Source organism: Streptomyces sp. NPDC005799 (assembly GCF_040630525.1).
Lineage (GTDB): Bacteria > Actinomycetota > Actinomycetes > Streptomycetales > Streptomycetaceae > Streptomyces > Streptomyces griseorubiginosus_B.
This window is the reverse complement of the sequence record NZ_JBEXXQ010000019.1, coordinates 1-111383: the sequence shown is the minus strand read 5'-3', so window position 1 is coordinate 111383 and position 111383 is coordinate 1. Positions and strand designations below refer to the sequence as shown.

At 69.8% G+C, this 111383-nt stretch carries 116 protein-coding genes and 2 pseudogenes (1 of these 118 running past the window's edge); 55 read left to right on the top strand and 63 right to left on the bottom strand.

Annotated features, from left to right (window positions below; all coding sequences use genetic code 11):
- From cysS to ABZ453_RS20330, 4 genes are all read right to left on the bottom strand, one after another.
- A protein-coding gene (gene cysS / locus ABZ453_RS20345; RefSeq protein ID WP_359016325.1) for a cysteine--tRNA ligase crosses the window boundary here: on the bottom strand, nt 1–200 show its beginning. 1198 nt of this gene lie to the left of the window's left edge; only the first 200 of its 1398 coding nucleotides appear in the window; it begins with the start codon at nt 198–200; its stop codon lies beyond the left edge, outside the window.
- A gap of 69 nt (nt 201–269) precedes the next feature.
- The gene (gene ispF / locus ABZ453_RS20340) at nt 270–767 is read right to left on the bottom strand and encodes a 2-C-methyl-D-erythritol 2,4-cyclodiphosphate synthase (RefSeq protein WP_133045698.1); all 498 of its coding nucleotides are present in this window, start codon (nt 765–767) and stop codon (nt 270–272) included.
- The gene (gene ispD, locus ABZ453_RS20335) at nt 757–1509 is read right to left on the bottom strand and encodes a 2-C-methyl-D-erythritol 4-phosphate cytidylyltransferase (RefSeq protein WP_359016324.1); all 753 of its coding nucleotides are present in this window, start codon (nt 1507–1509) and stop codon (nt 757–759) included. The genes ispF and ispD overlap by 11 nt, the downstream gene beginning before the upstream one ends.
- 274 nt (nt 1510–1783) lie before the next feature.
- Nucleotides 1784–2266, bottom strand: coding sequence for a CarD family transcriptional regulator (locus ABZ453_RS20330; RefSeq protein WP_003953493.1), 483 nt, complete (start codon nt 2264–2266; stop codon nt 1784–1786).
- Nucleotides 2267–2844: 578 nt separating this feature from the next.
- On the opposite strand from ABZ453_RS20330, the gene ABZ453_RS20325 reads away from it, so the two are divergent.
- The gene (locus ABZ453_RS20325; RefSeq protein WP_359016323.1) at nt 2845–3504 is read left to right on the top strand and encodes a DUF461 domain-containing protein; all 660 of its coding nucleotides are present in this window, start codon (nt 2845–2847) and stop codon (nt 3502–3504) included.
- 100 nt (nt 3505–3604) lie between these two features.
- On the opposite strand, the pseudogene ABZ453_RS20320 reads toward ABZ453_RS20325, so the two are convergent.
- From ABZ453_RS20320 to ABZ453_RS20310, 3 genes and pseudogenes are all read right to left on the bottom strand, one after another.
- Nucleotides 3605–3709: pseudogene (locus ABZ453_RS20320) on the bottom strand (helix-turn-helix domain-containing protein); the annotation flags it as partial.
- A 91-nt stretch (nt 3710–3800) separates the two neighbouring features.
- Nucleotides 3801–4481, bottom strand: coding sequence for a response regulator transcription factor (locus ABZ453_RS20315; RefSeq protein ID WP_007382946.1), 681 nt, complete (start codon nt 4479–4481; stop codon nt 3801–3803).
- Nucleotides 4478–5743 (bottom strand): ATP-binding protein, encoded by a 1266-nt coding sequence (locus ABZ453_RS20310; RefSeq protein WP_359016322.1) that lies wholly within the window; start codon nt 5741–5743, stop codon nt 4478–4480. Before ABZ453_RS20310 ends, ABZ453_RS20315 begins: the two co-directional genes overlap by 4 nt.
- Nucleotides 5744–5966: 223 nt before the next feature.
- On the opposite strand from ABZ453_RS20310, the gene phoU reads away from it, so the two are divergent.
- The 3 genes from phoU to ABZ453_RS20295 all read left to right on the top strand — a co-directional run bounded on the left by phoU (nt 5967) and on the right by ABZ453_RS20295 (nt 7735).
- Complete coding sequence (gene phoU, locus ABZ453_RS20305; protein WP_133045702.1) at nt 5967–6668, top strand: phosphate signaling complex protein PhoU; 702 nt, start codon at nt 5967–5969, stop codon at nt 6666–6668.
- 346 nt (nt 6669–7014) lie between these two features.
- Nucleotides 7015–7167, top strand: a complete 153-nt coding sequence (locus ABZ453_RS20300; RefSeq protein ID WP_356770727.1) for a hypothetical protein — start codon at nt 7015–7017, stop codon at nt 7165–7167.
- A 319-nt stretch (nt 7168–7486) separates the two neighbouring features.
- Nucleotides 7487–7735 carry an SCO4226 family nickel-binding protein gene (locus ABZ453_RS20295; RefSeq protein WP_359016321.1) on the top strand — a complete coding sequence of 83 codons (249 nt, stop codon included), beginning with the start codon at nt 7487–7489 and terminating at the stop codon, nt 7733–7735.
- 135 nt (nt 7736–7870) lie between these two features.
- Here ABZ453_RS20295 and ABZ453_RS20290 read toward each other — a convergent pair whose 3' ends face one another.
- On the bottom strand, nt 7871–8434 hold the full coding sequence (locus tag ABZ453_RS20290) for a DinB family protein (RefSeq protein ID WP_359016320.1): 564 nt from the start codon (nt 8432–8434) through the stop codon (nt 7871–7873).
- Between the two features lie 899 nt (nt 8435–9333).
- Between ABZ453_RS20290 and ABZ453_RS20285 the strand changes: the two genes are divergently transcribed.
- A complete protein-coding gene (locus ABZ453_RS20285) occupies nt 9334–10107 on the top strand; it encodes a hypothetical protein (protein WP_359016319.1) in 774 nt (257 codons plus the stop codon).
- Between the two features lie 165 nt (nt 10108–10272).
- Here ABZ453_RS20285 and ABZ453_RS20280 read toward each other — a convergent pair whose 3' ends face one another.
- Complete coding sequence (locus ABZ453_RS20280; RefSeq protein WP_359016318.1) at nt 10273–10950, bottom strand: AAA family ATPase; 678 nt, start codon at nt 10948–10950, stop codon at nt 10273–10275.
- Nucleotides 10947–11705: a GntR family transcriptional regulator gene (locus ABZ453_RS20275; protein WP_359016317.1), complete on the bottom strand. Its 759-nt coding sequence runs from the start codon at nt 11703–11705 to the stop codon at nt 10947–10949. The genes ABZ453_RS20280 and ABZ453_RS20275 overlap by 4 nt, the downstream gene beginning before the upstream one ends.
- 483 nt (nt 11706–12188) lie before the next feature.
- Here ABZ453_RS20275 and ABZ453_RS20270 point away from each other — a divergent pair, with 483 nt between their 5' ends.
- From ABZ453_RS20270 to ABZ453_RS20225, 10 genes are all read left to right on the top strand, one after another.
- Entirely contained in the window at nt 12189–12446 is a 258-nt protein-coding gene (locus ABZ453_RS20270) for a DUF6284 family protein (RefSeq protein ID WP_359016316.1), read from the top strand.
- Nucleotides 12443–12739 carry a DUF6303 family protein gene (locus ABZ453_RS20265; RefSeq protein WP_359016315.1) on the top strand — a complete coding sequence of 99 codons (297 nt, stop codon included), beginning with the start codon at nt 12443–12445 and terminating at the stop codon, nt 12737–12739. The genes ABZ453_RS20270 and ABZ453_RS20265 overlap by 4 nt, the downstream gene beginning before the upstream one ends.
- A complete protein-coding gene (locus ABZ453_RS20260) occupies nt 12736–13749 on the top strand; it encodes a DUF2637 domain-containing protein (protein ID WP_359016314.1) in 1014 nt (337 codons plus the stop codon). Before ABZ453_RS20265 ends, ABZ453_RS20260 begins: the two co-directional genes overlap by 4 nt.
- Nucleotides 13746–14078 carry an RRQRL motif-containing zinc-binding protein gene (locus ABZ453_RS20255; RefSeq protein ID WP_359016313.1) on the top strand — a complete coding sequence of 111 codons (333 nt, stop codon included), beginning with the start codon at nt 13746–13748 and terminating at the stop codon, nt 14076–14078. The genes ABZ453_RS20260 and ABZ453_RS20255 overlap by 4 nt, the downstream gene beginning before the upstream one ends.
- Before the next feature lie 15 nt (nt 14079–14093).
- Nucleotides 14094–14474 (top strand): DUF6251 family protein, encoded by a 381-nt coding sequence (locus ABZ453_RS20250; protein WP_359016312.1) that lies wholly within the window; start codon nt 14094–14096, stop codon nt 14472–14474.
- A 340-nt stretch (nt 14475–14814) separates the two neighbouring features.
- Nucleotides 14815–16659, top strand: coding sequence for an ATP-binding protein (locus ABZ453_RS20245; protein ID WP_359016311.1), 1845 nt, complete (start codon nt 14815–14817; stop codon nt 16657–16659).
- 91 nt (nt 16660–16750) lie between these two features.
- Nucleotides 16751–17611, top strand: a complete 861-nt coding sequence (locus tag ABZ453_RS20240; RefSeq protein WP_359016310.1) for a bifunctional DNA primase/polymerase — start codon at nt 16751–16753, stop codon at nt 17609–17611.
- Nucleotides 17612–17613: 2 nt separating this feature from the next.
- Nucleotides 17614–19086 carry an ATP-binding protein gene (locus ABZ453_RS20235; protein WP_359016309.1) on the top strand — a complete coding sequence of 491 codons (1473 nt, stop codon included), beginning with the start codon at nt 17614–17616 and terminating at the stop codon, nt 19084–19086.
- 511 nt (nt 19087–19597) lie between these two features.
- Nucleotides 19598–19843: a helix-turn-helix domain-containing protein gene (locus ABZ453_RS20230; RefSeq protein ID WP_359016308.1), complete on the top strand. Its 246-nt coding sequence runs from the start codon at nt 19598–19600 to the stop codon at nt 19841–19843.
- Between the two features lie 77 nt (nt 19844–19920).
- The gene (locus ABZ453_RS20225) at nt 19921–21156 is read left to right on the top strand and encodes a tyrosine-type recombinase/integrase (protein ID WP_359016307.1); all 1236 of its coding nucleotides are present in this window, start codon (nt 19921–19923) and stop codon (nt 21154–21156) included.
- A 78-nt stretch (nt 21157–21234) separates the two neighbouring features.
- Here ABZ453_RS20225 and ABZ453_RS20220 read toward each other — a convergent pair whose 3' ends face one another.
- On the bottom strand, nt 21235–21996 hold the full coding sequence (locus ABZ453_RS20220; RefSeq protein WP_359016306.1) for a phosphoglyceromutase: 762 nt from the start codon (nt 21994–21996) through the stop codon (nt 21235–21237).
- A gap of 215 nt (nt 21997–22211) precedes the next feature.
- Between ABZ453_RS20220 and ABZ453_RS20215 the strand changes: the two genes are divergently transcribed.
- Complete coding sequence (locus ABZ453_RS20215; RefSeq protein WP_359016305.1) at nt 22212–23483, top strand: MFS transporter; 1272 nt, start codon at nt 22212–22214, stop codon at nt 23481–23483.
- A 120-nt stretch (nt 23484–23603) separates the two neighbouring features.
- On the opposite strand, the gene ABZ453_RS20210 is transcribed toward ABZ453_RS20215, so the two are convergent.
- Complete coding sequence (locus ABZ453_RS20210) at nt 23604–23828, bottom strand: hypothetical protein (protein WP_359016304.1); 225 nt, start codon at nt 23826–23828, stop codon at nt 23604–23606.
- 321 nt (nt 23829–24149) lie between these two features.
- Entirely contained in the window at nt 24150–24575 is a 426-nt protein-coding gene (locus tag ABZ453_RS20205; RefSeq protein WP_359016303.1) for a DUF2000 domain-containing protein, read from the bottom strand.
- Nucleotides 24576–24624: 49 nt separating this feature from the next.
- On the opposite strand from ABZ453_RS20205, the gene ABZ453_RS20200 reads away from it, so the two are divergent.
- Nucleotides 24625–25431, top strand: a complete 807-nt coding sequence (locus ABZ453_RS20200; RefSeq protein ID WP_359016302.1) for an AraC family transcriptional regulator — start codon at nt 24625–24627, stop codon at nt 25429–25431.
- Here the strand turns inward: ABZ453_RS20200 and ABZ453_RS20195 are convergent.
- The 3 genes from ABZ453_RS20195 to mshA all read right to left on the bottom strand — a co-directional run bounded on the left by ABZ453_RS20195 (nt 25410) and on the right by mshA (nt 29113).
- Nucleotides 25410–27122 carry a glycosyl hydrolase family 28-related protein gene (locus ABZ453_RS20195; protein WP_359016301.1) on the bottom strand — a complete coding sequence of 571 codons (1713 nt, stop codon included), beginning with the start codon at nt 27120–27122 and terminating at the stop codon, nt 25410–25412. The genes ABZ453_RS20200 and ABZ453_RS20195 overlap by 22 nt on opposite strands.
- Nucleotides 27123–27252: 130 nt before the next feature.
- Nucleotides 27253–27783: a YbjN domain-containing protein gene (locus tag ABZ453_RS20190; RefSeq protein WP_359016300.1), complete on the bottom strand. Its 531-nt coding sequence runs from the start codon at nt 27781–27783 to the stop codon at nt 27253–27255.
- Nucleotides 27776–29113, bottom strand: a complete 1338-nt coding sequence (gene mshA / locus ABZ453_RS20185; protein WP_359016299.1) for a D-inositol-3-phosphate glycosyltransferase — start codon at nt 29111–29113, stop codon at nt 27776–27778. Before mshA ends, ABZ453_RS20190 begins: the two co-directional genes overlap by 8 nt.
- 386 nt (nt 29114–29499) lie before the next feature.
- Here mshA and ABZ453_RS20180 point away from each other — a divergent pair, with 386 nt between their 5' ends.
- The 3 genes from ABZ453_RS20180 (at nt 29500) to ABZ453_RS20170 (ending at nt 33029) form a co-directional block, all read left to right on the top strand.
- Nucleotides 29500–30294, top strand: a complete 795-nt coding sequence (locus ABZ453_RS20180) for a class I SAM-dependent methyltransferase (RefSeq protein WP_359016298.1) — start codon at nt 29500–29502, stop codon at nt 30292–30294.
- A gap of 142 nt (nt 30295–30436) precedes the next feature.
- A complete protein-coding gene (locus ABZ453_RS20175; RefSeq protein WP_359016297.1) occupies nt 30437–31483 on the top strand; it encodes an NlpC/P60 family protein in 1047 nt (348 codons plus the stop codon).
- A 250-nt stretch (nt 31484–31733) separates the two neighbouring features.
- Nucleotides 31734–33029: a SpoIIE family protein phosphatase gene (locus ABZ453_RS20170; protein WP_359016296.1), complete on the top strand. Its 1296-nt coding sequence runs from the start codon at nt 31734–31736 to the stop codon at nt 33027–33029.
- A gap of 132 nt (nt 33030–33161) precedes the next feature.
- On the opposite strand, the gene ABZ453_RS20165 is transcribed toward ABZ453_RS20170, so the two are convergent.
- The 3 genes from ABZ453_RS20165 to ABZ453_RS20155 all read right to left on the bottom strand — a co-directional run bounded on the left by ABZ453_RS20165 (nt 33162) and on the right by ABZ453_RS20155 (nt 34944).
- On the bottom strand, nt 33162–33506 hold the full coding sequence (locus ABZ453_RS20165; RefSeq protein ID WP_359016367.1) for a DUF2516 family protein: 345 nt from the start codon (nt 33504–33506) through the stop codon (nt 33162–33164).
- Between the two features lie 125 nt (nt 33507–33631).
- Complete coding sequence (locus ABZ453_RS20160) at nt 33632–34291, bottom strand: hypothetical protein (RefSeq protein WP_359016295.1); 660 nt, start codon at nt 34289–34291, stop codon at nt 33632–33634.
- Nucleotides 34292–34350: 59 nt separating this feature from the next.
- Entirely contained in the window at nt 34351–34944 is a 594-nt protein-coding gene (locus ABZ453_RS20155; RefSeq protein WP_359016294.1) for a helix-turn-helix transcriptional regulator, read from the bottom strand.
- Between the two features lie 162 nt (nt 34945–35106).
- Here ABZ453_RS20155 and ABZ453_RS20150 point away from each other — a divergent pair.
- Nucleotides 35107–35208: pseudogene (locus ABZ453_RS20150) on the top strand (ATP-binding protein); the annotation flags it as partial.
- A 60-nt stretch (nt 35209–35268) separates the two neighbouring features.
- Here ABZ453_RS20150 and ABZ453_RS20145 read toward each other — a convergent pair.
- Both ABZ453_RS20145 and ABZ453_RS20140 read right to left on the bottom strand, forming a co-directional pair.
- Nucleotides 35269–35781, bottom strand: coding sequence for an HAD domain-containing protein (locus ABZ453_RS20145; RefSeq protein ID WP_359016293.1), 513 nt, complete (start codon nt 35779–35781; stop codon nt 35269–35271).
- Nucleotides 35782–35792: 11 nt separating this feature from the next.
- The gene (locus ABZ453_RS20140; protein WP_359016292.1) at nt 35793–36422 is read right to left on the bottom strand and encodes an RraA family protein; all 630 of its coding nucleotides are present in this window, start codon (nt 36420–36422) and stop codon (nt 35793–35795) included.
- Between the two features lie 156 nt (nt 36423–36578).
- Here ABZ453_RS20140 and ABZ453_RS20135 point away from each other — a divergent pair, with 156 nt between their 5' ends.
- On the top strand, nt 36579–37463 hold the full coding sequence (locus ABZ453_RS20135; RefSeq protein WP_359016291.1) for a nitroreductase/quinone reductase family protein: 885 nt from the start codon (nt 36579–36581) through the stop codon (nt 37461–37463).
- 33 nt (nt 37464–37496) lie between these two features.
- On the opposite strand, the gene ABZ453_RS20130 is transcribed toward ABZ453_RS20135, so the two are convergent.
- The 7 genes from ABZ453_RS20130 to ABZ453_RS20100 all read right to left on the bottom strand — a co-directional run bounded on the left by ABZ453_RS20130 (nt 37497) and on the right by ABZ453_RS20100 (nt 46471).
- Nucleotides 37497–39533 (bottom strand): AAA family ATPase, encoded by a 2037-nt coding sequence (locus ABZ453_RS20130; protein ID WP_359016290.1) that lies wholly within the window; start codon nt 39531–39533, stop codon nt 37497–37499.
- Between the two features lie 70 nt (nt 39534–39603).
- Entirely contained in the window at nt 39604–40209 is a 606-nt protein-coding gene (locus ABZ453_RS20125; protein WP_359016289.1) for a TetR/AcrR family transcriptional regulator, read from the bottom strand.
- 42 nt (nt 40210–40251) lie between these two features.
- On the bottom strand, nt 40252–41115 hold the full coding sequence (locus ABZ453_RS20120) for a hypothetical protein (protein ID WP_359016288.1): 864 nt from the start codon (nt 41113–41115) through the stop codon (nt 40252–40254).
- A gap of 50 nt (nt 41116–41165) precedes the next feature.
- A complete protein-coding gene (locus ABZ453_RS20115) occupies nt 41166–43361 on the bottom strand; it encodes an aminoglycoside phosphotransferase family protein (RefSeq protein ID WP_359016287.1) in 2196 nt (731 codons plus the stop codon).
- Nucleotides 43362–43635: 274 nt separating this feature from the next.
- Complete coding sequence (locus ABZ453_RS20110) at nt 43636–44514, bottom strand: winged helix-turn-helix domain-containing protein (RefSeq protein WP_359016286.1); 879 nt, start codon at nt 44512–44514, stop codon at nt 43636–43638.
- A gap of 344 nt (nt 44515–44858) precedes the next feature.
- The gene (locus tag ABZ453_RS20105; RefSeq protein WP_359016285.1) at nt 44859–45596 is read right to left on the bottom strand and encodes an HAD family hydrolase; all 738 of its coding nucleotides are present in this window, start codon (nt 45594–45596) and stop codon (nt 44859–44861) included.
- On the bottom strand, nt 45596–46471 hold the full coding sequence (locus ABZ453_RS20100; RefSeq protein WP_359016284.1) for a GntR family transcriptional regulator: 876 nt from the start codon (nt 46469–46471) through the stop codon (nt 45596–45598). The genes ABZ453_RS20105 and ABZ453_RS20100 overlap by 1 nt, the downstream gene beginning before the upstream one ends.
- Nucleotides 46472–46703: 232 nt before the next feature.
- On the opposite strand from ABZ453_RS20100, the gene ABZ453_RS20095 reads away from it, so the two are divergent.
- Nucleotides 46704–46892 carry a hypothetical protein gene (locus ABZ453_RS20095; protein WP_359016283.1) on the top strand — a complete coding sequence of 63 codons (189 nt, stop codon included), beginning with the start codon at nt 46704–46706 and terminating at the stop codon, nt 46890–46892.
- A 45-nt stretch (nt 46893–46937) separates the two neighbouring features.
- Here ABZ453_RS20095 and ABZ453_RS20090 read toward each other — a convergent pair whose 3' ends face one another.
- Nucleotides 46938–47852 (bottom strand): GntR family transcriptional regulator, encoded by a 915-nt coding sequence (locus tag ABZ453_RS20090; protein ID WP_359016282.1) that lies wholly within the window; start codon nt 47850–47852, stop codon nt 46938–46940.
- A gap of 188 nt (nt 47853–48040) precedes the next feature.
- Here ABZ453_RS20090 and ABZ453_RS20085 point away from each other — a divergent pair, with 188 nt between their 5' ends.
- Nucleotides 48041–48226: a hypothetical protein gene (locus ABZ453_RS20085; RefSeq protein WP_208785886.1), complete on the top strand. Its 186-nt coding sequence runs from the start codon at nt 48041–48043 to the stop codon at nt 48224–48226.
- 246 nt (nt 48227–48472) lie between these two features.
- On the opposite strand, the gene ABZ453_RS20080 is transcribed toward ABZ453_RS20085, so the two are convergent.
- From ABZ453_RS20080 to ABZ453_RS20070, 3 genes are all read right to left on the bottom strand, one after another.
- The gene (locus ABZ453_RS20080; protein WP_359016281.1) at nt 48473–49726 is read right to left on the bottom strand and encodes a GNAT family N-acetyltransferase; all 1254 of its coding nucleotides are present in this window, start codon (nt 49724–49726) and stop codon (nt 48473–48475) included.
- A gap of 72 nt (nt 49727–49798) precedes the next feature.
- Nucleotides 49799–50776, bottom strand: coding sequence for an asparaginase (locus ABZ453_RS20075; protein WP_359016280.1), 978 nt, complete (start codon nt 50774–50776; stop codon nt 49799–49801).
- Between the two features lie 22 nt (nt 50777–50798).
- On the bottom strand, nt 50799–51428 hold the full coding sequence (locus tag ABZ453_RS20070) for an aerial mycelium formation protein (RefSeq protein ID WP_359016279.1): 630 nt from the start codon (nt 51426–51428) through the stop codon (nt 50799–50801).
- Between the two features lie 159 nt (nt 51429–51587).
- Between ABZ453_RS20070 and dtd the strand changes: the two genes are divergently transcribed.
- Entirely contained in the window at nt 51588–52013 is a 426-nt protein-coding gene (gene dtd / locus ABZ453_RS20065; protein WP_359016278.1) for a D-aminoacyl-tRNA deacylase, read from the top strand.
- A gap of 54 nt (nt 52014–52067) precedes the next feature.
- On the opposite strand, the gene ABZ453_RS20060 is transcribed toward dtd, so the two are convergent.
- From ABZ453_RS20060 to ABZ453_RS20035, 6 genes are all read right to left on the bottom strand, one after another.
- The gene (locus ABZ453_RS20060) at nt 52068–53033 is read right to left on the bottom strand and encodes a folate-binding protein (protein WP_359016277.1); all 966 of its coding nucleotides are present in this window, start codon (nt 53031–53033) and stop codon (nt 52068–52070) included.
- 9 nt (nt 53034–53042) lie between these two features.
- On the bottom strand, nt 53043–53480 hold the full coding sequence (locus tag ABZ453_RS20055) for a transcriptional repressor (RefSeq protein ID WP_133045736.1): 438 nt from the start codon (nt 53478–53480) through the stop codon (nt 53043–53045).
- A gap of 16 nt (nt 53481–53496) precedes the next feature.
- Nucleotides 53497–54072, bottom strand: coding sequence for an FABP family protein (locus ABZ453_RS20050; protein ID WP_359016276.1), 576 nt, complete (start codon nt 54070–54072; stop codon nt 53497–53499).
- A 231-nt stretch (nt 54073–54303) separates the two neighbouring features.
- Nucleotides 54304–55182 carry a hypothetical protein gene (locus ABZ453_RS20045; protein ID WP_359016275.1) on the bottom strand — a complete coding sequence of 293 codons (879 nt, stop codon included), beginning with the start codon at nt 55180–55182 and terminating at the stop codon, nt 54304–54306.
- Nucleotides 55179–56051, bottom strand: a complete 873-nt coding sequence (locus ABZ453_RS20040; protein WP_359016274.1) for a hypothetical protein — start codon at nt 56049–56051, stop codon at nt 55179–55181. Before ABZ453_RS20040 ends, ABZ453_RS20045 begins: the two co-directional genes overlap by 4 nt.
- Entirely contained in the window at nt 56048–56779 is a 732-nt protein-coding gene (locus ABZ453_RS20035; RefSeq protein ID WP_359016273.1) for a hypothetical protein, read from the bottom strand. The genes ABZ453_RS20040 and ABZ453_RS20035 overlap by 4 nt, the downstream gene beginning before the upstream one ends.
- A gap of 171 nt (nt 56780–56950) precedes the next feature.
- On the opposite strand from ABZ453_RS20035, the gene ABZ453_RS20030 reads away from it, so the two are divergent.
- The gene (locus tag ABZ453_RS20030; RefSeq protein WP_133045740.1) at nt 56951–57313 is read left to right on the top strand and encodes a DsrE family protein; all 363 of its coding nucleotides are present in this window, start codon (nt 56951–56953) and stop codon (nt 57311–57313) included.
- 22 nt (nt 57314–57335) lie between these two features.
- Here the strand turns inward: ABZ453_RS20030 and ABZ453_RS20025 are convergent, their stop codons facing one another.
- The 8 genes from ABZ453_RS20025 to ABZ453_RS19990 all read right to left on the bottom strand — a co-directional run bounded on the left by ABZ453_RS20025 (nt 57336) and on the right by ABZ453_RS19990 (nt 62864).
- The gene (locus ABZ453_RS20025; protein ID WP_359016272.1) at nt 57336–57599 is read right to left on the bottom strand and encodes a DUF3099 domain-containing protein; all 264 of its coding nucleotides are present in this window, start codon (nt 57597–57599) and stop codon (nt 57336–57338) included.
- Nucleotides 57600–57790: 191 nt separating this feature from the next.
- Nucleotides 57791–58078, bottom strand: coding sequence for a DUF1416 domain-containing protein (locus ABZ453_RS20020; RefSeq protein ID WP_020122955.1), 288 nt, complete (start codon nt 58076–58078; stop codon nt 57791–57793).
- 96 nt (nt 58079–58174) lie between these two features.
- Nucleotides 58175–59014: a sulfurtransferase gene (locus ABZ453_RS20015; protein WP_359016271.1), complete on the bottom strand. Its 840-nt coding sequence runs from the start codon at nt 59012–59014 to the stop codon at nt 58175–58177.
- Nucleotides 59015–59138: 124 nt separating this feature from the next.
- A complete protein-coding gene (locus ABZ453_RS20010) occupies nt 59139–59246 on the bottom strand; it encodes an Ms5788A family Cys-rich leader peptide (RefSeq protein WP_351714517.1) in 108 nt (35 codons plus the stop codon).
- A 204-nt stretch (nt 59247–59450) separates the two neighbouring features.
- Nucleotides 59451–60191, bottom strand: coding sequence for a DUF2993 domain-containing protein (locus tag ABZ453_RS20005; RefSeq protein ID WP_359016270.1), 741 nt, complete (start codon nt 60189–60191; stop codon nt 59451–59453).
- A 253-nt stretch (nt 60192–60444) separates the two neighbouring features.
- Complete coding sequence (locus ABZ453_RS20000; RefSeq protein ID WP_359016269.1) at nt 60445–61713, bottom strand: hypothetical protein; 1269 nt, start codon at nt 61711–61713, stop codon at nt 60445–60447.
- A 2-nt stretch (nt 61714–61715) separates the two neighbouring features.
- Nucleotides 61716–61970 (bottom strand): MoaD/ThiS family protein, encoded by a 255-nt coding sequence (locus tag ABZ453_RS19995; RefSeq protein ID WP_359016268.1) that lies wholly within the window; start codon nt 61968–61970, stop codon nt 61716–61718.
- A gap of 36 nt (nt 61971–62006) precedes the next feature.
- Nucleotides 62007–62864, bottom strand: coding sequence for an alpha/beta fold hydrolase (locus ABZ453_RS19990; protein WP_359016267.1), 858 nt, complete (start codon nt 62862–62864; stop codon nt 62007–62009).
- Between the two features lie 182 nt (nt 62865–63046).
- On the opposite strand from ABZ453_RS19990, the gene ABZ453_RS19985 reads away from it, so the two are divergent.
- The 7 genes from ABZ453_RS19985 (at nt 63047) to ABZ453_RS19955 (ending at nt 69613) form a co-directional block, all read left to right on the top strand.
- Nucleotides 63047–63826 (top strand): response regulator transcription factor, encoded by a 780-nt coding sequence (locus ABZ453_RS19985; protein ID WP_359016266.1) that lies wholly within the window; start codon nt 63047–63049, stop codon nt 63824–63826.
- 97 nt (nt 63827–63923) lie between these two features.
- Complete coding sequence (locus ABZ453_RS19980; RefSeq protein WP_359016265.1) at nt 63924–64946, top strand: LacI family DNA-binding transcriptional regulator; 1023 nt, start codon at nt 63924–63926, stop codon at nt 64944–64946.
- Between the two features lie 136 nt (nt 64947–65082).
- A complete protein-coding gene (locus ABZ453_RS19975) occupies nt 65083–66246 on the top strand; it encodes a trypsin-like peptidase domain-containing protein (protein WP_359016264.1) in 1164 nt (387 codons plus the stop codon).
- A gap of 29 nt (nt 66247–66275) precedes the next feature.
- On the top strand, nt 66276–66482 hold the full coding sequence (locus tag ABZ453_RS19970) for a hypothetical protein (RefSeq protein ID WP_359016263.1): 207 nt from the start codon (nt 66276–66278) through the stop codon (nt 66480–66482).
- 112 nt (nt 66483–66594) lie between these two features.
- Nucleotides 66595–67326: a response regulator transcription factor gene (locus tag ABZ453_RS19965; RefSeq protein WP_208783210.1), complete on the top strand. Its 732-nt coding sequence runs from the start codon at nt 66595–66597 to the stop codon at nt 67324–67326.
- Nucleotides 67323–68768 carry a HAMP domain-containing sensor histidine kinase gene (locus ABZ453_RS19960; RefSeq protein ID WP_359016262.1) on the top strand — a complete coding sequence of 482 codons (1446 nt, stop codon included), beginning with the start codon at nt 67323–67325 and terminating at the stop codon, nt 68766–68768. Before ABZ453_RS19965 ends, ABZ453_RS19960 begins: the two co-directional genes overlap by 4 nt.
- Before the next feature lie 116 nt (nt 68769–68884).
- A complete protein-coding gene (locus ABZ453_RS19955) occupies nt 68885–69613 on the top strand; it encodes a PH domain-containing protein (RefSeq protein ID WP_359016261.1) in 729 nt (242 codons plus the stop codon).
- A 66-nt stretch (nt 69614–69679) separates the two neighbouring features.
- Here ABZ453_RS19955 and ABZ453_RS19950 read toward each other — a convergent pair whose 3' ends face one another.
- Nucleotides 69680–71479, bottom strand: a complete 1800-nt coding sequence (locus ABZ453_RS19950) for a bifunctional metallophosphatase/5'-nucleotidase (RefSeq protein ID WP_359016260.1) — start codon at nt 71477–71479, stop codon at nt 69680–69682.
- A gap of 188 nt (nt 71480–71667) precedes the next feature.
- On the opposite strand from ABZ453_RS19950, the gene mshD reads away from it, so the two are divergent.
- Nucleotides 71668–72594 carry a mycothiol synthase gene (gene mshD, locus ABZ453_RS19945; protein ID WP_359016259.1) on the top strand — a complete coding sequence of 309 codons (927 nt, stop codon included), beginning with the start codon at nt 71668–71670 and terminating at the stop codon, nt 72592–72594.
- Between the two features lie 91 nt (nt 72595–72685).
- On the opposite strand, the gene ABZ453_RS19940 is transcribed toward mshD, so the two are convergent.
- Genes ABZ453_RS19940 through ABZ453_RS19920 form a run of 5 tightly spaced genes read right to left on the bottom strand, consistent with a single transcriptional unit; the run spans nt 72686 to nt 77079 of the window.
- A complete protein-coding gene (locus ABZ453_RS19940) occupies nt 72686–73357 on the bottom strand; it encodes an ABC transporter (RefSeq protein WP_359016258.1) in 672 nt (223 codons plus the stop codon).
- Complete coding sequence (locus ABZ453_RS19935) at nt 73348–74871, bottom strand: ABC transporter permease (protein ID WP_359016257.1); 1524 nt, start codon at nt 74869–74871, stop codon at nt 73348–73350. The genes ABZ453_RS19940 and ABZ453_RS19935 overlap by 10 nt, the downstream gene beginning before the upstream one ends.
- On the bottom strand, nt 74868–75722 hold the full coding sequence (locus tag ABZ453_RS19930) for an ABC transporter ATP-binding protein (RefSeq protein ID WP_359016256.1): 855 nt from the start codon (nt 75720–75722) through the stop codon (nt 74868–74870). Before ABZ453_RS19930 ends, ABZ453_RS19935 begins: the two co-directional genes overlap by 4 nt.
- Nucleotides 75719–76534, bottom strand: a complete 816-nt coding sequence (locus ABZ453_RS19925; RefSeq protein WP_359016255.1) for a zf-HC2 domain-containing protein — start codon at nt 76532–76534, stop codon at nt 75719–75721. Before ABZ453_RS19925 ends, ABZ453_RS19930 begins: the two co-directional genes overlap by 4 nt.
- Nucleotides 76531–77079: an RNA polymerase sigma factor gene (locus ABZ453_RS19920; protein WP_359016254.1), complete on the bottom strand. Its 549-nt coding sequence runs from the start codon at nt 77077–77079 to the stop codon at nt 76531–76533. Before ABZ453_RS19920 ends, ABZ453_RS19925 begins: the two co-directional genes overlap by 4 nt.
- 111 nt (nt 77080–77190) lie before the next feature.
- On the opposite strand from ABZ453_RS19920, the gene ABZ453_RS19915 reads away from it, so the two are divergent.
- The 8 genes from ABZ453_RS19915 (at nt 77191) to ABZ453_RS19880 (ending at nt 84971) form a co-directional block, all read left to right on the top strand.
- Nucleotides 77191–77577: a GntR family transcriptional regulator gene (locus ABZ453_RS19915; protein WP_359016366.1), complete on the top strand. Its 387-nt coding sequence runs from the start codon at nt 77191–77193 to the stop codon at nt 77575–77577.
- The gene (locus ABZ453_RS19910) at nt 77574–78491 is read left to right on the top strand and encodes an ABC transporter ATP-binding protein (protein ID WP_359016253.1); all 918 of its coding nucleotides are present in this window, start codon (nt 77574–77576) and stop codon (nt 78489–78491) included. The genes ABZ453_RS19915 and ABZ453_RS19910 overlap by 4 nt, the downstream gene beginning before the upstream one ends.
- A 67-nt stretch (nt 78492–78558) precedes the next feature.
- The gene (locus tag ABZ453_RS19905) at nt 78559–79518 is read left to right on the top strand and encodes a hypothetical protein (protein WP_359016252.1); all 960 of its coding nucleotides are present in this window, start codon (nt 78559–78561) and stop codon (nt 79516–79518) included.
- Nucleotides 79519–79835: 317 nt separating this feature from the next.
- Complete coding sequence (locus ABZ453_RS19900) at nt 79836–82073, top strand: RNA degradosome polyphosphate kinase (RefSeq protein ID WP_359016251.1); 2238 nt, start codon at nt 79836–79838, stop codon at nt 82071–82073.
- Nucleotides 82054–83112: a CHAD domain-containing protein gene (locus ABZ453_RS19895; protein WP_359016250.1), complete on the top strand. Its 1059-nt coding sequence runs from the start codon at nt 82054–82056 to the stop codon at nt 83110–83112. Before ABZ453_RS19900 ends, ABZ453_RS19895 begins: the two co-directional genes overlap by 20 nt.
- Nucleotides 83109–83528, top strand: coding sequence for an NUDIX hydrolase (locus tag ABZ453_RS19890; RefSeq protein ID WP_359016249.1), 420 nt, complete (start codon nt 83109–83111; stop codon nt 83526–83528). Before ABZ453_RS19895 ends, ABZ453_RS19890 begins: the two co-directional genes overlap by 4 nt.
- A gap of 308 nt (nt 83529–83836) precedes the next feature.
- The gene (locus ABZ453_RS19885; protein ID WP_359016248.1) at nt 83837–84661 is read left to right on the top strand and encodes a hypothetical protein; all 825 of its coding nucleotides are present in this window, start codon (nt 83837–83839) and stop codon (nt 84659–84661) included.
- Nucleotides 84662–84773: 112 nt separating this feature from the next.
- Entirely contained in the window at nt 84774–84971 is a 198-nt protein-coding gene (locus ABZ453_RS19880) for a hypothetical protein (protein WP_133045764.1), read from the top strand.
- On the opposite strand, the gene ABZ453_RS19875 is transcribed toward ABZ453_RS19880, so the two are convergent.
- Nucleotides 84957–85307, bottom strand: coding sequence for a metal-sensitive transcriptional regulator (locus tag ABZ453_RS19875; RefSeq protein ID WP_359016247.1), 351 nt, complete (start codon nt 85305–85307; stop codon nt 84957–84959). The two genes, ABZ453_RS19880 and ABZ453_RS19875, sit on opposite strands and share 15 nt — an antisense overlap.
- Nucleotides 85308–85507: 200 nt before the next feature.
- On the opposite strand from ABZ453_RS19875, the gene ABZ453_RS19870 reads away from it, so the two are divergent.
- A complete protein-coding gene (locus tag ABZ453_RS19870; RefSeq protein WP_009326469.1) occupies nt 85508–86128 on the top strand; it encodes a DUF47 family protein in 621 nt (206 codons plus the stop codon).
- A 7-nt stretch (nt 86129–86135) separates the two neighbouring features.
- Nucleotides 86136–87134 (top strand): inorganic phosphate transporter, encoded by a 999-nt coding sequence (locus tag ABZ453_RS19865; protein ID WP_359016246.1) that lies wholly within the window; start codon nt 86136–86138, stop codon nt 87132–87134.
- Nucleotides 87135–87832: 698 nt separating this feature from the next.
- Here ABZ453_RS19865 and pstB read toward each other — a convergent pair.
- The 4 genes from pstB to pstS all read right to left on the bottom strand — a co-directional run bounded on the left by pstB (nt 87833) and on the right by pstS (nt 91979).
- On the bottom strand, nt 87833–88609 hold the full coding sequence (pstB, locus tag ABZ453_RS19860) for a phosphate ABC transporter ATP-binding protein PstB (protein WP_359016245.1): 777 nt from the start codon (nt 88607–88609) through the stop codon (nt 87833–87835).
- A 46-nt stretch (nt 88610–88655) separates the two neighbouring features.
- The gene (gene pstA / locus ABZ453_RS19855) at nt 88656–89708 is read right to left on the bottom strand and encodes a phosphate ABC transporter permease PstA (protein ID WP_359016244.1); all 1053 of its coding nucleotides are present in this window, start codon (nt 89706–89708) and stop codon (nt 88656–88658) included.
- Entirely contained in the window at nt 89705–90709 is a 1005-nt protein-coding gene (gene pstC / locus ABZ453_RS19850; RefSeq protein ID WP_359016243.1) for a phosphate ABC transporter permease subunit PstC, read from the bottom strand. Before pstC ends, pstA begins: the two co-directional genes overlap by 4 nt.
- 139 nt (nt 90710–90848) lie before the next feature.
- Nucleotides 90849–91979 (bottom strand): phosphate ABC transporter substrate-binding protein PstS, encoded by a 1131-nt coding sequence (pstS, locus tag ABZ453_RS19845; RefSeq protein ID WP_359016242.1) that lies wholly within the window; start codon nt 91977–91979, stop codon nt 90849–90851.
- A gap of 317 nt (nt 91980–92296) precedes the next feature.
- Here pstS and ABZ453_RS19840 point away from each other — a divergent pair, with 317 nt between their 5' ends.
- On the top strand, nt 92297–93841 hold the full coding sequence (locus ABZ453_RS19840; RefSeq protein WP_359016241.1) for an FAD-dependent oxidoreductase: 1545 nt from the start codon (nt 92297–92299) through the stop codon (nt 93839–93841).
- A gap of 113 nt (nt 93842–93954) precedes the next feature.
- On the opposite strand, the gene ABZ453_RS19835 is transcribed toward ABZ453_RS19840, so the two are convergent.
- From ABZ453_RS19835 to ABZ453_RS19820, 4 genes are all read right to left on the bottom strand, one after another.
- Complete coding sequence (locus ABZ453_RS19835) at nt 93955–94659, bottom strand: phosphatase PAP2 family protein (RefSeq protein WP_359016240.1); 705 nt, start codon at nt 94657–94659, stop codon at nt 93955–93957.
- Between the two features lie 148 nt (nt 94660–94807).
- Complete coding sequence (locus ABZ453_RS19830; protein ID WP_359016239.1) at nt 94808–95815, bottom strand: bifunctional lytic transglycosylase/C40 family peptidase; 1008 nt, start codon at nt 95813–95815, stop codon at nt 94808–94810.
- A gap of 133 nt (nt 95816–95948) precedes the next feature.
- On the bottom strand, nt 95949–96722 hold the full coding sequence (locus tag ABZ453_RS19825) for a trypsin-like peptidase domain-containing protein (RefSeq protein WP_359016238.1): 774 nt from the start codon (nt 96720–96722) through the stop codon (nt 95949–95951).
- A 153-nt stretch (nt 96723–96875) separates the two neighbouring features.
- The gene (locus ABZ453_RS19820) at nt 96876–97307 is read right to left on the bottom strand and encodes an ATP-binding protein (protein ID WP_359016237.1); all 432 of its coding nucleotides are present in this window, start codon (nt 97305–97307) and stop codon (nt 96876–96878) included.
- Between the two features lie 197 nt (nt 97308–97504).
- Here ABZ453_RS19820 and ABZ453_RS19815 point away from each other — a divergent pair, with 197 nt between their 5' ends.
- Nucleotides 97505–98347 carry a helix-turn-helix transcriptional regulator gene (locus ABZ453_RS19815; RefSeq protein WP_359016236.1) on the top strand — a complete coding sequence of 281 codons (843 nt, stop codon included), beginning with the start codon at nt 97505–97507 and terminating at the stop codon, nt 98345–98347.
- An 11-nt stretch (nt 98348–98358) separates the two neighbouring features.
- Nucleotides 98359–98784, top strand: coding sequence for a DUF397 domain-containing protein (locus tag ABZ453_RS19810; RefSeq protein ID WP_359016235.1), 426 nt, complete (start codon nt 98359–98361; stop codon nt 98782–98784).
- A gap of 711 nt (nt 98785–99495) precedes the next feature.
- Here ABZ453_RS19810 and ABZ453_RS19805 read toward each other — a convergent pair.
- Nucleotides 99496–99930: a VOC family protein gene (locus ABZ453_RS19805; protein ID WP_359016234.1), complete on the bottom strand. Its 435-nt coding sequence runs from the start codon at nt 99928–99930 to the stop codon at nt 99496–99498.
- Between the two features lie 279 nt (nt 99931–100209).
- Here ABZ453_RS19805 and ABZ453_RS19800 point away from each other — a divergent pair, with 279 nt between their 5' ends.
- The 8 genes from ABZ453_RS19800 to ABZ453_RS19765 all read left to right on the top strand — a co-directional run bounded on the left by ABZ453_RS19800 (nt 100210) and on the right by ABZ453_RS19765 (nt 110723).
- Nucleotides 100210–101574 carry a S53 family peptidase gene (locus ABZ453_RS19800; protein ID WP_359016233.1) on the top strand — a complete coding sequence of 455 codons (1365 nt, stop codon included), beginning with the start codon at nt 100210–100212 and terminating at the stop codon, nt 101572–101574.
- A gap of 337 nt (nt 101575–101911) precedes the next feature.
- The gene (locus ABZ453_RS19795) at nt 101912–103216 is read left to right on the top strand and encodes a S53 family peptidase (protein ID WP_359016232.1); all 1305 of its coding nucleotides are present in this window, start codon (nt 101912–101914) and stop codon (nt 103214–103216) included.
- 379 nt (nt 103217–103595) lie between these two features.
- Nucleotides 103596–103904: a hypothetical protein gene (locus ABZ453_RS19790; protein WP_014673544.1), complete on the top strand. Its 309-nt coding sequence runs from the start codon at nt 103596–103598 to the stop codon at nt 103902–103904.
- A 141-nt stretch (nt 103905–104045) separates the two neighbouring features.
- The gene (locus tag ABZ453_RS19785; RefSeq protein WP_359016231.1) at nt 104046–104852 is read left to right on the top strand and encodes a hypothetical protein; all 807 of its coding nucleotides are present in this window, start codon (nt 104046–104048) and stop codon (nt 104850–104852) included.
- Nucleotides 104842–106179, top strand: a complete 1338-nt coding sequence (locus tag ABZ453_RS19780; RefSeq protein WP_359016230.1) for a hypothetical protein — start codon at nt 104842–104844, stop codon at nt 106177–106179. Before ABZ453_RS19785 ends, ABZ453_RS19780 begins: the two co-directional genes overlap by 11 nt.
- Nucleotides 106176–107735 carry an SCO6880 family protein gene (locus ABZ453_RS19775; protein WP_359016229.1) on the top strand — a complete coding sequence of 520 codons (1560 nt, stop codon included), beginning with the start codon at nt 106176–106178 and terminating at the stop codon, nt 107733–107735. The genes ABZ453_RS19780 and ABZ453_RS19775 overlap by 4 nt, the downstream gene beginning before the upstream one ends.
- Nucleotides 107736–107743: 8 nt before the next feature.
- On the top strand, nt 107744–109171 hold the full coding sequence (locus tag ABZ453_RS19770) for an ATP-binding protein (protein WP_359016228.1): 1428 nt from the start codon (nt 107744–107746) through the stop codon (nt 109169–109171).
- A gap of 22 nt (nt 109172–109193) precedes the next feature.
- Entirely contained in the window at nt 109194–110723 is a 1530-nt protein-coding gene (locus ABZ453_RS19765) for a TraM recognition domain-containing protein (protein WP_359016365.1), read from the top strand.
- On the opposite strand, the gene ABZ453_RS19760 is transcribed toward ABZ453_RS19765, so the two are convergent.
- Nucleotides 110724–111275 (bottom strand): GNAT family N-acetyltransferase, encoded by a 552-nt coding sequence (locus ABZ453_RS19760; protein WP_359016227.1) that lies wholly within the window; start codon nt 111273–111275, stop codon nt 110724–110726. It abuts the gene before it with no gap.
- Between the last annotated feature and the right edge of the window lie 108 nt (nt 111276–111383).

The following is a 111383-nucleotide window of genomic DNA, read 5'->3' as shown; positions in this document are numbered from 1 at the left end:
TTCCTGATGAACGTCACGTCATAGCCGCGGTACTCGAACCAGCGGCGCATGATGTCGAAGTTGAGGCCCGAGCGGATGTGCCCGATGTGCGGTGCGGCCTGCACGGTGGCACCACAGAGGTAGATCGAGACACAGCCCGGCTTGAGCGGGGCGAAGTCACGGATCTGCCGGGCGCTGGTGTCGTACAGGCGAATCGTCACGAGACCTAGGGTAGTGGGCCGAAGGGTGTGCGTGGAGCAGTCCCTTTGTTTACCCCTCCCGCACCTTGCTTACCCCTCCCGCACCACCAGAGCCGTCGCCACCGCCATGAGACCTTCGCCCCGACCGGGGAATCCGAGGCCGTCCGTCGTCGCTCCCGACACCGACACCGGGGCTCCGGCGGCCTCCGACAGGATCTTCTGCGCCTCGTCGCGCCGCTTGCCGATCTTCGGGCGGGGGCCCACGACCTGTACGGCGATGTTGCCGATGCGGAAGCCGGCCTCGCGCACGATGCGGGCGGCCTCCGTCAGCAGGGTCACCCCGGACGCGCCCGACCACTCCGGGCGGCCGGTGCCGAAGTGCTGTCCCAGGTCACCTAGCCCGGCGGCGGAGAACAGCGCGTTGCACGCGGCGTGCGCGACGACGTCCGCGTCGGAGTGACCGGCCAGCCCCGTCCCCTCGCCCTCCCACTTCAGGCCGGCGCACCACAGCTCGCGGCCCTCCTCGAAGGCGTGGATGTCGGTGCCGATGCCGACCTGGGGGAGCACCGGAAAGGTCTCAGAAGCCATCGTTCAGCCTCCTGCGGGCCAGGACCGCCTCCGCGAGGACCAGGTCCAGGGGGCGGGTGACCTTGAAGGCCTCCTCGTGCCCGGGGACGAGGAGCACCGTGTTCCCGAGCCGCTCGACCATGCTCGCGTCGTCGGTGACGTCCTCGGTGACCTCCCCGTGGGCCCGGACCAGCGTGGCCCGGTCGAAGCCCTGCGGTGTCTGCACGGCCCGCAGCCGTGCGCGGACCGGGGTGGCCACGACGGGCTCCGGGTCCCCGGCGACCGGCGCGGGCTCGACCTCCTTGACGGTGTCGGCGAGCGGCAGCGCCGGCACGACGGCGGGGGCGCCGTCCCGTACCGCCTCGATCACCGCGTCCACCGTGTCGACCGGCACCAGCGGCCGGGCGGCGTCGTGGACCAGCACGATGTCGTACTCCGGCGGGAGCGCGTCGAGGCCGAGCCGCACGGACTCCTGGCGGGAGTCACCGCCGGGGACCACCAGGAAATCCGTCCGCTCGGGCAGCGCGTGCGCGTCGAGGAGGGACTTGACCTCGGCGGCGCCGTCGGGCGGGGCCACGACGACGACCAGGGAGACCGCGCGGGACGCGGCCATCGCCCGCACCGCGTGGATGAGCATGGGGGTGCCGCCCAGCGCACGGAGCGCCTTGGGGGCGCCCGGACCGAGGCGTACGCCCCGGCCGGCGGCCGGAATCACGGCCGCGGTGCGGGCCTCCGTGGGCGAAGGGCGCGATTCGTCAGACATCGGTTCCTGTCAAGGTTTGTGTGCTCGACCTAGGTGGGTATGGCCTGGGAAGTGCCGGGCGCGACGCCTTGACCGGACCCTTCCGTGACACTGGTCGAGCCTGCTGCCCGGGCCCGGCACGCCAAGTATCGGGGGAATACCCCGAGGTTTACGTACGTACGGCGTCCGAATACGAACATGCCGCAGCGCCCGGCGACAATGGAGATGTCATCGGGCACCGCGGCATTTCGATGTACTGAGTGCTGAAGCGGGCCGGCGCGCCTGCGTCAGTCGTTCAGGACGCGAGGACCTCGTCGAGCAGCGCCTCGGCCTTGTCCTCGTTCGTGTTCTCCGCGAGGGCGAGCTCGCTCACCAGGATCTGGCGGGCCTTGGCGAGCATGCGCTTCTCACCGGCGGAGAGTCCGCGCTCGCGCTCACGACGCCACAGGTCACGCACGACTTCCGCGACCTTGATGACATCGCCGGAGGCGAGCTTCTCCAGGTTTGCCTTGTATCGACGGGACCAGTTCGTGGGCTCCTCGGCGTACGGCGCGCGCAGCACCTCGAAGACCCGGTCCAGCCCATCCTGACCGACCACATCACGTACGCCGACGAACTCCGCATTGTCCGCTGGCACACGTACCGTCAGGTCACCCTGGGCGACCTTCAGCACCAAGTAGGTCTTGTCCACGCCTTTGATCTGGCGAGTTTCGATGGCCTCGATCAGCGCGGCCCCGTGATGGGGATAGACCACGGTGTCGCCAACCTTGAACGTCATGTGACAGGTACCCCTTCCGTGGCTATCCAGGGTAACACGGAAACCGGCGGTTCTGAATGGCGTTTTCGCAGGTCAGGGCATATCTCGGGGCTTGACAACAGCAACAGGAACGTGCTTCGCCCACCCAGTGGAAGAAGGTATTCGCAGGTCGGAGCGGCTCTCCGGCCGAGGTGAAACGCGCACGTTACACACATCCGGAGCCCCCTCCGAGCGGGCGAACGTCCACATATGTCCGGTTCCGGATGTGCGACTTCCGCTACTCCGTTCGGTGGCGTGAGTCGCTTCCGTATCGATTCCGGAATTGATCACAGGGGGTCGGCGGGCGGTCGGTGATCCATTTCCGGGAACGGCTCCGCATTCCTTCACGCAAAATTTGCGCGCCCGTGCCCGGGGTTTGCCGGACAGGGTTATGTGAATGCCGGACGAGCTCCCCCGACTACCCCCTGCCGAGGGAAGCGGAGTGCTTGGGGGAGGGTCGGGTGCGGTGGCGTGGGAACGGCTCGGTAACCTAAGGCCGCTGACAGACACTTAGGGCGGCTTTATGGTCGCCACGCTCGAGTCAAGGAGTTGCCGCCGCCGTGAGCAGCAGCCTTCGACGCGGCGCTCTCGCCGCCGCCGCCATCGCAGTCTCGATCGCCTCGCTCTCCGCGTGCGCCGCGGGCAGCGACGCCCAGACCTTGCAGGTCAAGCCGGACAATGCGTCCGTCACGGTCGGCGACATCAAGATCCAGAACGCGCTGGTCATCACCCAGCCCGACATCCAGGCGACCGGTCCCGCCGTGATCTCGGCGACTCTCTTCAACAACGGTGACACCGCGCAGACCGTGGACTCCATCACCCTCCCGAACGTCAACCAGACCGCCGAGGTCAGGCCGGCCAAGGGCAGCGGCAAGCTCGTCGTCCCGGCGCACGGCTCGCTGGTGATCGGCGGCAAGGGCAACGCCAGCGCCTCCCTGCCCAACGGGCGCGAGGCCGTCCAGGACGGCAGCGTCCGCAAGGTCACCTTCACCTTCAGCAAGACCGGTGACGTGAGCCTGCGCGCCTTCGTGGTCCCGGCGGCGAGCTACTTCGCCAAGTGGGGCCCGAGCGCGATTCCGACGGCCACGCCGTCCGCCAGCCCGAAGCCGACCAAGAGCACGACGGCGTCCCCGAACCCGTCCGCCTCGCAGTCGACGACGCCGCCCACGACCAACCCCACCAGCGCGGCCTCCGCGAGCGCGACGGCCACGGGCCACTGAGCGGTCGTACGAGCAGTCGTCCGAGTAGCCGTACGAACGAAGGGCGGGACCTCACCGGGAATCACCGGGAGGTCCCGCCCTTCGGCGTGCGTACGGCGGTTTACGGCTCGAACTTGTAGCCGAGACCCCGCACCGTCACCAGATACCGCGGCGCGCCCGGGTCGGGCTCGATCTTGGCGCGCAGGCGCTTGACGTGGACGTCGAGGGGCCCAATCCCCCACGCACCCCTCGCACCGCCTCGCGGGCTTCGGGCTGCTGCGCCGGACTCCGTCCGTCGACTCACGGCCAGGCGCCTTCTACGGCTCGAACTTGTAGCCGAGACCCCGCACCGTCACCAGATACCGCGGCGCGCCCGGGTCGGGCTCGATCTTGGCGCGCAGGCGCTTGACGTGGACGTCGAGGGTCTTGGTGTCGCCCACGTAGTCGGCGCCCCAGACTCGGTCGATCAGCTGCATACGGGTCAGGACGCGGCCGGCGTTGCGCAGCAGCATCTCGAGCAGGTCGAACTCCTTGAGGGGCAGGTCGACCTTGGAGCCGGAGACCGTGACCACATGGCGGTCCACGTCCATCCGGACCGGACCGGCCTCCAGGGCGGCCGGGGTGACCTCCTCGGGCTCGCCGCGGCGGCGCAGGACGGCCCGGATACGGGCGACGAGCTCACGCGACGAGAAGGGCTTGGTGACATAGTCATCGGCTCCTATCTCCAGGCCGACGACCTTGTCGATCTCGCTGTCCTTGGCGGTCACCATGATCACCGGGACATTGGAGCGGCCGCGCAGCTGGCGGCACACCTCCGTGCCGGGCAGACCCGGCAGCATCAGGTCGAGGAGGACGAGGTCGGCGCCGTTGCGCTCGAACTCGTCGAGTCCATCGGGGCCCGTGGCCGCGATGGCGACCTCGAAGCCCTCCTTGCGGAGCATGTACGACAGGGCGTCGGAGAAGGACTCCTCGTCCTCGACGACAAGCACTCGGGTCACGGAAGGACCTCCGGGGCGGGAAGCGGTTCGTACGGGGATGACTGGGGGGTGGATTCGCCGACCTCGTCGTCGAGGTCGTCGAGATCGGGGTGCTGCTGGGCGCGGTCTCGGGCCGCACCCGCCTCCGGCAGCCTCAGAGTGAACGTGGAGCCCTGACCTTCGGCGCTCCACACCGTGACCTCCCCGCCGTGCGAGGCGGCCACGTGCTTGACGATCGCGAGCCCCAGGCCCGTACCACCGGTGGCACGGGAGCGAGCGGGGTCCACGCGGTAGAAGCGCTCGAAGACGCGCTCCTTGTCCTTCTCGGAGATACCGATTCCCTGGTCGGTCACGGCGACCTCGATCAGGTCACCGCCGGGCGCGGTCACCCGGCGGGCGGCTATGCCCACGCGGGTACGGGCCGGCGAGTAGTTGACGGCGTTCTCGACGAGGTTGCCGAGCGCGGCCGCGAGCTGGCCGCGGTTGCCCCACACATGCAGGTCGGCGGTGCCGCCCGCGGCCATGGTGATCTGCTTGGTGCCGGCCTGGTGGCGGCAGCGGTCGATGGCCTCGGCGACCAGTTCGTCCACCCGCACCGGCTCGGCGTCCTCGAGCGGGTCGTCGTTCTGCACTCTCGACAGGTCGATGAGCTCCTGCACCAGGTTGGTCAGCCGGGTGGCCTCTATCTGCATGCGTCCGGCGAAGCGCTCGACGGCCTCCGGGTCGTCGGAGGCGTCCATGACGGCCTCGGACAGCAGGGAGAGCGCGCCGACCGGCGTCTTCAGCTCATGGCTGACGTTCGCGACGAAGTCGCGCCGCACCGCCTCGATCCGCCGGGCCTCGGTCAGGTCCTCGACCAGGAGCAGCACCAGCCGCGACCCGAGGGGCGCCACGCGCGCGGAGACCGCCAGCGCCTCGCCCCGTCCGGTGCCGCGCCGGGGCAGATCCAGCTCCACCTGTCGTATCTCCCCGTCCCTGCGGGTGTCCCGGGCCATCCGCAGCATCGGCTCGACGGAGAGCCGGCCGCCGCGCACCAGACCCAGGGCGTACGCCGCCGAGCTGGCCTTGACCACGGTGTCCGCCTCGTCCAGCACGACGGCCGAGGACCGGAGCACCGACAGGACCGTGTCCACACCCGGCGGAAGCACCGGGTCGGTGTGCAGGGAGGTGCGGGTGGGGCGCTTCTGCTCCCGCTCGCTCCAGCGGAACGCCAGCATGGCGATGACACCGGTGAGCACCCCGGCGATCGCTGCCGCTGCGGCGACCGCCGCGTTCACGTCCATGCAAACAGGTTAAGCAGGGGGTACGACATCCCCACAGCCGTCGAGGTGCGAGCTCGAACACTCGTCGCCCAGAGTTCACCTTGGAGCCAGGGATGGTTCATTTGAGGGGACGGAAACCGACGCGTTCAGGCCGGATCGTGGGAGCGTGGGGTTCACAGGACCGGTTTCGCGGCCGGTTCTCATCCCCGGAATCCCCGAGGCAGACGTAAGAGAGGGACCCCTGATGCGGGACGCGTACCACGAGGAACTTGACTCGATCGGTGACGGTCTGGTGGACATGGCCCGGCTGGTCGGGTCGGCGATCGGGCGCGCCACGACCGCCATCCTCGACGGTGACCTGAAGCTGGCAGAGAGCGTGATCGAGGGCGACCAGAAGATCGACGAACTGCAGCACGACCTGGAGGCACGGGCCATAGCCCTCCTCGCCCGTCAGCAGCCGGTGGCGACCGACCTGCGGATCGTCGTGACCTCGCTGAGGATGTCCGCGGACCTCGAGCGCTCGGGCGACCTGGCCCAGCACGTGGCGAAGCTCGCCCGGCTGCGCTTCCCGGAGCGGGCGATCCCGCACGACCTGCACGCGACCATCCTGGAGATGGGCCAGCTCGCGCAGCGTCTGATGGCGAAGGCGGCCGAGGTGATCATCACCAAGGACGTCGACCTGGCGATGCAGCTGGAGCAGGACGACGACGAGATGGACCTCCTGCACCGCACGCTCTTCCAGCACCTGCTGGACGACCGCTGGAAGCACGGCATAGAGACGGCGGTGGACGTCACCCTCCTCGGCCGCTACTACGAGCGCTTCGCCGACCACGCGGTGGCGGTCGCCAAGCGTGTGGTGTTCCTGGTCACGGGCGAACACGCCGACGAACTCCAGACCGACATCCAGCCGGAGATCCAGCCGGTGGCGGGGGTCGAGGGGGCGTAGTCGAAGCCGGCCGGCGGCGGGTCTCGGGAACCGATCCCTGGGACCCGGCCGCCGGCCGCGGTCGTCGTACGCGGGGCCTCGTGCGACCGTTTTTTCATCGGTGGGCATCGGGCTTGCGCGCGATGACCGCGGATGTTGCCGCCGCTGGGGGTGTGCGGCAGCCCGACCATCACCCGTCGCACTGTCAGCCGTCGCGCCAAGGGGGCGTAAGCCGCGGTGTTCGGCGGAGTGCGGGGGCTTCGGAGGGCGTGGTGGCGCCTCCGTGCGCCGTTGATGCGACCGCCGCGGTGGGCATGCAATGGGTGAGGCAGCAGTCCTGCCCAGGCCCGAGCCTCCAGGAGGACCCATGGCCGAAGCACCTACCACGCCCGACCCGACGCAGGAGCGCGAGACGGAGCAGCCCGCCGACATCAAGAGCCTCCCGCTCGTCGGCGCGTGCGGCTGCGGCTCGGGCTGCGGCTGCGGGTGCCAGTCGGGCAGCCCCTGCCAGTGCGGCTGAGAGCGTACGTCCACGTCGGCCCCGGTGCCCCGGCGCACCGGGGCCGACGTCATGGCCGGTGCACGCGCCGGACGGTGAGCAGCACATCCGTCGCGGGCCGGATGCTGCCGCGGAAGTCATCGGCGCGCTGAAGGGCGATATCGACGGTCTCCCCGCCACCGTCACCGAACACAGGCCCCTTCTCGATCAACGCGGCGGGCGCCGGCCCGGGCTTCCCACCTCCGCAGGCCCGCATGGGCCGCCGGGTACGCCCGGTCGCCCCTCCCGCCGTACGGGCGCAGCATGGATGAAGGAACAGGTGGGAAGGAGGTGCGGAGCCATGGCCAAGTTCATGGACGTGCACCACGGGATGAAGGGCATCACGGCGGACCAACTCCGTGAGGCCCACCGGGCGGACCTCGCCATAGAGAAGGACGAGGACGTCCACTTCGAAAGGGCCTGGGCGGACCCGGAGTCCGGCACGGTCTACTGCCTCTCCGAGGCCCCCTCCGCGGAAGCGGTCCAGCGCATCCACGAACGCGCCGGCCACAAGGCGGACGAGGTGGTCCCCGTACCGCTGACGGCCTAGCGGCGACACGAGAGCGAGCCGGCCCGACCGGAACCCGCCGGGATCCCTCCACCCCTCGGCGGGCAACCTCTCCGCGTCGCTCACCCTGACCCGGGACACCAGAGAGGTATGCACCTTGCCTGGTGGCCCGTGCCGCTATCGGCCGAGGCTCCCGGCTCCATCCTGCCAGCGGTAGAGGTCGCGCAGCAGGGAGATCTCGGCGCCGTGATGGATCAGCTCCCTGTTGACGTGCAGGACCCTGTTCTCCATGGGAAACGGCTCGGGACCCACCATGGGCGGATTCTCCAGGTCAGCGTCCGAGAGCTCGCGGACCCCCGCGTTCCATCTCCCGTACATCTCGTCGAGCTGTTTCAGCGCCTCGTCAGCGGTCCCCGCGTAGGCGAATGTTTCGGAGTCGACGTCCTGGCCGCCGAAGTACCACCCGACCCGATAGCCGAGGCAAGAGACGATGATGTGCGCCAGCCGCCAGGCAATCGTGGTCACCGGCGCCGGCACCGGGGCAAGAGACGCGGAGTCCATCGTCCACTCCCCCGAACCTTCCGACACCGGTGCAGTCGACGTGCCACGCGGGCGGATGCTCCAGCAGCCGCGCACTGGCTCCCAGAAGTACTCCTCATCGGTAAGACCCTCCAGCCGTGGCCGCAGGTTCTTGCTCCAGTACCAGTCCAGCTGCTCCGCAAGTCGCTCGCTCCTTGTCATTTCCGCACACTACATACAGAGGAGCGGCCTACGGCCCCGCATCCCTTGGCGCTCGCTCCGCTCGCGCGCCGGCCACCGACGGGGCTGGGCACCGTGCTCGGACTGCGGCGCCGCTCGCGAGAAGAAGCCATCCTCCCCCGGCGGGGGGGCAGTCCGCTGTTGCTGTGCTTCAGAGCGCCGGCGCCTCAGCAGAGTGGAGACAGGAGCCGGAGCCCGGAGACCGCACGGCCCCATCGCCCTGACGGCCCGGAGACGGCCCAGAGGCAGGGAAAAGCCCCCTTCCAGCGGGGAAACCGCAGGTAGGGGGCTTATTCGTGGGTGCTTACTTCTTCTTGCCCTGGGTCTGGCGGGCCCGTTTTTTTGACCAGGTCAGCGGGGCACGACCCTCCGCTGACCTGCGGTCGGGCGGTCGTTGCTGGTCGTTGTTGGCCGTTGCTTGTCGTCCTCGGAGGGCCCAGAGAGGGCCCAGAGAGGGCCCCCGGCGGTCTCGCCCTCGTCCTTCACTACGAAGAAGAGCAGCTCCCCGACTTCCGTACCGTGGCAGCCCACAGGGGATCCATGGATCTCCGTTCACCGCCGAGCGTTCCTTGACCTAGGCCGTTGGGTGAGGCGGTGTCCGCTTGAGGCCGTGATCGGGCATCCGGGGCACGAACTATCCACCTGCAATGGTGGACGGTCATGCTGTTCACTAGCTAGTTGAGGCAGCTTGGGAGAGAGCCAACCGACAGGCGCCGCCGTCATCAAGTTGACGGCACAGTGCCCATCCGGTTTCTTCCATTCGTCTAGGTGCGTAGACAATCACTGCCTCTACACGCCACTGCTGAACTGGGGGGTACTTAAGAGTGGAAGACGCTCCGAGTATTAGTGAGGGCCAGGAAGAACCTTGGAAGGCGCCCTTCATGAGGTGGGCTGAACACATAGAAGAGACTGGGCAACTGGTCGAGATTGCCTATGTCGGCACTAAGGCCATGATTCACCTTGACGAGGTCTTTGGCGTCATCGAGGAAGGCAGGGAAGTTCCCGAGTCGCGCCTAACTCAGCGCAAAGATCAAGTTAAGCTCGCCCGAACGCAGATTGATTCCGAATTTCGACTTCTCCATGGTCATGCGCTCATGGGGACTTGGGGCGCCTTGGAGTCCTTGATCGAAGATACAGTTGAAGCATGGATGGCGTTTAGGCCCGAAGTACTGCTTCATCAAAATTTCGCGAAGATTAGAGTTCCCCTGGCCGAGTTCCTTAGCCTAACCGACGAGCAGCGCGTGCGCCTGCTGGTCAGTGAGGTCCAGAGGGACCTGAAGCTTGACCTTCGAAGTGGCGTGACCAAGTTCGAGAAGCTGCTGAGTTCGGTTGGACTCGGCGGCCCCGTCGACCCCCGTGTACGGGATGCACTATTCGAAGCACAGTGCATAAGGAATGTGCTGGCACACCGCGCTGGCATCGCCGATCAGCGATTCATCGACGCATGCCCTTCGTACGGCCTATCAATAGGGGATCGACTCGCAATCGATAAGGGCACATACAGGCGATTGAACTTCTCATTCTACGTATACGGGAACATCGTAATTAATCGAATTCTCGCTACCTTGGGGCGGGACGGAAGGGTTCATTCGGACTATCCAGGATATGAAGGCGCAACACACTACGGAACTCAGCCTTCCCTCGATCCGTCATAGCTGATCACCCCGAGCCAAGCGTCTCATCCATCCCCTGCCACGCTGTGCGCAGGATTTTGTGCATGCGCGGAAGTTCTAACACCTGGCGCGACTTCCCCACTCAGAAACAAGAGTGAATGAGAGGGGGCGCGGCAAGGCCAACCTGGCGCTCACACTCGGTCTCCATCAGGGGCGAGAGGCTTCCACGGCCGCGATCACGTCGGCAGTGTCGCCCTGGTAGAGAAGGTGCGGCTCGTCTTCCTCGGGGGGGATGAACCGGGTTCGGTACCGCTGGAGGTCGCTCTCTGAGAAGTAGATGGAATTGGGATCGTCTGCGTGGAATTCGTTGCGCTTGCTGATCCTCGACCAGAGCTCATCGTGGCTGGCTGCGAGGTAGACCAGCACAGGGGTGGCGCCGGCGTCGGTGGCGATGGCTCGCCATCGAGCCCGATCTTCCGGGGTCCAAAAGCCGTGGTCAACGACCACATCATGTCCGGCCTTGAGCTGTTCCCTAAGTTCAAGTGCCACATCTTCGAGGACAGGCCGCTCAAGCGTGGGGAACGTGCCTCGCGGGAAGTCGACCCCGTACACGCCATGTCGGCGGTACATCTCTTCATCTGGGCACAGACGAACAAACCCGCGATCCGTGAGGGCGCGGGAAAGGGTGGTCTTACCGGAGCCGGGGAGTCCGGCCATCAGGACGCAGAACGGTGGACGTGGTGACATCGGTCTCGCCATGGTCTGGGAGATGGCGCTCATCTCCGCTTCGGCTTCGAGCGTGATTGTGCCAGCCCTGCGGGCCGCAAGCAGTGACCCTAGGCGCTCTTCGAGGACGTTCGTGAGCGTGTCATCCGTCACGGTCATGACGTCACCTCCGACTCCGTGCGCCATGTGCGGCCCGGGCCTCCGAGGTCCACGCCGTATTCCACGATGCTCCCCTCGCTGTCCACGAACTTTGCCGTCATCACGACCACCGGTTCCGTCGGTGGGTGGTCGGGGTCCAGCTCCAAGAGCTGTGCGTACTCCGGCGTGACCAGACGCGCTGAGGCCGTGTCGATGCGGTGGCTGATCGGGTTGCCGGTCACCTGGGCAATGAGCTGGAGCGAGGTTCCCCCGGTCAGTCGCTCGCTCTCCGCTAGCTGCGGGATCAGCTTCCCGTAGCGGGCGGGAATCCATGACGTGCTGTGGGCCACGATGCCGTGCCGGTCTCGGTAGACCCGGCTTCGGCGGATCACGTCGGAGCCGGGCTGAATGTCCAGCGCTTGGGCCACTTCGGCGGGCGCGGACACGACGGCTGCTTGGTGCGAGTCGGACCTTTCGCCTGCCCCCCAGCTGGATCCTGTACGGCGCCCTCGATCCTGGCGCTGAGACCCCGATGACATCGGAGCCGGTTGGTCCAGAACCTCTGTCCCAATCCCGTGGATCCCTCGCACGAGTCCCTCGTTGCGTAGCTTGCGCAGAGCCTTTTCAGCTGTCGCGGTGCTCACTTTCCACTCTTCCGCGAGGTTCTTGATGCTCGGCAAGAGGGTTCCGGGCTCCAGCTGACCGGACGTAATCAGCTCCGTGTAGTGGGCGGCAATCTTCGCGTACGGCGCCCGATTGTCGGCCTGGCCTGCCATGTCGTCTGCTCCCTGTCGTCACTTCCCTTAGGTTCCCTACCTTACCGCTTGACACCACAGGGAACCCTAGGGAACCTTAGGGATGTGCCCGCCGGTCACTTAGAGGAGCGGCGGTCGCTGAACCTCGGCACACCTGTGGGCAAAACGGGCGTGAACCGGGGGTTGCGTCAACGCCCGGAGGGCTCCGTGAGACGGGCTCAAAGGAAGCGACAGCGGTTTGAGAACTCAACAGAGAGCTGACGAGGGAGACCGCCCCACCTCTGCGAGCAAGAGGGCGGCGTGCGCGGGTTCCCCGCGTGCGAGTACAGCGCAATCCGATCGTTCCGCAGCTCAACCGCTGCGGCCGGTTGCCTCCGCTGCTCGTCTCGTACGAGCAGCGCTGAGGGGAGCCGGATTGACCGACTTCAACGGCGCGCGGCCCCGGAGGTGCAACTCCGGGGCCGCTGTTCGGGCCGTTCCACCTGCGAGGGAGAACACGACCCAATGGACCACATCGTCACTGTTCAGGACGCTGTTACCGCGTTCGCCGACTTCATGGAGCCGACGGACGCCGAGCTGGACGCCATCGAACGGGAGATGCCCGCGATCCTCGCGGACGTCGACCTGTTGGACGCGCAGATCATCACCATCGACCGCACCCCGACCGAGCTGGACGTGCGGCGCATTCGCCGGACCCGCCGCCGACTGCTGGCCGCGCTGGCGCACCAGGCGACGGACGCGCACCGGGGCGGCGCGGCGTGAACGGACAGAAGAGCGCGCGGGAGTTCACCGCGCAGATGTCCGTGCGTGCCGGCCGCTGGCGCCTGTACGTGGCGCTGCTGGACACCACCGCAGCCTGGCCCGAGTACCGGTTCGGGCGGTCGGTGCCGACGTTCACGGACCGTACGAACGCGCTCAACGCGCTCGGCTTCGAGCCGGTTGCGGGCGCTGAGTGGACGTGGACCGAGGACAGCGAAACGCCCGACGATCCCGCTTCCCCGGTCGTGCTGATCGCCGCGATCCGGGTCCGTTCACGGTCGGGGGTGAGCGCGTGAACGCCGTTCAGATCCGTTCAGCCGAGCGCGCCCTGTCGGTCGGCACGTGGCTGATCGTGGCAGGCGCGATGCTCTATTCGATCCTCACCGTCACCCCGCTCGCCGCCGCACACACCCCCGACCGGTGGGACTGGACGGCACCCATCCTGCCCCTCGTGGTTGATGCCGCCGTGGTCATCGTGGTCCGTCTCGACGCGGTGCTTGCGCGGCTCGGGGGCCACGGCGGCAAGTGGCCGATCGCGCTGCGGTGGATGACCGGCTGCATGACGCTCGCCCTCAACGTCGCCGACTCCGCCCTGAAAAACGACCTGGTCGGCGTGGCCGTGCACGCGGTCGCCCCGCTGCTGCTGATCGTCACGGCCGAGACCGGGCTCGCCTACCGGCGCGCGATCACCGCCGCCGTACTGGCGCTGGAGGTCAGGCAGCAAGCCGAGCGGGAAGCCCGCGAGCGGGCCGCGATCGAGCGGCGCGAGGAGGCCGCGCGGCGGGCCCGCGAGGAACGCGAGCACACGGCGGCGCTGGCCCGTGAACAGCGTGAGCACGAGGCCCGCATGGTCCGTGAACAGGCCGAGCGGGAGGCCGCCGTGCGGCGTGAGGAACGCGAGCGCGAGCAGGCCCGCGAGCGGGCCGAGCAAGCCGAGCGTGAACGCCAGGAGCGCGAGCGTGAACAGCTCCGGGCGGAGCGTGAACACCGTGAACGCCAGGCCGCCGAACATGCCGAACGCGAACGGCGCGAGCGGGCAGAGCAAGAGCGCCGTGAACGGGCGGAGCGGGAGGAGCGGGCCGCGCGTGAACGCGCCGCGCTGCTGTCCGGCGGCCCGGTCACGGACAAGCTCCCGGAGGACGAGGCGCGCGCCATCGTGGCCGCCGCCCATGCCGAGGGCCTGTCGGTGCGTCAGGCTGCCGAGCTGTGCGGCTGGTCGGTCGGCTGGGTCTCGACCCGCTACGCCGAACTGCGCGGGAGCGTCAACGGCGTGCCGGTTGATCTCGCCGGAACGAGTCACGGATGACCGCCACTCCGTCGCTGCCTGTGTACCGGTGGCGGCTCGCCCCTGACGGGTTGGCCACCCGTCGGCAGCTTCGTGCGATGGGGCTGCGCCCGGGTGGTCAGGACGTGGCCGCCGAACTCCGGCGTCCCCGCCGCAGGCGGGGCCCGCTGGTCGCCTACCTCTACCGCATCGACTGCGCGAAGCCCGTCCGGCCGATGACGCCCGGTCGGTGGGCCGCGCTTGCCCGGGCCAACCGCGCCCGCCGCATCTGCCCCGCGTGCCGGCGTGATGCCGGATACGTCATCCCCGCCGCGCTGGGTGCCTGCGTGCCCTGCGCCGACTCCAACTGACTTGGGAGGTCCCTGGTGGACTCCGACAACCTGCCCGTGCCAGGCATCGTCCGTCTCCCCGATGGCCGCTACGTCTACAACGACACCCCCGCCAACCTCACCCCGATGCCGCCGCAGCAGGCTGCGCCGGTGGTGGTGCAGCACATCCATCACGCCCCGCCGGACCGCACGGTGCAGCGCATCGCGCTCGGTTCCGGCGTCGGTGCCGGTGCGGTGGCCGCCGGTGTGTACTTCGGCCCGCTGCTGGTCGGCGTGCTGACCGCGATGGCCGCCAACCTCGCCATGCTCGCCTTCCTGGCCGCCGTCATGGCCTGGGGCGTGGTCACCGTTGTCCGCTCGGTCGGCGGAAGCGACGGCAAGGCCGCCGCCAAGCGACTGAGCCGCAAGGGACGTTGACCCCTTCCGCCCTCTCTGGTGGGTGGAGGCCGTAGACGGCCCGTAGAGCGTTCGACCCCCCTCGAGTGAGGGGTGAGACCCCCGGGCCCGTGAACGGCCGTTCAGGGCCCACTGAGGGGGTTGCACGGCCCAATTTTTCGGCTCTCTACGCGCGCGTGCGCGTAGGGCCCCCACCCCTCCCCACCGCTCAACTCTGCAACATCGCAGGTCAGATGCGGTTGCAGGGGTTCAACCGGTGCTGTCGACGCAACCGACAGCACCGCTCTCTGCAACTCGGGCGGGCCGGTGACGCCACGCAACGGCGCACCGGCCCTCATCCACGGTCTTGGAGGACCCTTTCGTGGACTGGAAACAAGCATGGTCGACCACCACCAACACCACCACTGCGGCGCTCGATGCACTCGCCCCGGTGTGTGCTCCGTTCGCGGCGCGCTGGGACCTTGAGGCGGAGCGACGGAACAAGCTGCGCACCCCGGAGCACTTGAAGGCGCTCATGGCCGCGCAGAAGGAACACAACGCCGCGCGCTCAACGCACGCCACCGCCAAGTCGCAGCAACTCTCCGCCCGCGCCGCGTCGAACAATCCGTTCTCGGCCGGCCGCCGCGCCGCCCGCGTCGCGGCCAAGGCAGCCTTGAAGCACGAGCGCGACACCCGCGCCAAGCTCAAGGCCGCCCGGGTGAACTACCCCAGCACGCTCAAGGCCCGCGCCGTTCAGGCGCACTCGGTGCACGCCGTGCCAAGTGCCGTCGCGTCCGCGCTCATGTCCACCGCGCACGTCACGGTCTGGCCCGCAGCCACTTCGGCCGTATTGATCGGGGCAAACGTGGCCGTGCTCACGCTCGGGCGGCGCAGGCTACGGGTGCCGGTGGATGCGTCGGTCTCGCTGGAAGAGCGTCAGCTCATGGAGCGCCTTGACCCGTCCTACTGGGTGGAGCACGCCCCCGACCGGGGCCTGGCGGGCACGGTCACCACGCCCCCGGCCATCGAACCGGGCGGCATCCGCTGTGAGATCCGCCTGGACGGACAGTGGACGGTCAAAACGCTCGCGGACAAGGCCGACTCCGTCCGGGCGCTGCTGGGTGCCCGAACCGCGCTGCGCATACGGATCACGTCCGCCTCGCGCGGCGGCTGGGCCGTTGTCACCCTGGCGACCCGGTCGGCAGCCGCGGGCGTCTCCTCCCTGTGGACCCCGGACCGCATCCCGTCCGACCCGCTGATGATGAGCCTCGCTCTGGACACCGAGACCGGGGACGAGGTTCTGATCCCCTTTGATGAGCGGCTGTTGGTCTCCGGCGCGTCCGGCACCGGCAAGTCGTGGTCGTTCCGTCCGCTCATGGCCACCGCCCATCTGCGCGGTGACCTGCTGCTGATCGACGGCAAGGGCGAAGAGGCCAACATCTGGGAGCCGGTCTGCCGCGTCGCCGTGGAACAGGGCGAGATCACCGACGCCGTGGATGAGGCGCACGCGGAGATGACCCGCCGCAAGACCGACATGAAACAGCGCGGGATCAGCGTGTGGGACGGACGTCAGCTCACCGTCGTCGTGGACGAGGGACAGGTCATCCTCGCCCTCATCACCAAGGACAAGGACCGACTCCAGCGGCTCATCGAACTGTCCTCGCTGGGTCGCTCGCGCGGGGTCGTGCTGTGGTGGGCCACGCAGTACCCGCTCACCGACGGCAGCGCTCCGGGCGTGCACAAGCTGATCGCGCCGAACCTCCTGACGCGATTCTCGCTGCGGGTGGCCGGCACGACACAGGCACAGGTCGCGCTGGACGACTGCGCGCACTACGCCCCTCACCAGATCCCCGACGGCCGCGAATACCGGGGCCACGGCTACCTCAAGGGCTACGGGCCGCGCATGCTGCGCACCTGGACCCTGGACGACGCGGGCGTACGCGCCCTGCCCAAGTCGATCTGGTCCCCCGCGCAGTCCGCGAGCGGGCAGGCGCCGCGCACGCCGCTGCACCTGGTCAAGAACACGGCCCCGCAGTCCGGGGCTGCGAGCAATCGGGACAAGGTGCTGACCGCCGTGCAGTCCGGGGCCCGTACCGCCAAGGACGTCGCCGACGCGACCGGCCTGAACAAGGGCACCGTCTCCCGCGAGATCAAAGCCCTCATCGCCAGCGGTGCCCTGCACCGGACCGCCGACGGCAGGCTCCTGCCCGGCCAGCAAGCGGCCTGACCACTCACGCGAGCGACAACGGCGGCCCCCATCCGACCAAGAACCGGGGCCGCCGCCAATCCAGCACGCTCACGAACTGGAGACCTCCAGCATGACCCAACCGACCACCGTTCGGGGAGAGCACCTGCGGACCGCTCGCGCCCTGGCCGCCTCTGGCCTCCCCGTGCTGCCGTTACGAGCAGGGAAGGTGCCGTTCGGCAACTGCCGTCGCTGCACCAACAACGCCTGTGGCGGCCGACCCAACATGAAGACCCCAGGCCCGTGCGCCTGCCCGGCTCCTTGCCACGGATGGGCCGCCGCCATCACGGACCCCGCCATCGTCAACTCCACGGCATGGGTGCGGGCGTGGTGCGAGGCTGCGGCGGTGGCCTACCACCCGGGCGGCGCCGATCTCACCGTCGTCGACCTCGACAACGCGGACGCCATCGCGTGGGCCCGCGCGAGCCTGCCCGCCACCCGGATCGTGCTGACCACCCGGGGGGAGCACTGGCTTTACCAGGGCGCCATGCCCTCCGCCAACGCTGTACGGCCCGGTGTGGACATCAAGTCGTCCATGCAGTACGCCCGCTGGCTTGGGCCTGGTACCGGCGCCATCACGGCCCTGCCGGACGCGGTGCGCGCGCTGATCGTGAAGGCTCCCATCCCGGTCCGGCCCGCAGCGCATGCGGTGGCCGCGCCCGTGGGGGCGGTGGGAGGCGCGTGCCGGCACCGCACGCCCGCCTTCCTGGAACGCGGCATCGCCATGGCCGAACAGCAGATCGCAGAGGCCCGCAGCGCGATTCACGCGACCGTCTACCGCACGTTCCTCGCGGTGCTGTCCACGCACGGCCGGTGCGGCTGCCTTACCGACGGCCACGTTGCACGGCTGTTCAACGCCGCGCAGGCCAAGGGCGAAAGCCTGCGGCACTGCACCGACGCGTGGACCAACGCCCTGACCAGGTTGGGACTGTGACCATGTCCGACGATGAGAAGACCCCGGCCCGCGAGGTCATCACCGACTACGCGCAGGCGCACTTCCGGTACTTCCGCACCGCCGACGGCACCGTGTACGCGCAGCGCAACGGCCACCCCGTGGCCCGCCCGATCCGCTCCCAGGGCACCACCGGAAGCCACCGCCAAGAACTCATGGTTGGCCTGTTCAAAGACGGGCGCGGCGTGTTCAACGGCACCGCCCTCAAGGAGGCACTGGATTTGATCGAAGCCCTCGCGCTGACCGAGGACGTGCAGCCCGTGCACATCCGCGTGGCCCCCGGATTCGACGGGGCCACGTGGCTGGACCTGGGCCGCAACGACGGACAGTCCGTGCGCATCCACCCCACCGGGTGGGACATCGCCGTTCCCGACCCGCGTGAGGTGTGCTGGCGCCGCACCCAGCTCACCGGGGAACTGCCCCTGCCGGCCAAGGACACCAACGGCAAGGGCATCGACCTGTTGATGCGGCTGTGCAACTTCGCCACCGCCGAGACCGAGTGCCTGGCCATCGCCTGGCTCATCGGCTGCCTCGGACCGTCCGTGCCCGTCCCCGCGCCGTTCCTGACCGGGCCGCAGGGAGCGGGGAAGTCGACCGGGGGCCGCATGCTCGTGCGGATTATCGAGGGCTTGAGCGGTGACCTGCGCCGCGCCCCCAAGGACGAGGAAAACCTGATCGCAGCCGTGGCGGCCGGCTGGGTCACCGCCCTGGACAACCTCTCCCACCTGACTCCGGAGCTGTCCGACGCCGTGTGCTGCGTGGTCACGGGAGCCGAGAGCGTCAAACGCGCCCTGTTCACCGACGGAGACGTCTTCCGCGTTGGCTACCGCCGCCCGCTGCTGCTGACCGGGATTGATGTGGGTGTCATCCGTGGTGACCTCGCGGAACGGCTGTTGCCGTTGCGGTTGGAGCGGCCCCGCGTGCGGCGCACCGAGGCGGAACTGTGGGCCGAGTACGCGGAGGTCCTGCCCGTCGTCCTCGGCTCGCTCCTGGATCTCACGGTCAAGGTCCGCGCGGCCGAGGCCGAGACCCCCACCGACCTGCGGATGGCCGACTTCGCGCACCTGTGCGCACAGCTCGACGCGGCCACCGGCCTCGGGGCGCTGGCCGCCTACCGGGCCAGTCTGGACGACCTCAACGACGACGTCATTGAGGGCGATCTGCTCGCGCAGACCGTGCTCAGGCATGCCGACACCCTTGAGCTGGGCACGGCGCAGCGGATGACCTCCACGGAGTGGCTGCACCACCTCAGTCGCCTCTACAGCGGGGAGGACTTCCGTCCGCTGCCCAAGGGGTGGCCGACCACGGGCAAAGTGCTCTCCGACCGGCTCAAGCGCCTCCAGCCGACGCTGGCCGCGCGCGGTGTCCTCATCGACTCCGGCCGCACCAGTGAGGGCCGCTACCTCGAAATGACCCGCCCGGCCACGCCGCAGCACGAGCAGAAGCGGGCGTTCTGACCCGGGCTCCGCTCGCCGGACAAGCAAGAAGAGCACCAGTCACCGCGTGCTCTTCTTGCTGTTCGGCGCACCGCGCCGCCTTAAAGGACGCGCCGCGAAGCGGCCCCTCTTTGCTCCCCGGCGCAAGGCGCCGCTCAAGGGTCGCGCCGCGTAGCGGCTCCTTCGTCGCTCTTGAAGCGCACCGCACCACAACAGGCACCACCCCCTCTTTTGTCCTAAGAGGGAAGACGCTGCGTCATCTGCGTCATGCAAGCCAGAAAACGGCACCTGACCTGCGGCAACAGGCATGACGCAGACGGCCGTGCCTGCGTCATCCTGCGTCATCTGCGTCATGCGATGACGCAGCCCATGACGCGCCGATGACGCACCCCCTCACGACTGCGTCACACAAAGACGCAGGTCAGCAGCGCGAATGACGCTGATGACGCAATGACGCAGAAATCCGCACCTCGGACAAACACAGAGGCCGCGAAATCCCCGAAGCCAAGGTGACCCACCCCTGAGGAGCCCAATGAGCCGACCCCGTTCCGCTCAACCCGACCCCCGGGCCACTCTCCGCAGCGGCCTCCCCGACAGGTACCTCACCCCCGACGACATCGCCGAGATCTTCGGCGTCCCCCTCGAAACCGTCTACCAGTGGCGCAGGAAGCGCACCGGTCCTCCCGGCTTCCGCGTCGGGAAACACGTTCGCTACGACCCCGCCGAAGTGGGGGTCTACGTCACCCAACTCAAGAGCGTCGACCGCATCGCGGCCTGACGCAGTCTTCACACACCGTCAAGGGGCGGCCGTTGAACGGCCGCCCCTGCTCGATGCCGGGAAGGACTCCGCCTCTCATGGCAGGAAGCATCCAAGACCGTTGGTTCAGGACCGAGACTGACGCCAACGGCAAAACCATCCGCGTCAAGACGGCGCGCTACGGGACCGGCCTGCGATACAGGGCTCGCTACTTCGCACCCGACGGCAAGCGCAAGAGCAAGTCTTTCGCCGATGGACAGAAGCGCCTCGCTGAGCAGTGGCTGGCCAAGATGGCTGCGGACGTAGCACGCGGCGACTACATCGACCCGAACGCATCGCGGACGTCGTTCCAGGAGTTCGCGGAAGGCTGGCTGGCGAGTCAGAGCGGCGACCCGAACACCCGGGCGTCGATGCAGTCGCAGCTCAGCCTGCACGCGTTCCCGCGCATCGGGGCACGCGCGCTGGGATCGTTCCAGCCGAGCCACATTCGCGAGTTCGTGACGCAGCTCGAAGCATCCGGCATGTCCGGCGCCTACGCTCGCGTGATCTTCTCCAACGTCCGCGCCGTACTCTCGGCAGCCGTAGAGGACGGCTACCTTCGCCGAAACCCCTGCAACTCGCGCACGGTGACGCTCCCCGAGATGGGTATGCGCCGCGTGGTCCCCTGGCAGCCAGAACGCGTCTTCGCCGTCCGTGACGCGATGGTTGAGCGCTTCCGGACCATGGTCGACATGGGCGCCGGCTGCGGGCTGCGACAGGGCGAAATCCTCGGTCTGTGCGTCGATGAGCTGGACTTCGACAGCGGCACCCTGCACGTGGTGCAGCAACTCAAGCTGAGTCTGAGTAAGCCCGTGTTCGCGCCCCCGAAGGGTGGCAAGCTCCGGGACGTGCCTCTGCCTGATCCCGTGGCTGAGGCGCTGCAAGAGCACATGAAGCGCTTCCCGCCGGTCGAGGTCACCTTGCCGTGGATGCGCGCGAGCGGCCAGCCCGTGACCAGGCGCCTGATCTTTAGCGGACCGCGCGGCGGGCACGTCTGGCGCACGTCGCTGAACGAGGACCACTGGAAGCCCGCCCTCGCAAAGGTGGGCGTCATCCCGAAGGCCAAGAGTCGCGAGCACGAGGCCGCTCGTGAACACGGCATGCACGCCCTGCGGCACTTCTACGCGTCGGTTCTCCTGGACGCCGGCGAGAGCATCAAGGCCGTCAGTGAGTACCTCGGACACTCCGACCCGGGGCTGACCCTGAAGGTGTATGCGCACCTCATGCCCAGTAGCCGGGACCGGGCCCGCAACGCCATCGGGCGCGCGCTCCGGCCGCAGGGTCCCGGGCACTGAGGGCCCACAGTGGGCCCAGGCCGCGAAAATGCCTCCCGCCCGCACTGTTAGTGCAGGTGGGAGGCATGATCACAAACCCTACTTCTTCTTGCCCTGGTTCTTGACCGCCTCGATGGCCGCTGCCGCTGCCTCCGGGTCGAGGTACGTGCCGCCCGGGGTCAGGGGCTTGAAGTCGGTGTCGAGTTCGTAGGAGAGGGGGATGCCCGTCGGGATGTTCAGGCCCGCGATGTCGGCGTCCGAGATGCCGTCCAGGTGCTTGACCAGGGCGCGGAGGCTGTTGCCGTGGGCGGCGACGAGGACCGTGCGGCCGGCGAGGAGGTCGGGGACGATGCCGTCGTACCAGTACGGGAGCATGCGGATGACGACGTCCTTCAGGCACTCCGTGCGGGGGCGGAGCTCCGGCGGGATCGTCGCGTAACGGGGGTCGTCGGACTGGGAGAACTCCGAGCCGTCCTCGATCGGCGGCGGCGGGGTGTCGTAGGAGCGGCGCCACAGCATGAACTGCTCCTCGCCGAACTCGGCGAGGGTCTGCGCCTTGTCCTTGCCCTGGAGGGCGCCGTAGTGGCGCTCGTTCAGGCGCCAGCTGCGGTGGACCGGGATCCAGTGGCGGTCGGCGGCCTCGAGGGCCAGCTGTGCCGTGCGGATCGCCCGCTTCTGGAGGGACGTGTGCACCACGTCGGGGAGAAGGTCGGCGTCCTTCAGGAGCTCGCCACCGCGGACTGCCTCCTTCTCGCCCTTCTCATTGAGGTTGACGTCCACCCAGCCGGTGAACAGGTTCTTCGCGTTCCACTCGCTCTCGCCGTGGCGGAGGAGGATCAGCTTGTACGGTGCGTCGGCCATGGGTCAGAGCGTAATCCACGGGTTCGTCCCGCCGGGTGGCTGCCCGAAGGCCGGACAGTTGACTGCATCTGTTAATTGAGTGGCCCGCGACCGTCCCGTGTTCGTAAGTTGTCCTTGCCGCCAGAGACGCTTACATCCGATGCATCTGATGTATCCGATGCTTCCGATGCTTCCGACGCTCACATTCGACGCTTGTATCCGTGGAGGGATCCACCATGCCCGTCGCCAGCCTGAGACGTGCCGCCCGTGAGACCGTCTCGGGACTCCCCCGCGAGTTCTGGTGGCTGTGGACCAGCACCCTCGTCAACCGGCTCGGCGCCTTCGTCGCCACCTTCATGGCGCTGTACCTGACGCTCGACCGCGGGTACTCCGCCTCCTACGCCGGCTTGGTCGCCTCGCTGCACGGGCTCGGCGGGGTCGTCTCGTCGCTGGGTGGCGGGGTGATGGCCGACCGGCTCGGACGGCGGCCCACCCTGCTCGTCGCCCAGTCCGCCACCGCCGCCTCCGTCGCACTGCTCGGCTTCGTGCACGACCCGGTCGCCATCGCCGCCGTCGCCTTCCTCGTCGGCATGGCCTCCAACGCCTCCCGGCCCGCCGTGCAGGCGATGATGGCCGACATCGTGCGGCCCGAGGACCGGGTGCGGGCCTTCTCGCTGAACTACTGGGCCATCAACCTCGGCTTCGCCGTCTCCTCCATGGCCGCCGGGTTCATCGCCGAATTCAGCTACCTCGCCGGGTTCCTGATCGAGGCCGGGATGACGGCCCTGTGCGCGGTGGTCGTGTTCCTGAAGTTGCCCGAGTCACGGCCCGAGCGGACGGCGACCCAGAAGGCGGCCGAGGAGCGGATCGGCCTCGGGACCGTGCTGCGCGACGGGCGGTACATGGGGGTCGTCGGGCTGTCCTTCCTCGTCGCCCTCGTCTTCCAGCAGGGCTCGGTCGGGCTACCGGTCGCCATGGGTGAGGCCGGGTTCACGCCCGCCGACTACGGCCTCGCGATCGCCGTCAACGGCATCCTGATCGTCGCGCTGCAGATCCCGGTCACCCGGTTCATCCAGGACCGGGACCCACGCCGGCTGCTCGTCGTCTCGTCGGTCCTGGCCGGGTACGGCTTCGGGCTCACCGCCTTCGCCGGGTCGGTCGCCGTCTTCGCGCTGACCGTGTGCGTGTGGACCCTGGGCGAGATGATCAACGCCCCGACGCAGACGGGGATCGTCGTACGACTCTCTCCGGTGCACGGGCGCGGCCGCTACCAGGGCGTCTACACCCTGTCCTGGTCGCTGGCCGCGCTCGTCGCCCCGCTGATGTCCGGCCTGGTCATCGACCGGTTCGGTGCTCAATGGCTGTGGGGGCTGTGCGCGGCCGTCGGGACGGCGGCGGGAGTCGGGTACGGCGTGCTCATGCGGCGGATGCCGGAGGGGGAGGGGGAGGAAACGCGGTCGGTGACGGAGACTTCCGTGCCGGCCGCGGCGGAGGCGACCGCCCGCTGACCTTCCCTCGGCCCCGGTGGACACACGCGCACTCGGTCCCTCGCTACCCGGTGACCACACGCGAGCGAGCCCCCTGCCCGCACTTCTCCTGCGGCAGGGGGCTCGTGTCGTGTGCGGCCGTCAGAAGCTGACGTTCACGCCGACCTGGTGGGGCAGCGCGCCGAGGGCGCCGTCGACGGCGCCCAGCGCCGTCGCCTTGGCCGAGTCCACCTCGGCCAAGATGCCCGCGCTGCTCAGGGTGGTCGAGCCGACGGCGACGCCGATCTGCGGGCTCAGGCCGCCGGAGACGGCGTCGAGCTCGGCGTCGGAGATCTCGAGGGTCTGGACCTGGGGAGCGGAGTTCATGAGGGGACTGCCCTTCGCATGGATGTACCAGGGGGAGCGGCCCTGCTGAGGGGGACAGACGACGGGCCGCGGTGCGCAGGATCAAATCACGGAGCGTGCCCGGCATCCAGTCGACCGACGTGCGGGGCGCGGCAGTTGGTCGCGCCGGCGACCGAACGGTGAGGGGATGTACACGAATTGGGGCCAGGTTCTCCACCTGGAGGCCGGCGCAGGGCATCGACGGACGGTGTCACGGCCGCGCCGAACAGGACAACTCGGCGCCAACGCCCCCGTGCCCCGAGGGGGTTGCGCATGCCCTGTGCAGATTCGGTCCACCTTCCCTCACGGATGCATCCGCGCCCCCTTCAGTACCTTGTCCACCGCGTTCCTCGGCCCGTACACCGCGAGCCCGACCAGATCCAGCTCCGCCGTCCCGACGGCCCGTACGGCCGCCCGGTTGTCCGCGTCATGGCCGGTCGCGAAGAGGTCGGAGGTGAACAGCGCCCGTGGGAGCGCCCGGGACAGGGCGCGCGCGTGGGCCGCCGTCAAGGTCTCCTTCGTGCCCTCGAAGACCAGGACCGGCTGGCGGAACATCGGCAGGTACGGCACGTCGTCCGCGTCCTCGTACGGTTCGCCGATCACCTCGGGGACCGTGCTGCCGAGGCCGCTGACCAGGAACGCGGTGACGTTCAGGCGCTGCCAGGTCTCCAGGTCCTCGCGCAGCAGGACGGCGATCTTGGTGTCGAACCGGATGGGTGTGTCGCTCATACTCCGAGACTGCCGGTCCGCTCACGGCCCCGTCTTGTACGTTTTTTGCATGGCCGCTCAGCGCTCCCGCCCGGAGATCTCCGCCTGGCGCCCCCGGGTGCGGGGCGTGGTGGAGGTCTTCCACGCGCACTTCACCGAGTACGCCTACCCCATGCACGTCCATGAGGCGTGGACGCTGCTCATCGTGGACGACGGGGCCGTACGGTACGACCTCGACCGGCACGAGCACGGCACCCCGCACGACACGGTCACCCTGCTGCCGCCGCACGTCCCGCACAACGGCTCGCCGGCCACCCCGCACGGCTTCCGCAAGCGGGTCGTCTACCTCGACGGCACCCGGCTCGGCGACGACCTCATCGGGGCCGCCGTCGACGGCCCCGACCTGCGCGATCCGATGCTGCGTCGGCGGGTCGGGCAGCTGCACACCGCGCTCGGGCGGCCGGGCGAGGAGCTGGAGGCCGAGAGCCGGCTGACGCTGATCGGCGACCGGCTGCGGGACCTGCTGCGGCCGGGGCAGGAGATGCGACCCGCGCGTCCCGACCCCGTCCTCGCCCGCCGGCTTCGGGAGCTCCTCGACGAGCACGTCGTCGACGGGCTCGGCCTGGACGCCGCCGCGGAGCTCCTGCACGCCCATCCCGCCCATCTGGTACGGGCGTTCAGCACCGCGTACGGCATCGCCCCGCACCAGTACCTCACCTCCCGTCGCGTCGGCCGGGCCCGCCGCCTCCTGCTGGACGGGCGGGCGCCGGGCGAGGTGGCGTCGGCGACGGGGTTCTTCGACCAGTCCCATCTGACGCGCCACTTCCGGAAGTTGGTGGGGGTGACCCCGGGGCGCTACCGGATCGCCGTGCGCTGAGCTTCGTGCAGGTTGCGCGGTCGTACGGTGTCCGTCGTGGGGTACAGCTCCAGCCGCGCGTGCAGATCGCCGGTGAAGTCGGGGACGTCGATCTGGTCGAACTCGGTGACGGTGTTGAGGCCGACCGTCGCGGAGTACGGTGCCAGGCCGTCGAGCTTCATCAGACCCGCGCGGCCGTTGGTGACCCGGACGTTCCAGTGGGTGAACCGGGCGCCGAAGAGCGGTCCCGCGTTCGCGTCGCCGCCGTGGCGGCCGTTGTTGTTGACGGTGATGTCGGTGCGGACGTTGGCGAACGGCAGACCGCGGTGGGAGTCGAAGGTGCCCATCTGCATGTTCCCGCGCGACCACACGTTGTACGAGGACAGGCCCTCGACGTTGATGCCGTGCAGTTGGGTGTCGGCCCGGGCCGGGACCGTGCGCTGCTCGATGGTGAAGTCCTCGATCAGGTTGTCGTGCGAACCCTCACGGCAGAAGTACGGGTGGTGTTCGCCCCGGCCGCCCACGTGCGTGCGGCGCAGGGTGCACGAGGAGGCGGCGACCAGGCCGAAGCCGTTGTCGACGTTGCGGACGGTGACGTCGTCCGCCCAGCAGTCGTACGCACACTGCAGGACGACCCCGTTGTAGCCCTTGTCGAGGAGGTGCGGGGACTGGGGTGTCTCCATCACCTCCAGGGTCAGGCCCTCGACGCCGGAGCCGGTCAACTCCCCTACGTGCGTGGTGAACTGAGGGTTCCATTCGGGGCGCAGGTCGAGGGGCAGGGGGCGTTCGAGGGTGACTCTGCGGCCTCGGACGCGGGCGACGCGGACCGGCCATTCGTAGGGGACGTACGACAGGAGCTTGGTCTTGTCCTCCCAGTAGTACGCCGCCGGGCCGGGGCCGCCGCCCGACATGTGCTGGAGCAGGGTGTGGGTGGCGTCGTCGGAGATGCGCAGGAGGACCAGGGCGCCGGGGCAAAGGTGCGAGGGGTCGGCGACGGTGACCGTCCAGTCGCCCTGGCGGGCGGGTTCGACGGGGGTCAGGGTCCGCCACTCGTCCCGTTTGTTGCCGGTCCAGCCCTCAAAGGGCCAGGCCTGGGCCTTGATCGCGGCCACCAGGGAGTCCCAACGGGTCTTCGGGGCCAGCCAGATGAGGCCGCCCGCCCAGGACCAGGCCGACTTGGTGCCGCCGTAGCGGGAGCCGTACACGCCGATCAGTTCGGTGAGGTTCTTGGTGGCGTAGAGGGTGGTGCGGTCGCTTCCGGCGCCGCGCAGCACGACGTTGTCGTGGCCGATCTGGATCAGACCGTCGATGCGGAAGGTGCCGGGCGGGATGGAGACCGTGCCACCGCCGGCCCGTCCGGCGGCGGCGATGGCACGGTTGATCGCGGGGGCGCAGTCGGTCGTGCCGTCCGCCACGGCTCCGTAGCGGCGGACGTCGAGGACAGCGGGGCGGTGGGGGAAGCGCGCCGCCCCGCCTCGGTATCCGGCCCTTCCGATGTACGGGATCTGGGGGTGGGTGAAGGGGGTGCGGACGAACTCCCGCCAGAGGGTGGGGACTTGACCGGGGACTTGGCCGGGGACTTGATCGGGGACTTGGCCGACGGTTGTCCGGGGCTCCGCGAGCGCCGGTGTGGCGGTGATCGCTGCGGCCGCCACCGCCGTGGTTCCGGCGAGGAGACTCCGTCTGGTCATGCCGTGGTGCGCGGTGCTCATTCCGTACGTCCTTCCATGCGGCTCTTCATGGATGTGAACGACGTTCAGATCTGCGTCAGGCGTGAGCATGCCACGGCACCCCACAAGGCCGGAAGGGGCGTGCGAGGGTTATTAGGTACGGACCTGAAATTCAGTCAGCGGAGCGCTGGGTCAGGTGTGTGAACGCGTCGAGATTGCGCGTCGATTCGCCCCGGGACACCCGCCAGGCGTACTCCTTGCGGATCGCCGAGGCGAATCCGAGCTCCAGGAGCGTGTTGAAGCTGCCGTCCGCCGCCTCCAGGACCTGGCCGAGCAGACGGTCGATCTCCTCCGGGGTGACCGCGGAGAGGGGGAGTTTCGCGGTGACGTAGATGTCGCCGAGGTGGTCCACCGCGTAACTCACGCCGTACAGCTTGAGGTTGCGTTCCAGGAGCCAGCGGTGGACTCCGGGCTCGTTCTCGTCGGGGTGGCGGATGACGAAGGCGTTGACGGAGAGGGAGTGACGGCCGACGAGGAGGGAGACCGTCGTCTTCAGCTTGCGGATGCCGGGGAGTTGCGCCACGTAGTTGCCGGGGGCGGGGCTCTCCCACTCGACCTCGGCGTCCTTGAGCGCGTCCTCGACGATCTGCGCCGTCTTTGCTTCGTCCGCCTTCGCCTCGTCAGCCTTCGCCTCGTCAGCCATGCTGCGAGCGTACGCGACGGCGGTGCGTCTGCATCGCGGCCGTGTAGACGTCCGCCGTCGCGGCGGCCGCGGTGTCCCAGCCGAAGCACTGGGCGTGGTCGGCCGCCGCCGCGCCCAGGCGGGGGGTGAGCGTGGGGTCGTCGGCGAAGGCGCGGAGCACGCGCGCGTAGTCGGCGGGGTTGTGGCCTCGTACGAGGAAACCGGTCTCCTCGTTCCGGACGGCCACCGGGAGTCCGCCTACCGCTGCCGCGAGCACCGGGGTGCCGGCCGCCTGTGCCTCTATGGCCACCAGGCCGAAGGACTCGCTGTACGACGGCATGACGAGCACGGACGCGGCCCTGAACCAGTCCGCCAGCTGCTCCTGGCCGACGGGCGGGCGGAACCGTACGACGTCCGCGATGCCCAGACGGGCGGCGAGCTTCTGCAGGCCCTCCGGCTTGGCGAGGCCGCTGCCGCTGGGGCCGCCGACGACGGGGACGACGATGCGGGAGCGGAGGTCGGGGCGCTCGCCCAGGAGCGCCGCCACCGCGCGGAGGAGGATGTCCGGCGCCTTGAGGGGCTGGATGCGGCCGGCGAAGAGCGGGATCAGGGCGTCCTGGGGGAGGTCCAGGCGGGCCCGGGCCGCGGCACGCCCGTCCGCCGGGCGGAAGCGGTCGAGGTTGACGCCGGGGTGGACCACCGCGACCTTGGCGGGGTCGGCGCTGTAGTGGTGGATCAGCTCGGTCGCCTCTTCGGCGGTGTTCGCGATCAGGCGGTCGGCGGCGTCCACGATCTGGGTCTCGCCGATGACCCTGGCCGCGGGTTCTGGAGTGTCTCCGTCGGCGAGGTTGGCGTTCTTGACCTTGGCCATGGTGTGCATGGCGTGCACGAGGGGGACGCCCCAGCGCTGGGCCGCGAGCCAGCCGACGTGGCCGGAGAGCCAGTAGTGGGAGTGGACGAGGTCGTAGTGGCCGGGGCGGTGGCCGGCCCATGCCTGCATCACGCCGTGCGTGAAGGCGCAGAGCTGGGCGGGGAGGTCCTCCTTGGCCAGGCCCTCGTAGGGGCCGGCGTCGACGTGGCGGACCAGGACGCCGGGGGCCAGCTCGACGGTGGGGGGCAGGGCGGCCGACGTGGCGCGGGTGAAGATCTCCACCTCGATGTTGATGGCCGCGAGGCGCTGGGCGAGTTCGACGATGTAGACGTTCATGCCGCCCGCGTCGCCGGTGCCGGGCTGGTGGAGCGGGGAGGTGTGGACCGAGAGCATGGCTACGCGGCGGGGGCGGCGGTGGAGCCTCAGGCGGGTGGGCGGGGCCGGGGAGCGTCGCCCGAGCCTGCTGACGTACTGGCTCACTTGGCGGTCCTCCTTGCAGCGGGCATGCCGTGGCGGAGGGTGTGCGGTTCCCTCCAAGGGGGTGCAACAGCGGAGGGGCGGGTTCCCATTCCTGGGGTGGCGAATTTTGCCTGGACATTACGGGTAGTCGCTCAACCGTTCGGGCGTTCGGTGCGTGTGGGGCCTGGGCGGTGGTGCCTGCGGCGGCCGGCGCGGGTTGCGTGGGGGCTTGCGTTGCGCACTGCTCGCCATCGGAGGTCGGTGCCGCGGCGGGGGGTGTCCGTCCTCGGTCGGGCGGTGCCGTTTGTTCGGCGGTGCGCGGCGTCGGACGCCCGACGCCGCGGGCGGACACCCCCGCCACGTCCCCTTCTCGCCGTTGCGCCAGTGCGGGCGCATACCCTCTCGGTATGAGCAGCCGCGCCGTGTCCCGTCCTGTGGGCAGCGTCACTCGCGGGACGACCAATCCCAATCGGCTGCGGCGGATGGATCGGTGGATCGCGCATACGCAGGGCGGGGAGCTGCGGCGGGTGGGTGATCCGGTTGCCATTGATCTCGGGTACGGGGCCTCTCCGTGGACCGCTGTGGAGCTGCTGGAGCGGCTGCGGGCCGTGGCGCCGGGCGTACGGGTGGTGGGGGTCGAGATCGAGCCCGCCCGGGTTGCTGGTGCCAAGCGGTATGAGCGGGACGGGCTCGTGTTCGTGCATGGGGGGTTCGAGATTCCTGTGGTGCAGCGGCCTGTGCTGATTCGTGCCGCCAACGTGCTGCGGCAGTACGACGAGGACGAGGTGGCCGGCGTCTGGGAGCGGCTGTGTGGGCGGCTTGCTCCCGGGGGGCTGCTCGTCGAGGGGACCTGTGACGAGGTCGGGCGGCGGCATGTGTGGGTCGCTCTGGGGGTGGAGGGGCCGCGGACCGTCACCTTCGCCGCTCATCTGGGGTCGATGGAGCGTCCGTCCGAGCTTGCGGCGCGGTTGCCGAAGGTACTCATCCACCGCAATGTGCCGGGGCAGGCCGTTTATGCCTTTTTGCGGGACTTCGATCAGGCCTGGGCGACCGCCGCCCCTCTGGCTTCTTATGGCGCTCGGCAGCGGTGGATCCAGGCGGTGCGGTATCTGGCCGCTGATTGGCCGCTCGTGGGCGGGGTCGGGCGGTGGCGGCAGGGTGAAGTGACGGTGGCCTGGGAGGCGTTGGCGCCGGGCCGCTGACCTGGGGGGAACGATCTGGGTGGGTGGTTCGTCACAGGGCGGGGAGATCGTCGGGGGTCCGGGTCTGTCTTATTGCGCTTGATCGTGGCACGATCCCCCACGCTTGTAAGTTACTGACGGTAAATCAGGTTGGGGGAGCGGTATGGGTGCGGCCAAGCGTCAGGGGCTGGTCACCGCCGTGGCGTGTGTGATTGCCGTACTGGCCGTCCCCGGGGTGGCGTTCGCGAGTCCCAAGCCGACTCCTTCGGCCTCCGCCAAGGACCTTGAGGCCGTCCGGGAGAAGCTCGATGGGCTGTACCACGACGCCGCCGTCGCCACGGACTCCTACAACGCCGCCGAGGAGCGGGCGCGGAAGCAGTCCGCCGCGATCGTCGATCTGGCGAAGAAGATCGTCGAAGGGCAGAAGAAGCTCGACGAGTTGAAGAAGCGGGCGGGGGCCGCGGCCGCCGCGCAGTACCGGAGCGGGGGGCTGCCCGATGAGGCGCAGTTGCTGCTCAGCAACAATCCGCAGCAGTTCCTGGACGGGGCCGGGCGGGTGCTGCAGGGCGAACGGGCGGCCAAGGGGCTCATCGGGGAACTGACCCGAACGCAGGAGGACTTGCAGCAGTACGCCACGGACGCCTCCGCGCAGTGGCAGAAGCTGGAGGCCGATCGGAAGGCGAAAGACTCCGCCCGCAAGGAGATCAAGACGCGGATCGCGGCCGCCGAGAAGCTCGAGTCCCGGCTGGAGGAGAAGGAGAAGGAGCGGCTCGCCGAGTTGGAGCGGGAAGCCGCTTACAAGGCGCAGAGCGCCTGGCTCGGCACCGGGGTGCTGGACGAGATCAAGGGGTCCGCTTCCGAGGCGGGGAAGAAGGCCGTTGCCTTCGCCACCCAGCAGATCGGGAAGCCCTATGAGTGGGGTGCCGAGGGGCCCAAGTCGTACGACTGCTCGGGGCTCACCTCCCAGGCCTGGCTGGATGCCGGGCGTCCCATTCCGCGCACCTCGCAGGAGCAGTGGAAGCAGCTCAAGCACGTGGACATCAAGGACATGCGTCCGGGGGATCTCATCATCTACTTCGACGACGCCAGCCATGTCGCCCTGTACATCGGTGACGGCGCCATCGTGCACGCGCCCCGGCCGGGGCGGACGGTGACGATCGCGGGGGCCGGGTCCATGCCGATCCTGGGCGTGGTGCGGCCGGACGCCTGAGACCGGGGTCACGTGACGCAGGGCACGCCCAGTTGAGTTCAAACTTCGGGTGAACGTGACCTTCGTCATTCCCCCTGATGGGGTGGGCTGTCCAACTGCGGTATGGAAAGCGGCATATGACGGTGGCCGGTGTACGGCGACGTGGCTCACACCATTCCGCTCAGCCGCCGACTACCGCTATGGTCCCCGTCGGTGGATCGAGGTCCCTCGCCCCACCGCGCCCTCGGGGGGAGGGAAGGAAGTCAGCACGATGCCCGTACCCATACCGCGGCAGCGAGCGATCCCGGCCGCGGAAAGCGGTCAGGCGCAGCCCGCGCCCCACGGCGGTCCCTCCACGCACCGGTCCCCGTACAAGGAAGCCACGGTCGACAACAACGCCACCACCCACCTCACGCTGCTGCTGATCGAGAACGATCCCGGCGGCTCCGCGGTCGTGCCCGAACCGCAGGACCCGGGCGACAAGCCGATCCGCGTCCGGCACGCCCGCAACCTCACCGAGGCGGAGCGGCTGCTGACCGACGACGTCCACTGCATCCTGCTGGACCTCGCGCTGCCGGGGCGTGGCGACGAAGAGGACGAGCTCGCCGTGCTCAAGCACGTGCTGCGGCTCGCCCCCCGGCACGCCGTGCTCGCCCTGGCCCCGTCCGGTGACGCCGAGCGCGGCGCCGAGGCCGTGCGGGTGGGCGCCCAGGACTATCTCTTCCGGGACGAGTTGGACGGGCGGCTGCTGAGCCGGGCGGTGCGGTACGCCGTGGAGCGGAAACGTTCCGACACTGCCGAGCGGCGGCTGGCCGAGGGGCGGGTACGGGCGCAGGAGAACCGGCGTCTGGAGCGCGGGCTGTTGCCGACCCCGCTGCTGGACGGATCGTCGCTGCGGTTCGCCGCGCGCTACCGGCCCGGGCGCTCGCGTGCGCTGCTCGGCGGGGACTTCTACGACGTCGTACGGACCCCGGACGGGACCGTGCACGCCATGATCGGTGACGTCTGCGGGCACGGCCCCGACGAGGCCGCGCTCGGGGTGGAGCTGCGGATCGCCTGGCGGGCGCTGACGCTCGCGGGGCTGTGCGGGGACCAGTTGCTGAACACACTCCAGCAGGTGCTCGAACACGAGCGGTCCGACGACGAGATCTTCGCGACCCTGTGCACGGTGGACATCGCACCGGACGGGCGGAGGGCCGGGCTGTGTCTCGCCGGGCATCCCTCGCCGTTGGTCGCCCGGCCGGGACGGGCCGCAAAGCTGCTGCCGTACGACAACAACGGGCCGGCTCTCGGCCTGCTGCCCGGGGCCCGGTGGCCGCGGATGCAGGTGGAGCTGGGACCGGAGTGGAGCCTGATGCTCTACACCGACGGGCTCATCGAGGGCCATGTCGGTCAGGGGCGGGAGCGGCTCGGGCAGGACGGGATGGTGGAGATCGTGCGCCGGCTGCTCGCCGAGGGGCTGGGCGGCGAGGAGCTGCTGCGGGCCACGGTGAACGAGGTGCGCGAGCTCAACGGGGGCGAGTTGACGGACGACGTCGCGGTGCTGCTGCTGGACCGGGAGGGCTGAGCGCGGTCGCCGGGCCCTGAAGGGGTGTCGCGGCCGAGAGGGTCGCTGAGCCCCAAAGGGTTGTCGTGACCCTGAGGGGCGCGCTCGTCGTCCTCGTCGTCCGGGGAGTGCTTCTTGCCCTCCGGGGAGTTCTCAGCGTCCGCCGTTCCAGGGGCCGTACGGGCCGTCGCTGCTGCTGCCGCCGCCCCTTCTGCGGCCGAAGCCGCCGCCCGAGACCTGCTTGAGGGCGGGGCGGACGTCCACGAAGAAGACGATGGAGGCGACCAGGCCGGCGAGCTGGAGGAAGAGCATCGGGATCAGCAGGTTCACCGCCACCGCGATGCCCAGGATGATCAGCCAGAAGCCCTTGTTCTGCTTGTCGGCGGCGCGGTAGGCGTCGTCGCGGAAGATGGCCGCCATGAGGAGTGCCACCACGGCGAGGACCAGCATGGCGAGGTAGAGCAGCCACATGAACCCTGCGAAGCCCGACATCAGCACAACGTCCACCACCCGAATCGGCTAGTCCTTACGCGGTCACCGTACCCGTTCAGGCGTTCCCGCTGCACAGAGAACGGGCCGGGCACTCCAGGAGTGCCCGGCCCGTTCTTCGTCACCCGTTCGTGTCACTTGGCGGGCGGGGTGGTCTTCTTCGCGGTGGTGGGCTTGCGGACCGGCGCCTTCTTGACGGGGGCGGGCTTCTTGACGGCGGCGGGAGCGGGCTTGGCCGCGGCGGGCTCCTCGGCGGCCGGCTCGGGCTTCGGCTCGACGGCGATCGCCAGTTCCTCGACGTCCTCGGCGACGGACTCGATGCCCTCGGCGGCCTCGCCGCGCCAGGTCCGCACGGCCTGCTCGCCGTGCTCGGCGACCTTCTCGTAGGTCTCGCGGGCCTTGACGGCGTACTCGGCGGCCACGCCGACACCGCGCAGCGCGAAGTCCTGGGCGGACTCGCCGAACTTCTTCAGGTCGGCGTCGATGGTGGAGCCGAGCTTCTTGATGTCGCCGTCGAGGGAGGCGATGAACTCGGTGACCTTGGCCTGGAAGGACTCCTGCGTCTCCTTGACGCGGGCCTGCGCCTCCTTGGCACGGGCCTGGGCCTTCTCCTGGACGGCCTTCGGGTCGGTGTTGCGGACGGCCTCGATGCGGGCCGGGGCCTCGGCGCGCAGCTGATCCACCAGGCCGGGCACCTTCTTGGCCTGCTGGAAGGCCAGGTCGGCGGTGCCGGCCGCGAAGTAGAGCGGCGTGGGGTCGCTGAGGGTCTTGCGGAGGTCGTCGGTGATGGCCATGGTGATGGTCCTCCTGGATCACGTGCAGCTGAGGGTTTTGGGTGCCGCGGCGGGCTCGCTCAACTGGCGGGCCGCTGCGGGTCGTGCGGTGCGGCGTCGCTGCCGCCGGCTGTGCGGGTGCGGCGCGCGGCGGACTCACGTCCACCGGCCGCGCGGTTCTCGGCCGCCTCGGTGCCCTTGCGGGCGGGGCGTCGTACGACGGTGTCGTCGCCCTCGGTGTCCACCGCGCCGTCGCCGGAGGCCACGGCCTCGGCGACCGCGGCGTTCGTCTGCGCCACCGCGTCGGCCTCGCCGTCCTCGGCCCCGAAGCCGTTCTCTTTTCTGAACGACTCGTAGATCTGCAGCAGGACCTGCTTCTGCCGCTCGTTGAGCGTGGGGTCGGCGAGTATGACCGCGCGCGTCTCCACCTCGTCGCGGTCGCGCTCCGCGTCGAGGATTCCGGCCCGCACGTACAGCGTCTCGGCGGAGATCCGCAGCGCCTTGGCTACTTGCTGCAACACCTCCGCGCTCGGCTTGCGCAGCCCGCGCTCGATCTGGCTCAGGTACGGATTGGACACCCCGGCGGCATCGGCGAGCTGCCTGAGCGACAGCTGCGCGTTGCGCCGCTGTTCGCGCAGGTACTCACCGAGATTGCCGACGTTGAGCGTTGCCATGCCTCCACTGTGCAACACCGTCGCTAACTATTGCAAGCACATGCTTGCAATAGTGCGCCACGCCACTCGGGCGGGTGCGGCCGCCAGGGTGAGCCGCATGATCGTATGCATCCACGGCACCCACGGCACGGGCAGGACGACGGTGCACCCGGTCGTCCCCAGACGGGCCTCGCCGACCACGCCATTGCGATACGCCCCTTCGTCCTCCACGCAGAGCAGACCACCCTCCGCGCACGCATCGCGGCCGACCCGGTCCTCGGCCCCGAGTTGTCGACACCACCCGCCTCGCACCACCGCAGATGGCCCCCGGCATCCCGGAGTGCGTCAACCCCCGAGTCCGCCCCGGCTCCCTCCCAGCCATGCCTCCAGCACCGCGAAGTCCTCGTCCGTGAGGCCGTAGCGATGGTCGACCCGATGCAGAAGCGCCGGCGCGGGGTGCCGTGCGGCCACCCACACCCGGTCGGCGTCGGTGAGTTCGTCGTCGACCCACACGAACGGACGCCCCGCCGCCCAGGCCACCAGCGGCCGGGTCTTCCAGTGCAGCGGCGCCGTCGTGTCGTCCTGGTCCGGCCAGTCCACCAGGGGCAGCTGCGGCAGGCCGAGCCACGGTGCGAGGCAGGTGTTCGCGTCGGTCAGCCAGGTCGTCGCCCAGACCAGCTCGCAGCCCAGGGCGGTAAGCCGTGCCCCGAGGGCGGGATCCACGCGGCTCAGCAGGGGGTGTGCGTCGGCGGTCTCCGGGCGTGTGTGACGGGAGGTGTATGACGGATACGGGTCGGCCGCGCCGAAGGGGATCAGTGTGCCGTCGACATCGAGGAAGAGGAGCGTCGGGACCGGCATCGCGAACCGCGTCAGCCCTCGAAGCCCTGATCCGCCAGGATCTTGTCTATGCGGGACCGGTGTGCCGACTCCCACTCGTCCAGGGACTCGGCGGCCTCCTTCGCGAGCTTCGCCCGGGCCGCCTTGAGGATCTCGTCGAGGCGTGCGGCGGGTACGGCGACCACGCCCTCCTCGTCCGCCACCACGACGTCCCCGGCCGACACCCGCACCCCACCGCACACCACCGGCTCCCCCAGCGGCGCCACCGCGGACTTCGTGCCCGGGATCGGGATGACACCCCGGGCGAACACCGGGAACGCCGCCTCACGGACCTCCGCGAGGTCGCGGATCAGGCCGTCGAGCACGAACCCGGCGATGCCCCGCCGCTGGGCGACCGCGCAGACGTTCCCGCCCGCCAGCGCCCAGTCCAGGTCGCCGGACTCCACGACCACGACCGAACCGGGCTCGGCTCGGTGGATCGCCGCGTGCAGCATGAGGTTGTCCCCGGGAGGGCACCGCACGGTGTACGCGGCGCCGGCCACCCGCCCGACCGGCCCCCACAACGGACGGATCCCGATGTCCATGACCTGGTCACGGCCGAGGAGGTCGGCGAGGGTGGTGGTGGGGACGTCCTGGAACTGGAATTCGCTGGCGGCAGTCATGGGGCCGACGCTACCGTCCCTTCCCATGACTGCCGGGTCGGCCTCGTGCCGTGAGCGAGTTGGGTGCCCGGCCTCTGAGTGAGGCCAGGGCGGGCCAGGAGCCCGCCGTCTTTCTCTCCGCCTTCCCCACCGGAAACGAGAGAGAAAGAAGACAGAGTGCCCAAGGATTCCAACCAACCGGTCAACGACTTCAACCGCCGGGTCAGCGACTTCAACCAACGGGTCATCGATGAGTTCCGCGCCAACAAGGGCCGTCTGACCGGCCACTTCGCGCAGGCCCGGCTGCTCCTGCTCACCACCACCGGCGCCCGCACCGGCACCCCGCACACCACCCCCGTCGGCTACCTCCCCGACGGCGGCGACCGCGTCCTGGTCATCGCCTCCGCCGGTGGCGCCGACAAACACCCCGACTGGTACGTCAACCTCCGCGCCGACCCCCACGTCACCGTGGAGAGCGGCGCTTTCACCTGTCCGGCGCGGGCCGTCGTCCTGACCGGCGAGGAGCGCGAGCGGGCCTGGGCGCGGGCGGTGGAGGCCGACGAGGGCTGGGCGGCGTATCAGAGGAAGACCACGCGGACCATCCCCGTGGTCGCGCTGAACCAGATCGCGAACGGCGGCCCCCCGAACGTCAACGCCTCCTCCCTCGCCGAGGCGATCAAGGTCGTGCACGACGCCTTCCGCCGCGAACTGGCCCTGATCAGGCAGGAGATGACCGCGGGCGGCCCGACCTTGGGCGCCCAACTGCGCGTCAACTGCCTCACGTTCTGCCAGGGGCTGCACCACCATCACTCCGGCGAGGACCTGGCCCTGTTCCCGTTCGTCGAGGACCGCCACCCGTCGGCCGGCCCGGCGCTGCGTCGCCTGCGCGAGGAGCACGACCACATCGCCACCCTCGTCGCCGAACTCCGCCGAGTCGTCACCGCCCCCGCCGGCGATTCCGCCGCCGCCCGCGCCGAGGTCGAGCGCCTGACGCTGGATCTGGAGGCGCATCTCACGTACGAGGAAGAGCAGTTGATCCCCCTCCTCGACGCCCCCGCCTGATCCGCGGGCGGCCACTGCTCCCTCGTAACCCGGCTAGAAGGGCAGTGGCCGCCCGTGCACCACGTCCAGCCGCGAGACCGCCCGGGTCAGCACCACGTACAGCCGGTGCAGCCCGCGCGTCTCCGCCTCCGCGATCGCCGCCGGCTCGACGGCGACCACATGGTCGTACTCGAGTCCCTTGACCAGACTGGCCGGTACGAGGCTCACCCGCGCCCGCAGTTGCTCCGCCCCCGCGACCTCGATCCCGGCCGCGACGAGCGCCGCCCCCACCCGCTCCACGTCCGCGTCGGCGGCGACCACTCCCACGGACCCCTCCCGCCCGAGCGCGTCACGCACCGCCTCCACGACGACCCCGTATACGTCCCCCGCCGCCTCGCGCACCCTCAACTCCCCGTCCGTGCACAGGGACCGCCCGGCCGGAACGTCCACATCGAGCCGCTCCAGCAGCCGGTTGGCGAGACCTACGACGGCCTCGGGCACCCGGAACCCGGTCGTCAACGGCACGACCGCCGCGTCCGGCTTCCCCAGGTGCCGCAGGACGGTCCCCCACGACCGCGCGGCCCACGGCGTGGTGCCCTGCGCGAGATCGCCGAGGACGGTCAGCGAACCGAAACGCGCCCGGCGCGCGATCGCCCGGCACTCCATCGGGGAGAGGTCCTGCGCCTCGTCGACGACGAGATGGCCGTACCCCTCGGGGTGTTCGATCAGTCCCGCGACCTCGTCGAGGAGGACGAGATCGGCGGCGGACCAGCGCGCCGACTTCCACGAGCGCTGCGGCCTGGCCCACAGCAGCGCCCGCTGTTCGTCGTCGTCCAGCAGCCCGTCGGCGGCCTTCCTCAACACACAGGCGTCGGACAGCAGTTGACTGACGACCTCCTCCGGCCGCACCCGCGGCCACACCACGTCGACGTACGCGCCGACCGCCCGTGCCCGCGAGATCTTCTGCACCCAGGCGTTCGTCTGCGGCCCGGCCCGCCGCTCGGCCCGCAGTTGCAGCGCCCGCACGGCCCGGGTCCGTACCCGCTCCCGTCCGACGGCGTACGGCGGCTGCTCGGCGAGCACGTCCTCGACGATCCGGACGAGTTCGCCGGCGCCGACCCTCCACTGGTACGAACCGTCCTTGATCGCGAGGGAGTCGACATCCCGGCTGGACGCGTGGGCGTACAGCGCCCGGCGCAGCACCTCGGCCATGCGCGCGTCGTGCTTGACGAGGGCGGCCTCCTCCCCGTCCGTCCCGGTGACCAGATGATGCCGTCCGATCTCCTCCTGAAGGGTGGACTGCCGGACGCCGGTCTCGCCCAGGGCGGGCAGCACTTCGCCGATGTACGTCAGGAAGGTGCGGTTGGGTCCGAGGATGAGGAGTCCGCCGCGTCGGACGCGCTGCGGGTGGGTGTAGAGGAGATAGGCGGCGCGGTGCAGCCCGACGGCGGTCTTGCCGGTGCCCGGTGCCCCTTGCACGCACACGGACAGACCGATCCCGCCCCGTACGAGATCGTCCTGCTCGGGCTGGATGGTGGCCGCGATGTCCCGCATGGGCCCGACGCGGGGCCGCTCGATCTCACGCGCGACGATCCCGCTGACCTGCGGCTCCCCTTTCCCCAGATGCTCGTCCTCCAGCCCGGTGAGATCGGCGGAGTCGCCCCGGCTGCCGGCCGCCCACCCGAACCTCCGCCGGACCGCGACGCCTTGCGGATCCCGGGCGCTCGCCTGATAGAAGGCCCTGCTGACGGGCGCGCGCCAGTCCACGACGAGGGGTGGGGCGGCGGGCGCCTCAGTGATCCGCAGCCGCCCGATGCGGTAGCTCTGCCCGGAGTGGTCACCGGCATCGGCCGAGAAGTCCAACCGCCCGAAGAACAGAGGCCCTTCGGGCAGCTCGCGCATCGCCTTGGCCTGACTCCTCAGCCGGTACCCGAGCACCTCGGCGTCGGCACCGGAGGCGGAGACGTCCTCGCCGGTGACGACGTGTTCCTGGGCGCCGTCGACCATGGCGGCGAGGGCGGTACGGCAGCGGTCGTGGTGGGCGCGCTCGTGGTGGAGAGACTCTTTCAGGGCGGGGTCGGCTGACGTCATGGGGACGAGGGTACGCCAGAAAACGTAACCGAGTTAAATTTCTAACCGAGTCTCGCGCCGTGTGAACCCCTCAGGCGAACTGGGGCAAACCCGCGGCCAGCATGTCGAACGCCTGCTCGGCGGCACGTACGGCATCCGACCGCACCTCCTCGATCGACTCCCCGGCCGCTACCCGCCGCCAGTTCTCCAGCGCGAGGATCCGCTGGACGGCGATGATCTGCCCCGCGGCGAGCCGAGCCGCCAGCCCTCCCCCGAGCGCCTCGGCGAGCGCGGCCTCGGACCGCTCCTGGTAGGCGTAGACGCGGGCGACGAGGGAGGGGGTGCCGTAGAGGAGGGAGTGGAAGGCGAGGACGGCCGGATGATCATTGAGCCCGGTGACGGGGTCGGACCGCTCGAGCCCGTCGAGGAAGTGCCGGCGCAGGGCGGCGACCGGCGTCGGCCCCTGGGCGGCGATGCGGGCGGCCTCTCGCTCATGATCGGCGATCCGATGCAGAACCAGGTCTTCCTTGGTCGGGAAGTACCGGAACAGCGTCGGCTTCGAGACCTCCGCGGCGGCCGCGACCTCGGCGACGGACACGGCGTCGAAGCCCTTCTCCAGGAACAGCCGTATGGCCGTCTCGGAGAGGTCGTTGAACATCCGCTGCTTCTTGCGCTCGCGCAGGCCGGGGTTGGTCATGGCGTCGAGGGTACGCACCGCGCGCGAGACGACCGCTTACCGTCAGGCCGCCGCCCTGCGTCCCCACTGTGGTACGGCCGCAAGCGTCCACAGGTCGTCGAAGTGTTTGTTCCATGTGGCAACTGCCGTCGCCGCAGCTGTCGCGCCTTCCAGCGACCACACGTTGAGGTCGGTTCTGAAGCCCTTGGGGTCGTAGTACTCGGTCCCCATGTAGTGCATACGCGCGGAGAGGTCGTACAGGCCGTGGAGCACCTGCTTGCGGTTGAAGATGCAGATCTTGTCGCGCGGGATGCCAGGGTAGAGGCGGTATTCGCACGTGACCCTCAGGCGGCCCGTGGCCGTGAGCCTGGCGGCCAAGTCCGACAGTACGTCGTCGTACTCACTGCAGCGCTGCTGTATCCGCCGGCGGAAGGCCTCGTCGTCCTGGGGCACGGCGTCGTCCCCGACCCTGGACGGCACGATCATCGGCAGCGCGAAGTCCGGCACCATCATGCGGATCGAGACCCGTCGGGTGGGTCCTTGATTGTCGAAGAGATCCTCCAGCCGGTGGTACAGGGCGTTGATCAGTGTCTCGCCGGTATAACCGAGAAAGTTGATCTCGACCTTCCGTGCCTGGAAGGCGTCACTGACGAAGGTGCCGAGTTCACTGGAGTTGACGAGAGCGCGAACAGGGGCCCTGACAGAGGCATTCAACTCTCTTATCTGGTCGTACAAGATGTATCCGACCAGGCTGAGTAACGCGCCACCCAGATATGCCGTGCCTTCCAAGGCATCGCCAACCGGCTGAACGAACTGGGCGACGAGGCCGGTGACGAAGATGCCGAGCAACAGTGTTCGAGTGACCGGGCGCTCCCAGCGCTGTCGATGTCGCATCAACCAACGCCCCAGGCGAGGCTTCGGTGCCATGGCCGCTCCGGCATGCGAGTCGCGCGCTTTTCGGTGTAGTCATGGTCCTCTCAGGCGAGGGCACGGGCAAGATACGGGTTGGCCGTCTGGCGCACCGGCAGACCCAGCGATGCCGTGGCCGCCGCCAGCGTCATCGCGTAGGAGTCGACGGCACGCCTGACGTTGGGGGCGTCCAGACCGGCCCCGGTCACCAGGCGGTCCAGGTCGACATATGCGGACCGGACGACTTCCATCCATCGATAGACCCGCCAGTCTGTTCTCCAGTCGACGGTGTACTGGGAAGACAGTCGGCGTTCCCAGCGACTGAACATCCGGTTGCGGATCTCGGGCCGTGTGGGCGTCAGGTGCATGTGCCGCACCAAGTCGTAGAGCGGGTCGCCGACAAGCGCCATCTCCCAGTCGATGATGGTCAATGCCAGACTGTCGTCGCGGCGAACCAGGTTCCACGGGTTGAGATCACCGTGCAGCAGGGTCGGTTTGCGATCACTCACCTGGTGTCTGGACAGGATCTGCTCCAGGCGGATCGCGTCGGGCAGACCAAGCAGACGGGCCAGTTGCCGTGACTCTTTCGGGAGCCCGGCAACGATCGTGACGAGTTGCTCCCTGAGCCAGGAGAAGAACCCGCCCTCGCCTGCTGTCGGGTCAACCGCCGTGTAGTCAACCTCTGTCAAGGCGCACAACTGGTCCACGAGACCGTCCGCCTCATGGGGCAGCAGACCGTGCACAGGGTGGTTGGGAGGCCGGTCGACGTCATGCGGTCCGACGTACGTATGGATGGCGAAGGTGTCGTTGGGGTAGCTCTCACCGAGCGCAAGCACTTTCGGCGCGGCAACTTTGCCGTGTGTGCTCTCGATCGCGCGGAGTACAGCATGCTCACTGAGGAAGCTGCGTTCTCTCCGGCAGACCCCGGGCAGTTTGCGGCGTACCACTACGGGAAAGTTCACACCCGGCACGCAGACGACCGTGTTGAGATGCGCCGTCCCCTTGAACACACGGCCCGCCGGTGCGGCTCCTTCCGCCCGCAGCGCCTCCCGTACGGCGGACACCGGGAAGGCACCGTGCTCATGAACGCGCCGGTCCTGCTTCCAATCGAATGCCCTCGAGATCCAGTCCCCACCACTGGTGCCGTTGTCACCGCGCGACGCCATCCAGCGGAATAGGGCTCGTTCGATCTCACGCTCACTGGGTACGCTCGCCAAGCGGAGCGGCGCGGCGGCCGCTTCCAACGCCCTGCGCACCTCTGCCGTCGCCTCGTCCAGCCTCTTCTGAGTGAACGACTCTTCCAGTGACCGTGCGGCCCTCATCACGTCCGGATACACGGACTGCGCGCGTTCGAAGGCCAAATACCGGTCGAGGTCCTTGCCCAGGCCGTTGACCGCGGCGGGGCGGATCCGCTGCATGGCCTGCGCCCACGCCTGGATGACCTCGTCCCATTGATGGAGGGGGTATCGCATTCGGACCAGATGCGTCGCCAGATCGTGCAGCGGGTCACCATAGGTCGCGAGTTCCCAGTCGACACAGATGAGCGGGTCAGGAGCTCCGTATGAAATGATCACGTTGTCGCGGTGAAGGTCGGCGTGCAGCAAGCTGTACGGCCGCCGAGACATGGCAGGCACGCGCTCGGCCATGCTGAGCAGAGCATCTTCGGGAATGCCTAGCGCCGCGAACAGACCACCGAACACAGACCAATTGGGCTGACGGATTTGCCTGTCGGCCAAGTGGGCGAGCGTCCGCAGGAAGCCTTGACTGTCCGTGAGGTTGGCGGGCCACGCGTCGGGCAGCGCCGGGAGTGCTGTGCGGCGCACTTGCGCCATCTGGGCCAGCAACCCGGTCAGAGCCCTTATCAGGAGCGTGTCGACGGGCTTGCTGTTCCCACAGACGCTTGAGAGCGGCACCCCCTCGACATAACTGTGAATGGCGAACCCGTCCCCTTTGACCAAGCACTCGGGCACGTTAGGCAGGACGCCACGAATCGCCCCCAGGATTGCGGCCTCGTCTCGCCAGGTTCTGATCACCACAGGCAGGGCGTCGGAGCGTCGAATTCGGACGGTCACAGCGGTGCCCGGCTCGCGTCCGACCAGGCGGGCCAGGTTCTCCGGCAGCGGTACTACGTAGTTCCGGTTGTGGTGGCCGCTGGCCGCCTGCCCTGCTTCAGCGGCTTGCACGAAGGACCGATAGACGGCACCAAGCCGGTCGCCGTCGGCATGTTCCCTGACAAAGTGCCGGGGAACAGGTGGTGCGCCCACGGGCCGCTCCGGAGAAGAGATGGGACATTTGGGGCAAAAGGTAAATAGGAGCCTGCCTCATCGCACTTCAGACCGAGGCAAGAGCGGCCACGAGAGTGGTTTGCCACCCTTTTGCAGCACAGGTGTGCGAGCCCGTCGAGGTTCGGCTTGTAGCCATCCCATACGCACCAAAGCCGGAGCTTGTTCACGGCACGGTTTATTCAGTGCCCGGTGCGGGGATACTACAGGACTTCACATTGCCTTCCGTGGGGCAGCTTGTAACGTCTATGCATCTCTAGGTCTTCTCGGACAACAGTTCCCAGACCGAATTGAACCATTTCTGCATACTGCCTACGAAGATGCTGCCGGCCGAGTCGGGGTCCTCGTCCTTGATGTGATGCGTCAGGGTCGCTCCGAGCCCCAGCACATCGAGCGCAGTGATCTCCTCCCCCGAGTCGAGGGCGATGTTCCGCTCGATGACCTCATACGGCCCGTGCAGCGCTTCCATGCCGTTGAACATGTAGAGCTTGAAGGTCGGGGTCAGAGGCGCCCGTCGGATCTCCACATCGACGGTCGGCACCCATCCCTCGGTCTTCAACGCACCCAGGGACTCACGCAGGGACTTGGTGTGGCGCTCCGTGATGCCGTGCAGCCGCTCGCGAAGGCGCGTGTCCTGCGGATCGCCCTTGACCCGCGGGTAGGGCAGAGTCTGCTGTTCCGCGGGCAGGAGCATACGCAGCGTTATGCGCTGCGGGCTGATGGAACGACTGCGGATGCGATGCGCCTGCTGCTGGATGAGCCAGTACAGAGACTCCGACGTCAGCGTGTAGACGTCCAGCGTCACTTCGGACTGCTCGAAGGCCTCGCCGACAAGGAATTCGAGCGTCATACCCCGGCGCGATCTGGTGGCCTTGGGGGCCGAGGACTGTATGCGCTGGGTCTTGATCACTCGCGACCCGCTGCCTTGCTTGGACTCGATCCAGCCCTCGTCGACCAGTTCGCGCAAAGCGCGCTGCACGGTGTCCCGGGAGACGCCCAACTCCTCTGCGAGGTCGCGCTGCGAGGGGAGGAAGGACTTCTCCGGATAGGTTCCGTTCGTCATCCGGAAGCGGAGTTCGTCGGCAACTCGCTGGAACTCCCGCCCGCCGCCGTCATTGGCCTGCTGTCCGTCCACGGTTCCAACCGTACCTCTGCCAGTCCAACACCAAACCAGATCCAGCCAACTGGTCTGCCATTGAGGCAGATTGGTTAGAGGATCATCCACCCAGGGGAGACCACCTCCAGGCAAGCAGTCCAATTGGACCGGCACTTGCGAAATGTGCCGCAGATGGAGGGGAGGTGGGCCGTGCTCCTAGGATCGATCCTTCGACAACTCCTCGCTCTGGCTTTGGAAATGACAGCGCAGACGAGGCTCGGTTTGCTCGGCGTACTGCTTCTGGCCATGGTCGGTGTCGGCGTGCGGGCCAAGCACGCCGGCTTGGCCGTAGGGGCCGCGCTCATGTTCACGGTGCTAATGGTTCAGGCCTGATTCCGGACCGCTGTCAGGACCGGTGCCAGGGAAGCCACGATCGACGTGGCCCCGGCTTCGCGCAGCAACTTCTCCTTGCGTGAGTTACGCGCATAGCCCAGGAACGGAATGCCCGCGGTGCGCGCGGCGATGAAGTCCGAAGGGGTGTCCCCGATCATCAGTGCGGCCGAAGCGGCCACTCCCATGGCCCGCAGGGCCTGGTTGAGGCAGTGGGGGTCGGGCTTGAGGTGTTGGAGCTCCTGGGTCCGGCCGTAGATGTGGGGGGCGAAGCATGAGATGAGCCCGCGGCCCGCCAGGTATTTGCGGACCACCAGGGGCGAGTTGTTCGTGGCGATCGCGAGGCGGGAGCCGATCGCTTTCCAGGTCTGGATGAGCGGATCGGCATGAGCGGTCGGCATCGCCGTCGACGCCGCTCTGAGCTCTTCCTGGGTGAGGCGTTCCTCCAACTCGGCCACCAGGTCGCTGCCGGGATGCCGACGGTCGACAGCACGCAGGACGACGTGGGGGTCCAGGGACTCCCGCTCCTCGGCGCTCAGCAGGCTGTGCAGCCCTTGACCCTCCAGCCATTCCACCAGACCGTCCGCGACGTCCTCCGCCGAGTGCCTCGCGAACAGGCGGCAGATGGGCCCGTCGAAGTCCCAGAGCACGACCCGCGCCTCAGCGATCAGGTTCCGCAAGTTATCCGCTTCTGCAGCCACCAGTTCAGTCTGCGTCGTATCAGGAGTCACTAGGAGAGTGTCAGGTCCGTGGTGATGGTTTCCCAGAGGGCGTTGAACCACTTCTGGGACTGCTCGACGAAGGCCGCGTCCCGTTGGCCGGTGCGTTGTTCGAAGGAGAAGAGCAGGGACTCGGTGCCCAAGGCGTCGTACATCTCGAGGGTTTCGCTGTCCCACTCCTCCTCGCGTTTGGTGATCATGTAGTAGGCGATGAGCGCCTCGGTGCCGTTGAGCAGGTAGAGCTTGACCGGCGGAGTGAACGGCAGGGCGCGGAACGTGACATGGACGTCAAGGCCGTGGGTGGACCGCAGGGCCAGGAGGTTGTGTTTGAGGACCTGGCCCTGGGCGTTGCGCTGGGACAGCCACCGCTGGTGGACCGGGTCGTCATCGCTGCGGCCGTCGACCGGGACCGGGAAGGCGAGAGTGATGTCCCTGGACGGCAGCAGGATGCGCGCGTCGATCGACTCGGGCCGTATCTCGCCCGCGTGGATGCGACGCAGCGGCTCTCCCAGGGCCAGCATCAGGCTCTCGGCGGTGAGGCAGGCGGCGTCGATGCGGACGTGAGGGGCCGAGAACGCCTCCGCGAGGCGTGGTGCCAACCCCACCATCGTCGGCTGGGGTTCGCCCCGTGTCACCGGTGGTTCCGCGATCCTCGGTGGGCTCCCCTTGCTGACGTTGCTCAGCAGGCCGTCCTCCTGGAGCGCGCGCAGGGCCTGGCGCACCGCCCCCCGTTCCACGCCGAACTCGTCCGCCAGTTCCGCCTGGGTCGGCAGGCGGTCGCCGGCCTTGAGGTCGCCGGTGCGGATGCGTTCGCGGAGGATGTCGGCGATCTCCTGGGGGGACCTTCTGCTGCCGTTCACTGCCACGTTCTCCTGGGTCACGACCAAACGCTACAACTCGGATCCATCTGCTGGGAGTTGTTGGCGACTTGTTTATGAGTAGGTACCAAGTGGGGATAACTTAGTCAGAGTTGGTTGCCAACTTGAAGAGTTGGCGGAAGGTTTGCCTCCTCGTTCGAATCGGCCTCCCTCAACTCCGTCCGCTCCGCCCGTCCCGCCTCCGCACCCCCCACCGCACCGCCGCACCGTCCCGCCCGCGAAGCCTGAAGGGGGAACCACCGTGCCCGTCCTCGCCCTCCTCTCCGCCGTCTTCGTCGTCGGCGTCGAGCAGACCGTCCAGTGGAAGTACGGCGTCACCGGGATCATCGGCCTGACGCTGCTCACCATAGGCATCAAGGCGAAGAACCCGACGGTCAGCTCCGTCGGCGCCGTCCTCCTGGCCCTGCTGGTCGCCGGACCCGCTCTATGAGCGGAGCCCGTCCCGGCGGCCGGTGTCCATCGCTGTGGGAGACGGTCAGTTCGTGAGTAACAGCTCCGAACTGATCGTCTCCCACAGCGCGTTGAACCACAGGTGCGACTGCTCGACGAAGGTCGTGTCCCGCAGGTCGGCGCCCTGCTCGAAGGCGAACAGCATGGACTGGGTGCCCTCCGCGTCGTACATCTCCAGGGGCTCGTGGTCGATCTCCTCCTCGCGGCGCGTGACCGTGTAGTACGCGAAGAGGGACTCCACCCCGTTGAGCAGGTACAGCTTCACCGGCGGGGTGAAGGGCAGCGAGCGGAAAGTGACCTCGACATCGATGCCGTGCGTGGCGCGCAGGGCCAGCAGGTTGTGCCGCAGGACCTGGACCTGGGCGTTGCGGTGGGACACCCAGCGGCGTTGCAGCCGGCCGTCCATCGCCGCGTCCACGGGCGTCGGGAAGGCCAGTTCGATGTCGCTGCTGGGCAGCAGGACGCGAACGTCCACCTTGGCCGGTTTCAGTCGTCCGGCGTGGATCTGGCGCAGCGGTTCGCCGATCGCGAGGGTCAGGGACACCGAGGTGAGACACAGGGCGTCTATCTCGACGTGGGGCTCCGCGAACGCGGCCGCTATGCGCGGGGCCAGCGCCACCATGGTGGGCAGCGGTGGAGCTCCGGGGCCGGTCGGTGTGGCGCCCAGGCCCAGGTCGGGGGCCACGGTGGCGGGCGCGCCCTTGGAGACGTTGGTGAGCAGGTGCTCCGACTGCAGGATGCGCAGCGCCTGGCGTACGGCACCGCGCTCGACGCCGAACTCGTCGGCCAGCCTGGCCTGCGTGGGCATGCGCTGGCCCGGACGGAGCTCGCCCGACCTGATCCGGGCACGCAGCTCGTCGGCCACCTCTCTGTGGGACTTCTGTGGCCGCTGTGACCTCTTCCGCCCATTGACGGCGGCGTGTTGGGGGTCCACGACCAAACACTACAACTTCCCGCCATCTTTCGGCAGTTCCAGAGAAGGTGGTTATAAGCCGCTTCCAAGCGGAGATAAGTACAGTGAAGTTGGTCGCCAACTTGAGCAAGCTTCAGCAACGTTGAACAACATGGTCGGAACATCCGGAGGCTTGGCCACAGGGGTCCTCCTCCCGTCCCGAAGGAGGGACCGTCATGCCGCTCGTAGCCCTCGCCGTCGCCGCCCTCGCTTTCGGATTCGAGCAGCTCGTCCAGTGGAAGTACGGGCCGATGGGCATCATCGCGTTCCTCGCGCTGTCCATCGGCCTCAAGGCCAAGAACACCGTCATCAGCGGACTGGGAGCGGTCATCCTCGTGATGCTGCTGGCCCAGTCGGGCTGACCTCGCGTCGGCCGAACCCGGTTCGGCTGACCGGGCTCCCTTCCGGAGGGGAGCCGGGAGCCCGGTCAGTCTGCACCAAGCGCACCGTCACAACTCAACATCGACAACTCAACATCGGCGGCTCTGCAGCCGCACCGGCACAGCCACAACTGAACAGCTCCATCAGTCCCATCAGCACAGTCACAACTGAACAGCACAGCTACGGATGAGAGATCAGAAGTCAACCGCCGTCGTGTGTGAGGAGGTTCAGAACATGTCCGGGCACCAAGGGCGCCTGGACGTACGCAGCAGGGCGTCGGCCGACCGGCCGGCGCCCGCTCGTTCTTCCTGGACCCGCCCCAGCGACACCAGTCGTACCGCCGACTGGTCGCCGAGCCACAGCGCCGCCAACTCGGAGACGTCCAGGGAGAGTTCCGCGCTGTCCCGAGTCGGCGTACAGGACGCGCCCTGCGGTGACGCCTCCAGCCGGTAGCGGCCGCCCGCATGACCGGCGCGGTCGGTGATCTCCAGCACCAGCGAGCCCGTACCCTCGTACGTCCGCGCCTCCAGGGCCCGTACGACGTCCAGGATCCGCACCCACAGCCAGTCCGCCTGCGAGACGACGCGGGCGGCCCTCGGGTCGGGGAGCAGGTCGGTGAGCAGGTCGTCCGGGGCGCGCTGGCCGGTCTTCACCTGCGTCACCCAGTCGATCGAGCAGAGGTGGTACCACAGGGCCCGCTCGGCGGCCGGGGTCGTCGCGATCAAGCCCCGTACGGTCGCCGTGTCCAGCGGCTGCCCCGCGTCGCCCCACTTGTCGTCCACCTCGTAGGCGACCAGACCCTCCAGCGTGCCGTCCGGCGCCCGGTACGCGGCGAAGAACGGCTCGGTCCACTTCGGGTCGACACGGACGGCGCCGGTGTGGAGCTGCCACCACCAGTCGCCGCGGCTGACGGCGCCGGGGGTGGCGCGGCGGAAGCGGTCGTGGAGTTCGGGGCCGATCTTCCGTACGTCGTCGCCGTCCACGAGGTCGACGCGGGCGCCGTCGGCCGGGCCGGACCAGCGGGCGTCGAGGCCGGTGCGGGGGACGTCGACGATCCACTCGGTGGAGGTAGTGGCGGGGCCGAAGCCGTAGCGGCCGTAGATCCGGTACTCCGCGGCGATGAGCGTCGCCACGACGTCGCCGCGCTCCTTGGCGGTCGCGAGGTCCTGGGTCATCATCCGGGTGAGCAGTCCGCGGCGGCGGTGGGTGGCGGTGACGGTGACGCCGGAGACGGCGTTGGCCTGCACGGAGGCGCCGCCGACCGCGGTGACCTCCTGGGCGAAGGACCGGAACGTCGCGACACAGCGGTCCCCGTCGAAGGCCCCGAGATAGCGACCGGCCTCGAACTGCCCGCGTCGGGCCTCGAGCTCGGCCTCCGAGGGGGTCGGCGGACGCAGGAAACCGGTGTTCACCGCCCGTATCCACTCGGGGTACTCCCCTTCGGTGACCGGACGGACGTCGATGTCAGCGGCTCGGCTCATGGGATCACGGTAGGCGGACGGTGGGGAGGGTGTCGCGGGGATTTCCCATGGCCTCGGGCGTGCCCAATGCGCTCAGAACACCGCCCGGATCTCCCCGACTTCCCGCCCGCCCCCCAGCACCGGCACTTTCCCGATCCGCTCCGCCACCGCCCCGTCCACTCCCATCAACCCCAACGCCCGCCCCAGCACCGGTCGCAAGGCCCGGGCTGCTCCGTCCTCGATCTTGAAGGCCAGGGCTCGGCCGTCGGGGAGGGCGAGCGCCTGGACCGCCTCCGCGCCCATCTTCGACAGGGCGCCCGGGAGATCGCGCATCAGCCAGGTGTCGTGGCGGTGGGTGCCGGCGACGTACTCGGGGTGGGCGCGCATGGCATCCGCGACGCGGCGTTCCGGGGCGGTGGGCGAGGACAGGACGAAAGCGCGGTAGGCGCGGGCCAGGCCGGTCAGGCTGAGCGAGAGAAGGGGGGCACCGCAGCCGTCCGTGCCGACGGTGGTGACCCGTTCGCCCGACGCCTCCTCCACCACGCCGTGGATGAGGTGCTGAAGGGGGTGGGAGGGGTCGAGGTACGTCTTCAGGGGCCAGCCGCGGTGGACCGACGCGGCCAGCATCGCCGTGTGCTTGCCGGAGCAGTTCATGGCGATCCGGGAGCGTACGGCGCCGGAGGCCAGGTAGGTCTCCCGCTCCTCCCCGTCCAGGGGGAGGTCGGGCGGGCACTGCAAGTCCGCTTCGGCCAGCCCGTGTTCGCGCAGCATCGCGGCGACCAACTCGCGGTGGAACGGCTCGCCCGAGTGACTGGCCGCCGCCAGCGCCAGCCGCTCCCCCGACAGCTCCAGGCCCGCGCGCAGGACGCCCGCCGCCTGCATCGGCTTGTTGGAGGAGCGCGGGAAGAGAGGGGACGTCACATCGCCCAGCGCGAGGTCCACCGCCCCGTCCGCCGCCAGGAGCACGAGGCTGCCGCGGTGCCTGCCCTCGACGAATCCGGAGCGTACGACCTCGGCGAGGACGGGCGGTATGAGAGGCGGGACGGCGGGCGGCACGACGGGCTCGGACATCGGCACTGGCCCTCCGGAGGCGTCACAGGAGCAGGTCGTCGACCTGCGCTTCCCCCTCACGGTACCGGCGCGCGATCTCCGCGCTGCAGTCGTCCGTGGTCCGCTGCAGCCGCTGCCGGCGCCGGGAGACCTGCTGCTCGTAGCGCACGAGCCGGCCCATCGCGGTGTTCAACTCCAGGTCCGTGCGCGCGACCAGGTCGGACAGCTCGACCTCGGCGAGCATGTCGGCGGCGAGACGGCGGTACTCCTCGTTGTGCGGCGTGCCCAGCGTGACGTGGCGGGCCGAGGAGCGGTGCCGGGCCGGGGCGTCGGTCAGGATCTCCGGAAGCCGGTCGACCACGGACGCCGCGCCCGCCGGTGACCTGCGCGCCAGTTCCGCGCGCAGGATGTCGATACGGCCCTGCAACAGCCGCCGTACGTAACTGAGATCGGCCTCGTCGCGCTGGGCGTCCCGGCGCAGGGTGCGCAGCTCCGCCAGGCTCAGCACGGCCAGCTCGTGCTCGGGCGGGTCGACGGACAGCTGCGGACCGCCCGTGCCGCCGCCCGTGCCGCCCCTGTCCCACGGGCTGTCGGTGCGTTGTGCGGGCGGACGGGCCACTGTCCGTTCTCCCGCGCACGAGACGGGCTGCTGCCCGGTGCTCGGTGTGCTCATGTGCCTCAACCGTCCCCTCGACCGGCGTGTGGGAAGCATCGTGCCACCCCAAGTGGCCGCTATGTGACCGAGTGCCCCCGAACTGCCCCAGATGGCCGGTTAAGCATCAGAAACAAACCCGCGCACGGTCCACTCCGGACCGCCCGGCATGATGGTCGTATGCGAGCTGTGGTGCAGAGGGTGGACGGCGCGAGCGTCGTCGTGGACGGTGAGACGGTCGGGGAGATCACCGGCGAGGGGCTGTGCGTCCTGGTCGGGGTCACGCACGAGGACACCAAGGAGAAGGCGGCCCAACTGGCCCGCAAACTCTGGTCGATCCGCATGCTCCAGGACGAGAGATCGTGCAGCGACATCGACGCCCCGCTGCTCGTCGTCAGCCAGTTCACCCTGTACGGCGACGCCAGGAAGGGCCGCCGCCCCACCTGGAACGCCGCCGCCCCCGGCGATGTCGCCGAGCCCCTCGTCGACGAGGTCGTCGCTCAGCTGCGCTCCCTGGGCGCGACGGTGGCCACGGGCCGCTTCGGGGCACGGATGCGGGTGTCCCTGACGAACGACGGCCCGTTCACCGTGCTGGTGGAGATCTAGTACCGGTAGAGATCCAGTACCGGTAGAGATCCAGGATTCGACTCTGCCGGGGCCCTACGGCTCGACCACCGTCTCCTGGGCCGCCGCCGTCTCCCCCGCCACCAGCCGGGCGTCCACCGGGACGTTCCGCTTCACCAGGGCCAGGGCGACCGGGCCCAGCTCGTGGTGGCGTACGGACGTCGTGATGAAGCCGATCTTGCGGCCGTCGGGGTCCTCTTCGGCGAGCCGGATCTCGGTGCCCGGGGTGGGCAGGTGGACCTCGCTGCCGTCCAGGTGCAGGAAGACCAGGCGGCGCGGGGGCTTGCCCAGGTTCTGGACCCGGGCGACCGTCTCCTGGCCGCGGTAGCAGCCCTTCTGGAGGTGGACCGCGGTGCCGATCCAGCCCAGCTCGTGCGGGATCGTGCGGTGGTCGGTCTCGAAGCCGAGGCGGGGCCGGTGCTGTTCGACGCGGAAGGCCTCGAGGGCGAGGATCCCGACGGGTGGACCGGCCTTCTCCGCGAAGGACTCCAGGTCGACGCGCGGCAGGAACAGGTCACGGCCGTACGGCGTCTCGCGTACGACGACCCCCTCCGGGACCTCCGCGATCGAACCGGCCGGCAGGTGGACGACCGCGAACTCCTCCGTCCGGTCGGCGACGTCGACCTTGTAGAAGAACTTCATCGACTCCAGGTACGCGATCAGTGCGTCCTGGGTGCCGGGTTCCACATGGGCCCAGACCGTCGAACCGTCGTCGACCAGGTAGAGCGCGTGCTCGATGTGGCCGTGGGCGGACAGGACGAGGGCTTCGGTGGCCTGGCCGGTCGGCAGCTCGCTCACGTGCTGGGTGAGGAGCAGGTGCAGCCAGCTCAGTCGGTCCTCGCCGGTGACGGTGATCACGCCGCGGTGCGAGAGGTCGACGAAGCCGGTGCCGTCGGCGAGGGCGCGCTGCTCACGGAACAGGTCGCCGTAGTGGGCGGCTACGCCTTCGTCCGGGCCCTCGGCGGGGACGGCGCCGGGCAGGGACAGCAGGGGGCTCTTCATGGGACAAGCCTACGACTCGGTAGTTGAACCCTTCAGGGAACAGTTCCGGCACCGGCCGAAGATCGCGAAGTGCTTCATGTCCGTCTCGAAGCCGAACTCCCGGCGCAGCTTCGCGGTGAACTCCGCGGCCACCGAGACGTCCGCCTCGATCACGTTCTCGCAGTCCCGGCAGACCAGGTGGATGTGGTGGTGGCGGTCGGCGAGGTGGTAGGTGGGCGCGCCGTGCCCGAGATGGGCGTGGCTGACCAGCCCGAGCTCCTCCAGGAGCTCCAGGGTCCGGTACACGGTGGAAATGTTGACCCCCGACGCCGTCTTCTTCACTTCCGTGAGGATGGCGTCGGGGGTCGCGTGCTCCAGGGTGTCCACTGCTTCGAGGACAAGCTGGCGCTGCGGCGTCAGCCGGTAGCCGCGCTGCCTGAGGTCGCTCTTCCAGTCGGTGCTCACCACACCGACGAGTCTAGAGCTACTTGAAGAACGCGATCCCGTCGTCCGGCAGGTCGTCCGGGAGGGCCTTGGCCCAGCGCTCGACGTCCTCGGGGGTGACGACCTTCTTCAGGTGGGCCGACATGTACGGGCGCAGCTCGATGTCCGGGGTCTGCTTCTCGCCGACCCACATCAGGTCGCTCTTGACGTAGCCGTACAGGCGCTTGCCGCCGCTGTAGGGGCGGGCGGCGGCCGTGCGGGCCACCGCGTCGGTGACCAGGTCGATCTGCGGCTTCTGGGCGGCGAGCTCGCCGTACCAGATCTCGATGACGCCGTCGTCGCGGGTCATCGTCACCTCGACCTTGCGCTCGGCGTCGACGCGCCAGAAGCCGGACTCCGACTCCAGCGGGCGGACCTTGTTCCCGTCGTTGTCCAGGACCCAGGTGTGGGACCGGTACTCCAGGAAGTCGCGGCCGTCGTGAGTGAAGCTGACCTCCTGCCCGAAGTTGCACTTCTCGTCGCCGGGGAAGTCGTGGACGCCCGCGCCCGCCCAGTCGCCGAGCAGGAAGGCGAGGGGGACGAGGTCCTTGTGGAGGTCGGACGGGATCTCGATCATGAGGTGGGGTTCCTAGACGGGGGTCAGCGCTGGCCCTGGTACAGCTTCTTCACGGTCAGGTAGGCGAAGCCCAGGACGCCGACGCAGACCAGGACCAGCAGGGCTTCGAAGAATGCCTCAAGCACGAGGTGCTCCTTGTTGAGCGGGTTGAGCGGGGTGGGTACACAAGAGCCGGACCCCAGCTTAGTCGGCCGGGGCCCGGCCCTCTTGGCCAGGTCCGCTCCTGCGGGCTCAGCCGAGCAGTTGGCCCTGCAAGGTGACCGTCTGCTGGAACGGGACGGCCTTCGCGCTGCCCTTCCTGGACTGCACGATCATCGCGACGGTGTCGCCGGCCGTGAGGAACGCCTGTCTGACCTGTTCGGCGCCGTACGGCTTCTTCTCTACGTACGCGAGCAGCGAGACGTTCGTGACCTTGGCCGCGTCCGGGAAGTCCGCGTCCTCCTCATAGCTGTCGGCGCCACCCACCGGGCGGGCGGGGGCCGCGTATCCGCCCAGGTTCTTCGCCACCATGTCGTCGGCGACGGTCGCCGTGTCGAACTGGAGCAGGTAGATCCGGGTGCGGGTGCCGTCCGGGGTGGTCCAGCCGCGCGCGGCGATGTGCCGCAGGCCGTCGTCGGTCAGCTTCTGCGCGAGTTCGTCCCGGTCGTCCTTGGACGAGAACTCGGCCAGGAAGCCCTTGGTGGCCAGCCATCCGTCCGTCCCGGCGAGCGCCTTGTCGTCGACGGCGCCCTTCGGCGCGGGCAACACGAGCGCACGCAGGTCCGCGAAGTGGGACTCCGCCTTGTTCTCCTCGGCGAACGGTCCCGGACTGCCCGCGGGCAGCGGCGGCCTGCTGAGCGTGGGATAGTCCCACCGCCCGTCCGACGCGGTCCCGAGTGCGGGCACGTCCGACCGCTTCATCCCGGCGATCCCGTACGCCGTCCCGGCCCCGACCACCGCGAAGACGACCACGGCGGCGGTCCAGCGGAGCGCGGCGCGGAGCCCTGGGCGACCCTTCCCGGCGGAGGCGGCCCGGGGATCCTGGTGGGCGGTGGGTGGGAGGAGCGGGGGCTCCGGGGTGACGGGGACGAGCCTCGGTGCCGTGTTCTCCTCCTGCTGCCGGCCGGTCATACCGCCTCCCCCGGGTCCTTGATGCGGTCGAGTTGTTCCTGGAGCAGGCGGCCGATGGCGTACGACTGCATCGGCTTCGCGGACTGCGCCGTGAGGGTGACCAGGACTTCCCCCCGGTAGGCGGAGCAGTAGATCGTGTCGAGTTCCTCGTCGGCCTCCTTCGGCGAGAGGAAGCACTTGGCGTCCCGGTAACCGTTGATCGACGGGCCGGGCCGGAAGACTCCCAGGCCTTCGAGGAATTGGTTCTGGAAGCGGGACGCGCGCCGTACCGCCGACCTGTCCTCGATCTGGGCCAGCACGATGCTCACCGTCGACGCCTTGTCCGTGTAGATGGACGCCTGCTCTTCGGTGCTGACGTAGCTGCGCATGGCCAAGCCCTTGGTGTGCTGCTTGTCGATGGCCTTCTCCAGCGGCTCGCGCTCCTTGCGCGGCAGCCCCTTCAACGACTCCTTGCGCAGTTCCGCCGCCTGCGCCCCGGTGAAGGCCGCGTCATGGCCGTACTCCCCGATGTCGGGCCCCTGGCTCCAGCCGTCCGGGCCGTAGGGCACGAGCGCCGCGGCGAGCCCGGTGGCCCTGGCCGTGCCCCCTGCCCGCTCCGCCGACGCCTTCGGGAAGTTCCACACGGCGTCGCCCGCGTCCCGGTCCGCGCCGTACACGGTCACGACGGTGTACCCGATCCCGCCGACCACGGCCAGGCCGAGCAGCACGGCTGCCGCGATCGCGGCGATACGGCGCCTGCGTACCGGCTTCCCGACGACTGCGGGGCCTGACTCCTGTGAGCCGTCGACGAGTTCGGGGACGAGGACGTCCGTCTCCGGCTCCGTGCCCGGCTCCGGTTCCCCGCGCTCGGTGTGGTTCTCGGTGCTCACAACCGCTCCATCTGCCGCGTGGCCAGGTCCATGATCTTCTTCTTCGGGACGGGCTTGGCGGAGGAGACCCAGACCTGCATCTCGATGTCACCGCGCCAGGCATGCGCCTCGCCGTTGTAGACGTCCGTGTAACCGGCCTTGCGCTCCGGCGAGTTGTGGACGTACGCCATCCCGTCACCCGTGCCCGGGATGGGCCAGCTGTCGGTGTGGGGCTTCTTCCCGGCCCAGTAGTAGGCGTCGCCCGCGTCGTCGGCGGCAACGAGTTCATCGTCCTGGCGGAACTGCACGAGCCGGATCTCGACGAACAGCGAGCTGCCCTCCCGCCAGTTGACGACGGCGGCCCGGCGGAACCCGCCGGCGACGAGGTCACCGAAGGCACTGGCCGGCTTGTCGTACGTCTCCGCGTACCCGGCCAGGTCCAGCCACCCGTCCGCACCGATGGCGTAGCCCGCGTCCCGCGCCCCGACCGGCTTCCTCAGCAGCAGCTTGCGCAGGTCGCCGTCCGTCCTGATCCTGCGGTCCTGGGCGGCGGACAGCGGCTCGGGACCGTCGCCCTTCGCCTGTGGGAACGCGGCCTGCGAGAGCGAGGGCAACGCGTCGGGGGCGCGGTTCGCCTGGACGAGGTAACCCGTGCAGGTACCGGCGACGACACCGAGCACGGCGGCGACGGCGATCAGGACCGTGGTACGGCCACGGCGGCGAGCCACCCCGGACCCGGGCCCGGACACGGACCCGGACCCGGACCCGGACCCGGACCCGGCCGCGGAAACTTCTTCTGGTTCTTGCGGTACCTGCAAGACATCCCCCACCGAAACATGACGTGCGCATTCCATATGTGCGCGCACAGGAGACCGATGGCCGGCGCAGTGAGTTGCAGGGAAGTTGATTACGATTCGGTCATGGCGAAGAAGCTCGTGATCAAGGTGACGGCGGGGGCCGACGCGCCCGAGCGGTGCTCGCAGGCGTTCACGGTGGCGGCGGTGGCCGTGGCCAGCGGTGTCGACGTCTCACTGTGGCTGACCGGGGAGTCCGCGTGGTTCGCGCTGCCGGGGCGGGCCGCCGAGTTCGAGCTGCCGCACGCCGCCCCGCTGCCCGACCTCCTCGACTCGGTCCTCGCCGCGGGCCGCGTCACCCTGTGCACCCAGTGCGCGGCCCGCCGGGACATCACCGAGAAGGACGTCCTGGAGGGCGTACGGATCGCGGGCGCCCAGGTCTTCGTACAGGAGGCGCTGGGGGACGAGACGCAGGCGCTGGTGTACTGACCGACCGGAACACCGGCACCGGCTACGAGCGCGGGCGCTTCTTGCCGTCGAGTTCGTCCCACCACTCGTCGGACTGGGGGTCGCCGGAGGGGTCGTCCCACCAGCGGTCCTCTGGGCCCCGCCGGTTGGCGACCATGGCGGCGACCGGCGGGATGACCATCGCCACGACGCACATGGCGACGGCCGCCGGAATCGACCAGATGCGTACGACTCCCCAGGCCAGGACGAACAGCGTGACGCAGGTGCCCATCATGGCGAAATACACGTGACGGCGGCGGGCCAGCATGGTTCCAGGGTAGGGCCCCGGCACCGGTCGGACACGAGACGCCGAGGCGGACAAGGCCCAGATCACCACAGGCTCAGCGCCGAAGGCCGCCGGACCGAGTCCGGCGCAGCGCTCCAAAGCCACCGGGCATGCCGAAGGGCCGCAGTCCGGGCGGGCGCCCGGGGTGCGGCCCTTGGCTTGCGGGGTGTCGGTCAGACGGCGATCGCGACCTCGGCGAGGCCGCCCTGCTGCGCGACGACCGTGCGGTCGGCGGTGGCGCCGGGGACCAGGGCGCGGACGGTCCAGGTGCCCTCGGCCGCGTAGAAGCGGAACTGGCCGGTCGCGGAGGTCGGGACCTCCGCGGTGAACTCGCCGGTCGAGTCCAGCAGGCGGACGTAGCCCACCACCGGCTCGCCGTCGCGGGTCACCTGGCCCTGGATCGTCGTCTCACCGGGCTTGATCGTCGAGGCGTCGGGGCCGCCGGCCTTCGCTCCACACATGTCTTTCTCCAAGAGGGGTCTGACCGGAGGAAGGCCGGTCGGGGAACTGCGGGTCTGTTCGCTTGCTGCGGCGCGGACTTACTCGCCGCAGCGGACTTACTTGCCGGAGCCGAGCTCGATCGGGACGCCGACGAGGCTGCCGTACTCGGTCCAGGAGCCGTCGTAGTTCTTGACGTTCTGCACGCCGAGCAGCTCGTGCAGGACGAACCAGGTCAGCGCGGAGCGCTCACCGATGCGGCAGTAGGCGATGGTGTCCTTGGCGAGGTCCACGTTCTCCTCGGCGTAGAGCTCCTTGAGCTCGTCGTCCGACTTGAAGGTGCCGTCGTCGTTGGCGTTCTTCGACCACGGGATGTTCTTCGCGGACGGGACGTGACCGGGGCGCTGGGACTGCTCCTGCGGCAGGTGGGCCGGGGCGAGCAGCTTGCCGGAGAACTCGTCGGGCGAGCGCACGTCGACCAGGTTGTGCGAACCGATCGCGGCGACGACGTCGTCACGGAAGGCGCGGATCGCGGTGTTCTGCGGCTTGGCCTTGTAGTCGGTCGCCGGGCGCTGCGGGACCTCCTCGACCAGCTCGCGGGCGTCCAGCTCCCACTTCTTGCGGCCGCCGTCGAGAAGCTTGACGTTGTCGTGGCCGTAGAGCTTGAAGTACCAGTAGGCGTAGGACGCGAACCAGTTGTTGTTTCCGCCGTAGAGGATCACCAGCGTGTCGTTGGCGATGCCCTTCGCCGACAGGAGCTTCTCGAAGCCCTCCTGGTCGATGAAGTCGCGGCGGACCGGGTCCTGCAGGTCCTTGGTCCAGTCGATGCGGATCGCGTTCTTGATGTGGTTCTTCTCGTAGGCGGACGTGTCCTCGTCCACCTCCACGATCGCGATGTTCGGGTCGTCGAGGTTGGCCTCGACCCAGTCGGCGTCGACCAGGACGTCGCTGCGGCTCATGCTCTTTCTCCTCCGGGGCAGTTGCGGCGGGGCATACGAGTCTGCGGGGTGCACACGCCCGTACGGGGGCGACGCACCGGTGCCCTGAGCAGGGCGAGGGAATGCGGAGGTCTGCGCCTTCCGCTCAGAAGGGGCGACAGAGCATGGCGGCGACGCGGCACAGGTCTACTGCCCGCCGCTTCGTGAGATCCGCCTGTCCCCGCGACCGGAGGACGCTCGTCTGACACTGCATGGGTTCGATCGTAGGGACGGACAGGCGGGCGTGTCACCGCCGTGTCGTATCGTGAGATGCGATCGTCCGGGATGTGGGATGCGATCAGCCTCCGAGCCGCCGTGGCACGGCTCGCGGCCGGATGTATCGGTCATCACAGCTACCGTACGGACGCCCGCGTCTCGCTCTTCGGACACTCCCCGTCCATCACCGAACGGTCCGGTCCTACCCCGCGAGCTTGACGTTCGAACCCTTCACCGTGATCTCCACACCGTTCTTCGCGGCCTGCACACCGTCCACCTTCACACCGCCCGGCAGCCGGTCGATGGTCTGCTGGAAGTCGGTGATCGAGCGGATCCGGGCGTCGGCGAGGTCGACGACCAGCTTGGGCAGGTTGTCGGCGTGCACCTTGACCGTGTCTCCGTCGACGGTGACGGTGCTGAGCACGGGGTACGTCTGCGAGGCGCCGGCGGCCGTGACCTTGACGTCGACCTTGATCTTGCCGCTGCCGCCGTCGGAGAGGCCCACGACCTGGGCGTTGACGCCGGGGATGATCTGCGTCGGCTGGGACTTCGCGGCCTTCAGCAGCTCGTCGTAGGCGATGGTGGCGGTGCCGGTCGCGGTGGACGCGGTCGCGGAGCTGTAGTCGCCGGTGAAGGTGACACCCTTCATGTCGGCCTGGAGGTCGTCGATGCGGATGCTCTTCGGGGCGCCGGCGGTGGTGTTGCCCGTGTCGGCCTCGTAGTCCTTGATGCCGATGCGTACGTCGTCCAGCTTGCCGGAGGCGACCTGGGTGAGGAAGGGGAAGCCCTTGATGGACACGTCCGGGGTGGAGGCGAGGTTCTCGGTGGCCTTCACCTTGTCGGCGGCCTCGTTCTCCGCGAAGTGCACCGCGACGCGGTCGGCGATCACGAAGAGGCCGCCCAGGATCACGACGACGATCAGAAGTATTCGCAGGGCGCGCATTCCGTACTTCCCCCACCTGGCCGACAACGTTGGTCTACGACGGACTAGTGACCGCCGTTTCGGAGCGTAACCCTGCGGGACTTGGGCCAGGGGGATTGTTGATCACCTGTGACAGGGGGCGGGCGGGGTTGTGGGCGCCGTCCACTGGGGGCTGCCGCCCCCAGACCCCCCGCGTCGGCCCTGAACGGGCTTCGTCCTCAAACGCCGGACTGGCTGGTCGCGCGGACCGGCACCGAAGGGGCACCGCGCCCGACTACCCCAGCGCTCGGCCCAGTACGTACACGGCCGGGGCCGCTGCTGTCAGGGGCAGGGCCACTCCAGCTGTGAAGTGGACGAATTTCGACGGGTAGTCGTAGCTCGCGACGCGGTGGCCGATGAGGGCGCAGAGGGACGCGGCGGCACCCAGGAGGGCCCCCTTCGTACCGAAGCCCGTCATGCCGCCGACCGCGATGCCCGCCCCCGCCGCCGCGAGCAGCGCGACCACCAGCGAGGCCGGGGTGGGCAGCGGGAGGGCGCGGGCCAGGAGCGCCACCGCCACCGCCGCCGCGCCCACGGACACCGCGTCCGTGTCGGCCGCGAGGTAACCGGCCGCGAGGATCGACAGCGCCGCCGAGGCGACCGTGGCCATCAGGCCGTACATCCGCTCGTCCGGGTCGGCGTGCGAGCGCAGTTGCAGGACCAGGGAGAGCAGGACCCAGACGCCGAGCGTGCCGAGGATGGCCGCCGGTCCGTGCTCGCGGCCCGCCGCCAGCAGGGCGGCGTCGGCCACCAGCGCGCCCAGGAAGGCCAGCGCGATGCCCTGGCGGGCGGGCCACATGCCGTTCAGGCGGAACCAGCCCGCCGCGGTGACCGCCTGGAGGACGACGAGCGGGAGGAGAAGGGCGTACGAGCCGATGGCCGCCGTACTCGAGAGGAGCAGCCCGAGCAGCGCCGTGAGGGCGGCCGGCTGCATCCCGGGCTCGATGATCGGCGAACGCCCCTCCAGCCGGGCTCGCTGGGCATCGGTGATGCGTGCGTTGCCGGAGAGGGTGGCGGGGCCGTAACCGGGGTCGGCGCCGGGGGCGCCTGCCGGGTGGGCGGGGGCGTGGGCCGCGGGCGCGCCGGCCATCTGTGCGGCGGCCTGCGCCTGGTACCCGCCGGGATCGGCCTGAGCAGCGCCGGGGTGGGCGGCGGACGCGGCATGGCCGCCCTGCGCCGCGTAACCCTCGTAGCCCTGCCCCTCGTGCGCCTGCTGGTGCCACTGCTGCGGGGGCTGGGGTGCCTGGTGCTGCGGGTAGTGCGCCTGCTGCTGCCACTCCGGCGCCCCGTGCTGCTGCGACGCCTCACCCCGCTCCGCCGGCGGGTAGGGCGCCGCCCCCGGTGTCTGCACCGGTGCGTGGACCTGGGTCTCCCAGGTCTGGCCCTGCCACTGCTGGGTGTGCTGCTGGGCGGCGTACGGGTCGTCGTAGCCCTGGTACGGCTGCTGGGCCGGCCACTCCTCCCGCGGCTGCTGCTGGTACGGGTCGTACGGCTGGTCGGTCATCGTCACCCTCCTGCGAACGGCGGGAGCACCTCGACCGTGCCGCCGTCGGCCAGCCGTACCGTCTCATGTCCGCGGGTGCCCACGGGGTCACCGTCGATGAGGAAGGAGCATCGCTGCAGCACGCGCTCCAGTTCCCCCGGGTGTCGCGCGCGCACGGCGTCGAGCGCCTCGGCGAGGGTGTCCGCGTCGTACGGCTCCTCGGCGAGCCCGGCCGCGGCCTTCGCGGCGGCCCAGTAGCGCACCGTGACCTTTGGCATCCGTTCCTCAATCAATCGGCGGTGTACAGCGTCAGGCTAGCCCGCCCGGCGCTCGGTCCAGTCCCCGATGCGGGTCAGGAGGTCGTCGGAGGCGGCATGTTCGGCGTGGCCCATACCGCCCTCGATCCACAGTTCGGCATGGTCACCGGCGGCGGCCGCGAGCATGCGGGGGTGGTCGACCGGGAAGTAGCCGTCCTGGTCGCCGTGCACGATGAGGAGCGGGGTCGGCGCGATGTCCGGCACCGCCTGGACGGGAGACAGCGGGACCGGGTCCCAGTCGCGGTTGATGATCCGGGTGCGGAAGCCGTAGCGGCCCACCAGCCTGCCCTCGGGGCGGGTGACGAGCCAGTGGAGTTTGCGCATGGGGGCCGTGCCCCGGTAGTACCAGCGGGCCGGCGCGCTCACCGAGACGACCGCGTCCGTATGCGCGTTCCCACCCGCTTCCGGCCGGTACAGCGCCGCGTGCCGCAGCACCACCGAACCGCCCATGGAGAAGCCGACGGTCGCCACGCGCGCGTGTCCGAGTTCCCGGGCCCAGCGCACCGCGGCCGCCAGGTCGAGCACCTCCTTGTCGCCGACGGTCGAGCGCCCGCCGGAGGCCCCGTGGCCGCGGAAGGAGAAGGAGACCACCGCCCCGTACCGCGCGAACGCCTCCACCACCCGGCGCACATGCGGCTTGTCGACGTCGCCCGTGAAGCCGTGGGCCATCACGAACGCGAGATCAACGGCAGATGGCGCGGAGACGTCGTATACGGCGGCCGGCGGATCGTATACGGAATCGATCGTGACACCGTCGTCCGTGGTCAGAAACGTCCGCATAGGGGTGTGTCTGATCGTCTCGGTATGCGGACGAACCACGGAACGTGCCACATGACCTGCCGGAGTGATGCTCATGTGGGCTATTCTGCTGGGCAGAGGACTCGGGCAGCGACGCCCCCGGGTCCTTTTGTGCTTTCGGAAGCGTTGTATACGAAGCGGGAAACTCCAGGTGACCGCCGGTGTACGGGGCCTTCGGGATCGCAGAGCAGGTGACGTACCGCACACGTCCTCGCAGGGACCGAGGAGGAACCAGACGTATGAGTTCTCTGCTGCTCCTGACCAACGCCCTCCAGCCGTCGACGGAGGTGCTTCCGGCCCTCGGCCTGCTGTTGCACAACGTCCGCGTGGCACCGGCGGAAGGCCCCGCTCTCGTCGACACCCCCGGTGCCGACGTCATCCTCATCGACGGACGCCGTGACCTCCCGCAGGTCCGCAGCCTGTGCCAGCTGCTGCGCTCGACCGGCCCCGGCTGTCCGCTCATCCTGGTCGTCACCGAGGGCGGTCTCGCCGCCGTCACCGCCGACTGGGGCATCGACGACGTCCTGCTCGACACCGCCGGCCCGGCGGAGGTCGAGGCCCGGCTGCGGCTGGCCATGGGGCGCCAGCAGATCGTCAACGACGACTCCCCGATGGAGATCCGCAACGGCGATCTGTCGGTGGACGAGGCGACCTACAGCGCCAAGCTGAAGGGGCGGGTCCTCGACCTCACCTTCAAGGAGTTCGAGCTCCTGAAGTACCTCGCCCAGCACCCGGGCCGCGTCTTCACGCGCGCGCAGCTGCTGCAGGAGGTCTGGGGCTACGACTACTTCGGCGGCACCCGGACGGTCGACGTGCACGTACGGCGGCTGCGGGCCAAGCTCGGCCCCGAGCACGAGTCGCTCATCGGGACCGTCCGCAACGTCGGTTATCGATTCGTTACTCCCGAGAAGGGCGACCGGGTCTCCGACGAAGCCAAGGCCAAGGCAGAACGGGCAAAGGCGGAGGATGCGGACGAGACGGCGGCACTCGGCGCGGCCGAGGTGTCGGCGGACGCGTAGCGGGCGCCTGGGCTGGGCATTGCTTCCGCACACGAGGTGCGTGCGGAAGCTCCCGCACGCCCTGCCCGCAGCGGGTATATCCGCGTAGACTCCGCGCGTGGCCAAGGTGACTAGGGATGATGTGGCGCGACTGGCGGGGACTTCGACCGCCGTCGTCAGCTATGTCATCAACAACGGACCCCGGCCGGTCGCCCCGGCCACGCGCGAGCGTGTCCTCGCCGCGATCAAGGAGCTGGGGTACCGCCCCGACCGCGTCGCCCAGGCGATGGCGTCCCGGCGCACGGATCTCATAGGCCTGATCATCCCGGACGCCCGCCAGCCCTTCTTCGGGGAGATGGCGCACGCGGTCGAGCAGGCCGCCTCCGAGCGCGGGAAGATGGTGCTCGTCGGCAACACCGACTACGTGGCCGAGCGAGAGGTCCACTATCTGCGGGCCTTCCTCGGGATGCGGGTCTCCGGGCTCATCCTGGTCAGCCACGCCCTCAACGACCTGGCCGCCGCCGAGATAGAGGCCTGGGACGCCCGGGTCGTGCTGCTGCACGAGCGGCCCGAGGCCATCGACGACGTCGCCGTCGTCACCGACGACCTCGGCGGAGCCCACCTCGCCGTGCGGCATCTGCTGGAACACGGGTACGAGTACGTCGCCTGTATGGGCGGTACCGCCGAGACACCCGCCGTCGGCGACCCCGTCTCCGACCACGTCGAGGGCTGGCGGCGCGCCATGGATGAGGCCGGGAAGCCGACCGAGGGGCGGCTGTTCGAGGCGCCGTACAACCGCTACGACGCCTACCGGATAGCGCTGGAACTCCTCGCCGGGCCCCAGCGGCCGCCCGCGATCTTCTGCTCAACCGACGACCAGGCCATCGGCACCCTGCGGGCCGCGCGCGAGCTGCGCATCGACGTGCCGGGCGAGCTGGCGGTGGCCGGCTTCGACGACATCAAGGAGGCGGCGCTCGCCGACCCGCCGCTGACGACGGTCGCCTCCGACCGCAGCGCGATGGCGCGAGCCGCGGTGGACCTCGTACTCGACGACGGGCTGCGGGTGGCCGGGTCCCGGCGGGAGCGGCTGAAGACGTTCCCCTCGCGTCTGGTGGCCCGGAAATCCTGTGGGTGCGAGTGATCCGCGCCGTATGAGAAGCGGCTGAGAGAACTCTCCCGGCTGCGAGTACAGCCTTTATATCGGGCATACGAGGTTCTGTCGGGCTTCTCAGCGGGCACTCAGGAAGCTCTCATGGTCACGGGCCAAGCTTTTTGACATGACCGAGAGCTTCCGCCGCGACGGCGAGTACGAGCAGTACGAGAACCCTTACCAGGGCGCCCAGCAGCACTCCTCCTCCCCCGTGAACCCGGAGTGGCCGCCCCCGCCGGCGCACCGGCCCGCACAGCCGCCGCAGGCGGAGCCGGTCACCGTCCAGCCGGGCACCACCGTCTGGCCGGGTCAGACCCAGTCCATGGCCGGCGGAGAGGGTGGCGGGAACGGGGGCGGTACGGCGGTGCTGCCCACCGTTCCCGCCGAGCCGGCCCCCGGCGCCGCACCGGCCGCCGGGAAGCGCCCCCGGGGGCCCATCGCCCTGCTGGCCGCCGTGGCGATCGTCGCCGCGGCCATAGGCGGCGGCACCGCGTACGGCATACAGGAGCTGACCGGCAGCGACACCGCCGCCGGCAGCTCCACCACCACCAGCGTGGTCCCCTCCAGCAAGCAGGGCGACGTCGCCTCCATCGCCGCGGCCGTCAGCCCGAGCGTGGTCGAGGTCGGCGCGACGCTGAGCAACGGCACCTCCACCGGCTCCGGTGTGATCATCACCAGCGACGGCGAGATCGTCACCAACAACCACGTCATCTCCGGCGCACAGTCGATCAAGGTGACGGCCAGCGACGGGAAGTCGTACACCGCGAAGGTCGTCGGCACCGACAGCAAGAAGGACCTCGCGCTGATCAAGCTGGAGGGCGCCTCCGGCCTGCACCCGGCCACCCTCGGCAACTCCTCCGGCGTCCAGGTCGGTGACACGGTCGTGGCGATCGGCTCCCCCGAGGGCCTGAGCGGCACCGTCACCAGCGGCATCGTCTCCGCGCTCAACCGTGACGTGACCGTCTCCACCGACGAGAACCAGCAGCAGGGCCAGGGCGGCGACGGCCGGTGGCCGTTCTCCTTCGGCGGCCAGCAGTTCAACGGCGACACCGGCTCCTCCACCACGACCTACAAGGCGATCCAGACCGACGCCTCCCTCAACCCCGGCAACTCCGGCGGCGCGCTGATCAACGCCAGCGGCGACATCATCGGCATCAACTCCGCGATGTACTCCGCCAGTTCGGCCTCCTCCGGCTCCTCGGACGCCGGCAGCATCGGCCTCGGCTTCGCCATCCCGATCAACACCGTCAAGGCCGACCTGGCGCACCTGCGGGCCGGCGGCTCCAACTGACCCCTCACCTCTCCAGCAGGGAGTACGTCATGATCCAGCAGGTTTCCCACACCGTGGCCGGCACCGATCCGGCCGGTCTCGCCCTGGCCCTCGAGGTGGCGTACGAACTGCACGCACCGGCCACGCGGGCAGCGGAAGTCGTCGTGGCACCCCAGCTGATGGGGCTGCACACCACCGCGGCCCGTGCGCACCGCCGCAAGGTGCCGCTGAACCGGATCGCGGCGATGAGCGCCTGATCGCGCACCGCGCCGCACTCTCTACGCGCCCGCAGGGAAACATGCGAGGCTGAAGGCGTTCAGCACCCTCAGCGTCCTTGTCGCCCCACCGCACCCGAGGAACCCGAAGCCCATGAGCCCCGCCGATGGCGACCGTGACCCCCAGCGCATCCTGATCGTCGACGACGAGCCGGCCGTGCGCGAAGCACTCCAGCGCAGCCTCGCCTTCGAGGGCTACGAGACGGAGGTCGCCGTGGATGGCGCGGACGCCCTGGACAAGGCCACCGCCTACCGTCCCGACCTGGTCGTCCTCGACATCCAGATGCCGCGCATGGACGGTCTGACCGCGGCCCGGCGGATCCGCGGCGCGGGCGACACGACGCCGATCCTCATGCTCACCGCACGCGACACGGTCGGCGACCGGGTCACCGGGCTCGACGCGGGCGCCGACGACTACCTGGTCAAGCCGTTCGAACTCGACGAACTCTTCGCCCGCGTCCGCGCGCTGCTGCGGCGCAGCTCCTACGCCGCGGCCAGTGCGGCCGCCCAGGAGGACGAGGCGCTGACCTTCGCCGACCTGCGGATGGATCTGGCGACGCGGGAGGTGACGCGGGGCGGGCGGCCGGTGGAGCTGACGCGCACCGAGTTCACCCTCCTGGAGATGTTCATGGCCCACCCGAGGCAGGTGCTGACCCGCGAGCAGATCCTCAAGGCGGTCTGGGGCTTCGATTTCGAGCCGTCGTCCAACTCGCTGGACGTGTACGTCATGTATCTGCGCCGCAAGACCGAGGCGGGCGGCGAGCCGCGCCTCGTGCACACGGTGCGCGGCGTCGGCTACGTGCTCCGACAGGGCGGCGCGGAGTGAGAAGGGTTCTCCGCCGCTTCCAGACCCTGCCGATCCGCTCCCGCCTGGCGATGCTGGTCGCGGCGGCGGTGGCGTTCGCGGTGGCGGCGGTCTCGGTGACGTGCTGGTTCCTGGTGCAGGGGAAGCTGTATGAGCAGGTGGACAACGACCTGCAGAAGGGCATGCGGGGGCCGCAGATCCAGAAGGCACAGGCGGCTTTGAACAACTGTTCCAAGACCGCGCAGGGGGGCAACGGGTTCTTCGGGAACACCTACTCCCAAGTTGTGACGGACCAGGGCAAGATCTGCGTGACCGAGGACTCCACGGGCGTCATCAAGGTCACCCAGGCCGACAAGAAACAGATCAAGAACGCGGATCTCCGGCAGGCCTACTTCCGTAACGGCACCGACGAAAAAGGCGCTGATGTGCGGGTGATGACCGTGCCTCTGGGCGCCACCACCACCGTGACCGGAGACGCCGGACCCTACGTGGGACTCGTGGTCGCCGTCCCCCTCAAGAACACCGAGAAGACCCTCAACGACCTGGCCCTCATCCTTCTCCTCGTCTCCGGCGTCGGAGTGCTCGGGGCCGGGGCCGCCGGGCTCGCGGTGGCCCGGGCCGGGCTGCGGCCCGTCGACAAGCTGACCGAGGCCGTCGAGCACGTGGCCCGTACCGAGGACCTCGGCATCCGCATCCCCGTGGAGGACGACGCCGAGGACGAGATCGCCCGTCTGTCCCGGTCCTTCAACTCCATGACCTCCTCGCTGGCCAGCTCGCGCGAGCTGCAGCAGCAGCTCATCGCCGACGCCGGTCATGAACTGCGCACGCCCCTGACCTCGCTCCGGACGAACATCGAACTCCTCACCCGCAGCGAGGAGACCGGCCGCCCCATCCCCCCGGCCGACCGCAAGGCCCTGCTCTCCTCCGTGACGGCACAGATGACCGAGCTGGCCTCGCTCATCGGCGACCTGCAGGAGCTGGCGCGTTCGGAGGGACAGCGGGGCGAGCGCGTCCAGGTCGTGTCGCTGCGGGACACCGTCGAGGCGGCCCTGCGCCGGGTGCGGCTGCGCGGGCCCGAGCTGACGATCACCGCCGACCTCCAGCCCTGGTACGTCCGCGCGGAGCCGTCCGCCCTGGAGCGGGCGATCGTCAACATCCTCGACAACGCCGTGAAGTTCAGCCCCGAGGGCGGCACGATCGACGTCCAGCTGGACCACGGCGTCCTCACCGTCCGCGACCACGGCCCCGGCATCCCCGGCGAGGAACTCCCGTACGTGTTCGACCGCTTCTGGCGCTCCCCCAGCGCCCGCGCACTCCCCGGTTCCGGCCTCGGCCTGTCCATCGTCGCCCGCACGGTCGAGCAGGCGGGCGGCGAGGTCAGGCTGACCCACGCGGACGGCGGGGGCACGGTGGCGACCGTACGCCTCCCGGGCGCCCCGACGCCTCCCCCCGAAGTGCCGTAGCCGAAGACGGACCAGGAAGTGGCCGACTGGCTCGCGGGCTGGCCGCCAACCCCGTCCTGACGTGCACACTTGGTGGACGTACCATCGCCCGCAGAGGCTTCGGGGAGGGACGGGCGATGGACGCGATCGGGGGCGGCGCATTCGAGCGGGAGTACCGCAGGCGGCGAAGACTGCCCTGGCAGTTCATCGGTACGGCGGGCTTCCTGTCTGTGTTCGGCCTCCAGGAGGCCCTCCCGAACGATCCGTCCACCCGAGCCCGATGGGCACCCTGGGTGTTCGTACTGGCGGCGGTGACGGCTCTCGCGCGGGTCTTCCTGGAGCAGCTCCGGGCCCACACCCGCGTCACCGACGCCGGGATCACCGCGCAGGGGACGCTGCGCTCGCGCACCTGGGCCTGGCCTGAGGTGTACGACATCCGGGTCGAGCACGACCCGCGGGGCAAGGGCCGGTCCGCTCCCCAATGGGTCACCTACCTCTACGACTTCGAGGGCCGTCGTTTCCTGCTTCCACATCTGGACGACCTGCAGCTGGACGACCCGTACGCCGAGGTCTCCGCGCTGTGCCTGGCCGCCGCCCCGCACCGCAGCCTCAGTTGGGAACGGCAGCCGCGGGTCGAGGACCTGATCCGGCACCGGGCCGCCCGGCGCAAGGGGTGGACCTGGGGGTTCAACGGAGCGCTGCTCGTCCTGGTCGCGATGTTCGTGTTCACCGTCTGGCAGGCCGGCACGGGCAGGCCGGAGCACGACTTCCTGGAGCTGGTGTGCGTACCCCTGGGCGCCTTGGTCACGCTCGGCGCCCTGTTCTCCTGGTACTGGACCCACCGCACCCCGCCCGCTACCACCTGAGGATCACCGTCTCGTTTGAAAGGGCCCGGTACCGATGGCACCGGGCTCCTTTGCGAGGTCAGCCTGTCACTGCACGATCGAGATCCGGTTCGCCACCGGCGGCGCGATCGGGTTCGCCGGCGAGGAGTTCGCCGTCAGGTACTTCTCCAGGGCCGCCAGATCGTCCGTGCCGACCAGGTCGTTCGTGCCCTGGCCCAGCGTGGTGAAGCCGTCGCCGCCGCCCGCGAGGAAGCTGTTGGTGGCGATCCGGTAGGTGGCGGCCGGGTCGATGGCGGCGCCGTTGACCTTGATGGACTCCGTGACGACACGGTCCGCGCCGGTCTTCGTCAGGTCGAGGGTGTACGCCAGGTTCGCCGAGGGCTGCAGGATCTTCGGGGCGGCGGTGTTCGTGCCGCTCACCTGCTCCTTGAGCACCTGGATCAGCTGCGCCCCCGTGAAGTCCTGCAGGTTCACCGTGTTGGAGAACGGCTGCACCGTGAAGCCCTCGGCGTAGGTCACCACGCCGTCGCCCTCACTGCCCTTCGCCGCGTAGGTCAGCCCGGCGCGCACCCCGCCCGGGTTCATCAGCGCGAGGTCGGTCCCCGGATCCAGCTCCCTGCCGTACGCGAGTTGCGCGTCCGCGATCAGGTCGCCCATCGGCGACTCCGTCCCCGTGTTCGGCACGTCGGCGGAGATGTAGCCGATCGCGCGGTTGCCGATGGGGGCGGCCAGCGTGTTCCACCTGGCGATCAGCTCGGTCATGTCCGGAGCCTTGGGCACGGTCCGGGTGACCACGTGGTTCGCCGACTTCACCGACGTACGGGCGATGTCCCCGGTGAAGCGGTCGTACGTCAGCGTGGTGTCCGTGTAGAGGCGGCCGAAGGACGCTGCCGAGGTGACCATGCGGGGCTTGCCCGAGGGGTCCGGGATGGTGCAGACGTACGCGTTGTGGGTGTGCCCGGTGACCAGGGCGTCCACCGCCGGCGTGATGTTCTTGGCGATGTCGACGATCGGGCCGGAGATGCCGCTGCCCGCGCCCGCGGAGTCGCAGTCGTAGTTGTACGCCCCCGAGGCCGGGAAGCCGCCCTCGTGGATGAGGGCGACGATCGACTTCACGCCCTGCGCCTGCAGCACGCGCGCGTACTTGTTGATCGTCTCGACCTCGTCCTTGAACTTCAGCCCCTTGACGCCGTCGGCGGAGACGATCCCGGGGGTGCCCTCCAGGGTCACCCCGATGAAGCCGATCTTGACGTCCTTCTTCTTCCACACCCAGTAGGGCTTGAGGATCGGCTTGTTCGTCTTCTCGTCGAGGACGTTGGCGGCGAGGTAGGGGAAGTCCGCGCCCTTGAACCGCTGGTCCGTGTAGCAGCCGTCGGTGGGGTGGCAGCCGCCGTTCTGCAGCCGGGCCAGTTCCCTGGCGCCCTCGTCGAACTCGTGGTTGCCGACCGAAGTGACGTCCAGGTCGAGCTTGTTGAGTGCCTCGATGGTGGGCTCGTCGTGGAAGAGGCCCGAGATCAGCGGGGAGGCGCCGACCATGTCGCCGCCGGCCGCGGTGACGGAGTACGGGTGGCCCTTGCGGGCCTCTCGCAGATGGGTCGCGAGGTACTCGACACCGCCCGCGTCGATGGTCTTCGTCGTGCCGTCCGCCTGGAGTTCGCTCACCCGGCCCGAAGAGCCGGACGGCGGCTCCAGGTTGCCGTGCAGGTCGTTGAAGGAGAGCAGTTGGACGTCCTGGTAGCGGCTCGGCAGCCGGCCGTGGCCCTTGGACTCGTGCGCCTCGGCCGGCAGCGCGGCGGCGAGGGCGCCCGCGGTGGCGAGAGCGGCGGCCGCGGCCAGCAGACGGTATGTGCGTCTGCGGCCCCGGTACGGCTGGGAAGTGGCTGGCATGCGCCCCCCTGTGGGTCTGCTGCGGATGGCCCGTCCGGCGCAGCCTAGGGTCAACGCGCGTAGCGCGACAGGGGGCTCTTGGTTACATCCTGGTTTCCCTTTGCCCTCTCCTTGTCCTCCGCTTTGCCTTGACGTCCCCCTCGTCCCGTGCCCCCACTTTGCGCCGCCCGCCCCTTACCCTCGTACGCATGACCAGCGACGACACCGCACGCGCGGGCCGGGCCCGCTCCATCGAGACCCACCCCGCGCTCACCCCCGCGCAGATCGAGTCCGTGCTCGCCCTGCTGGCGGAGGCCGCGCGGTACGACGGCCAGCAGGCGGTGTCCGAACAGGGCCGGCTGCAACTGCGTGGCGGCGAACGGGAGGGCGTCTCCCATCTGCTGCTCAGCTCCGGGGACGAACTCGTCGGCTACGCCCAGCTGGAGGACACCGACCCGGTGGAGGCGCCGGCCGCCGAGCTGGTCGTGCACCCCGCGCACCGGGGCCAGGGCCACGGACGGGCCCTCGGTGCGGCGTTGCTGGCCGCGTCCGGCAAGCGGCTGCGGGTGTGGGCCCACGGCGGGCACTCGGCTGCCCGGCATCTCGCGCAGGTCCTCGGGCTGACCCTGTTCCGCGAACTGCGGCAGATGCGGCGGCCGTTGACCGACCTGAACCTGCCCGAGCCGGTGCTGCCGCCGGACGTGACCGTCCGTACCTTCGTGCCCGGGCAGGACGACTCGGCGTGGCTCGCGGTGAACGCCGCCGCCTTCGCCCACCACCCCGAGCAGGGCTCGCTGACCCAGCGCGACCTCGACGACCGCAAGGCCGAGCCGTGGTTCGACCCGGCGGGTTTCTTCCTCGCCTTCCGCGGCGACGAACTCGTCGGCTTCCACTGGACGAAGGTCCATGCGACGGAGGGCCTCGGCGAGGTGTACGTGCTGGGGGTGCGGCCCGGTGCGCAGGGCGGCGGGCTGGGCAAGGCGCTGACCACGATCGGCCTGCGGCACCTGGCGGCGCAGGAGTTGCCGACCGCGATGCTGTACGTGGACGGCGACAACAAGGCGGCGGTCTCGGTCTACGAGCGGCTGGGCTTCACGACGTACGAGACGGATCTGATGTACCGCACGGAGACGTGATGCCTCCGGCGGTTGGCCGGGTTCGGGTGCGTGGGGGTGCGCCTCTGGGGGCTGTGCCCCCAGACCCCCCTTCGGCCCAAGGGCCTCGTCCTCAAACGCCGGACGGGCTGACAGTCGACCGGCGTCGTGCCGGCAAGCCCCGTCTGCGCAGGGGCTCCGGCGCAGACACCGCCAGCGCCACCAGCGCCCCCACCAGCAGCCATGCCCACCGCTCGTGTGCCGCGCCCCAGTTGCTGTCCTGCGGCCACACGAACAGCTCCCAGCCGGCGGGGAGCAGGTGGGGGGTCACCACCGCCGTGAGGAGGTAGGCCGCCGCCACCGAGGGGCCGGGGCGGGGCTCGTTGGTCCAGCGGAGCGCCGAGGCGCCCGCGAGCAGGGCCAGTGCGCAGGCCGCCGCCGCCTCCAGGGTGACATCCCCCACCGGGGGGCGTGCGTCCGAGGGGACCAGGAGGACGACCGCCGTCCACCACAGCGCGGTGAGCGGGGTGACCAGGGCGATCCGCAGACCGGTGCGCAGGGCGCGCCGGGTCGGCACCGTGGCCGTCGTGTGGCGGGCCGGGTCGTCCAGGAGGAAGGTCAGGCCCAGCGCGTAGGCGAGGACGGCGGCGCGGAGCAGGGTGAGCGCGGGCCAGCCGTGGGCGTCGCCCCCGCCCCACCGCAGCGCCCCGGCCAGCAGCAGTCCGAGGCCCGCCGCGGCCCCCAGCGCCCGCCAGGGCAGGGTCCGCCAGACGGGGAGCGTCAACTCCCGGATGATCAGTCGCACTTGTCCTTCTCCTTCGGCGCCTTGACCCCCAGCAGTTCCGCCGCTCGCGCGCTCGTGACCTTGGGGGCCGTCAGTTCGGTCCAGTGGGCCCGCACCTTCGTGGCCACGGACTCCCGCGGTTGGTCGAGGAGTTCGCGTACGACGGAGGTCTGGCCGGAGGTCATGTCCATCGGGTCGGTCGGGGAGAGGACGATCGCCGAGCCGGTGACACTGTCGTCGAGGCGGACGTTGCTCAGGGACTTCACGGGGTCGGGCAGCCAGTTCAGGGCGAGCCACATGATGGTGACCATGCGGCCGTCGCACAGTCCGGACGTCGCCTTCTCGCTGCCGGTGACCAGCACGGCGGACACGGCGGCGGAGAACTCGGGAACGCGCGGGCCGCCCCAGCCGGTGCCGACGGTGACCTGGTGCGGGTTGGCCGAGGGGTCGATCGCTCCGTCGGAGGCGAGTCCGTCCGTGGCGTAGACGCGCTGGCGGACGAGGATCGGCTGGGTGCGTGCACCGCCGCCGGCCGAGGAACGGACGTGGTCCACCACGGACGCCCAGGTGGCCGCCCGCGGCTTCCACTCGGGGAAGGCGCAGTACGTCGATCCGTCCCGCCGCACGCAGACCTGTTCCTTCTCCGGGGCGTTCGTGGCCCGCGCCCGGGCCACCGTCGTACGGTCCGGCAGGGCGCCCGTCTGGACGATTCCGCCGGTCAGCGCGAGGGCCAGCGCCGTGGCGACGGCTCCCATGAGGACCGGGCCGCGACCACCGGCCACGACGACCGCCACCAGGGCCACCGTCAGCGCCAGTCCCAGCAGGTACAGGGCGTGCCAGGCGGCGGGGCGGTCCATCAGGTCGGAGGGGATCGCGCTGCTGGTGTTCTCGCTCACGATCGGCGCCAGCCAGCGCGTGCCCCGCTCGCCACTGCCCGCGGGGAAGGCCCCGCCGAACAGGAGGAAGAAGAGCAGCACGATCGCCAGCGGCGCCGCGAGGACCGACGAGAACAGCCGGGCGAGCAGCACCCCGAACGCGCCGGCCACCAGCACCACCAGGGGGCCGACGAGCAGTTCGCCGGCCGAGGCGGTGCCGACCGAACCGGACTCGAGCGCCATCCAGCCGAACTGGGCACTCACGCACACCGCGACCAGCAGCACGATCGGCACCACGGACAGCGCGTGGCCCGCCGTGCGCTGCCACGGCCGCAGCACCAGCACCGCGAAGTGCCGTTCGGTGTCCCGGCGCGCGGATCGCAGCATCGCCTGGTTGACGCAGACCAGCAGCGCCAGGGCGATCAGCACCGGGCCGGACTGGGTGGCGCGGTCGGCGTCCTGGAGGGCGGGGTAGCCGTTCTCGAAGTCCGGGGTGCGCCAGACGATCCAGGCGATGTAGAGCAGGAGGGCCAGCAGCATCGGCGCGCGCAGCAGCAGTTGGCGCGCCTCGAAGAGGGCCAGGGCGAGGACGGCGGCCCAGGGGGCGCGCCGGGACTCGGTCCCGGTGGCCGTCGGGGTCTGTTGCAGGACCGTGGTCACGCGGGCACCTCCGCCTCGTCCAGGGTCAGCAGGTAGCCGTCCTCCAGGGTGGGTTCGAGCAGGTCGGCGCCGACGGGCGGCAGGCCGACGTTGCGGAAGGAGCCGGTGCCGGTGCGCCAGCCCGCCTTCGCGCCGGGGTCGCGTTCGGTGCTGCTCCACACCCGGCCGGCGGCCCGCGCGGTCAGCTCGGCGGGGGTGCCGTCGAAGCGGATGCGGCCGCCCACCATCACCAGGACCCGGTGGCAGAGCATCGCCACGTCCTCGGTCTGGTGGGTGGAGAGCAGGACCGTCCGGCCCTCTCCCGCCTGGGCGATCAACTCCCGGAAACGCATGCGCTGTTCGGGGTCCAGACCGACCGTCGGCTCGTCCAGGACCAGGAAGCCCGGGTCGCCGATCAGGGCGGCGGCCAGCGCGACCCGCTGGCGCATCCCGCCGGACAGCTTCTTGATGCGCTTGCCGCGCACCTCACCGAGGTCGACCTGCTCCAGCACCCGGCGCACCTCGCGGTGACGGGCGCCGCGGTCGGTCAGCTCCTTGAGGATCGCCACGTAGTCGACGAACTCGAAGGGCGTGAAGTCCGGGTGGAAGCCCGGGGTCTGCGGGAGGTAGCCGAGCGCGCGCCGCACCTCCTGGCGGCCGGCCGAGGTGGCCGGGTCGTGCCCGAGGACGGTGAAGGCGCCGCCGTCGGCGGGCAGGGCGGTGGCCAGGACCCGCAACAGGGTCGTCTTTCCCGCCCCGTTGGGTCCGATCAGGCCGGTGACGCCCGGGGTGAGCCGCAGCGACACGTCGTCGAGGGCGTGGGTGCCGCCGTAGCGCAGGCTCAGCCCGGAGGCGGAAACGGTGGGTGTCATGCGGCGCTCCCCTGGAAGCGGTCGAAACGGTCACGTACGAGGAACAGCAGCCCGCCGGTGAGCGCGGCGACCGCCGCCGCCACCCCCTGGCCGGCCGCCGTGAACGGAAGAAGCGTGCTGTCGGCCTGGACGGCGTGGGCCGTCACGAGCAGCGCCACCCACGCCCCGCCGACCAGCGCCGGCGCGAGCACCGGGCCGAGCCGGGCGGAGAGCGCGAGGCCGGCCGAGGTGAGGGCGAGCGCGGGCAGCAGCCAGGCCAGGGCGCGCAGTCCCAGTCCGGGCAGGGCGAGCGTGGCCAGACCGCAGAGGGCGAGACCGGCGGTGAGGACGGCGACCGTGCGGATCATCAGCAGCCGGAACCCGTGCACCGGGGAGACCACCGCCATCTCGTACGTCGGGTCCAGCGCGGGCCCGTACGACAGCGCGACCCCGGCGAGGGGCAGCAGCGGCGCGAGGGCCAGGAAGAGGGTGACGGAGCCGGTGCTCTGGGCCGCCAGCACGGACATCACCAGCACGGCGACGACCGCGCCCAGCCAGGAGCGGCGCAGCACGGGCGTGGCCGCCAGCAGCCGCGCGGTGTGGTCGGCGACGCCCACCCGCACCAGCAGCCGCTCGAACAACCCCGGCCGGGGCGCGTCCAGTTCGGCGTCCAGCCGCTCCCACGCGGCGTCGACCGACTCACCGACCTCGGCGAGCACGGCCCGGCACTCGGCGCAGGCGACCAGGTGCGTGTCGGCGGACCACAGCGCGGGCGGCGCCAACTCCCCCTGGCTGTAGGCCCGCAGGTCCTCGGCATCCACATGCCATGTCATGCCAGCGCCTCCCTCAGCTGCTTGCGGGCGCGCATCGCCCGTGTCTTGACCGTCCCCGGCGGTATGCCGAGCAGGACGGCCGCCTCGCGGGTGGTCAGCCCGTCGATGACCGTGGCCTGCAGGACCGCCCGCAGTTCCGGCGACAGCCGGACGAGGGCGCCCGCGAGGTCCCCGTGCTCAACCCCCGCGAGCACGCGTTCCTCCGCGGACGCCTCGTCCCGGTGCCGCAGCCGCGCCAGCGCCTGCCGCAGCCGCCCCCGTGCCCCGTCCCCGCGCAGGGTGTCGATCAGCCGCCGCGAGCCGATGCGCCACAGCCATCCGGCTGCATCGCCGAAGGCCCCGTCCTCGCGGTAGCGGGCCTTGCCCCGCCAGATCGCGAGGAACGTCTCCTGTACGACGTCGTCCACCACGCCCGCGTCGGCGCACCGGCCGCGCAGCCGGGCGGTCAGCCACGGCGCGTACCGCCGGTACAGCTCCTCGAAGGCGCGCCGGTCCCCGTCCGCGGCGGCCCGCAGCAGCTCCCCGTCGCTTCTCGTTTCGCTCACACCCCCTCATCGCACCGGCCCCCCGGATCGGTTCACCGGATCCTGCTTGACTTTCCCAGCCCCACTCCACCACCCTTTCACTACTCAATTAGTGAAAGGGTGGTTGAACGGGTGGTCGAGTACCGCATCGACCGGCGCTCCGGCGTCGCCACCTACGTCCAGATCGTCCAGCAGACCAAGCAGGCCCTCCGGCTCGGCCTGCTCGAACCGGGGGACCGGCTGCCCACCGCCCGCGAGGTGGTCGAGGCCACCGCCATCAACCCCAACACGGTCCTGAAGGCCTACCGGGAGCTGGAACGCGAGGGCCTGGTCGAGGCCCGGCGCGGCCTCGGCACCTTCGTCCGCCGCTCCCTCGGCACCCAGCCCGCCGACTCGCCGCTGCGCGCCGAACTCGACGAGTGGGCCAGGCGCGCCCGCTCGGCCGGACTCGGGCGCGAGGACGTCGACGCGCTCTTCACCGCCGTACTCGACGAACACTTCCCGAAGGGGGACCAGTGAGTTCCACCAGCACCGCCCCGGCCGTCGCCCTGGAGGCGTCCCGGCTCGGCAAGCGGTACGGCAGAAGGGCCGCGGCCCTCGACGACTGCTCCTTCCGTCTCCCGGCGGGCCGGATCAGCGCCCTGGTCGGCCCCAACGGCGCCGGCAAGTCGACGCTGCTGGCCCTGGCCGCGGGGCTGCTGCGTCCCACCTCCGGCACCCTCACCGTCCTCGGCGGGGCGCCCGGCGAGTTCCGTGAGCGCGTCGCCTACCTCGCGCAGAACAAGCCCCTGTACCCCCGGCTGACCGTCGCCGAGACCCTGCGGATGGGCGCCGAGCTCAACCCGGCCCGCTGGGACGCGGCCTATGCCCACCGGATCGTCGAGGAGGGCTCGCTCGACCCCGGGGCGCGGATCCGCGCGCTCTCCGGCGGCCAGCGCACCCGCGTCGCGCTCGCCCTCGCGCTCGGCAAGCGGCCCGATCTGATGCTGCTGGACGAGCCGATGGCCGACCTCGACCCCCTCGCCCGGCACGAGCTGATGGGCACGCTGATGGCGGACGCGGCCGAGCACGGCACGACGGTGCTGATGTCCTCGCACATCGTCAGCGAGCTCGCCGACGTCTGCGACCACCTGCTGCTCCTGGGCGCCGGCCGGGTCCGGCTCGGCGGCGGCATCGACGACCTGCTCACCGCGCACACCCTGGTCACCGGTCGCGGCACCCCCGCCGACCTCGCCCCGCACACCGTCGTCGAGGCCCGCGCGGCCGGCCGCGGCCTGACCGCCCTGATCCGCCGCGAGGGCCCGGTCGCCGAGGGCTGGGCCACGGACGCCCCGTCCCTGGAAGAACTCCTCCTCGCCCACCTCCGCTCCCCGAACACCCCCGCCCTCCTCACCCCGAGCACAACCCCCGAACCCCAGACGGTGACCGCATGAACACGCCCTTGATCACCACGCCCTCGAAAACCACCACCTCCGCGCGGCCCACCCCGGCGGTGACCGCATGACCGTCACGACTCTGGGGAGTGCCGTCCCCTCGCGTGCCGCTCGTGTCCGGCCGCGTGGGGTCGTGTGGGCCGTGGTGCGGCTGCACCGGACCGCTCTGTGGATATGGCTCGTGTTCGTGGCCGGCACCGCGGGGCTGCTGCTGTGGCTGGACGGGCCGCGGGCCCACGACGCGCAGCGGATGCTGGAGCGGTTCGGATACGCGGGGGTGGAGGAGGCCTCGAATTCCTCCACGCCGCTGCTGTCCTTCACCTCGGGCGCCTACAACGACCTCTTCTACGACCCGGGCACCCTGATCACCCTGGCCTCCTTCGCGGTGGCCCTCTTCGCCGGCGGCCCGCTGATCGCCCGCGAGCTGGAGAGCGGCACCGCGCGGCTCGCCTGGACCCAGGGCGTCTCCCCGGCGCGCTGGCTCGCCGCCAAGCTCGCCGTACCCGCCGCCCTCGTCGCCCTCGGCACCGGGCTGCTCGTCGTGCTCTACCGCCAGCTGTGGTCCGACCACGGCAACCTGCTGATCGCCGGGATCGGCCCACGCGCCCTGTACTTCTCCCTCGGCCCCGCCACCGTCGCCGCCCCCCTGCTCGGCCTCGCCCTCGGCGCGCTCCTCGGGCTGCTGACCCGCCGGGTGCTGTCCGCGCTGGCGTTCAGCGGGTTCGCGTACTTCCTGGTCTACGCCTTCCGCGGCAACCACTGGCCCTTCCAGGGCCGCTACCAGCAGCCGGAGCTGCGCTCCCACAGCTGGGCGGTCACCTCCTCGGGAGCCAGGATCGACGACCCGGGCTGCTACACCGACCAGGCCTGTCTGGCCCGCCACGACATCGTCGGCTTCGGCCGCGCCTACCTGCCCTCCCCCGACTACTGGCCCCGCCAGCTCCTGGAGACCGGCGTCCTGCTGGCCCTCACCGCCCTCACCGTCGCCGCGGCCTTCGCGGTCCTGCACCGCCGCGCCGACGTGTGAGGCATCCGGCCCGCGTACGTCCTTCCGCCGACGGGAAGGACGTACGTATTCTCGGGGGCGGCTTCCAGCCACTCGTTACGGCCCTCCGGCCGACGTAGACGCCCGGGAGCCGCTCCCCGATATCCCGCACGCCATGTCGCCGTAACCAACGGTTCAGACGGGCTTGCGACGCTCGGCCAATGACGCCCTCCGTGCCGGAACCTTCGCCGCCCCTCGACGGGCCCGCGGGGAACGGGGACGCCCTCGGCTCCGTGAACGCGCTCCCGCCCGCGTTGTCCGACGCGCCCGTATCGCCCGTGGCGCGGAAGAATGGGTTCATGAGCCAGTCAGAAACCCAGGCACAGGTCCAGCACGCCCAGCCCTCCGTGGGCTCGATAGCCGCGCACCGCCCGCACGTGGCGGCCACGGTCTCCGACCTGGAACCCGACATCCCGGACATCGACGCCGATCTCGATGCCTACGAGGAGTCGCCGGTCGACGGGGTCCAGCTGCCGCAGGGACGCTTCCTCGACCGGGAGCGCAGCTGGCTCGCGTTCAACGAGCGGGTCCTCGAACTCGCCGAGGACCCGAACACTCCCTTGTTGGAGCGGGCCAACTTCCTCGCGATCTTCGCCAGCAACCTGGACGAGTTCTTCATGGTCCGGGTGGCCGGTCTGAAACGGCGTATCGCCACCGGCGTCGCCACCCGCTCCGCCTCCGGACTGCAGCCGCGCGAGGTCCTGGAGATGATCTGGGCCCGCTCCCGCGAGCTGATGGCCCGCCACGCCGCCTGCTACCACGAGGACGTCGCCCCCGCGCTCGCGGAGGAGGGCATCCACCTGGTCCGCTGGAGCGAGCTGACGGAGAAGGAGCAGGCCCGCCTGTTCACCCTCTTCCGGCATCAGATCTTCCCGGTCCTGACCCCGCTGGCGGTCGACCCGGCGCACCCCTTCCCGTACATCTCCGGCCTCTCCCTGAACCTGGCCGTGGTCGTGCGCAACCCGGTCACCGGTCACCGGCACTTCGCCCGCGTCAAGGTGCCGCCGCTGCTGTCCCGCTTCCTGGAGAGCTCCCCGGGCCGCTACGTCCCCATCGAGGACGTCATCGCCGCCCATCTGGAGGAGCTGTTCCCGGGCATGGAGGTGCTGGAGCACCACGCCTTCCGGCTCACCCGCAACGAGGACCTCGAGGTCGAGGAGGACGACGCGGAGAACCTGCTCCAGGCGCTGGAGAAGGAGCTCATGCGGCGCCGCTTCGGTCCGCCGGTGCGCCTGGAGGTCGAGGAGTCCATCGACCGCGAGGTGCTCGACCTGCTGGTGCGCGAGCTGAAGATCTCCGAGGCGGAGGTCTACCCGCTGCCCGGCCCCCTCGACCTCACCGGCCTCTTCCGCATCCACGGCCTGGACCGGCCGGAGCTGAAGTACAAGAAGTTCATCGCGGGCGTCCACCGCGACCTCGCCGAGGTCGAGTCGGCCTCCGCCGCCGACATCTTCGCCGCCCTGCGCACCCGGGACGTGCTGCTGCACCACCCGTACGACTCCTTCTCCACCTCCGTGCAGGCCTTCCTGCAGCAGGCGGCCGACGACCCGGACGTCCTCGCCATCAAGCAGACCCTGTACCGCACCTCCGGCGACTCCCCGATAGTCGACGCGCTCATCGACGCCGCCGAGGCCGGCAAGCAGGTGCTGGTCCTGGTGGAGATCAAGGCCCGCTTCGACGAGCACGCCAACATCAAGTGGGCGCGCAAGCTGGAGGAGGCGGGCTGCCACGTCGTCTACGGCCTCGTGGGCCTCAAGACGCACTGCAAGCTGTCCCTGGTGGTCCGCCAGGAAGGCGACACCCTACGGCGCTACAGCCACGTCGGCACGGGCAACTACCACCCGAAGACCGCCCGGCTGTACGAGGACCTCGGCCTGCTCACCGCCGACCCGCAGGTGGGCGCCGACCTCTCGGACCTCTTCAACCGCCTCTCCGGCTACTCCCGCCGGGAGACCTACCGCCGCCTCCTGGTGGCCCCCAAGTCCCTTCGCGACGGCCTGATCGCGCGGATCAACAAGGAGACCCAGCACCACCGTGCCGGGCGTCCCGCGTTCATCCGCATCAAGGTCAACTCGATGGTCGACGAGGCGGTCATCGACGCGCTCTACCGGGCGTCCCAGGCAGGCGTGCCGGTCGACATCTGGGTCCGCGGCATCTGTGCCGTGCGCCCGGGCGTCACGGGCCTGTCGGACAACATCCGGGTCCGCTCCATCCTCGGCCGCTTCCTCGAGCACTCCCGGGTCTTCGCCTTCGGCAACGGCGGCGAGCCCGAGGTGTGGATCGGCAGCGCCGACATGATGCACCGCAACCTCGACCGCCGTATCGAGGCCCTGGTCAGGGTCACCGACCCGGCCCACCGCGCAGCCCTGAACCGGCTGTTGGAGACCGGCATGTCCGACACCACCGCGTCCTGGCACCTCGGCCCGGACGGCGAATGGATCCGGCACGCCACCGACGCGGACGGCCAACCCCTGCGAAACGTCCAGGAGATGCTCATAGACGCCCGGAGGCGCCGGCGTGGCACAGCAACACCTTGACCCGACGGACCCCGCGGCCGGGCCCGCCCCGACAGGTGACGCCCTGGCGGGCTATCTGCGGGCCCAGGCCACGGAGTTCCTCCGCGCCCTGCGGCAGCACCGGGAGACCGGGACGGCTGCCGCCTCGAACGGCACGGAGGAATCCGTCGACGCGGCGCGCGCCCTGCGCCGCTCGGTCCGCCGCATCAGCGGCAGCCTGCACACCTTCCGCCCCCTGCTGGAGGCCGACTGGTCCGAGACCCTGCGCCCCGAACTGGCCTGGCTGTCCGGGACGTTGTCGATGGAGCACGCCTACGAGGCACGGCTGGAACGCCTGTTGCTGGCCCTGCACCGGCTCTCGGGCGCCGCGGTGTTCCCGGCCCAGCCGGTCGGGGTTCCCGCGGTCGGTGGCCGCGGCGACACGGGGGGCCAGGAGCGCGGCAATCTCACGGTCGGCGCGGCGAAGGCCGGCGCCCTGCTCGAACGCCAGCTGACCCTCGCCCGGACCCGCGCCCACTCCACCGCGCTGCAGGCCCTGGGCTCCTCACGCTTCCACGCCGTCGCCGACAAGGTGGCCGTCCTGGCCAGCGAGGTCCCCCTCACCCCCGCCGCCCACGCCACGGAACTCGGCACGCTGGCCGCCGCGGCCGAGGAACGCCTCACCGACGCCATCGCCGCGCTCCCCCTGGTCATCGCGGGCCACCCGTACAACGCCGAGGCCCTCGTGCACGGCCTCTCCCCCGACCCCAGCCCGCACCCCCAGGACGCTCCCTGGCACCAGGTCCGTCTCCTGCTGCGTCTGCACCGCTACGCCCGCGAGACGCTGTGCGGCCCGGACGCCCCCATCGACGTCCGTCTCCTCACCGCCGGGCAGGCACTCGACCGGCACCGGGACGCCTCGGAGGCGGCCGCCGCGGCGGCCTCGGCGGCCCGGACCCCCCGTATCGCCCCGGCGACGGCGTACGCGCTCGGGGTGCTCCACGCGGACCAGCGACACGAGGTGGAAGCGGCCCGGTTCGCGTTCCAGCAGTGTTGGCAGAAGCAGGTGGTGAGTACGTGACCTCGACCTCCGACAGCGACTACACCCTCATCCAGGCGGCCGGCTGCGTCCTGTGGCGCCGCTCCCCGGTCGACGGCGAGCTGGAGATCTGCCTCGTCCACCGGCCGAAGTACGACGACTGGTCCCACCCCAAGGGCAAGTTGAAGCGCGGCGAGGACCCGCTCACGGGCGCGCTGCGCGAGGTCGAGGAGGAGACCGGGTACACCGCCGATCCCGGCGGGGAGCTGCCCAGCATCCGCTACATGGCCAACGGCCGTCCCAAGCAGGTTCGTTACTGGGCGGCCGAGGCGACCGAGGGCCGCTTCGTCCCGAACGACGAGGTGGACCGCATCCTGTGGCTCTCCCCCGCGGCGGCCCGCAGCCGGCTCACCCAGTACCGCGACCGCACCCTGATCGACGAACTCCTGCCGCTCTGAACCCCGTTGGGGTCAGTCGCGCACGATCGCCGCATGCCCCTCGGCGTCCGTGCGGGCCTGGCTGCGGGCTCTTCGCGCCGGACCGCGCCAGCCGCAACTGCACCGGGCAAAACAGAAACGGCCCTGTTCGACCGTTGTCGTGCGATGTTCCTGCTGCGCCACTCCGACAACGTTACCCACCCTGAGTGCTGCATCAATCAGCTGCCTCCGGCGGCGGTGGGGGTGTGCCGCGTGACGGCCCCACCCACCCGTCGTTAAACGGAAAGACAGGGGGCACATGTCTCACGCACCGGCTGGGGTGGGCGGCGATGGCGAAGCGGCAGCGCAGGGCGGGCGGGGCGGTCGCCGCGGGCATCGCGGTCTGTCTCGGGGCCGCCGGCTGCTCCGGCCCCGGCGCCGTCACCGAGGACTCCCGCGCCGCCGACGCCGTCCCGCTGCTGCACCGGGCCGCCGACACCCTGGTGGCCGCGGGCACCTCCAGGGCCACGACCTCGATGGAGATGGCCGCGGGCGGCACCCGCGTCACCATCCGCGGCCAGGGCGTGTACGACTTCCGGGGCCGGCTCGGCCGGCTGACGATCCGCCTGCCGCAGGACCCGACCGGCGCCGACGAGCACCGTCCGATCACCGAACTCCTCGCGCCCGGCGCCCTGTTCATGAAGAACCGCGGCGCCGGGGTGCCCGCCGACAAATGGGTCCGGGTCGAGACGGCCACCCTGTCCGACGGCAACCTGGTGACCGGCGGCGCGACCGACCCGTTCGCCGCCGCCGAGCTGCTGCGCGGCGCCCGCACGGCGACCTACCTCGGCAGGGCCGAGCTCGCGGGGACCGAGGTACGGCACTACCGCGGCACCGCCGACCTCACGCTCGCCGCGCAGGGGGCCGCCAGGGACGCCCGGGAGTCCCTCGCCGCGGCGGCGAAAGGGTTCGCCAGCGCCGCCGTGCCGTTCGACGTCTACCTCGACGACCAGGGCCGCATCCGCAAGATCCGGCACCGCTTCAGCTTCGCCGGATCACGGCACGACAGGCCCGTCGCGGTCGCCTCCACGACGCTGCTGTACGACTTCGGGGCCCCCGCCGCCGTACGACTGCCGGCGTCGAAGGACATCTACGCCGGGAAGATCCAGGAGTAGCGGTGTCCTCCCCGCGAAGGAGGGCGGGCGGCGAGAACTAGCCCTTACGTGCCATGCGCTGTGTGTAGGCCGCTCCCTACTCTAGGAAGTCGGTGACGGCAGAGATGAGGTGATGCACGTGGCTCCGGTCGGCGGTACGGCAGTTCAGGACCACGTGGCCCTCGCCGAGATCGAGCTGTGCGGAGAGCTGATCATCGCGGCCTCGGCCGCGGGCGGGGACCGGCTCAGCCTGGAGAGCATCGACCAGGTCCTGAAGGTGGCCGAGGAACGCGAGGACGTCTCCGGCGCCCCGCGCTCAGGTGCGCAGTAGACGGGCGATGGCCTTGGTGGCCTCGTCGACCTTGGCGTCGATCTCGTCCCCGCCCCTGAGGGCCGCGTCGGCGACGCAGTGGCGCAGATGCTCCTCCAGCAGCTGCAGCGCGAAGGACTGCAGGGCCTTGGTGGACGCGGAGACCTGGGTGAGTATGTCGATGCAGTAGACGTCCTCGTCGACCATCCGCTGCAGACCGCGGATCTGGCCCTCGATCCGGCGCAGCCGCTTGAGGTGCTCGTCCTTCTGCTTGTGGTACCCGTGCGTGGTGTTCTGTGCGGTTTTGTCTTCCGCGCTGGCGGAGGGCGCCGTCGCGCCGGCCTCGGTGGTCGTCATCGCGTCCTCCCGTAAGACGTGCGGACATATACCCCAGGTGGGTATATGGTACCGAACTTTGCTGGGTATAGGGCCCTTGGTACGCCCCCGTGCGGATCACTCTGCCCGATGGGCGACACTGGTGGGCGGCCCATTAGCCGTGGCCGGATGATGCACCTAGCATCAGCCTGACCGAAACCGATGCACCCCGAGGACCCCTTGTGCGCTTTCGTCTGACCCCCAGGGAGACGAGCTTCTACGACATGTTCGCCGCATCCGCGGACAACATCGTCACGGGCTCGAAACTCCTGATGGAACTGCTCGGGGCGGACGCCTCCGCCCGGGCCGAGATCGCAGAGCGTATGCGGGCCGCGGAACACGCAGGTGACGACGCCACTCACGCGATCTTCCACCAGCTGAACTCCTCGTTCATCACGCCCTTCGACCGCGAGGACATCTACTCCCTCGCATCGTCCCTCGACGACATCATGGACTTCATGGAGGAGGCCGTCGACCTGGTCGTCCTCTACAACGTCGAGGAACTGCCGAAGGGAGTCGAGCAGCAGATCGAGGTGCTGGCGCGGGCGGCCGAACTCACCGCCGAGGCCATGCCCAACCTGCGCACGATGGACAACCTCACCGAGTACTGGATCGAGGTCAACCGCCTGGAGAACCAGGCCGACCAGATCCACCGGAAGCTGCTGGCCCACCTCTTCAACGGCAAGTACGACGCGATAGAGGTGCTGAAACTCAAGCAGATCGTGGACGTCCTGGAGGAAGCGGCGGACGCGTTCGAGCACGTGGCGAACACGGTGGAGACCATCGCCGTCAAGGAGTCCTGAGGCGTCGATGGACACCTTCGCCCTGGTCGTGACCATCGCGGTCGCGCTCCTCTTCACGTACACCAACGGCTTCCACGACTCCGCGAACGCGATCGCGACCTCCGTCTCGACCCGGGCACTGACGCCCCGGGCGGCCCTCGCCATGGCCGCCGTGATGAACCTCGCAGGTGCCTTCCTCGGCTCAGGGGTCGCCAAGACCGTCAGCGAGGGCCTGATCGCCACGCCGTCGGGCTCCCAGGGGATGGCCATCCTCTTCTCGGCCCTGGTCGGCGCGATCGTCTGGAACCTGATCACCTGGTACTACGGCCTGCCGTCCTCCTCCTCCCACGCCCTGTTCGGCGGCCTGGTGGGCGCCGCGATCGCGGGCGGTACGACGGTCCACTGGTCCGGGGTCCTGGACAAGGTCGTCATCCCGATGTTCCTGTCCCCCGTCGTCGGCCTGATCGTCGGCTACCTGGTGATGCTGGCGATCCTGTGGATCTTCCGCAAGGCCAACCCGCACAAGACCAAGCGCGGCTTCCGCATAGCGCAGACCGTGTCGGCCGCCGGCATGGCCCTCGGCCACGGCCTCCAGGACGCCCAGAAGACGATGGGCGTCGTCGTCATGGCACTGGTGATTTCCGGCCACGAGACCTACAACGACCCGATCCCGGTCTGGGTGAAGCTGGTCTGCGCCGTCATGCTCTCCCTGGGCACCTACGCGGGCGGCTGGCGCATCATGCGCACCCTCGGCCGCAAGATCATCGAACTCGACCCGCCGCAGGGCTTCGCCGCGGAGACCACCGGCGCCGCGATCATGTTCTCCACCGCCTACCTCTTCAAGGCCCCGGTCTCCACGACCCACGTCATCACCTCGGCCATCATGGGCGTCGGCGCGACGAAGCGCGTGAACGCGGTCCGGTGGGGCGTCGCCAAGAACATCGTCCTGGGCTGGTTCATCACGATGCCGGCCGCGGCCGTGGTGGCGGCAGGCTCCTACGGCCTGGTGAACCTGGCGTTCCTCTAGGGCCCGTTACGACCGAAGCCTCCTCGGCTACAAGCGAAGGCCGAGCACGCCCCACGACTCCCGGCACCCCAGCCCAGGCCAAAGGCCTCACCCCGCGCCGCCTCGACCTCACCCCGGCGCCCCGCCCAACGGCCGCCATCACGGAACCCCGCACCGGAACCCGTCTTCCGGCCGCAGCCGTCCCGACCCCGGCCGCCTCAACCACCCCCGCGCCACCCCGACCTCACCCCGGCGACCCGCCCAACGGCCGCCATCACGGAACCCCGCACCGCCCGCCGCGGCACAACCCGGATTCCGGCCGCCACCTCCTCGCCCCCGCAGCCGTCCCGACCCCGGCCGCCTCAACCACCCCCGCGCCACCCCGACCTCACCCCGGCGGCCCCGCCCGACAGCCGCCAACGCGGAACCCCGCGCCGCCCGCCGCGCCAGAACCCCGGCTTCCGGCCACCACCGCCTCGGCCTCACCCCGGCGGCCCCGCCCGACAGCCGGCATCACGGAACCCCGCGCCGCCCCCCGCGGCACAACCCCGGCTTCCGGTCGCCGCCGCCTCGGCCCCCGTGGCCGTCCCGACCCCGGTCGTCTCGGCCGTCGTCGCGAGCTGCGGTTGAACGACGGGCCCGCCCCCGGGAGCCGGGGGCGGGCCCTTCATCGACCTCGCGGTGGCACCGCCATGCAGCACCGCGAGGGGTCTTCGGGATCAGCCGAAGCGGCCGGAGATGTAGTCCTCCGTCGCCTGGACCGACGGGTTGGAGAAGATCCGCTCCGTGTCGTCGATCTCGATCAGCTTGCCGGGCTGCCCGACCGCCGCGAGGTTGAAGAACGCCGTACGGTCCGAGACACGCGCCGCCTGCTGCATGTTGTGCGTCACGATGACGATCGTGAAGCGCTCCTTCAGCTCACCGATCAGATCCTCGATGGCGAGGGTGGAGATCGGGTCGAGGGCGGAGCAGGGCTCGTCCATCAGCAGCACCTTCGGCTCGACCGCGATCGCGCGGGCGATGCACAGACGCTGCTGCTGACCACCGGACAGACCCGAACCCGGCTTGTTCAGACGGTCCTTGACCTCGTTCCAGAGGTTCGCGCCCTTGAGCGACTTCTCGACGACGTCACCGAGCTCGCTCTTCTTGACGTTGCCGTTCAGTCGCAGCCCCGCCGCCACGTTGTCGAAGATCGACATGGTGGGGAAGGGGTTCGGCCGCTGGAACACCATGCCGACCTCGCGCCGCACGGACACCGGGTCCACCCCGGGGCCGTAGAGGTCCTCGTCGTCCAGCAGCACCTTGCCCTCGACCCGGCCGCCCGAGGTGACCTCGTGCATCCGGTTCAGCGTGCGCAGGAACGTCGACTTGCCGCAGCCGGACGGGCCGATGAAGGCCGTCACCGTGCGCGGCTCGACGGTCATCGAGATGTCCTCGATCGCCTTGTGGGAGCTGTAGTAAGCGGTCAGTCCGCTCACGTCGATTCGCTTGGCCATGATTACGTCACTTCCAGAAAGTCTTGATCGGTCGCCGATGGCCGCGTCAGCGACCGGTCTTCGGGGCCTTCCAGCGGGCAATGGCCCGGGCCACCAGGTTCAGGATCATCACGAAGGCGATCAGGGCGAGCGAAGCCGCCCAGGCCCGGTCGTAGGCGTAGTCGTTGCCCGCCGCGTACTGCTGGTAGATGTACAGCGGCAGCGACTGCTGCGGCCCCGAGAAGGGGTTGTTGTTGATGAACCGGTTTCCGAACACCAACAGCAGCACAGGGGCGGTCTCACCGGTGATACGGGCGACGGCCAGCATGACGCCGGTCGTGATGCCGCCGATGGAGGTCGGCAGGACCACCTTCAGGATGGTGCGCCACTTCGGGACACCCAGCGCCAGGGACGCCTCCCGCAGCTCGTTCGGAACGAGCTTGAGCATCTCCTCGGTGGAGCGCACGACCACCGGCATCATCAGGATGGCCAGGGCGAGCGAGCCGGCGAAGCCGAACGGCTCCATGTTGAAGATCAGCATCAGGGAGAGGATGAACAGACCAGCGACGATCGACGGGACGCCCGTCATGACGTCGACGAAGAAGGTGACCGCCTGGGCGAGCCGGCCACGGCCGTACTCCACCAGGTAGATGGCGGTCAGCACGCCGATCGGCGCCGCGATGATGGTGGCGAGACCGACCTGCTCCAGGCTGCCGATGATGGCGTGGTAGATGCCACCGCCCGGCTGGGAGTCGGCGACGAGGCCCATCGAGTGGGTCAGGAAGTAGACGTTGAGGACCTTCACCCCGCGGGCGACGGTCACCCAGACCAGGGAGATCAGCGGCACGAGGGCGACGAGGAAGGCGACCCAGACCAGACCGGTGGCGATACGGTCCTTGGCCTGGCGGCGGCCCTCGACCGTGGCGGCGATGGTGTAGGTGCCGATCAGGAAGAGCAGACCGGAGATCAGACCCCACTGCACCTTGGTGAGCCCGGCGCCCGCCCCGATGGCCACGGCGACGGCCACGGAACCGGCGGCGATCGCCCAGGGCGACCACTTCGGCAGACTGGCGCCGCGCAGGGTGCTGGGGCGCTTCTCGGCGATGGCGGCGTTGCTCATGCGTTGGCCCCCGAGTACTCCTTGCGGCGGGCGATGATCATGCGAGCCGCGCCGTTGACCAACAGGGTGATGACGAACAGGACCAGACCCGAGGCGATGAGGGCGTCACGGCCGAACTCGGTGGCCTCGCTGAACTTGCTGGCGATGTTCTGGGCGAAGGTGCCGCCGCCCGGGTTGAGCAGGCTGCCGTGGATCAGGAAGTCCGGGGAGAGGACGGTGGCGACGGCCATCGTCTCACCGAGCGCGCGGCCGAGGCCGAGCATCGACGCGGAGATCACACCGGAGCGGCCGAACGGCAGGACAGCCATGCGGATGACCTCCCAGCGCGTGGCGCCGAGGGCCAGGGCCGCCTCCTCGTGCATCTGCGGGACCTGGCGGAAGACCTCGCGGCTGACGTTGGTGATGATCGGCAGGATCATGATCGCGAGCAGGATGCCCACGGTCAGCAGGGAGCGCGGGGCACCCTGGTCCCAGGAGAAGACCCCGGTCCAGCCGAAGAAGTCGTTGAGCCAGCCGAAGAGGCCGTTCATGTGCGGTACGAGGATCAGCGCGCCCCACAGGCCGTAGACGATGGACGGCACCGCGGCGAGCAGGTCGACGACGTACGCGATGGGACCGGCCAGCCGGCGCGGCGCGTAGTGCGTGAGGAACAGCGCGATGGCGACCGCGACCGGGACCGCGAGGACCATGGCGATGATCGAGGAGATCACCGTGCCGTACGCCAGGACGGCGATGCCGAAGCTGGGCGGCGTGACGTTGGTGTTCCACTCGAAGGTGGTCAGGAAGTTGCCGTGGTTCTTGCTGAGCGCGAGGGAGGCGCGGTAGGTGAGGAAGACCGCGATCGCGGCCATGATCACCAACAGCAGGATGCCCGACCCACGGGAGAGACCGAGGAAGATCCGGTCTCCGGGTCGGGTGGCGCCCCGGGCGTTGCGCTTCTGCTCGGCCGGCGTGGGCTGGGGTGTGGGAGGGGGTGCGTCAGTTATCTGTGTCGTGTCCATCGGGTTCTCCGGTCTGCGGAGCCGCACACGAGGTACGGCTCTGCGAAGCCGTACGTGACGTACGGCTCATGGCGGCGGTGCACCGGACGGTGTGGGCCGGTCCCGGGATCAGGGGCCGGGACCGACCCACACACTCAGATCAGCTCAGGCCAGCGACGGTGGTGCGGACCTTGGCGATGATGTCGGCCGGGATGGGCGCGTACTTCAGGCCGGAGAGAACGCCCTGGCCGTCCTCGGAGGCGATGTACCCCAGGAACGCCTTCGTGGCCGGGAGGGTGTCCGCCTTGTTGCCCTTGTCGCACACGATCTCGTACGTAACCAGCGTAATCGGGTACGCGCCGTCTGCCTTGGTGTTGTAGTTCAGCTGCAGCGACAGGTCCTGGCCCGTGCCGATGACCTTGGCGTCGGCGATGGCCTTGGAGGCGGAGTCGCTGCTCGGGGCGACCGGCGCGCTGGCACCCGTGTTGATGCTGACGGCGTTGACGCCCTCGGCCACGTAGGACAGCTCGAAGTAACCGATGGAGCCGTTGGTCTGCTTGACCTGGGCGGCGACACCGGAGGACTGCGCGGCGGCCTGGCCACCCTTGGCCTGCCAGGCCTTGCCACCGGAGTACGTCCAGTCGCTCGGGGCGGCGGCCTTCAGGTACTTGGTGAAGTTGTCCGTGGTGCCGGACTCGTCCGAGCGGTGGAACGCCTGGATCTTGAGGTCGGGCAGCTTGGCGGACGGGTTCAGCTTCTTGATCGCCGGGTCGTTCCACTTGGTGATCTTGCTGTCGAAGATCTTCGCAAGGGTCGGGGCGTCGAGGACCAGGTTCGAGACACCGGAGAGGTTGTAGCCGACCGCGATCGGACCGCCGACCATCGGCAGGTCGATGCCCTGGCCGCCGGTGCAGACCTTCTTGGAGGCGGTGACCTCTTCGGGCTTCAGCGCCGAGTCGGAACCGGCGAAGGCGATCTGGCCCTGCGTGAAGGAGGTGACGCCCGCGCCCGAGCCGCCGCCCTTGTAGTTGATCTGGACGCCACAGGCCTTGGAGAAGTTGGCCACCCAGGCGTCGATCGCGTTCTTCTGCGCGGACGAGCCGTCGGCCAGGAGCTGCCCCTTGGCGTTGTCACACTTGATGGAACCGGCCTGGGTCGAGGCCGAAGCGCTGCTGCCGCCGCCGCTGTTGCTGCTGGTGTCGTCCGAGCCGCACGCCGTGAGGACCAGGGCGCCGGAGGCGGCGAGAGCACCGAGAGCGAGGGCCCGCCGGTTCATGCGCTGAAGCTTCACTTGAAAGAGATCCTTCCAGGAGCCGCCGTCCTGAATCGGCGGCGTGCGGAGTTGCGAAGTTTCGGTTGATGTGGACGCGTCTGTAGCGGTGCGGCCGCATCTCGTAAGGCTGAAATTAGGCAGATCAGGTGAAGGCGCCAATGGGCGCAAATGAACGGGAGGTGAACCCCTGCAGACTTTGTGGTTAGGTCACGGAATGCTCACGGGGAGGGCACGTGTAGGTTCCGGCCTCACGGTGACACAGGAGTGACAGTTCTCCTGGAACCCACGAGATCGGCGCGCCGTCTCGTACCCCGAGAGCCATCGGGAGGCACAGCATGGAACGGCGTACGTTCATCGGCGGCGCGGCCGCGATCGCGGCGGTCGCCACGACCGCCTGCAAGGGCGGATCCGCCGACGCGGACACCAGCACCTCGTCCTCCTCCGGTACGTCTCTGCGCTCGACGTCGGCCCAGGCCGCCGCCGCGAACTGGACCGGCCTCGCCCGCGACTTGGACGGCACCCTCATACGCCCGGGCGACGCCAAGTGGGCCACGGCCCACCAGCTGTACAACACCCGCTTCGACGGCCTGAAGCCGGCCGCGGTCGCCTACGTCGCCCACGCCGACGACATCCGTACGACCCTGACGTACGCCCGCGCCCACGGAATCCAGGTCGCCATCCGCAACGGCGGCCACTCCTACGCCGGCTGGTCCTCGGGGAACGGCAAGCTGATCCTCGATGTCTCCGAGCTGAACCGAATACGGGTCGGCGGTGGCCAGGCCGTCGTGGGCGCCGGCTCCAAGCTGATCGACGTCTACCGCGCCCTGACGGCGAAGGGCGTGACGATACCCGCGGGCTCCTGCCCGACGGTCGGCGTCTCCGGTCTGGTGCTCGGCGGCGGCCACGGCGTGGTCTCCCGGGCCTACGGTCTGACCTGCGACAGCCTCACCGAGGCCACCCTGATCACGGCGGACGGCAAGCAGCTCACCGCCAACGCGACGACCAACAAGGACCTCTTCTGGGCCCTGCGCGGCGCGGGCAACGGCAACTTCGGCGTCGTGACGGAACTGCACTTCAAGACCCACCCGGCGCCGCAGGCCGTGTCGGCGTACGTCACCTGGCCGTGGGCGAAGGCGGCGGCCGTGGTGAAGGCCTGGCAGGAGTGGGGCCCCGGCCAGCCCGACGAGATCTGGTCCTCCTGCCATCTGGAGAACGGCGGCTCGCCGACCGTGTCCGTCGCCGCGTTCTCGCTCGGCACCTACGGCGAACTCCAGAACGCGCTGGACCGCCTGGCCTCCAAGGTCGGCGCCCCCGCCCGCAGCGTCACGCTGAAGAAGCACACCTACGAGGGCGCCATGGAGGCGTACGCCGGCTGCTCGTCCTTCCCGACCGCCGCCCAGTGCCATCTGCCCGGCTCGACACCGGGTCGCAGCCCGCAGGGCGCGCTCGGCCGGGAGACCTACGCGGCCCGCTCGGACTTCTTCGACCGCTCGATATCGACGGCCGGCATCCAGACGATGCTGGCGCACGTCAAGTCCGTCCAGGGCGGCGCCGGCAGCATCGCGCTCACCGCCCTCGGCGGCGCGGTCAACCGCGTCTCCCCCACCGCGACGGCCTTCGTCCACCGCCGCTCCCGCATGCTCGCGCAGTACATAGCGTCCTGGCGCGCGGGGACGACGGGCACGGCCGCCCAGTCCTGGCTGACGAAGACGCACGACGCGATGAAGCCGTACGCCTCCGGCGCGGCCTACCAGAACTACACCGACCCGACCCTGACGAACTGGCGCAAGGCCTACTACGGCGACGCGGCGGCGAGGCTGGCGACCGTGAAGTGGCAGTACGACCCGAACCGCTTCTTCACCTACCCCCAGGCGCTGTAACCGTCGCTGTAACCGGCCCTGGCGCCCCCGAAGGGGCGCGGGGAACTGCGCGACCGGCCACGACGGCGCCGCGGACGACCGACGACACAACACGGCACCTTCCAGCGGAGCGCTTAGGCCGCGAGGTCCCGTTCCTCCGACTCGACGTCCTTGCGGGCGCCGGGGATCATCGTGCCCTCGCCGGGGGCCGAGCGTCCCCGGGCCCGGACGAACCAGGCGCCCCACGAGGAGGTCTCGACAGCCTTCAGCACCGGGGTGAGCAGGGCCATGGCGAGCGGGGACAGCAGCAGGGCGACGGCCGTGCCGAGCGCGAAGCCGCCCACCACGTCGGTCGGGTAGTGCACGCCCATGTAGACCCGGCAGAAGCCCTCGAGCAGCGCGAGCCCTATGCCGACGAGCCCGAACCTCCGGTTGGCGACGAAGAGTCCGACGCCCATGGCCATGGTGATGGTCGCGTGGTCGCTGACGAAGGAGTAGTCGGTCTTGCCCGACACGAGGACGTCCAGGCCCTGGTGGACGAGGAACGGCCGGGGCCGCTCGACGAAACCCCGTATGGGCACGTTCACCAGCACGGCGATCGCGGCGGCGAGCGGCGTCCACACCAGCGCGGCCACGGAGGAGGCGGCCTCCTGACCGCCCTTCCTGCGCACCGACCACCAGCACCACACCACCAGCAGCACCATGGCCACCAGCAGCCCGTACTCCCCGACGAACTCCATGACCCGGTCGAACCAGTGCGGAGCGTCCTTGGCCAGGCCGTTGATGTCGTAGAGCAGGTCGACGTCGGGGTTCGACCCGGTGTCTGCGAGTCCAGCCATCGTGCTGCGGCCCCTTCGTCGTCTGCTTGCTACGAGAACAGGAACGCACGCTCCCGGTTAATACGTTCCACACTCCACCGAATGATCACGCAGACGTTATCGAAGAGAGACCCATCGCCGCAGCTCAGGGGGTGGGTCCACACGCGGTTCACACCGTGGTGGGCAGTGCTTTCGCGCCATCTTCCGTCACCCGGGTCGCCCCGAAGTACTCGGAGGTGTCGATCGGATCGAACCGGATGACGGCCCCGGTGCGCGGCGCGTCGATCATGTATCCGCCGCCGACATAAATGCCGACATGGTGAATGGCCCGGGAGTCCGTCGGATCGGTCGAGAAGAACACCAGGTCCCCGGGGAGCAGTTCGTCCCGCTGGGGGTGCGGACCCGCGTTGTACTGGTCGTTGGCCACGCGCGGCAGCGTGATGCCGACGCTCTCGTACGCCGCCTTCGTCAGCCCCGAGCAGTCAAAACGCCCGTTGTCGGCGGCAGTTCCGTCGCCGCCCCACAGATAGGGCGTGCCGAGCTTCTTCTGCGCGTAGTAGATGGCCCCGGCCGCCTGCTGGCTCGGGTCCACCCGCGACACGGGCGCGGCGAAGCTCTCCTCCAGCGTGGTGATCGTCTTGACGTAGTTCTGGGTCTCCTTGTACGGCGGGACACCCCCGAACTTGATCACCGCGTAGGCACCGGCGTTGTACGAGGCGAGCATGTTTTCAGTCAGATTCCCGGGTACGTCCTTCACGTACGAGGCGAGTTGGCAGTCGTACGACGCGGCTGACGGGATCGCGTCCTGCGGATCCCAGACGTCCTTGACGCCGTCGCCGTTTCCGTCGATCCCGTGCGTGGCCCAGGTCCCCGGGATGAACTGAGCTATCCCCTCGGCCGCCGCGGCGCTCCGGGCCCGCGGGTTGAACCCGCTCTCCTGATAGAGCTGGGCGGCGAGCAGAGCCGGGTTGAGGGCGGGGCAGAGATTCCCCCACTTCTGCACGATGGCGGAGTACGCGGCCGGTACGGCCCCCTTGGCCAGGGCCTTGGTGCCGCCCCCCACGCCGTTGACGAGGTTCCCGGCGACGACGTACACCCCGACGACGAGCAGCATGACGAAGGCCATGGCGGAGCCGACAGCCACGGACGCAATGATCCATGCCTTACGCACCGTCACCCGCCCCTCGCCGCCCGGGAGTCCGCCCAGGAGTCCGTCGAGGGGTCAGTCTAGGGGCGGTGACTGTGTTCCGGAATGATCACACTCGGCCATTGTCAGACGTCAGAAGCCCAGCACCCTCACGCATCACAGATCACGGATCGGCGGCGGCGTCCTTGTACAACTCGGCGGCCTCGGCTCCCAGCACCACGCTGTAGGAGATGTCGTCGGTGTCGCCGCCCTCCTCGTGTCCGCCGAGCACGCCCACGACCTGCCCGTCCCCGTTCACCCAGGGACTCCCGCTGGTCCCGCCGCTGAGACTGGGGCAGTCGATCCGCTGCTGGGTGCGGCTGTGCGCGGTCGGCCGGTTGGTGCAGCTGACCGGCACCTCTTGGGAGCTGGGATACCCGAAGACGGTCACCGCGGTGGCCCCGGTGGCCGTCCTCGTGGCGAACCTGTTGCCGCCGACGACGTCCTCGACGCCCTTTCCCTGCTGGTAGCCGATGATCCCGAACGCGACGTCGCTGTCCTCGTCCTGCTCCTTGCGCCATCCGTCCGGCAGGAACTTCCGGTGCACGGTCCACACCCCGTAGGGCGCCTTGCCGTCCCGGTACCCGGGGACGAAGACGAAGTCCTGGTCGCTGTCCAGACAGTGCGCCGCGGTGACGATGAGGTTGCGGTTCGGACTGTGCACGACGGAGGCGGTGCAGTGGTGCCCGCCTATCAGAGTGGATCTTCGGTCGGCCGGGAACAGCGGACCGACCCGCACGGACTGCGAGGTCGCCGCGGCGGCCACGGTCACGCCGAGCGGTCCGGGCCCGTCGTCGGCGTTGGCGAGGGACGCGGAGGTGAGAGCCGGCACGGCCAGGACGACGGCCGCGCACAGGGGACTGGCGATACGCCTGCTGATCCGAGAGGTGCGCTTCATCGGCACCCACTGTGTCCGACGAAGGTGAGAAAACCGTCTGCCGTTCACTGAGATATCTCCGTGAACATGGACCGCCTCCTTCGTCCACCACCTCTACGGCGTCCCGTCCACCGTACTGTGCCCACTCCCCACCCGCCTCCGCGTCACCCTGAGTCACTTGACCGGACACTCGGCCCACAGCAGCTTTCCGCCCTTGGACGCGCCGAGCTCCCGCAGCACGGATACCCCGACGGCGTCCGCACAGGCCCGCACGATCTGCAGCCCCCGCCCGCGCTCGGCGTCCACCGGTGGTGGGCCGTACGGTTCCCCGTCCCGGAACCCGGCCGGCACCCGCGGATCGCTGTCCCACACGGCGACCCGCAGCCGCCCGGACTCCATGGGCCGCACCCGCAGGGCGTACGGCCCGCATGTGTGCCGGTGGGCGTTGGCGAGCAGTTCACCGGCCAACAGCTCGGCGGTCGGCGCGAGTTCGTCCAGCCCATGGGCGGTGAGCAGCGCGCGCAGGGTGACCCGGGCGATTCCCGGCGCGCGTGGATCGTGCGGGAGTTGGAGGGTGTAGGCCCAGGACGGGGATACGGTGGCCATGGGAAGTCTCCGGTCACTGTGGGGAGTTGGACACGTGCGATGAGTGGCCCAGTGGCTTGCCGTCCCGTCGGGCGGTGCGCTTCTGGGGGTAGGGCGCCACTTGTAAGGTAGCGGCCGCCCGGTTTATACATTCACCGATTCTCGGAAAGCACATTCACTGCCACCCATGTGGGTGACGACAAGGAGGCGGCAAGCCCGTGCGGAACCCAACGGGTCGCCAGCTGCGCTTCGGCACTGAACTGCGCAAACTGCGCGAACGCGCCGGCCTCACGGCCACCGAGGCCGGTCAACTCATGGGGATCAAGCAGGCGCAGATCAGCAACATGGAGGCCGGACGCGTAGGCGTGAGCGCCGAGCGGGTACGCACGCTGGCCTGCCACTACGACTGCTCCGACCAGGCCCTCGTCCAGGCGCTCGGCGACATGACCACCGAGCGGACACGCGGCTGGTGGGAGGAGTACCGCCACATCCTCCCCGCCGGCCTCCTGGACCTCGCCGAGCTGGAGCACCACGCCAGACGGCTGCGAACCGCCGTGACCGTGCACATCCCGGGCCTCTTCCAGACGACCGACTACGCGCGGGAGATCTTCCGCCAGGCCGTGCCGGATCTGGCGCCGCCCGACGTGGAACACAGGGTGTCGTTCCGGATCAAGCGGCAGGCCGTGCTCTACCGCGACCGCCCCACCCCTCAGCAGGTGATCATCCACGAGGCGGCCCTGCGCATGCGGTTCGGCGGCGCGGAGGTTACCCGAGCCCAGCTGACGTACCTCCTTGAGATGAGCGAGCGCCAGCACATCGCGATCCACGTCATCCCGTTCGCCGCGGGGACCTTCGCCGGCTCGGGTCAGTCCGTCTACTACGCCGAGGGGCCCGTGCCACAGCTCGACACGGTGAACCTCGACCAGTCACACGGTCCGGTCTTCCTCGATGCGGACGCCCAGTTGAGCAAGTACCGCGTCACGCTCGACCGCCTGGAAGCGGCTGCCCTCACCGTCGAGGAGTCGCGGAAGTTCATCCACACCATCCTCAAGGACCTGTGAGGGAGCCCCCGATGCCCAAACCGCTCACCTGGCAGAAGTCGTCCTACTGCCCCGAGGGCAACTCCTGCGTCCACGTGGCCGCAACCCCCGCCGCGATCCACATAACCGAGTCCGGCGACCCCACCGCCTCCATACTCACCACCACCCCCGCCGCCTTCGCCGCCCTCCTCGACTCCCTGAAGACCGGTGCCCCCACCCCCCTTCAGATCACCGTCACCGAGCCAGACATCGTCCGCCTCCACGACCCGGCGACCCCCCACATCTCGGTCACCACGGACCGCCCCCGGTGGAACGCCTTCGTACTCGGCGTGAAGGCAGGGGAGTTCGACCACTTCACCCAGGCAACTTCACTCCGCACCATTACCGACTACTTCCCAGTGCCCTGTGTTGAAGGAGCACACCCCCCACTTCTCTCCCTCTTTCCGCATGTCGAATGAGTAGGGCGAAGGGGTGGAGCTCGGCCGCGACACATCGACATTCACGATGGCCGATCCGTCGCTCTCGTAGGTGCTGACGATCTTGTACCGGAGTCCTTCCGTGCCTTCCAGCAACTTCTGCGCATCGGACCGCTGGGGTTGCGTGGCGCATGCTCCGTACAAGTCGGCAAGCGGCTTGCCCTCTTCGGCAGCATCCAGGTATGCGGCGGCAGCCTTCCCGTAAGGGCTGTTGCGGCTGTCCAGGTGGTAGAGCGAGATGCCCATCGCCACGAACCCGGCGACTGCGCCAAGCGTGCTGAGCCCCAGAGTGATCCATAGGGCCTTCTGCATGGTTCACCTCGATGTCGGTGGAGCTGCGGGTGAGCGGAGCGGCCGCACACAAGGACTGCGGAAGACCCCACCGTGGTTGCGGCAGGTGCGCCGAGCTTGACTCTGTCGGCGATATGGGTGGCTGCGGGTGTCAGCTGGCGGCTCGCCAGGAGCGCAGGCGTGGGACGCGGTGCCGGTCGAGATAGCCCTGGAAGGCTGTCGGCGGCCGCGGGGGTGCCGGGCACGGCGCGGCCGAGTTCTTCGAGGGCCTGGTAGGCGGGGTACTTGGGGCCGCCGCGGGTGAAGCGCCGCAACTCCTGCGACCACGTGGCCGCAACCCCCGCCGCGATCCACATAACTACGGAGAAATCCTGGCTTCGGGCAGCCCCCGGGGTGACGAGCTCAGTCGAGGCAGAACTCGTTGCCCTCGATGTCCTGCATCGTGATGCACGACTCGTTGAAACCGTCGGCACGCTGCACCAGCACGCACACCGCGCCGAGGGCCTCCAGTCGCGCGCGCTCGGCTTCGAGCGCGGCGAGACGCTCCTCGCCCACGAGCCCGGTCCCCACCCGCACGTCCAGATGGACCCGGTTCTTGACGACCTTGCCCTCGGGAACGCGCTGGAAGAACAGGCGCGGGCCCACACCGGTCGGATCGACACAGGCGAACGCCGAGCCCTGCTGCTCGGACGGCAGCGAGCGGTCGAACTCCTCCCAGCTGGCGAACCCCTTCGGCGGGGGCGGTACGACGTACCCCAACACCTCGCACCAGAAACGAGCGACGCGCTCAGGATCCGCGCAGTCGAAGGTGACTTGGAACTGCTTCACCGATGCCATCGGGCCACCGTAACAGCAGGATCGCCCTACTCAACGCGCGTCCATCTGTGGACTTCCTGTGGCGATGGTCAAGCCCCCGCCAGCTCACGACCATCCCCCGCCCATCCCGCAGTAAGCCCGCCCATCCCTTCGGTAACGCGGAAGTCAGGATTCCGAAACCGTCTTGTTTGTCGCGTACTCAACAAGCCATCGTCGTCGCGGGCCGCCGCCCCCACCGGCAACCACACCGGTGGCCCCCCACCCGCAGGCCTCTGTCCACCACTCCCAGGAGGCTGTACGTTGCGTACGTCGACCCCCAACTCCCCCCACATACGCGGCAGATGGCGCCGCATCGGCTCCGCGGCCGCGGCCACCGCCGCCCTCGTGCTCGCCGGTCTCGGCAGCGCGGCCCACGCGGACGCGGCGACCGCCGACACCCACAAGGTGAGCGCCAGAACGATCGCCGCACAGGTCGCCAAGGCCCATGTGCGCTACGAGAACGCCTGCGCCGCGAACCCGAAGAAGGGCTACGCCTCCTGCAACGCCCTCCGGGTCACCGGCGGCACCACCGCCTTCATGGAGAAGCAGGCCGCCCTGAAGGGCATCGCCCCGAAGACCGTCAAGCCGAACGCCGCCTCGGACGACCCGACCGGCTACGGCCCGAGCGACCTCCAGTCGGCCTACGGCCTGACGGACGCGGCCTCCTCGGGCGGCTCCGGTGAGACCGTCGCCATCGTCGACGCCTACGACGACCCCAACGCCGAGGCGGACCTGGCCACTTACCGCTCGTACTACGGCCTGCCCGACTGCACGACCGACAACGGCTGCTTCAGCAAGGTCAGTCAGACCGGCTCCACGACCTCCCTGCCTTCGGCCGACAGCGGCTGGGCCGGAGAGGAGTCCCTCGACCTCGACATGGTCAGCGCCGTCTGCCCGAACTGCAACATCCTGCTCGTCGAGGCGAAGTCCGCGAGCGACGCCAACCTGGGCACGGCGGTGAACGAGGCGGTCAAGCTGGGCGCCAAGTTCGTCTCCAACTCCTACGGCGGCTCCGAGTCCTCCTCGGACACCACCTACGACTCCTCGTACTACAAGCACCCGGGCGTCGCCATCACCGCGAGCGCCGGCGACGAGGGCTACGGCGCCGAGTACCCGGCCGCCTCCCGGTACGTGACCGCCGTCGGCGGCACCGCACTGAAGACCTCCTCCACCACCCGCGGCTGGACCGAGACCGTCTGGAAGACCAGCAGCACCGAGGGCACCGGCTCCGGCTGCTCCTCCTACGACGCCAAGCCGAGCTGGCAGACCGACACCGGCTGCAGCAAGCGGATGATCGCCGACGTGTCCGCCGTCGCCGACCCGGCGACCGGTGTCTCCGTCTACGACTCCTACGGCTCCGACGGCACCGGCTGGAACACCTACGGCGGCACCAGCGCCTCCTCGCCCATCATCGCCTCGGTCTACGCCCTCGCCGGCACCCCGGGCTCCAGCGACTACCCGGCCCAGTATCCGTACAACGCGGCCGGCACCTCCGCCCTCAACGACGTCACCAGCGGCAACAACGGCACCTGCTCCACCAGCTACTTCTGCACCGCGAAGTCGGGCTACGACGGCCCGACCGGCTGGGGCACCCCGGAGGGCCTGGACGCCTTCACGGCCGGCTGACCGGAGCACGCACGACCTCCCCGACGGGTCACGGGGAGCCGGCCGAGTGAGGAGTACGTGGGGTCTCCTCGGCGGCACGCAGGGGGAACGGGTCACGGCAGCCGGCCGCGACCCGTTTCCCCATGCAACACCCGTGATTTTCCTGTGCGTTGGGTAAAGACCCCGACCTTCTTCAGTAATCCGGAAGTCAGAATTCCGTACACCTCTTGTTGTCACGTACTCAACAAGCGACAGTCGTGGCGGGCCGCCGCCCCACCGCCGGGGAACCCGTACCGGCGGTTTCGCACCCGCACCGCCCCTGTTTCCACCCCACTCAGGAACATCAGGAGGCAGCACGATGCGTTCCACTCCCCCCAACAGACCGGCCGGCCACAGAGCCTGGCGCCGCATCGGGGCCGCGGCGGCCGCGGCAGCGGCCCTCGTGCTCGCGGGCTTCGGCACCGCCGTACAGGCCGACGCGGCCACCGCCCCGGCCAAGGTCACCTGGACCGCGGCCCCCTGCGCCACCCCCAAGCACAAGGGCGAACTGGCCTGTAACTCCTACCGCGTGACCGGCGGACTCACCGCCTTCCAGAAGCAGCAGGCCACCCGCACCGGGGTCACCCCGAAGGCAGCCGACGCCACCACGCCCTCCGGCTACGGCCCGAGCAACCTCCAGTCCGCGTACGGCCTGACCTCCGCCGCCGCCTCCAACGGCTCCGGCGAGACCATCGCGATCGTCGACGCGTACAACGACCCCAACGCCGAGTCCGACCTCGCCACCTACCGCTCCTACTACGGACTGTCGGCCTGCACCACCGCCAACGGCTGCTTCAAGAAGGTCAGCCAGACCGGCTCCACCACCTCGCTGCCCGCCAGCGACAGCGGCTGGGCCGAGGAGATCTCCCTCGACCTCGACATGGCCTCCGCCATCTGCCCGAAGTGCAACATCCTCCTCGTCGAGGCCACCAGCGCCACCATGGCCAACCTGGGCACGGCCGTGAACGAGGCCGTCACCCTGGGCGCGAAGTACGTCTCCAACAGCTACGGCGGCAGCGAGTCCTCCTCGGACACGTCGTACGACTCCTCGTACTTCAACCACCCGGGCGTCGCCATCACCGTCTCCGCCGGCGACAGCGACTACGGCGCCGAGTACCCGGCCGCCTCCCGCTACGTCACCTCCGTCGGCGGCACCGCACTGAAGACCTCCTCCACCACCCGCGGCTGGACCGAGACCGTCTGGAAGACCTCCAGCACCGAGGGCACCGGCTCCGGCTGCTCCTCCTACGACGCCAAGCCGAGCTGGCAGACCGACACCGGCTGCAGCAAGCGGATGATCGCCGACGTGTCCGCCGTCGCCGACCCGGCGACCGGCGTCTCGGTGTACGACTCCTACGGCGTCACCGCCGGCTGGTACACCTTCGGCGGTACGAGCGCCTCCTCGCCGATCATCGCGGGCGTCTACGCCCTCGCCGGCACCCCGTCGTCCTCCTCCTACCCCGCCTCCTTCCCCTACGCGAAGGCCGGCACCTCGGCGCTGAACGACGTGACCAGCGGCAACAACGGCTCCTGCTCGACCAGCTACCTGTGCACCGCCCAGTCGGGTTACGACGGCCCGACCGGCTGGGGCACCCCCGAGGGGGTCTCCGCCTTCACCGGCTGACCGACTGACCCTCCGTCACCGAGCGGGCCGCGGCCTCCCACCGCGGCCCGTTCGCGTTGCCGGGTTACCCTTCACCGGGAGAACATCGGCACGACCACCCACCCGACCGACCGTCAGAAACGGCGCAGGTCATAGAAGGGGTCAACGACGGAACCACACGACTGGTTCCGCGCAGGCCTCATTGCCCGGCGTGACCTGCCGTGATACACAGAGTTACCGTACGAGCCATTCGTACGAAACCCGCCAACCAATGACGCCAAGTCGACATACGACGGCGACATTGTCGGCGACAATGAGCCTGACCTCTGCACCGAGGCAGGGGACGCGGAACCGGAACCACCGGATCGACCGGAACTACCCACCAGGGGCGGTGACTTACATGCTCTTTGCGGCCGACAAGGGAGACATCAACACCATCATCGGCGGGATCGCTCCGGACTGGGGCCCCTTCGGCAGCCTGGGCAACGAGGCGAAGGTGATGATCGAGGTCGTGATGGCCGTCGCCATCCTGCTCTGCCTCGGCATCGCGGTATGGGGCGCGGCCAAGCAGCGCATCGGTGCGACCGCCCTGCGCGACACCTTCAGCGCGGAACAGGGCAAGGGCCTCATCATCGCCGGCCTCACCGGCGTCTTCATCATCGGCTCACTGGGCACGCTCTTCACCATCGTGTACGGCATGGCCGTCTAGCAGACAACTCCTCCCCCACCCGCCCGTCGTGCTCACCGGCTGAGGTTGCGTTTCCCTGATGTCGAGTCACCACACCGCGCCCGCGCGGGAACCAGCACGGCTACCGTCGTATCTCTACGAGGTGGAGAGGGCGTACGCGGCATGAGTCTCGGAGACGAGGGGCAGACCCGGACCAGGCTGCCCGACGCGGGCGGCGACGTGTACGGGGGCGCGCGGCGGGGCGGCCGCTCGTCGTCCCGGGGCCTGGTGACGGTGGTCGGCGTGGTGGTCCTCCTGATCGCAGCGATCGCCTTCGCGAACCGCGGCGGTGGCGACTCGTCCTCATCGAACGACAGCAACGCGAAGAAGCCGAACACCTCATCAACAACGGCAACGGGAACGAAGCCGGTCCGGTCGCAAGCGGGCGGGATTCCCACGGGGTACGCGCACGACGAGCAGGGGGCGCAGAGTGCAGCGGCCAACTACTCCGTCGCTCTGGGCTCGGCCGACATGTTCAACATCTCCAGACGGCACGAGATCGTCAACACCGTGTACGCCCGCGACGTCGCCAGCACTCGGCAGGCCGCTCTGGACAGCGCGTACTCCAGCAAGAGCTTCCTGACCAACATCGGCCTCGACAAGGACGGAAGGGCGCCGGCTGGCGAGACCTTCATCTCCAGGGTGATCCCGGTGGGCACCAAGTCCACCGCTGTCAGCGCGAGCACGGCGACCGTGGAGGTCTGGTACACGTCCTTGTTCGGGCTGTCCGGCGAGACGTCGACCAATCCGGTGTCCGAGAGCTGGTACACCACCACCTACCAGCTGAAGTGGGTCGACAACGACTGGAAGGTCACCGACTTCCAGCAGAAGGACGGTCCGGTGCCGGTCGGGCGGGACCAGAAGGCCTCCACCGCCGACGACATGACCAAGGCTGTCGAGGAGTACGGAGGCTTCACGTATGCGCGCTAACCACCGCTTCCTCCAGGTCACCGCCGCCGTCGGCGCCTTGCAAACCACCATGGTGCTACTGGCCACGCGTGTCTTCGCCGAGCCCAGCCCCAGCCCGAACTCGAGCAACGACCCGTGCGACCTCATCCGCGGCCCCGCCAAGGACTACTGCGAGCGCGGCAACGGCGACAAGGGCACCGGCGGGTCCACCTCCCTCGACCCCACCTCGACCCTCGACCCGCTCGCCTCCCTCGGCAAGGGCTGTGCCAAAGCCGCCTCCTGGACCATCGACAAGCTCAGTGGGGCCGTCAAGGAGACCGCGAACGTCGACTTCACCAACCAGAAGTTCCTTCAGCAGTACGCCGTCGTCTTCGCCGCCTCCACCATCCTCACCCTCCTCCTGTGGCTGCTGGCCGTCGCCAAGCGGGCCGTCAGAGGCGTGCCGCTGAGCACCGCCATCTCCGAAGCCATCGGGTTCCTCTGGCTGACCGTGCTGGCCTCCGCGTTCACGCCCCTCATCCTGTACACCGTCGTGTCCGCGGCCGACGGCGTCACCGACGTCCTCGCGAAGGCCACCGGCGACCAGACCGACGTGTTCTTCGGCACCTTCTCCGGCGCCCTCAACAAGGGCAACGACATCGGCGGCGGCCCCATCATGCTGATCGTCGTCTCCCTGGTCAGCATCCTCGCCGCCGGAGTCCTCTGGCTGGAGCTCGTCATCCGCGCCGCCCTGCTCTACGTCGGCGCCCTCCTCGGCACCGTCGTCTACGCCGGCCTCGTCGACAAGAACCTCTGGGGCCACGTCCGTCGCTGGGCCGGCATCATGATCGCGGTCATCCTCGTCAAGCCGATCATCGTGATCGTGCTGGGGCTGGCCGGAGCCCTGTCCTCCGAGAACGGTCCGGACTCCTTCTCCGCCGTCGTCTCCGGCCTCGCCATCATCCTGCTGGCCATCTTCGCCAGCGCGATGATCTACCGCTTCGTCCCCGGCTTCGGCGACGAGATCGCCAGCGGCCGCAACAACCGCATCATGCAGGGCGCCGAGGGCAAGGCCGCCGCGGTCATCAGCTCCCCGGCGACCATGGTCGCCCAGGGCATCAAGACCCACAGCGCCCGCGCCAACGACAACGGAGGCGGCGGCCAGTCGTCGTCCAACGGCGGCGCCCGCCCGGCCAACCCGGTCAGCGGCGGTGTCGCCGCGCACAGCACCCGCACCCCGAACGGTGGTGGCGGCGGAACTGTCCCCTCCGCCGCACCCGCACCCCGTTCGGCGAGCCCGGTGAACACCCCGCACGCCAGCAACACCCGCAACAGCAGTACCAACCGCACGGGAGGTGAAGGGCGTTGACGACCGAGTCCCACCTGTCCCATCCGGTCACGCCCCGCCGTACATATCTCATCGGCCGCGCCCGGCCGAACGCGATCGTCGGCCGCAACCGCGAGTCCGGCGAGATCGCGCTGATCATCGTGGGCGCGTTCCTCGGCATGATGTGCGGGCTCCTCGTCCCCGTCCTCTCCCTGCGCATCGTGCTGCTGATGGGCTTCCCGCTGCTCGCCCTGGCAGCGGTGTACGTGCCGTACAAGCACCGCACCTTCTACAAGTGGTTCGAGATCAACCGCAGTTACAAGCGCACCCTGAAGCAGGGCACGCTCTACCGGTCCGGAGTCATGGAGGCCGGCACCCGGCTGGACGGCCGTGAGGTCGAGATCGGCCCGCCGCCCGGCATCGGCCGCATCACCTGGCTGGCCGCCCCCTTCGGCCCCGACGAGATCGCCGTGCTCCTGCACGCGGACCGCCGTACCGTCACCGCCGCCATCGAGATCGAGGGCCCCGGCGTCGGCCTGCGCGACTCCGAGGACCAGGAAGCCCTCGTCGACCGCTTCGGCACCCTCCTCAAGCACGTGGCCAACGGCGACGGCTTCGTCACCCGCCTGCAGATGCTCGCCCGCACCCTCCCCGCCGACCCCGACGCCCACGCCAAGGACGTCGCCCTGCGCGGGGACGACAAGTCGCTGCCGTGGCTGCAGTCGTCGTACGACCAACTGCAGTCCATGGTGTCCACCAGCAGCGAGCAGCACCGCGCCTATCTCGTCGCCTGCATGCACTTCACCCGCGAACTCGCCGCCGAGGCACAGGCGATGGCACGCGCCGCCAGGCCCCAGGCGGGCCGCAAGGTGGACCGGGACGCGGGCCTCGCGGTCGTCATGGCCCGCGAGCTCACCGACATCTGCTCGCGCCTGCAGGAGGCCGACATCCGAGTCCGCCAGCCCCTCGGCCAGGGCCGGCTCGCCTCCCTCATCCACTCCATGTACGACCCCGACCACCCGATCGACCACATCCAGGCGATGACCAAGCGCAACGCCTGGCCGGCCGAGCTGGACGCCATGGAGCCGACGTACCTCCAGGCCAAGACCCGGGAGTCGAGCACGCGTGCGCCCTGGTGCCATGCCACCGCCTGGGTGAAGGAGTGGCCGATGACCCCGGTCGGCGTCAACTTCCTGGCCCCCCTCCTGGTCCACACACCGGACGTCATCCGAACGGTCGCGGTGACGATGGATCTCGAGCCCACCGAGGTAGCCATCGAACGCATGCTGACCGAGAAGACCAACGACGAGGCCGAGGCCTCCCGCGCCGCCAAGATGAACCGCACCGTGGACCCCCGTGACGTCGCCGCCCACACCCGCCTGGACCAGCGAGGCGAGGACCTGGCGAGCGGCGCCGCGGGAGTGAACCTGGTCGGCTACATCACCGTCTCCTCCCGCTCCCCCGAGGCCCTGGCCCGCGACAAGCGGACCATCCGGGCTTCGGCCGGAAAGTCGTACCTGAAGCTGGAGTGGTGCGACCGCGAGCACCACCGCGCCTTCGTGAACACACTCCCGTTCGCCACCGGCATCCGAAGGTAGGACCAAGCATGCGGGATCCGCTGTCCGTCCTCACCGACGCCTTCACGTCCTTCCTCTTCGGGAAGGTCGAGACGACCCGCCTGCCGGTGCGCACCTCGACCGGCCAGGCCCAGGCGGTCTACCTGCCGACCGCCGCACCGGGCCTCGGCGACTCGGGGGTGATCATCGGCCGCGAGGTCTACTCCGGCAAGGGCTACATCTACGACCCCTTCCAGCTCTACGGCCAGCAGCTCCCCGCGCCCCACTGGCTGGTCCTCGGCGAGTCCGGCAACGGCAAGTCGGCGCTGGAGAAGACGTACGTCCTACGCCAGCTGCGCTTCCGCGACCGCCAGGTCGTCGTCCTGGACGCACAGGGCGAGGACGGGGTCGGCGAGTGGAACCTGATCGCGGAGGAGCTGGGGATAACTCCCATCCGCCTGGACCCGACGGCCGCCCTGGACATGGGCATCCGCCTCAACCCGCTCGACCCCGCAATCACCACCACCGGCCAGCTCGCCCTGCTCCGGACGATCATCGAGGTCGCGATGGGCCACGGCCTGGACGAACGCTCCGGCTTCGCCCTCAAGGTCGCGCACGCCTACGTCAACGAGACCATCGTCGAACGCCAGCCGGTCCTCACGGACATCGTCGAGCAGCTACGGCACCCCGAGCCGGAGTCGGCCGAGGCGATGAACGTCGACATAGACGACGTGCGGGCCTGGGGCCTGGACGTCGCCCTGGTGCTGGACCGGCTGGTCGACGGTGACCTGCGCGGCATGTTCGACGGCCCGACCACCGTCGGCATCGACCTCGACGCGCCCCTCATCGTCTTCGACCTCTCCCACATCGACCGCAACTCCATCGCCATGCCGATCCTGATGGCGATCGTCGGAGTCTGGCTCGAGCACACCTGGATCCGCCCCGACCGCAAGAAGCGCATCTTCCTGGTCGAGGAGGCCTGGCACATCATCAACAGCCCGTTCGTGGCGCAGCTGTTCCAGCGGCTGCTGAAGTTCGGGCGTCGGCTGGGTCTGTCCTTCGTGGCGGTGGTGCACCACCTGAGTGACGTGGTGGACGGAGCGGCGGCGAAGGAGGCGGCGGCCATCCTGAAGATGGCCTCAACCCGGACGATCTACGCCCAGAAGGCGGACGAGGCCCGCGCGACCGGCCGGGTCCTCGGCCTGCCCCGCTGGGCGGTGGAGATCATCCCGACACTCACCCCGGGCATCGCGGTCTGGGACGTCAACGGCAACGTCCAGGTCGTCAAACACCTGATCACCGAGACGGAACGCCCCCTGGTCTTCACCGACCGAGCGATGACCGAGTCGTCCGCCGACCTCGAGCTGGCCGACGACGCGCTGCGCGCCGCCGAACTGGAGGCGGAAGAACGTGCGGCGGCCTTCGTGGAGCAGCACCTGAGCGACTACGACGACTCGTCCGAGTCGACGGTGGCGTAACGGCGGCGGGGAGGCGGACGTGGTGAGACCGGACGTTCGGAGACGGGACGAACGGGAGGGCCAGGGCGGCATCCCCGACGGACTGCTGGTCGGCATACTCGCCTTCCTCCTCGGCATGACCCTGATGGTCTGGACGGCGACGGGCCTCGCGGGCCTGTTCGCCAAGGGCTCCTGGCCCGACGGAGTCTCCTTCACCCGCACCCCCCTCGCCATGCGTCACCTCATCGGCCGACCCCACGACATCACCGGCGCCTGGCCGGACACCCCGACGGCCCAGCTGTCGGGGTACGGCCTGTTCTGGGGCCTGTTCATCGGCCAGCTGATGGTCCTCTTCGTCCTGACCGTCTTCGTCATGGGCACCCTGGCCCGCTGGCGCGCGGGCCGCGCCAGACGCCGCCTGGAGAACGCGGCGGCGGTGGAACGCGCCACGGCCGCGGCGACCGCCCCGGAACCGACACGACAGCCGCTGGAGAGAACGACACAGCAGCCGACGGAGGTACGACCGTCCCAACCGGCCGATGCCCACGAGGTGCCGGTGCCCCGCACGGAGCCGGTTCTCCCCCAGCCGGCGGCCCCGGCCCAGCTCGAGACGGCCGTCGCACCGGTAGCGGGCGGCTGGGACCGCGCCGAGGGCGCCGTGCACTACGCCCCACCCGCGAGCCGCCACACGACCGCGACCCAGGCCGTACGGGACGCGGAGGGCCCCGCTCTCGTCGTCACCTCGAACCCGTCCCTCTGGGCGGACACCAAGGACCCCCGCGCGAAACTGGGCCCGGTCCTCCTCTACGACCCCACCCACCGCTGCGACACCCCGGCCCGCCTCCACTGGTCCCCTACCGCCGGCTGCGAGGACAGACAGAGGGCCACCGCACGGGCCGCCGCCCTCCTCGCCCCCATCCGCCCCACGGCCAAACTGGACGAGGCCCTCTCCACCACGGCGGAAACGCTCCTCCGCAGCTACCTGCACGCCGCCGCCGTGGACGGCCGCACCATCCGCCACGTCCACCGCTGGTCCCAGGGCACCCAGATCCAGGACGCCGTCCGCATCCTCCGCACGAACCCCAAGGCCTCCCCCGGCTCCGCGGGCGAACTCGAGGCCGCGCTCACCGCGCACCCCGACCGCCGCGACATGGCCCAGGAGTTGACGACGAGAGCACTGTCCTCCCTCTTCACGGTCAACATCCGAGAGGCCTGCACACCCAACCGAACCGATGCGCTCGCCTTGGATTCCTTCGTGGACGAAGGGGGAACGCTTTATGTAGTGGGGGAATCCATCGAGGATCCCAGGAGCAACCCAGGCGCGATGCCTCTCCTGACGGCCCTCGTCTCCAGCGTGGTCGAGCGCGGCCGGCGCATGGCCGAACGGTCATCCGCCGGTCGCCTCGACCCACCACTCACGCTCGTCCTGGACGACGTCGCGGCCGTGGCCCCGCTCCCCCAGCTCCCCGAGCTGCTCGCCACCGGCGCGGACCGCGGCCTGCCGACCCTGGCCCTGCTCCGCTCCCGCGAACAGGGCCGCGCCCGCTGGCCCCACGACGAACTCCCGGTCTGATCAACCGGCCTCGCGCTCCAGGACGAACTCCAGCTCGGACTCCCCGCCGGCTTGCGGCAACGGCACGGTCACCCCGGTCGGCACGAACCCGACCTTCCGATACAGCCGCTGGGCCCGCCCGTTCTCCTCATGCACGATGAGCCGCACCCGCTCGGCGCCCTGGGCCCACGCCCACTCGAGACCGGCGTCGAAGAGCACTTCGGTGAGCCCGATCCCCCGGTACTCGGGCCGGACGAACACCCCCACGATGTGCCCCTGCTTCCGCTCGACAGGAAACCCGGCCCAGTCGGTGGTCCCCGGCTCCTCTATGAGCACGGTCAGCGTCCCGACCCACTCACCGTCGGGCCCCTCGGCGATGATCTGCTGAGCGCCGGTCGCCCCTTCACTGCTCCCCTTGGCTCGCTCCTGCCAGAAGGAGTCGGGATGGGCCAGAGCGTTGTCGTACGTCTCCAGAAAGGCAATGGGCGCCACCGGGTCCTGCAGGGCGACGAGCCGCAGCGCCTTCGCGGCCGGCCATTCATCGGCACGGATGGAACGGATCTTGTAACTCATGGAGCCACGGTAGCGGAACGCAGAAAACCCCCGGACCGGTATCCCCGGCCGGGGGTTTTCTCACAAATTGTTCGGCGGCGTCCTACTCTCCCACAGGGTCCCCCCTGC

Bases quoted from the DNA above. Each gene is read 5' to 3' on its own strand.
- ispF (WP_133045698.1), bottom strand. From the start codon at position 767: ATGGCTTCTGAGACCTTTCCGGTGCTCCCCCAGGTCGGCATCGGCACC.
- ispD (WP_359016324.1), bottom strand. From the start codon at position 1,509: ATGTCTGACGAATCGCGCCCTTCGCCCACGGAGGCCCGCACCGCGGCC.
- ABZ453_RS20330 (WP_003953493.1), bottom strand. From the start codon at position 2,266: ATGACGTTCAAGGTTGGCGACACCGTGGTCTATCCCCATCACGGGGCC.
- ABZ453_RS20310 (WP_359016322.1), bottom strand. From the start codon at position 5,743: ATGGACGTGAACGCGGCGGTCGCCGCAGCGGCAGCGATCGCCGGGGTG.
- phoU (WP_133045702.1), top strand. From the start codon at position 5,967: ATGCGGGACGCGTACCACGAGGAACTTGACTCGATCGGTGACGGTCTG.
- ABZ453_RS20300 (WP_356770727.1), top strand. From the start codon at position 7,015: ATGGCCGAAGCACCTACCACGCCCGACCCGACGCAGGAGCGCGAGACG.
- ABZ453_RS20295 (WP_359016321.1), top strand. From the start codon at position 7,487: ATGGCCAAGTTCATGGACGTGCACCACGGGATGAAGGGCATCACGGCG.
- ABZ453_RS20290 (WP_359016320.1), bottom strand. From the start codon at position 8,434: ATGACAAGGAGCGAGCGACTTGCGGAGCAGCTGGACTGGTACTGGAGC.
- ABZ453_RS20285 (WP_359016319.1), top strand. From the start codon at position 9,334: ATGAGGTGGGCTGAACACATAGAAGAGACTGGGCAACTGGTCGAGATT.
- ABZ453_RS20280 (WP_359016318.1), bottom strand. From the start codon at position 10,950: ATGACCGTGACGGATGACACGCTCACGAACGTCCTCGAAGAGCGCCTA.
- ABZ453_RS20275 (WP_359016317.1), bottom strand. From the start codon at position 11,705: ATGGCAGGCCAGGCCGACAATCGGGCGCCGTACGCGAAGATTGCCGCC.
- ABZ453_RS20270 (WP_359016316.1), top strand. From the start codon at position 12,189: ATGGACCACATCGTCACTGTTCAGGACGCTGTTACCGCGTTCGCCGAC.
- ABZ453_RS20255 (WP_359016313.1), top strand. From the start codon at position 13,746: ATGACCGCCACTCCGTCGCTGCCTGTGTACCGGTGGCGGCTCGCCCCT.
- ABZ453_RS20240 (WP_359016310.1), top strand. From the start codon at position 16,751: ATGACCCAACCGACCACCGTTCGGGGAGAGCACCTGCGGACCGCTCGC.
- ABZ453_RS20235 (WP_359016309.1), top strand. From the start codon at position 17,614: ATGTCCGACGATGAGAAGACCCCGGCCCGCGAGGTCATCACCGACTAC.
- ABZ453_RS20230 (WP_359016308.1), top strand. From the start codon at position 19,598: ATGAGCCGACCCCGTTCCGCTCAACCCGACCCCCGGGCCACTCTCCGC.
- ABZ453_RS20225 (WP_359016307.1), top strand. From the start codon at position 19,921: ATGGCAGGAAGCATCCAAGACCGTTGGTTCAGGACCGAGACTGACGCC.
- ABZ453_RS20220 (WP_359016306.1), bottom strand. From the start codon at position 21,996: ATGGCCGACGCACCGTACAAGCTGATCCTCCTCCGCCACGGCGAGAGC.
- ABZ453_RS20215 (WP_359016305.1), top strand. From the start codon at position 22,212: ATGCCCGTCGCCAGCCTGAGACGTGCCGCCCGTGAGACCGTCTCGGGA.
- ABZ453_RS20210 (WP_359016304.1), bottom strand. From the start codon at position 23,828: ATGAACTCCGCTCCCCAGGTCCAGACCCTCGAGATCTCCGACGCCGAG.
- ABZ453_RS20205 (WP_359016303.1), bottom strand. From the start codon at position 24,575: ATGAGCGACACACCCATCCGGTTCGACACCAAGATCGCCGTCCTGCTG.
- ABZ453_RS20200 (WP_359016302.1), top strand. From the start codon at position 24,625: ATGGCCGCTCAGCGCTCCCGCCCGGAGATCTCCGCCTGGCGCCCCCGG.
- ABZ453_RS20195 (WP_359016301.1), bottom strand. From the start codon at position 27,122: ATGAGCACCGCGCACCACGGCATGACCAGACGGAGTCTCCTCGCCGGA.
- ABZ453_RS20190 (WP_359016300.1), bottom strand. From the start codon at position 27,783: ATGGCTGACGAGGCGAAGGCTGACGAGGCGAAGGCGGACGAAGCAAAG.
- ABZ453_RS20180 (WP_359016298.1), top strand. From the start codon at position 29,500: ATGAGCAGCCGCGCCGTGTCCCGTCCTGTGGGCAGCGTCACTCGCGGG.
- ABZ453_RS20175 (WP_359016297.1), top strand. From the start codon at position 30,437: ATGGGTGCGGCCAAGCGTCAGGGGCTGGTCACCGCCGTGGCGTGTGTG.
- ABZ453_RS20170 (WP_359016296.1), top strand. From the start codon at position 31,734: ATGCCCGTACCCATACCGCGGCAGCGAGCGATCCCGGCCGCGGAAAGC.
- ABZ453_RS20160 (WP_359016295.1), bottom strand. From the start codon at position 34,291: ATGGCCATCACCGACGACCTCCGCAAGACCCTCAGCGACCCCACGCCG.
- ABZ453_RS20155 (WP_359016294.1), bottom strand. From the start codon at position 34,944: ATGGCAACGCTCAACGTCGGCAATCTCGGTGAGTACCTGCGCGAACAG.
- ABZ453_RS20145 (WP_359016293.1), bottom strand. From the start codon at position 35,781: ATGCCGGTCCCGACGCTCCTCTTCCTCGATGTCGACGGCACACTGATC.
- ABZ453_RS20140 (WP_359016292.1), bottom strand. From the start codon at position 36,422: ATGACTGCCGCCAGCGAATTCCAGTTCCAGGACGTCCCCACCACCACC.
- ABZ453_RS20130 (WP_359016290.1), bottom strand. From the start codon at position 39,533: ATGACGTCAGCCGACCCCGCCCTGAAAGAGTCTCTCCACCACGAGCGC.
- ABZ453_RS20125 (WP_359016289.1), bottom strand. From the start codon at position 40,209: ATGACCAACCCCGGCCTGCGCGAGCGCAAGAAGCAGCGGATGTTCAAC.
- ABZ453_RS20120 (WP_359016288.1), bottom strand. From the start codon at position 41,115: ATGGCACCGAAGCCTCGCCTGGGGCGTTGGTTGATGCGACATCGACAG.
- ABZ453_RS20085 (WP_208785886.1), top strand. From the start codon at position 48,041: ATGCCGCTCGTAGCCCTCGCCGTCGCCGCCCTCGCTTTCGGATTCGAG.
- ABZ453_RS20080 (WP_359016281.1), bottom strand. From the start codon at position 49,726: ATGAGCCGAGCCGCTGACATCGACGTCCGTCCGGTCACCGAAGGGGAG.
- ABZ453_RS20075 (WP_359016280.1), bottom strand. From the start codon at position 50,776: ATGTCCGAGCCCGTCGTGCCGCCCGCCGTCCCGCCTCTCATACCGCCC.
- ABZ453_RS20070 (WP_359016279.1), bottom strand. From the start codon at position 51,428: ATGAGCACACCGAGCACCGGGCAGCAGCCCGTCTCGTGCGCGGGAGAA.
- dtd (WP_359016278.1), top strand. From the start codon at position 51,588: ATGCGAGCTGTGGTGCAGAGGGTGGACGGCGCGAGCGTCGTCGTGGAC.
- ABZ453_RS20060 (WP_359016277.1), bottom strand. From the start codon at position 53,033: ATGAAGAGCCCCCTGCTGTCCCTGCCCGGCGCCGTCCCCGCCGAGGGC.
- ABZ453_RS20050 (WP_359016276.1), bottom strand. From the start codon at position 54,072: ATGATCGAGATCCCGTCCGACCTCCACAAGGACCTCGTCCCCCTCGCC.
- ABZ453_RS20045 (WP_359016275.1), bottom strand. From the start codon at position 55,182: ATGACCGGCCGGCAGCAGGAGGAGAACACGGCACCGAGGCTCGTCCCC.
- ABZ453_RS20030 (WP_133045740.1), top strand. From the start codon at position 56,951: ATGGCGAAGAAGCTCGTGATCAAGGTGACGGCGGGGGCCGACGCGCCC.
- ABZ453_RS20025 (WP_359016272.1), bottom strand. From the start codon at position 57,599: ATGCTGGCCCGCCGCCGTCACGTGTATTTCGCCATGATGGGCACCTGC.
- ABZ453_RS20020 (WP_020122955.1), bottom strand. From the start codon at position 58,078: ATGTGTGGAGCGAAGGCCGGCGGCCCCGACGCCTCGACGATCAAGCCC.
- ABZ453_RS20015 (WP_359016271.1), bottom strand. From the start codon at position 59,014: ATGAGCCGCAGCGACGTCCTGGTCGACGCCGACTGGGTCGAGGCCAAC.
- ABZ453_RS20010 (WP_351714517.1), bottom strand. From the start codon at position 59,246: ATGCAGTGTCAGACGAGCGTCCTCCGGTCGCGGGGACAGGCGGATCTC.
- ABZ453_RS20005 (WP_359016270.1), bottom strand. From the start codon at position 60,191: ATGCGCGCCCTGCGAATACTTCTGATCGTCGTCGTGATCCTGGGCGGC.
- ABZ453_RS20000 (WP_359016269.1), bottom strand. From the start codon at position 61,713: ATGACCGACCAGCCGTACGACCCGTACCAGCAGCAGCCGCGGGAGGAG.
- ABZ453_RS19995 (WP_359016268.1), bottom strand. From the start codon at position 61,970: ATGCCAAAGGTCACGGTGCGCTACTGGGCCGCCGCGAAGGCCGCGGCC.
- ABZ453_RS19990 (WP_359016267.1), bottom strand. From the start codon at position 62,864: ATGAGCATCACTCCGGCAGGTCATGTGGCACGTTCCGTGGTTCGTCCG.
- ABZ453_RS19985 (WP_359016266.1), top strand. From the start codon at position 63,047: ATGAGTTCTCTGCTGCTCCTGACCAACGCCCTCCAGCCGTCGACGGAG.
- ABZ453_RS19975 (WP_359016264.1), top strand. From the start codon at position 65,083: ATGACCGAGAGCTTCCGCCGCGACGGCGAGTACGAGCAGTACGAGAAC.
- ABZ453_RS19970 (WP_359016263.1), top strand. From the start codon at position 66,276: ATGATCCAGCAGGTTTCCCACACCGTGGCCGGCACCGATCCGGCCGGT.
- ABZ453_RS19965 (WP_208783210.1), top strand. From the start codon at position 66,595: ATGAGCCCCGCCGATGGCGACCGTGACCCCCAGCGCATCCTGATCGTC.
- ABZ453_RS19955 (WP_359016261.1), top strand. From the start codon at position 68,885: ATGGACGCGATCGGGGGCGGCGCATTCGAGCGGGAGTACCGCAGGCGG.
- ABZ453_RS19950 (WP_359016260.1), bottom strand. From the start codon at position 71,479: ATGCCAGCCACTTCCCAGCCGTACCGGGGCCGCAGACGCACATACCGT.
- mshD (WP_359016259.1), top strand. From the start codon at position 71,668: ATGACCAGCGACGACACCGCACGCGCGGGCCGGGCCCGCTCCATCGAG.
- ABZ453_RS19930 (WP_359016256.1), bottom strand. From the start codon at position 75,722: ATGACACCCACCGTTTCCGCCTCCGGGCTGAGCCTGCGCTACGGCGGC.
- ABZ453_RS19925 (WP_359016255.1), bottom strand. From the start codon at position 76,534: ATGACATGGCATGTGGATGCCGAGGACCTGCGGGCCTACAGCCAGGGG.
- ABZ453_RS19905 (WP_359016252.1), top strand. From the start codon at position 78,559: ATGACCGTCACGACTCTGGGGAGTGCCGTCCCCTCGCGTGCCGCTCGT.
- ABZ453_RS19900 (WP_359016251.1), top strand. From the start codon at position 79,836: ATGAGCCAGTCAGAAACCCAGGCACAGGTCCAGCACGCCCAGCCCTCC.
- ABZ453_RS19885 (WP_359016248.1), top strand. From the start codon at position 83,837: ATGGCGAAGCGGCAGCGCAGGGCGGGCGGGGCGGTCGCCGCGGGCATC.
- ABZ453_RS19880 (WP_133045764.1), top strand. From the start codon at position 84,774: ATGCACGTGGCTCCGGTCGGCGGTACGGCAGTTCAGGACCACGTGGCC.
- ABZ453_RS19875 (WP_359016247.1), bottom strand. From the start codon at position 85,307: ATGACGACCACCGAGGCCGGCGCGACGGCGCCCTCCGCCAGCGCGGAA.
- ABZ453_RS19865 (WP_359016246.1), top strand. From the start codon at position 86,136: ATGGACACCTTCGCCCTGGTCGTGACCATCGCGGTCGCGCTCCTCTTC.
- pstB (WP_359016245.1), bottom strand. From the start codon at position 88,609: ATGGCCAAGCGAATCGACGTGAGCGGACTGACCGCTTACTACAGCTCC.
- pstA (WP_359016244.1), bottom strand. From the start codon at position 89,708: ATGAGCAACGCCGCCATCGCCGAGAAGCGCCCCAGCACCCTGCGCGGC.
- pstC (WP_359016243.1), bottom strand. From the start codon at position 90,709: ATGGACACGACACAGATAACTGACGCACCCCCTCCCACACCCCAGCCC.
- ABZ453_RS19840 (WP_359016241.1), top strand. From the start codon at position 92,297: ATGGAACGGCGTACGTTCATCGGCGGCGCGGCCGCGATCGCGGCGGTC.
- ABZ453_RS19835 (WP_359016240.1), bottom strand. From the start codon at position 94,659: ATGGCTGGACTCGCAGACACCGGGTCGAACCCCGACGTCGACCTGCTC.
- ABZ453_RS19825 (WP_359016238.1), bottom strand. From the start codon at position 96,722: ATGAAGCGCACCTCTCGGATCAGCAGGCGTATCGCCAGTCCCCTGTGC.
- ABZ453_RS19820 (WP_359016237.1), bottom strand. From the start codon at position 97,307: ATGGCCACCGTATCCCCGTCCTGGGCCTACACCCTCCAACTCCCGCAC.
- ABZ453_RS19810 (WP_359016235.1), top strand. From the start codon at position 98,359: ATGCCCAAACCGCTCACCTGGCAGAAGTCGTCCTACTGCCCCGAGGGC.
- ABZ453_RS19805 (WP_359016234.1), bottom strand. From the start codon at position 99,930: ATGGCATCGGTGAAGCAGTTCCAAGTCACCTTCGACTGCGCGGATCCT.
- ABZ453_RS19795 (WP_359016232.1), top strand. From the start codon at position 101,912: ATGCGTTCCACTCCCCCCAACAGACCGGCCGGCCACAGAGCCTGGCGC.
- ABZ453_RS19790 (WP_014673544.1), top strand. From the start codon at position 103,596: ATGCTCTTTGCGGCCGACAAGGGAGACATCAACACCATCATCGGCGGG.
- ABZ453_RS19785 (WP_359016231.1), top strand. From the start codon at position 104,046: ATGAGTCTCGGAGACGAGGGGCAGACCCGGACCAGGCTGCCCGACGCG.
- ABZ453_RS19780 (WP_359016230.1), top strand. From the start codon at position 104,842: ATGCGCGCTAACCACCGCTTCCTCCAGGTCACCGCCGCCGTCGGCGCC.
- ABZ453_RS19770 (WP_359016228.1), top strand. From the start codon at position 107,744: ATGCGGGATCCGCTGTCCGTCCTCACCGACGCCTTCACGTCCTTCCTC.
- ABZ453_RS19760 (WP_359016227.1), bottom strand. From the start codon at position 111,275: ATGAGTTACAAGATCCGTTCCATCCGTGCCGATGAATGGCCGGCCGCG.